The following is a 113,894-nucleotide window of genomic DNA, read 5'->3' as shown; positions in this document are numbered from 1 at the left end:
CGAGCAGGCTTCGGAAGGCGCTGGCCGTCTGGTTCAGCGCGCCGAGGGTGATCTCGCCGCTGTAGAACCGCGGGAATTGCACGATGTAGGGGATGAGCTCCTGGGCCTGGTCGATGGAGTTGTTCCAGCCCTGGAACTTGATCATCCGGTTGATGTAGCTCCGGTAGTTCGACAGGACCGGTGCGAACAGCTTCCGCAGGCCGGTCCGCTCGGCGATCTCCCCGCGGTAGAAGGCCACTGCCTCGGAGGCGTCGCGCAGCCGCACCAGCGCATAGCGGAAGGCCGCGTTGTACTTCTCGTTGTTGAAGGCCAGCCGGATGATCGGCCGGCCGAGCCAGAATGCCACCACTGTGGCGAACAGGACGTAGACGATGCCGATCCAGAAGATCGCCCGCGGCAGTTCGATCCCGACGAGGGGCAAGGTGACGCCACCGGACAGGTTCCACAGAATCGCCGTGAACGAAATCATCGAGGCCACCGAGTAGATGGAGCCGAACAGCAGGGTGTTCGTGGAGCCGGCGCTGGGACGGTTCGGCAGCGAGTCGATGCCCGCGGTGAAAGTGTCGATGTCGGCCTGGATGCGCTGGTCCGGATTGTCGATGGTGTCGTCGATGAAGCGCGTCCGGTAATAGGCTTTGCCGTCCAGCCAGTCACCGGTGAGCCGGCTGGTCAGCCAGGCCCGCCAGCGCAGCATGAAGCGTTGGGCCATATAGATGTCGAGCATGATCCGGGCGATGTGGATCGCGGCCAGTAGCGCGAAGACGCCGAGGGACAGCCAGAAACCGTCTTTACCGGACACCTTCACGGCCTCGTTGCCGCTGGAGATGCCACCGGCGATGACCTGGAAGCTGGTCATCATGTCGTTGCCCTGATAGCTGAAGAGCACCGCCAGCCGCACCCCGGTGATCACCGACAGCAGCAGCGCCCCCAGCCAAGCCCACACGATCACACTGTCGCGCCCGGTGAAATACTCGCGGGTGATCCGCCAGAACTGCCTGCCCCAGGTGGTGAACCTCGCGATCAGGACCAGGATCACCAAGGTGCAGGCCGCGGTGATCAGCCAGCCTTTGGCGATCCACACCAGCGACGTCACGAGCTCGACGCTCCAATCGAGCGTGGGACTGAACATCTCCATGCGGGCAAGGTACCCCGCAATGCTGCGACGGGCGGTGCGGAGTGCTCAGCGGGACCGGTCGCGTTCGCGGCCCACTGACCTCCGCGTACCGTGAACATGTGCCGAAGACGTCCAACGCCAAACCGGGCCGCGTGAGCAGCAAGTTCTGGAAGCTATTAGGGGCCAGTACCGAGCGGAATCAAGCCCGGTCGCTCTCAGAGGTGAAGGGTGCAGCCGAATTCGAGGACAAGGCTGCCGGACTCGACGACGAACAGCTCACCAAGGCCGCCAAGCTGCTTGAGCTGCAAGACCTGGCCGCGTCCGCGGACATGCCGCAGTTCCTGGCGCTGGCGCGCGAAGCCGCCGAACGGACCACCGGTCTGCGTCCTTTTGACGTGCAGCTGCTCGCGGCGCTGCGCATGCTCGCCGGCGACATCGTCGAGATGGCCACCGGTGAGGGCAAGACCCTGGCCGGAGCGATCGCGGCGGCCGGTTACGCCATCGGCGGCAGGCATGTCCACGTCATCACCATCAACGACTATCTGGCGCGACGCGATGCCGAGTGGATGACCCCGCTGCTGGAGGCGCTGGGGCTCACGGTCGGCTGGATCACCGCGGACTCCACGGCCGAGCAGCGCCGGGAGGCTTACGAGTGCAACGTCACCTACGCCTCGGTCAACGAGATCGGTTTCGACGTGCTGCGTGATCAGCTGGTCACCGACGTCGCCGACCTGGTCTCCCCGAACCCCGACGTGGCCCTGATCGACGAGGCCGACTCGGTGCTGGTCGACGAGGCGCTGGTGCCGCTGGTGCTGGCCGGCACCAGCCACCGGGAACAGCCGCGTGTCGAGGTGATCCGCATGGTCGGCGACCTCACTGCGGGGACGGATTTCGACACAGACGACGACAACCGCAACGTGCACCTCACCGAGGCCGGTGCCCGCAAGCTGGAGGCCCGGCTCGGCAACATCGACCTGTACTCCGAGGAGCACGTCGCCACGACGCTGACCGAGGTCAACGTCGCGCTGCACGCCCATGTGCTGCTGCAGCGCGATGTGCACTACATCGTCCGGGACGGTGCGGTCCACCTGATCAACGCGTCCCGCGGGCGCATCGCCTCACTGCAGCGGTGGCCGGACGGCCTGCAGGCCGCCGTCGAGGCCAAGGAAGGCATCGAGACCACGGAGACCGGCGAGGTGCTCGACACCATCACGGTCCAGGCGCTGGTCAACCGCTATCCGACGGTGTGCGGCATGACCGGTACCGCGCTGGCCGCCGGCGAGCAGCTGCGCCAGTTTTACAAGCTCGGGGTGTCGCCGATCCCGCCGAACAAGCCCAACGTCCGCGAGGACGAGACCGACCGGGTGTACCTGACCGAGGCGGCCAAGAATCACGCCATCGTCGAGCACATCGCCGAGGTGCACGAGACCGGTCAGCCGGTGCTGGTCGGCACCCACGACGTCGCCGAGTCCGAGGACCTGCACCGCAGGCTGGTCAAGGCGGGCGTCCCCGCCGTCGTGCTCAACGCCAAGAACGACGCCGAAGAGGCGGCCGTGATCGCCGAGGCGGGCAAGTTGGGCTCGGTGACGGTGTCCACCCAGATGGCAGGCCGCGGCACCGACATCCGGCTGGGCGGATCCGAGGCGGCCGATGACTCTGCCGAGAAGGAGAAGGTGGCCGACCTCGGCGGACTGCACGTCGTCGGCACCGGCCGCCACCACACCGAGCGGCTCGACAATCAGCTGCGCGGGCGCGCCGGGCGCCAGGGCGACCCCGGCTCGACGGTGTTCTTCTCCAGCTGGGAAGACGAGGTGGTGGCCTCTCACCTGGACGACACCAAGCTGCCCACCGAGACCGACGAGGACGGCCGGATCACCGCGCCCAAGGCGGCGGGTCTGCTCGACCACGCGCAGCGCGTGGCCGAGGGCAGGCTGCTCGACGTGCACGCCAACACCTGGCGCTACAACCAGTTGATCGCGCAGCAGCGCGCCATCATCGTGGACCGTCGCGAAACCCTGCTGCGTACCGACACCGCACGTCAGGAGCTGAAAGAACGCTCACCGGAGCGCTACGCCAAGCTGGCCGAGGACCTCGGCGAGGACGGTGAGGACAAGCTGGAGAAGATCTGCCGGCTGATCATGCTGTATCACCTGGACCGGGGCTGGTGTGACCACCTGGCCTTCCTCGCCGACATCCGGGAGAGCATCCACCTGCGGGCGCTGGGCCGCCAGAACCCGCTCGACGAGTTCCACCGGATGGCCGTCGACGCGTTCGCCTCGCTGGCCGCCGACGCCATCGAGGCTGCCCAGCAGACCTTCGACACGGCGGACTCGATCGAGGACGAGCCGGGCATCGACCTGTCCAAGCTCGCGCGGCCGACGTCGACGTGGACCTACATGGTCCACGACAATCCGCTCAACGACGACACGATGTCGGCGCTGAGCCTGCCGGGTGTATTCCGCTAGGTTTTAGGCATGGAACACGCGCCTGCTCCTGAGGGCAGGAGCGCGACGAGTCGGGCCGCCTCATCCGGGCCGGATCGGGTGCTGACCGTGCCCAATGCGCTCAGTGTGCTGCGGCTGCTGCTGGTGCCGGTGTTCCTGTGGCTGCTGTTCGGTGCGCACGCCAACGGGTGGGCCGTCGCGGTCCTCATGTTCAGTGGCTTCTCCGACTGGGCCGACGGCAAGATCGCGCGCCTGGTCGACAACCAGTCCTCGCGGCTCGGCGAACTGCTCGACCCCCTCGTCGACCGCATCTACATGGTCACCGTCCCGGTCGCGCTGGCGCTGTACGGCGTGGTGCCGTGGTGGCTGGTGCTGACCCTGCTGGGGCGTGATGTGCTGCTGGCGGCGACGCTGCCGCTGTTGCGCAGCCGGGGACTGACCGCCCTGCCGGTGACATATCTGGGCAAGGCCGCCACTTTCGCGCTGATGTCGGCATTCCCGTGGGTGCTGCTCGGCCAGTGGGACGCGACGTGGAGCCGGGTGGCACTGGCCTGCGGCTGGGCCTTCCTGCTGTGGGGCGTGGCGCTGTATCTGTGGTCGGCGGTGCTGTATCTGATACAGGTGACGATGGTGGTGCGACAACTCCCCGCCCGGTCATGAGCACCCTGGGCGGCTACGAGTCAGGGGCGGGGCTCAACGACCATGAGGCCCACGCCCCCAAGCGCATTCCGCTGCCCTCGCTCCTGAGGTCGTTGCTGACCGACCATCTCGATCCCGGTTATGCCGCGGCAGCCGCGGCTCGGGAAGCCGGTGACCGCCCGCGCAGGCGGTTCGGCGATTTCGCCTGGATGCTGGTGGGCGCGGGCGCGATCGCCACCGTGTTCGCCGTGGCGGCCGGTCAGGCCCAGACCGCGGCCCCGGCCGCCCGGGAAGCCCAGCACACGCTGGCAGGCCGGGTGCGGGCGGCTCAGATCGGTGCTGACAAGGCCAGTTCCGAGCGCAACGCACTCGTGGATCAGGTGGACGCCGAGCGCCGCAGCAGGCTCGGCATGGACGAGAACGGCCAGCGTCTGCTCGGCAGCCTGGACACGGCCAACATCGAAGCCGCGGCCATTCCGATGATCGGTCCCGGGCTGACCGTCACGGTCACCGACCCCGGCCTGTCCAAAGATCTGAGCGACGTGTCCAAACAGCGGGTTGCCGGTGGTCAGCAGATCATTCTCGACAGAGATCTGCAGCTGGTGGTGAACTCGCTGTGGGCCAGTGGGGCAGAGGCGGTTTCGGTGGGCGGCGTGCGGGTCGGTGCCGGTGTCACGATTCGCCAGGCGGGTGGAGGGATTCTGGTCGACAACCAGCCGATCACGAGTCCGTATGTCATTGTGGCCATCGGACCGCCGAAGGGGATGGCCGATACTTTCGATCGCACTCCGGGTCTGCAGCGGCTGCGGCTGCTGGAGACCTCCTACGGGGTCGGAGTGAACGTGAGTGCGGGCGACGGGCTGACCGTGCCCGCGGTGTCGGTACGAGATGTCAACTTCGCCAAACAGATTGGATAGGCCTGACGTGCACAGGATTGACCGTTAGATGATCGGGATCGTCGCACTGGTCGTCGGGATCGTGCTCGGGTTGGTATTCCACCCGAGCGTTCCCGAGTTCGTCGAGCCGTACCTTCCGATCGCCGTGGTGGCAGCACTCGATGCGGTCTTCGGCGGGTTGAGGGCCTATCTGGAGCGGATATTCGACGCCAAGGTGTTCGTGGTGTCGTTCGTGTTCAACGTGCTGGTCGCCGCGTTGATCGTCTACGTCGGCGATCAATTGGGCGTCGGTACCCAGTTGTCGACGGCGATCATCGTGGTCCTCGGCATCCGGATCTTCGGCAACGCCGCGGCGCTGCGGCGCAGGTTGTTCGGCGCCTGACATGAGCGAACCCGAATCTCCGCCCCCGGCCGAGCCGGACGAGCCTGCCGGCGCCCCCGAGCCGGAGCAGCCCGAAGCGCAGGCTGATGCCCAGCCCGCGGCTCAGGCCGAACAAGCTCAGGCCGAAAAAGCTCCGGCCGAACAAGCGCAGCCCGAAAAAGCTCCGGCCGAACAGGCGCCGCCGGAACACCAGCCGGACCATCATGCCGAGCACCACGGCCGCCATGAGATGCCCGCGGATGTCTCGCCACGCCGGTTCCGGAATCTTCGGATCGTGCGCCGCAGCCGTTCGCAGCTGATGTTCGGCGGCCTCGGGGTGCTGCTGTGCATTCTGCTGGGCATGGCGATCGTCACACAGGTTCGCCAGAACGAGTCCGGGGATTCGCTGGAGACCGCCCGGCCGGCGGATCTGCTGGTGCTGCTGGATTCTCTGCAGCAACGTGAGGGCTCGCTCAACACCGAGGTCGCCGACCTGCAGCGGACCCTGCAGCAGTTACAGGCCTCCGGCAGCAGCGATCAGGCCGCGATCGAGAACGCGCAGTCCCGGCTGGAGGCGCTGTCCATCCAGATCGGCACGGTGGCGGCGACGGGCCCCGGAGTGACGCTCACCATAGAGGACAACGCGCCCGGGGTGCCTGCCGAGACGATGCTCGATGTGATCAACGAGCTGCGTGCCGCCGGGGCCGAGGCCATCGAGATCCGCGGCGGCGATCAGCAATCCGCGGTGCGGGTGGGCCTGGACACCTGGATCATCGGTGCGCCTGGGGCGCTCACCGCCGACGACGTGACCCTGCGGCCGCCGTATTCTGTTCTGGCGATAGGGGATCCGCCGACGCTGGCGGCCGCGATGAACATTCCCGGCGGGGCAATGGACAGCGTCAAGCGCGTCGGCGGCACGATGGTGGTACAACAAGCCGAGCGTGTCGACGTCACCGCCTTGCGGCAACCGAAACCACGCCAATACGCTCAGCCCGTCAAGTGAGTACAGCAACCCATCGCCCGACAACCAAAGGAGCGCCGTGAGCGAGATCCCAGCCGACCTGTACTACACCTCGGAGCACGAGTGGGTACTGCGTACCGGTGACGACACGGTGCGCGTCGGCATCACCGATTACGCGCAGTCCGCCCTGGGCGATGTGGTGTTCGTGCAGCTGCCCGACGTCGGTGCCCAGCTGGCAGCCGGCGATGCGTTCGGCGAGGTCGAGTCGACCAAGTCGGTGTCGGACCTGTACGCCCCCGTCGCGGCGAAAGTCGTTGCGGTCAACGGTGATCTGGACGGTAGCCCGCAGCTGGTCAACTCCGACCCCTACGGCGAAGGCTGGCTGGTCGATCTGCGGCTCGAGGAGGGCACGCTCGAGGACGCCCTGGCCGGTTTGCTCGACGCGGACGGCTACCGCGCCGCCGTGACCGAGTGAGTAATTGTTAGGGTTTCCACGGCCGGTCGCCAAGACCGGTTGGGCCGTGCCCGGCGCGCAGATATCTTCCCCATCGGATCCGGCGGTGGTGGACCCAACGATGCCTGATGCGCGGTACGGTCGACATGAGACCGACGATGGGCTGGGGCCACGCCGGGCAACGCCACAGCAGCCAGTGAGGAGCAGCGGGTGACGGACAAGGACAGCAATTTGGGGGCCGACCAGTCGGAGGACGTGACGGTGGAAACCACATCGGTTTTCCGCGCGGACTTCTTGAACGAACTGGATGCGCCCGCCGCGGCCGGTACCGAAGGCGCCGTATCCGGTGTCGAGGGCCTGCCCGCGGGTTCGGCATTGCTCGTCGTCAAGCGCGGACCGAACGCCGGATCGCGTTTCCTGCTCGATCAGCCGACCACGTCGGCGGGGCGTCACCCGGACAGCGATATTTTTCTCGATGACGTGACGGTGAGCCGCCGACACGCCGAGTTCCGGTTGGAGAGCAGCGAGTTCCAGGTTGTCGACGTCGGCAGCCTCAACGGGACGTATGTCAACCGCGAGCCGGTCGATTCGGCCGTGCTCGCCAACGGCGACGAGGTGCAGATCGGGAAGTTCCGGCTGGTGTTCCTCACCGGTCCCCGGTCTGACGACGACAGCGGCTCCGCCAGCTAGCCGATGACTGCCCCCGACAGACCTGCACTGGCCGGGATGTCGATCGGCGCAGTGCTGGACCTGCTGCGGGGCGACTTTCCGGACATCAGCATCTCCAAGATCCGATTCCTCGAGGCAGAGGGACTGGTCACGCCGCAGCGCACCGCGTCGGGGTACCGGCGGTTCACCGCGTACGACTGTGCGCGGTTGAGGTTCATCCTGACCGCGCAGCGTGACCAGTACCTGCCGTTGAAGGTGATCAAGGCCCAGTTGGACGCCCAACCCGACGGTGAGTTGCCACAGGCGGGATCCGCCTACGGTGTGCCGCGTCTGGTGCCGGTATCCGAGGGTGGGGACGGCTCGGCGGACGGCGCCGCCGGTGTTTCGGCGGTGGCGCCGCCCCAGGTCCGGCTGTCCCGTGAAGATCTGTTGGCCCGGTCGGGCATCGACGACGAGATGCTGGGGGCGCTGGTGCGCAACGGCATCATCACCGCCGGGCCCGCTGGGCTTTTCGACGAACATTCGGTGGTGATCGCGCAGTGCGCGCGCGCCCTCGGTGACTACGGTGTCGAGCCCCGACACCTGCGGGCTTTCCGCTCCGCGGCGGACCGGCAATCTGACCTGATCGCCCAGATCGCGGGCCCGGTGGGCAAGGCGGGCAAGGCCGGAGCCCGCGACCGCGCCGACGATCTGGCGCGTGAGGTGGCCGCCCTGGCGATCACCCTGCACACGTCGCTCATCAAGTCCGCCGTACGCGACGTTCTGGATCGCTGAGGACTAGACTCGTTTTGACGGCCAGTTCGTCTACGTCGGGACCCCTGGCAATGTGGTGATGGCGGACGGTGCGACGGACGAAGATTCGACGAAACGGCACGGCGGTGCGGAGGGCAGGCACAGATGGCTGAGGTTCGCGTGGTCGGCATTCGGGTGGAACAGCCGCAGAACCAGCCCGTGTTGCTTTTGCGGGAATCCAATGGTGATCGCTACCTACCGATCTGGATCGGGCAGTCGGAGGCTGCCGCGATCGCGCTGGAACAGCAGGGCGTCGAGCCCGCCCGGCCGCTCACCCACGACCTGATCCGAGATGTCATTACCGCCCTTGGGCATTCGCTCAAAGAGGTGCGGATCGTCGACCTGCAGGAAGGCACCTTCTACGCCGACCTGATCTTCGACCGCGACATCAAGGTGTCGGCCAGGCCCTCGGACTCGGTGGCGATCGCCCTGCGTGTCGGCGTCCCGATCTACGTGGAGGAGGCGGTGCTGGCCGAGGCCGGCCTGCTGATCCCCGACGAGAACGACGAAGAGGCTGCCGGGACCGTCCGCGAGGACGAGGTCGAGAAGTTCAAGGAATTCCTGGACAGCGTTTCCCCGGACGACTTCAAGGCCACATGACCGTCGCCCGGGCCGCTGCGCCGTCGCAGATCACGGATACGTCTCAAGTAGGCATACCGGTGTCAACACGCGGCGCGGGAGCCAATCGGGCGGGAATTCGGGCGCCATACTTTCTCTGCAGCGGGCAATCAGGGCTCGGCGGGAAGCGTATGCTCGACACATTCGAGCTCGCAGCAAACCGCCGCGGCACAGGTGGCCGCGGTACATGACTTAGCAGTACGACGCGGGCGAGTTCGAACGGCGAGAGGATTCACAGTGGGTGACACGCCACGGCAGGAAGAGCTGGATCTGACCACCGGGAGCGGCGCGGAGCCGCCTGTCAGGCCGGCTGGCGAACCCGTGCAGGGTGGGCTGTTCCCCGACGATTCGGTTCCTGACGAACTCGTCGGTTACCGCGGCCCCAGCGCGTGCCAGATCGCCGGGATCACCTACCGGCAGCTCGATTACTGGGCGCGCACCTCCCTGGTGGTTCCCTCCATCCGGGGCGCGGCCGGTTCGGGCAGCCAGCGCCTCTACTCGTTCAAGGACGTTCTGGTCCTCAAGATCGTCAAGCGGTTGCTCGACACCGGCATCTCGTTGCACAACATCCGGGTCGCGGTCGACCACCTGCGCCAGCGCGGCGTGCAGGATCTGGCCAACATCACCCTGTTCTCCGACGGCACCACGGTCTACGAGTGCACGTCCGCCGAAGAGGTTGTCGACCTGCTGCAGGGCGGTCAGGGCGTGTTCGGCATCGCGGTATCCGGCGCCATGCGCGAGCTGACCGGCACCATCGCCGATTTCCCGGGTGAGCGTGCCGACGGCGGCGAGTCCATCGCATCACCCGAGGATGAGCTGGCGTCGCGGCGCAAAAGCCGCGACCGCAAGATCGGCTGACCCTCCCTCCCGACCAGACACCTAGGCGCCCCGCATCCGGTGATGCGGGGCACCTGCGCGTCGGCACGCGGGTATGCGGAGAAGCCGGTGGATGCCCGGTAGGATGAGGGACGCATCGCCCTCGCGCGGGAGAGCTTCGTGACAGCCAGCCACGGACGCCGAAGGAGCAATACCTCTCCGTCAACCTCTCAGGCACCCAGGACCGCGCCAGGCCCCGATGCCTCTGGAAAGTGGTGCCCCCTGGGCACCCGCCCATGGGGAAAAGTCCCGTACCGGGGCTGAATCTCTCAGGCACCCGGACCGGGTCGACGACAGAGGGAGAGGGACTGTAGGACGTCTGAGCACGTCTGCGCCTCAGGAGAGTGTCGTGTCCGACCAGCATCAATCGCGTTTCTCCGATCGTCACATCGGCCCGGACGCCTCCGCCGTCAGCACCATGCTCGACGTGATCGGCGTGGCCTCCCTCGACGAGCTCGCCGCCAAGGCGCTTCCGGCAGGCATCCTCGACGCGCTGTCCTCCGGTGGTGTCGCCCCGGGCCTGGAGGGTCTGCCCGCGCCGGCCACCGAGGAGGAGTCACTGGCCGAGCTGCGCGCGTTGGCCGACTCCAACACGACCGCGGTCTCGATGATCGGTCAGGGCTATTTCGACACCTTCACGCCCGCCGTGCTGCGGCGCAACATTCTTGAGAACCCCGCCTGGTACACCGCGTACACGCCGTACCAGCCCGAGATCAGCCAGGGCCGTCTCGAGGTCCTGCTGAACTTCCAGACCATGGTCTCGGATCTGACCGCACTCGAGGTGGCCAACGCCTCGATGCTCGACGAGGGCACCGCCGCGGCCGAGGCCATGACGCTGATGCACCGCGCGACCAAGTCCAAGGCGAATCGACTCCTGGTCGACAACGACGTGTACGCGCAGACCGCGGCCGTGCTGGCCACCCGGGCGGAGCCGCTCGGCATCGAGATCGTCACGGCCGATCTGCGCCAGGGACTTCCGGATGGCGAGTTCTTCGGTGTCATCGTGCAACTGCCCGGGGCGAGTGGGCGTGTCGTGGACTGGGCGAGCTTGGTCTCGGATTCCCACGAGCGCGGCGCCCTTGTCGCCGTCGGTGCCGACCTGCTGGCTCTGACCGTGATCACCCCGCCCGGCGAGATCGGCGCCGACGTGGCCTTCGGAACGACCCAACGGTTCGGCGTGCCAATGGGATTCGGTGGACCCCACGCCGGCTATCTCGCCGTGCACGCCAAGCACGCCCGGCAGTTGCCGGGCCGGCTGGTCGGCGTCTCCGTCGACGCGGACGGCGCGCCGGCCTACCGCCTGGCGCTGCAGACCCGCGAGCAGCACATCCGCCGGGACAAGGCGACCAGCAACATCTGTACCGCACAGGTGCTGCTGGCGGTGATGGCCGCGATGTACGCCAGCTATCACGGCGCTCAAGGACTGACCGCGATCGCCCGCCGCGTGCACGGCCACGCCTCGGCGATCGCCGGCGCGCTCGGCGATGCGCTGGTGCACGACAAGTACTTCGACACCGTGCTGGCCCGGGTTCCCGGACGCGCCGACGCGGTGGTCGAGGCCGCCAAGGCCAAGGGGATCAACCTGTGGCGCGTGGACGCCGATCACGTGTCGGTGTCCTGCGACGAGGCGACCACGGATGCGCATGTGGCCGCGGTCCTGGGGGCGTTCGATGTCTCCGCCGCCGAGCCGGTGTCGGCAGGCATCGTGACGCGGACCTCGGAGTTCCTCACGCACCCGGCGTTCAACAAGTACCGCACCGAGACCGAGATGATGCGTTACCTCCGGGCACTCGCGGACAAGGATATCGCCTTGGACCGCAGCATGATTCCGCTGGGCTCGTGCACGATGAAGCTCAACGCGGCCGCCGAGATGGAGCCGATCACCTGGCCCGAGTTCGGCCGTCAGCACCCGTTCGCGCCGGCATCGGACACCCCGGGATTGCGCAAACTGATCGCCGATCTGCAGGACTGGCTCACCGGGATCACCGGCTACGACCAGATCTCATTGCAGCCCAACGCCGGATCTCAGGGTGAGTACGCCGGACTACTGGCTATCAAGGCCTACCACGTCTCACGCGGAGACACCGATCGCGACCTGTGCCTGATCCCGTCGAGCGCGCACGGCACCAACGCGGCCTCGGCGGCGCTGGCCGGCATGCGCGTCGTGGTGGTGGCCTGCCGTGAGAACGGCGACGTCGACCTCGACGACCTGCGCGCGAAGATCGCCGAACACGCCGATCGTGTTGCGGCGCTGATGATCACCTACCCGTCCACGCACGGGGTGTACGAGCACGACGTCGCCGACATCTGCGCGGCGGTGCACGACGTGGGCGGACAGGTCTACGTGGACGGGGCCAACCTCAACGCGCTGGTCGGCCTGGCACGGCCGGGCCGCTTCGGCGGTGACGTCAGCCATCTGAACCTGCACAAGACGTTCTGCATCCCGCACGGCGGCGGCGGGCCCGGTGTCGGGCCGGTCGCGGTGCGTGAGCATCTGGCTCCGTTCCTGCCGGGCCATCCGCTGGCCGACGAACTGCCCGATGAGCACACCGTGTCGTCGGCACCGTACGGGTCGGCGTCGATCCTGCCGATCACCTGGGCCTACATCCGGATGATGGGCGCCGAAGGCCTTCGCGCGGCGACCCTGACCGCGATCGCGTCGGCCAACTACGTGGCCCGCAGGCTCGACGAGTACTACCCGGTCCTCTACACCGGCGAGAACGGCATGGTCGCCCACGAGTGCATCCTGGATCTGCGCGGGATCACCAAGGCCACCGGCGTGACCGTCGACGATGTGGCAAAGCGACTGGCGGACTACGGTTTCCACGCACCGACCATGAGCTTCCCGGTGGCAGGCACGTTGATGGTCGAGCCGACCGAGAGCGAGAGCCTGGCCGAGGTCGACGCGTTCTGCGACGCGATGATCGCCATCCGCGCCGAGATCGACCGGGTCGGCTCGGGGGAGTGGTCGGTGGACGACAACCCCTTGCGCGGCGCCCCGCACACCGCCGAGTGCCTGCTGGTGGCCGACTGGGACCACCCCTACACCCGCGAGCAGGCTGCCTACCCGCTGGGCAAGGGATTCCGTCCCAAGGTCTGGCCGCCGGTGCGGCGCATCGACGGCGCCTACGGTGACCGGAACCTGGTGTGTTCCTGCCCGCCGGTCGAGGCGTTCGCCTGACGGCCCCTGTCAGGGTGACGGGGTCATCGCCGAACGGATGAGCTCGAAGTCGTGTCGGTCGATGCTGAACAGGCCGAACCGGAACCGGTAGCCCCAGCGGCGCTTGTCCTCGATGAAATCGAGTTCGTCGATGAGCGGCCGGATGGGTGTCTCGACGCAGTCGGCGAATGCCACATGGCGTCGGTACGGATGGAAGTCGGGACTCAATTCGACTTGGTAGGGCTCGTCGTCGGTGACTGTTCCGAGTGCCGTGAACGTCTGCAGCACGGCGCCGTCGGGGTAGTCCGACTTGGGTGAGTAGAAGATGATCTCGTCACCGCGACTGAGCCGACGGACCCCGTCGGCCTTTCCGTGGTTGGCCTGCGTGAAGCCACCGGCGACGGCCCGCAGTACGTGCGTCCGGCTGATGGTGTTGATCCAGTACGCGGTCACAGCGCCACGTTAACCGTGACGTGTGACATCGCCTGCTCGCGGATCAGCCCAGTAGGGTGTTGACGGCGGTGGCCAACTCGGGCGAGGCCGAGCTGGAGATGTGTTGGTAGGTGCCGCTACTCGCCTGCGCGACAGCCTCCCAGGTGGCCCGGTCGGAGCTGCTGCCGAAATCGATCACGTTGACCGCGATCGGGCGGGCAGGGTCGAATGCGCCGCGGATGTACTCCTGCAGCCCGGCCCCGTCCAGGCTCTGATCGGTGTGTGGCCCGGTGGTGATCACCAGAATCGAGTTGGTCTGGCCCTCACGGTATTTCGACAGTGCCTCGGTGTAGAGCATCCGCAGCGTGGTGAACGACACCGCGCCGCCACCGGACGCGGACTGTTCGTCCAGCGTCGAGGTCAGCGCATCGGAGCGGCGTTGACCGCTCACCGGTTCGGCCAGCGGCCCGGTCGAGATCTCGGAGCGGCCCTCGGTGCCGTCGAAGGTCCACAACCCGACCGAGGCGGTGTCCGGCAGTGCCTTGAGCCGGCTGTCGAGCGCGGCCACGACGTTGGCCAACCGGGACTTGCCGCCCTCCTCGGTGGGCATCGACTGGTCGAGCATGATGGTGACCGCCGGATTCCCAGACGGCGCGGCCGTCGAGTTCGCCAGCGTCACCCGCATGGTGTTGTCACCGATCGACAGCGGCGCCGCGAGCTGGGAGAACCCGGTGACGTCGCTGGACGGCGGCGTCGTTCCCTCGGCGCGGAACCCGGCCTTGGCGAGCTCGGCCAGCTGCTCCGGCTTGCGCAGATAGCGGGCGAACTCGTTGGCCGCGGTGACCTGTTCCTTCTCCAGCCAGTCTCCGGCCAGCAGCACCGTCGGGTAGTCGGCGGTGGCGGTCGGTCCGGGCGGCAGCCAGCCGGCCAACGAGGACTTGGCGTTGTCGAGCGAGGTGCCCCGCTGGAAGATCTGCTGTTCGGTGGTGGCCACCGCGTGCACCGGCGCGGTCGCCGGATCGGAGGCATTGAGCAGCGCGTCCATGGCGGTTCCCAGCTCGGAGTCGTCGAGTTTGGGCTGCCCGCGGAGCAGGCTGTTGACACCGCTCATGCCCGAGGTCGCCGGTGCGCCCGCGGGGGCAGATGCCGCGGCGACGGCCTCGACGGCCAGGGCGGCGGCATCGCCGTTGCTGTGGGTCGGCAGTGCGAGTTTGAGTGTGCCCCAACCGGGTAGCTTGAGCGCGTTCATCGCTGCCGGGCTGCTCTGCAGTTGCGGCAGGGTGGCCCAGGTCTGTTGTGCCAGTGCGTCCTTGAGCTGCGGACGGACCGCGAGCAGAACCGGTGAGGTGACCAGGGAGCGGCTGTCGCTGACCGTCTTGGCGCCGGCGGTCGCCTCCAGCCGCGCCTCGGCGATGCTGCTCGCCGGAATCCACAGCGCCGGACGGTCGCCGAGCTCGCTCGGCCACGCGTTGGCGAAGCCACTGACCACCCGGTCGGAATCGGCGGACTGCACGCGCACCTTGACGCAGCGGTCACCCACGGGGCTGACCGACTCGTTGTAGGTGTTGGCCAGTCCCTCGATGCGGGACGAGATGGTGGGGTCGGCGATCACGGCGACCCCGAGTTCGCCGTCGACGCAGCGCGCGGCCGCGGCGTCGCTGCGGCCGGCGAGGACGTCACCGAAGAACTTCCACAGGATCATTGCGCCGACCACGGCCACCACGGTGCACAGCGCGACGATCACGCCGATGCTGACACCGCGACGCCCGGACTCGACAGCGCGGTGGCTGCCGGTCCATTCACCGTCCCAGTCGCCGCGCTGGCGACTCGTCGGGGTGGACGGGGGTGGCGGTTCGGAGACCGCGCCGAACTGCGCGGTCGGTTGATCATCGGCGTAGTCGTCGCCGTCGGAATACTCGTCGGAATAGTCCGCGGCATAGCCGTCGTCGGCAGGGGCGTACTTGCCGCGGTAGCCGTCGACGTATTCGTCTTCGTAGCCCTCGTCGTCCTCGGCGTAATCGGCTTCGTCGTACTCCGCTTCTTCGTAATCGGCGTATTCCGAATCGCGATAGTCGGATTCGTAGTCGTCGTCACCGTCGGCGTACTGGGGCGTGCGGTAATCGGGCTCGGCCCGGTACCCCCGGTCGTCCCGGTAGTCAGGCCCCTCGCGGTACCCGGGCGCATCCCGGTACCCGCGATCGGCCTGATGCCCGGGCGTGTCGAATTCGTCTCCGGCGCGCCGTGACTGGTCGCCGCGGGGACGCTCGTACTCGCCGGAGTGACCGGAGTCGCCGACGGGCCCGTGGTCGGGCTCGTCGGGGGCATCCTCAGGGTCGGGAATGCTGTGCCTGCCCATTCCTAACCCCTGTACGTCTCGCGCCGACTAGTCATCCGGACCCGCCGAAGTCTAATCACTTCCCGGCGGTGCTCGCTTTGAACTCGCGGCGGCGGCGGTGCAGGATCGGCTCGGTGTAGCCGTTGGGCTGCTGAGCTCCGGCCAGGATCAGCTCCTGTGCCGCGCCGAACGCGATGCTGGCATCGGGGTTGGGTGCCATCGCCAGATAGTCGGGATCGCCGGCGTTCTGCTCGTCGACGACCGCGGCCATCCGGCGCAGGCTGGCCTTGACGTCCTCCTCGGTGATGACGCCGTGACGCAGCCAGTTGGCCAGCAACTGGCTGGAGATCCGCAGTGTGGCGCGGTCTTCCATGAGCGCGATGTCGTGGATGTCGGGAACCTTGGAGCAGCCGACACCGGCGTCGATCCAGCGGACCACGTAGCCCAGGATCGACTGGCAGTTGTTGTCCACCTCTTCGTGGATCTCCTCGGGCGACCAGGTCAACGAGGAATCCGCCAGCGGGATCGTCAGCAGGTCTTCGAGCTTGGCACGCTTCTTGCCTGCCAGTTCCTTTTGCACGGCCTCGACGTCCACCTGGTGGTAGTGCATCGCGTGCAGGGTGGCGGCGGTCGGCGAGGGAACCCACGCGGTGGTGGCACCGGCCTTCGGCTGGCCGATCTTCTGCTCGACCATGTCGGCCATCAGATCGGTCATGGCCCACATGCCCTTGCCGATCTGGGCCTTGCCGGCCAGGCCGGTGGCCAGGCCCACGTCGACGTTGTTGTCCTCGTACGCCTTGATCCACGGCTGGGCCTTCATGGCGCCCTTGCGGATCATCGGGCCGGCCTCCATCGAGGTGTGGATCTCGTCGCCGGTGCGGTCCAGGAAGCCGGTGTTGATGAACACCACGCGGTCGGCGGCGGCCTTGATGCTCGCCTTCAGGTTGACCGTGGTGCGGCGTTCCTCGTCCATGATGCCGACCTTGAGGGTGCCGCCGGGCAGGCCCAACACGTCCTCGACACGGCCGAACAGCTCGCAGGCGAAGGCGACCTCGTCGGGGCCGTGCATCTTGGGCTTGACGATGTAGACCGATCCGGTGCGGCTGTTCTTCAGCGGGCCGTTCGCCTCGTCATCCTTGAGTCCGTGCATGGCGATCAGGCCGGTGAACAGCGCGTCCTGGATGCCTTCGGGGATCTCGTTGCCGTCCGCATCCACGATCGCGTCGTTGGTCATCAGGTGTCCGACGTTGCGCACGAACAGCAGGCTGCGTCCGGGCAGGGTCAGCTCACCCTCGCCGTCGGGGGTGGTGAAGGTGCGGTCGGGGTTGAGGACGCGGGTGAACGACTTGCCGCCCTTGCTGACCTCTTCGGCCAGGTCGCCGCGGTTCAGGCCCAGCCAGTTGCGGTAGCCGAGCACCTTGTCGTCGGCGTCGACGGCGGCCACGGAGTCCTCGAAGTCCATGATCGTGGTGATCGCGGATTCCAGCACGACGTCCTTGATGCCGGCGGGGTCGGTGGAGCCGATAGGGGAGTCGGGGTCGACCAGGATCTCGATGTGCAGGCCGTGGTTGGCCAGCAGCACCGACCACTGCGGCTGCCCCAGCTCACCGGTGTAGCCGACGAACTGCTCGGGGGTGGCCAGACCGGAGGACAGCCCGTCGCCGTACTCGACGAGCAGCTGGCCCTCATCGATCTTGAGACCGGTTGCCTCGGCCCAGGTACCCGCGGCCAGCGGCACTGCCTCGTCCAGGAAGTTGCGCGCGTAGGCGATCACCTTGTCGCCGCGGACCTTGTTGTATCCCGTGCCCTTCTCGGCGCCGTCCTCTTCACTGATGACGTCGGTGCCGTAGAGCGCGTCGTACAGCGAGCCCCAGCGGGCGTTGGCGGCGTTGAGCGCGAAGCGGGCGTTGAGGATCGGCACCACGAGCTGCGGACCGGCGGTCGAGGTGATCTCGTCGTCGACACCGGAGGTGGTGATGGTGAAGTCGGCGGGCTCGGGCAGCAGGTAGCCGATATCGGTGAGGAACTGCTTGTAGGCGTCGGGGTCGACCGGCTCCAGCACATGAGCGCGGTGCCACTTGTCGATCTGCGCCTGCAGATCGTCACGACGGGCCAGCAGGTCCTGGTTCTTCGGGGTGAGGTCAGCGACGACCTTGTCCACGCCGGACCAGAAGCTGTCCGGGTCGACGCCGGTGCCCGGCAGTGCCTCATTCGTGATGAAGTCGTGCAGCACCTGCGCGACACGCAGGTTTCCGACAGTCACGCGATTGGTCATGCGCGTTTCCTCCCTCGGCTCCAGGCACCGTGCGATGCCTGCCGTTTATCCAGCTTACCCATTGGTAACGTCGGCCTTTCAGCCGTCCAGCCTGGTGAGCAACAGCTCACACCTGTTTGCCAGAGTGATCCGCAACGGAGCCGCCCGTTCGGCGATGCGCTGCTGGGCCCTGACGTATTCGGCACGCCCGGCCGGTGTTTCGATGGCGATCGGCTCGAAACCATAGCGCTTCAAGTCGTATGGGCTGGCACACATGTCGAGTGCCCGCGCGTCGGCCGCCAGATCGAGTGCGTCCATCACCAATTCCGAAGGCACCAGAGGACCCAGTTTGTAGGCCCATTTGTAGGTGTCCATGGCCGCGTGGATGCAGCCGGGCTGCTCGGCTTCGATCTGGTGCTCCCGGCTCAGTTGCCGGTCGTTGCGGGGAACGGCGGCGTCGGTGAAGAACCGGAACGCATCGAAGTGACTGCACCGCAACGGCATCGACTCGACAACGGCATCGGTTCCGGCGGTGCCGAGACGCAGCGGAACCTGGTCGTGCCGTAGCTGGGGAGTCCGGTAGACCATGGCCCATTCATGTAGGCCGAAGCAGTTCATCCGGGGTGCCCGCGCGGCGGTCGCGCGCATCAGCCGCGCGACGAATCGGACCGTCTCGATGCGTGAGTTCAGGTAGTCGGCCCGCACCGTGACACCGTGCGGGTGCGGGCCGTACCCGGTGCGGCTCAGGTAGGAGCCGGCGTTCTCGCCCTCGAGTACCACCCCGAAACCCGGATGCCATCGCCGCAGCTGCCGGGGACGGAGGCTGTAATAGGTGAACAGGAAATCCCACACCGGATGCGGTTCACCGGCGTGTTGGCGGCGCAGGTGCGGTGTGAGGAATTCGTCGGCGCGTCGCCGGTGTGATTCTGCTCGTTCCGCCCAGTCCGGGGCCGCCAGAACTTCGTCGGCTTCGGCGATGCCCGGAAGGGTCAGTCCAGCCGCGTCGGATCCAGCGCGTCCTTCCATGTCTCCTCCACCGGGTGGCCTGCCGCCGCCGTGCGGCTCGAGCCTACCTGTGGAGTTGCGGGCTCAGTCGTGCGCGCCCGTGGTGACCACCAGCCGGCCCGTGGTCTGCCGGGCCTGCATCCGCTCCAGTTGGGCGGGCAGGTCCGACCACGCCACCTCGGCGCCGATGACGGTCCGGATGGCCCCCGTACGGAGCATTTCGAGCAGTTTGACGTGGGCGTCGAGGCCCTCGGAACGGGCCGGCCAGTTGAAGCCGAGGGTGCGGCGGACCGCCAGCGGGTCGGTCACGTAGACCAGGCAGACCCCGCACACGTCGAAGTTGCCGTAGGCGATGGGGCGCGGCGAGAGGTAGTCACCGTCCTCCAGTGCGATGTCCTCGGCGAATCCGGCCATCAGGTGCCGCCCGTGCAGGCCCATGCAGCGGAACGTGTCGGTGGTGACGCTGCCGCCGACCGCGTCGAATGCGACGTCGACCCCGCGGCCGTAGGTGAGGTCCATGACCTGCTCCACCCAGTCGCCGTTGCGGTAGTTGACGGCGTGATCGGCGCCCAGTTCGCGACAGAACTCGACCTTCTCGTCACTGCCCGCGGTGGCGATCACGCGGGCACCGAGCGCCTTGCCGAGCACCAGCGCGCCCGACCCGGTTCCGCCGGCCGCCGCGTGCACCAGCAACGTCTCGCCGGGCTTGAGCCGGCCCCGCTCGTGCAGTGCGAACCAGCCCAGATGGAACGGGTAGTGCAGGGCGGCGCCGTCGGCGTCACCGACCCAGGCCGGCAGCTCCAGTGCGGTCGCCGCGTCGACGATGGCGTAGGAGGCGTACCCGCCGAACGCCATCGAGGGGATACCCACGATGCGCCGGCCCACCAGATGCTCGGCGCCGAGCCCGGCGCTCTCGACGACGCCGACGGCCTCCATGCCGGGGATGAACGGCGGCTGCAGGGGCATGGTGGTGTACCGGCCCTGGATGACGTCGATGTCGTTGAAGTTCAGGCAGAACGCGCGCACCGCGACCCGCACCTCGCCGGGCCCGGGTGCGCGCACCTCGACCGTCTGGCGTTCCAGGACCTTCGCCGGATCCCCGAGGGCGGTGGCCACCCAGGCTTCGGCCGAAATCGGTTTGACTGCAACATCGTTCACTGACTCGCACCTCCATGGAGTATTTGTTATTACACGATGTAACAACAAATGTGGCACCATGGCAACAGTGCGTTCCAGTGGGCGGTCACTGCTGTGCCAGACTCGGCTGACCTGCCCGGCGATGTGAGGAGACAGCGTGGCGACGCGTTCGGCAGGCACTCGCCATCGGCGGCAGGGCTCCCGGCCCGACCCGTCGATCGACCAGGCCGTGCTGAGCGCGACCCGGCGGCTGCTGGTGCAGCGCGGGTATGCGGCGACGTCCATCGACCTGATCGCCGGCACGGCCGGGGTCAGCCGGCCGACCATCTACCGCAGGTGGAAGTCCAAGGCGCTGCTGGTCCATGAGGCGGTGTTCCCGGATCTGGACCCGGCCGCGCCGAGCGACGACATCGCCACCGAGATCACCCGGCTGTGTCGCGGAGCGTTTCTGATGTTCTGCGATCCCGCTGTGCGGGAATCGATTCCGGGCCTGTTGACCGAACTGCGGGCGGACTCCGACATCCGCAGGCTCATGACGGAGCGACTGGACGCCGCCGCGCGCACCCAGCTCGCATCGCTTTTGACCGACCCGGACTCAGCGAGGCGCGCCCGCAGGCAGATCAACGTCGACACCATCATGGATGCGATCGGCGGGGCGGCCATGTACGCCGTGTGCGTACGCGGGGTCGACGATCCCCAGGAGATCGAACGTGCCGCCGCCGATCTGGCCGAGCTGATCCTGCGCGGGATGCTCGAGCAACCCGGGGGATAGCCCTACCGCTCAGATGCGGTGCGTACCGTCGCGCACCGTGCCGACCAGGTCCTCGACCAGATCCTCCAGCGCGACCATCGCCGTAACGGCGTCGTCGGGTCCGGTCACGAGCGCGAGGTGGCTGTTGCTCCGCCGCATCCGCGACAAGGCGTCGGGCAGCGGTGTGGACGCCGGGATCCGCGGCAGCGGGCGCACCATCGACACGTCCAGCACCGCATCGGGGTCGTTGATGTGCGGCAGCACATCCTTGATGTGCAGGTACCCGATGAACTCGCCGAAGGAATCCGCCACCGGGAAGCGTGAATAGCCCGTGTCGGTGAGGGCCCGTTCCACATCGCCGACGGTCGGCCCCGACCCCGGCGCGGCGACCCGGATGGCGTGGATCTCGCTCAACGGCATCGCGACGTCGTCGACCGTGCGGCTGCGGGTCTCCAGGGCCCGGGTCAGCCGACCGTGTTCCTCGGTGTCGAGCAGGCCTTCGGAAACCGACTCGGCGATCATCTCCGACAACTCGACGGTCGACACCGCCGATTCCAGCTCGTCCTTCGGCTCGACCCGGAACGCCCGCAGGGTGACGTTGGCGCACCAGTTGTAGAACGCGATGAACGGGCGGGCCGCGCGGATGTAGACCAGATACGGCGGGACCAGCAGCATCGCGGCGGTCTCGGGGCCCGCGATGGCGATGTTCTTCGGCACCATCTCGCCGAGCAGTACGTGCAGGATCACCACGATGGCCAGCGCGACGACGAACGACACCGTGTGCAGCACGGTGTCCGACACCCCGACCAACGCGAACGGCTTCTCCAGCAGGTGCGCGACGGCCGGCTCGCCGACCCGGCCCAGCAGGATCGAGCAGATCGTGATGCCCAGCTGAGATCCGGCCAGCATGAGCGACAGGTGCTCGCCGGCCCGAATCACGGTGACAGCGCTGCGTTTACCCTGTTCGGCCAACGCCTGCAGGCGATCGCGGCGGGCCGAGATCAGCGCGAATTCCGCGGCCACGAAGAACGCGTTGGCGGCCAGCAGCAGCACGGTCAACAGCACACCGAGGATGTCACCCATGGCTGTTCCCCTTGTGGCCGAGGCTGGTCAGCTCGAGCAGGTCGATCCGGCGGCCGTCCATCCGCACCACCGTGGCCAGCCAGTGCGTCGGTTTGTCGGGGTCCCCGTCGGGATCGAAGGCGGCCAGCTCAACGGACTCGCCGGTCTCCGGTATATGGCCGAGTTCCTGCAGGACCAGGCCTCCTATGGTTTCGTATTCGCCTTCGGGAGCACGGAATCCGGTGCTCGTCGCCACCTCGTCGATGCGCAGCAGCCCCGACACCTGCCAACCGGCCCCGGCCGGCACCACGTCGGGGGTGGCGTCATCGTGTTCGTCGCGCACGTCGCCGACGATCTCCTCGATCAGGTCCTCGACCGTCACCATGCCCGCGGTGCCGCCGTACTCGTCCACGACGAGCGCGGTCTGCAATCCGTTGGCGCGGATCTGGGTCATGACGGCGTCGCCGTCGAGGGTGGAGGGCACGGTCGCCACCGGCAGGGCCAGGGCGGCCAGCCGGGTCTTGTCCCGGTCCTCGCGCGGAATCGTGAACACCTGCTTGATGTGGACCACGCCGATGGTCTCGTCGAGGTCGCCTTCGACGATCGGGAAGCGGGAGTAGCCGGTGCGGATCGCCGCCGACATCAGGTCAGCGACCGAATCGCCTGCGTCCAGGACCTCGATCTTGGAGCGCGGCGTCATCAGTTCCTCGGCGGAACGCTCGCCGAACTGCAGCGAGCGGTGCACCAGCAATGCGGTGGACGCGTCGAGCGACCCGCTGCGGGCCGAGTTGCGCACCAGTGACGCCAGTTCCTGCGCCGAGCGCGCCGACCGCAGTTCCTCGGCCGGCTCGATGCCCAGCCGGCGCAGGATCCAGTTGGCTGTGCCGTTGGTCAGCCGGATGACCGGGGTGAACAGCATCGAGAACAGCAGCTGGAACGGTGCCGACGCGCGGGCGGTCGGGACCGGGCGGGCCACCGCCAGGTTCTTCGGCACGAGCTCGCCGAACACCATCGACAGTGACGTCGCGATGAGGATGGCCAGGAACAGGGACAGGCCACCAGCGACGTTCGGGGGAATGCCGATGGCATCCAGTCCGGGCCGGATCAGTTCCCCGACGACGGGTTCGGCGAGATAACCGGTGGCCAGGGTGGTGATCGAGATGCCGACCTGGGCGCCGGAGAGCTGGAAGGACAGTGTGCGGTGCGCGCGGCGGACCAGCTGGTCGCGGCGGTCGCCGGTACGGGCGTTGGCCTCGACCGTGCTGCGCTCCAGTGCGGTGAGGGAGAACTCGGCGGCCACGAACACCGCGGTGCCGAAGGTGAGCAGGACGATCGCGAGGATCGAAAGCAACGAGAAGACCACGTCGGTTGAGCTGCCCATCAGATTCTCACCAGTGCTACGCCGGGCCCGGGGCCCGGCCGACTAGAAGAGGGGTCGTCAGCTTCGGCGCTCAGAAGTGACTGGTGTTCCACCCCGAAGGCCGGTTCAGAACCGGAGGCCTCGGTGGGTGCCAACGGCACGTGAACCCTTTCGTTCGATCTGACCGAGTGGACGAAATGGCGACATGCCACTGTCCGCTCGGTATACAGGAACCCCAATAGTATCGCGACCCGCCGGATTACCAGCCCGTCGGCAGCGGATGGCCTTCGGCGAAACCGGCGGCCGACTGGACTCCCAGCACCACCTTCTCGTGTAGTTCGGCGAGGTTGGTGGCGCCGACATAGGTGCAGGTGCTGCGCACCCCCGAGGTGATGTGGTCGAGGAGGTCCTCGACGCCGCCGCGGCCCGGGTCGAGGCTCATCCGCGAGGACGAGATGCCCTCCTCGAACAGGGCCTTCCGGGCCCGGTCGAATTGGCTGTCCCCGGCGGTACGGGCGGCCACCGCACGCTTGGAGGCCATGCCGTAGCTCTCCTTGTACGGCCGTTCCTCCCGGTCGTGCAGCAGGTCGCCGGGGGACTCGTAGGTCCCGGCGAACCAGGAGCCGATCATCACGTTGGCAGCGCCGGCGGCCAGCGCCAACGCTACGTCGCGCGGGTGCCGAACCCCACCGTCCGCCCACACGTGGGCGCCGAGTTCCTTTGCCGCAGCCGAACATTCGACGACAGCCGAGAACTGCGGCCGGCCGACACCGGTCATCATCCGGGTGGTGCACATCGCGCCGGGGCCCACGCCGACCTTCACGATCGACGCACCGGCCTCGATGAGGTCGCGGGTGCCCTCGGCGGAGACCACGTTGCCCGCCGCCAGCGGCAGGCCGAGATCCAGTGACGCCACCGACTTGATGGCATCGAGCATCTTGACCTGATGGCCGTGGGCGGTGTCGATGACGAGCAGGTCGACCCCGGCCTCGGCCAGGGCGCGGGCCTTCGCGCCGACGTCGCCGTTGATGCCGACCGCCGCGGCGATGCGCAGGCGTCCGGCCGCGTCGACGGCCGGGCTGTAAATGCCGGCCCGCACCGCGGCGGTGCGGGTCAGCACGCCGGCCAGGGAGCCGTCGGCCTCGGTGAGCACCGCGAGATCGATCGGCGCGTGTTCGAGGAGGTCGAACACCTTCCTCGGGTCGGTGCCCACCGGCGCGGTGACGAAATCCGTCACCGCGACGTCACGGATCCGGGCGAACCGGTCCACGCCCGCGCAGCCGGCCTCGGTGACCAGCCCGATCGGGCGTCCCTCGAACACCACCACCGCCGCGCCGTGCGCACGTTTGTGCAGCAACGCCGTGGCGTCGGATACCGAGTCGTCCGGGCTCAGGGTCACCGGTGTGTCCACCACCAGGTCGCGGCTCTTGACGAACTGCACGGTGTCGGCGACCACGGTGCTCGGCAGATCCTGCGGCAGCACCACGATGCCGCCGCGCCGGGCGATGGTCTCGGCCATGCGTCGGCCCGCCACCGCCGTCATGTTCGCCACCACCACCGGGATGGTGGTGCCGGACCCGTCGGATGTGGACAGGTCGACGTCGAACCGCGATGCCACATCCGACCGTCCGGGCACGACGAAGACGTCGTTGTAGGTCAGGTCGTACGGCGGGGTGTGTCCGTTCAGAAATCTCACTGCAACCTCACCCCACCGACCTTACTCAGGCAGGGACTTCGCTGCGGTCGCCGCTCCAGAGGGTGTGGAACTTCTGGCCGGGCTCCGCGTCGGTGCGTCCGTAGGTGTGTGCGCCGAAGAAGTCGCGAAGGCCCTGGGTCAGTGCCGCGGGCAGCCGCTCGGTGCGCAACGCGTCGTAATAGGACAATGCCGACGCGAAACCGGGGACCGGAATCCCCAGCTCGGTCGCCTTGATCACGACCCGGCGCCAACTGTCGATGCCCGCCTCGACTGCGTCGCGGAAGTACGGAGCGGCGATCAGGGTGGCCAGGTCGGCATCGTCGTCGTACGCCTCTTTGATCCGGTTGAGGAACTTCGCCCGGATAATGCAGCCGCCGCGCCAGATGGTGGCCATATCGCCCAGGGTGATGCCCCACCCGTACTCGGCCGACCCGGCCTGGATCTGGTTGAAGCCCTGGGCGTAGGCGATGATCTTCGAGGCGTACAGCGCCTTGCTGACATCGTCGATGAATTGTGCTGATTCAGAAGGCTTGTCGCCGAGCTCGCCGGATGCCAGTCCGGTCGTCGCCTTGCGCTGGGGCACGGAACCCGACAGCGCCCGGGCGAACACGGCCTCGGCGATGCCGGTGACGGGAACCCCGAGGTCCAGGGCGGACTTCACGGTCCAGCGCCCGGTGCCCTTCTGCTCGGCCTCGTCGACGATCACGTCCACCAGCGGCTTGCCGGTCTTGGCGTCCACCTGACGCAGCACCTCGGCGGTGATCTCCACCAGGTAGCTGTCGAGGTCGCCCTTGTTCCACTCGGTGAACACGTCGGCGATCTGTGCCGCCTCCAGGCCGAGCCCGTCGCGCAGCAACTGGTACGCCTCGCCGATCAGCTGCATGTCGGAATACTCGATGCCGTTGTGCACCATCTTCACGAAGTGCCCAGCACCGTCCGGGCCGATGTGGGTGCAGCACGGCACACCGTCCACGTGCGCGGAGATCTCCTCCAGCAGCGGGCCGAGGGACTTGTAGGACTCGGCGGGGCCGCCGGGCATGATCGACGGGCCGTTGAGCGCGCCTTCCTCGCCGCCGGAGATCCCGGCTCCGACGAAGTGCAGGCCGCGCTCGCGGATCGCCTTCTCCCGACGGATGGTGTCGGTGTAGAGGGCGTTGCCGCCGTCGATGATGATGTCGCCGGGCTCCATGGCGTCGGCCAGCTCGTTGATCACCGCATCGGTGGGGTCGCCGGCCTTCACCATGATGATCACCCGGCGTGGCTTCTCCAGGGCGTCAAGGAATTCCGCGATCGTCTCGCTGCGCACGAACTTGCCCTCGGAGCCGTGCTCGGCCAGCAGCGCATCGGTTTTGGCGATCGACCGGTTGTGCAGAGCGACGGTATAGCCGTGGTGGGCGAAGTTGCGGGCGAGATTGGAGCCCATCACGGCCAGGCCGGTGACTCCGATCTGCGCCGTGCCGGAAGTGCTGGTCTTGGTCATGCCGCAGCCTTTCGTTGTTTTGTTGTAGCAGAACGCCTGTCGTGCAGAGCTTTATCCGAGTCCGGCGAACAGGCGGTGAAGCTCGGTGAGCCAGGGGACGGCGACGGCGACGGTGGGGACCACCAGGACCGCGGCCGCGGTGAGATAGGCGGTGACCGCCATGGCCACACTGTTGGGCTTGCCGCCGAGGCGCCGTACCCGGATCACGGTGGTGGGCCCGCCTGCGGCCAGCGCACCCGAGGGGGTGCGGCCGCTAGCGCAGGCGACGAGCGCCCGGGCCAGGGGAGTGGGACCCGCGGTCCGTACCGCGGCGTCGTCGGCCAGCAGTTCGATCAGCAGCCGGACCGCATCGAGGGCGTTGGCGCTGCGGACGAACCTCGGGAAGGCGGCATGGACGGCGGTGAACATCTCCAGGACCAGATCATGGCGGGCGCGCAGGTGGGCCCGCTCATGGGTGAGGATCGCGGCGACCTCGTTGTCCGACAAGGTGGTCAGCGTTCCCTCGCTGACCACGACGCGGCTGCGGACGCCGGGCAGACAGTAGGCGAGAGGCTGCGCGACGTCGAGGATGCGCAGACCGTCACCGGCGAGCGGGCGGTGCGCCGTACAGAGGTGGGCCGGGACCGCGTCGCGCGACTTGCTGAGCAGGTCGACCATCATGCGGTGATGGGCGCGCCGGCGCCGGGTGGCCACCGCCACCTGGACCACGGCCACGCAGAGCCGGCCGCCGATGAAGAGGGTCAGGGTGAACACCACGACGTAGAGCAGCCACAACGGCCAACCGAGAGCGTTGATCTCACTGGTGATGGTCGCGGTCGGCCGGCCGTCCGGACCGGGAACGAACAGGCGGCTGGCGATCGCGATACCGGCCGAGAATGCCGAGAGCACGGCGGCCAGCGCGACGGACTGCCACAGCACGATCGCCGCTCGCGGGGCTCGCAACGGCCACGCCGCACGGGCCAGCACTGCCGGCACTGGTCCCACCAGGGCCAGCGCGACGAGAGTGAAGGCCAGCGCGGACACGCCGTAAGTCTCTCTCAGGCAGTGCCCGAATTACCAGCCGGTGGGGGCAGCTGGTGCTTGCTCTCCAGTTCGGCGAGCGCCCGGCGCAGTGCCCGGGCCTCGTCCACACCGACTCGCTCGACGAAATGGACCAGCGCGGCCTGGCGGCTGCCGGAGTCCGCGGCCTGGTCGAGGGCATCGACCATCAGGCCGGCGACCAGCTCGTCGCGGCCATTTGTGGGCGCATAGCGGTGCGCCCGGTCATCGCGATGCTGTACGACCAGGTTCTTCTTCGCCAGTCGTTGCAGCACGGTCATGATCGTGGTGTAGGCCAAGTCGCGGCGGGCGGCCAGCGCCTCATGGACTTGGCGCACAGTTTGGGGTTCGGGTGCAGACCACAAGTGGTCCATCACCTCGCGCTCAAGCTCCCCGAGACGCGTCATTTTGGCCATGTTCCGTTCACTCTCCTGAGCAGTAAAGCCAGCGTACTACGGGTTTACTACCGCGTGTCGTATGCGTTTGGCGACGGCGCTCCGACTGCCCTCCGTAGCGGTTTAGGGCAAGGTCAGCGCCATATATGGGGTCCGTTGTGAATCGAGTCACAGGGGGTAGCTCTCATCCTTCACGTGACTATAGTAAGGCTAACCTAAGTCAAACTGGAGCCTTCGGAGGTGACATGACGGTCTTGATCGAAGATCCGCTGATCGCGGGTATGGCTATCGAGCGGACGCTGCCGCTGCACGAGTCGAGTCGGCGTTTACGTGAGCTGTATCCGGAGTGTCCGCGGGTCTACGGCGTGGCCGTGGTGGGCGACCTGTCCCGTCGGCGGTGGTGGCCGCTGGCCGAGGCGTTGTCCGCGGATCGACTGCAGGGCATGTTCGACGCAGCGATGGCCGAGACGGGCAATCGGGCCGCGGTCGCCCAGCAGTTGGCCGCCACCTTCACCCACGTGGTGATCGGCCGGGTCGTACCGCTGCTGGTGCTGGAAGGGCGGGCCTGGGACACCGGCCTGGAGAACCTGTGGGTCCACGTCGACTCCGAGGGTGCGATCGACTGGGTCGGCGTGGTCGATCCGACGCTCCGCGGGCTGCCCGAGGATCCTTATTACTGTGGCCGGTCCGCCCGGTTCGCCAGTGCGTGCCATGACGGGATCGTCGCGCTGCCCAGTGAGGCTGCGCTGACCACCTGGGTGGCTCATCGCAGTCATCGCGCGCTTGAGCCGCTGTTCGCCCGGTTGGTCGAGATCAGCGACGGCGCCATGTCGGTGGCGGCCATGTGGCACATGGTCGGGGCGGCGGTGGTCGGCGCGGCCACCCAGGTCCCGCTGTTGGCCGGCTCCAGTGAGGTGGTCAGTATGCGGCGCGGCCAGGCGGTGCTGGATGCCTTGGTGGGCTTCGGTCTGCCGGTCCGCGGTTCGGGCCGCGCGGGGAAGGTCTTGCTAAATTAGGATAGCCTTGCCTAGTATGTAGATACGAGACTAACGGACCGTGCCGGAGTCCTGAGGGCTGCAGAGACCCCCGGTCCGCTCGAGGGCGGGTCCCGCGTTTTACACGCGGGACCCGCCCGCATCTTTATGGCGATACGGCGTGTAGACACGAGGGCTGTGACCACTGAAATCCCCGAAGGTCTGGGCAAAGGCTTCGACACCGAACTGGGCCTGACCTATCTCGAGCTCACCCCCGACGGCGGCCGCGCGCAGCTGACCATCCACGACAAACTGCTGCAGCCCTGGGGCATCGTGCACGGCGGCGTGTACTGCTCGATCGTCGAGAGCCTGGCCAGCGTGTCGGGCCACATCTGGCTGTCGGAGAACGGCGGCGGCACCGTGGTCGGGGTCAACAACAACACCGATTTCCTGCGCGCCATCGGATCCGGCACTGTCACAGCGGTTTCCACGCCGATCCACCGAGGGCGTCGGCAGCAGCTGTGGCTGATCACCATCACCGACGAGAACGACAAACTCGTGGCCCGCGGTCAGGTGCGACTGCAGAACATCGCCGAGTAGCGCCTCCGCCGCGACGGCGAGCGCTGCCGATCCCAGCGCGTCATGGCAGGATCGCGCACTATGCGTTTGACCCCGCATGAGCAGGATCGTCTGCTCATCTCCTATGCCGCAGACCTGGCGCGGCGCAGACAAGCCCGCGGCTTGCTGCTCAACCATCCCGAGGCCGTCGCGGTGATCACCGATCACCTGCTGGAAGGCGCCCGCGACGGTCGAACGGTTGCGGAGTTGATGGTGAGCGGACGCGATGTGCTGACCCGCGAGCAGGTCATGGAGGGAGTGCCCGAGATGCTGCACGACGTCCAGGTCGAGGCCACTTTCCCGGACGGGACCAAGCTGGTCACCGTCCACAACCCGATCTCGTGAGCCGCGCTGTGACCAGCGAGAAGCCGAAGGCGGATCGTGCATCGATCGTGCCGGGTGAGATCGTGTTCGGTGAGGGTGACATTCCGCTCAATTCCGGTGCGCCACGGCTGATTCTCGACGTCGTCAACACCGGCGACCGGCCGGTGCAGGTCGGCAGTCATGTACACCTGCCACAGGCCAACGCCGCGTTGGATTTCGACCGCGCGGCCGCCCGGGGACATCGCCTCGACATCCCGGCCGGTACCGCGGTTCGCTTCGAACCAGGTGTGGCCCAGCGCGTTTCACTGGTGCCGCTCGGCGGCGCCCGTGAGGTTCACGGGATAAGTCTCGACCCGCCCGGCCGATTGGGAACCGCATGACCGAGTTGACCCGGGCCCGCTACGCGGCGCTGTTCGGCCCCACCACCGGTGACCGGATCCGGCTGGCCGACACCGATCTGTTCATCGAGATAACCGAGGACCGCAGTGGCGGTCCCGGCCTGGCCGGCGACGAGGCGGTGTTCGGCGGCGGCAAGGTACTGCGCGAGTCGATGGGGCAGTCCAGGGCGACCCGCGCCGACGGTGCGCCCGATACCGTCATCACGGGCGCGGTGATCATCGATCACTGGGGAATCATCAAGGCCGACATCGGGATCCGCGACGGCCGCATCGCCGCCATCGGCAAGGCCGGCAACCCCGACATCATGACCGGTGTGCACCCGGACCTGGTCGTCGGTCCGTCCACCGAGATCATCGCGGGCAACGGTCGGATCCTGACCGCCGGCGCGATCGACTGCCACGTGCACCTGATCTGTCCGCAGATCATGGAAGAGGCCCTGGGCGGCGGCATCACCACGATCGTGGCCGGCGGTACCGGTCCGGCCGAGGGCAGCAAGGCCACCACGGTCACCCCGGGCGCCTGGCACCTGGCCAGGATGCTGGAGTCGCTCGACTCCTGGCCGCTCAATGTCGCGCTGCTGGGCAAGGGCAATACCGTCAGCGCCGAGGCGATGTGGGAGCAGTTGCGCGGTGGCGCAGCGGGATTCAAGCTGCACGAGGACTGGGGCACCACGCCCGCTGCCATCGATGCCTGTCTGACGGTCGCCGAAGCCGCCGGGGTACAGGCCAACATCCACACCGACACCCTCAACGAGGCCGGCTTCGTAGAGGACACCCTGGCCGCGATCAAGGGCCGCGGCATCCACGCGTATCACACCGAGGGCGCTGGCGGCGGGCACGCACCCGACATCATCACCGTCGCCTCGCACCCGAATGTGCTGCCCAGCTCCACCAATCCGACCCGGCCACACACCGTCAACACCCTCGACGAGCACCTCGACATGCTCATGGTGTGCCATCATCTGAATCCGAGCGTGCCCGAGGATCTGGCATTCGCCGAGAGCCGGATCCGGCCGTCGACGATCGCCGCCGAGGATCTGCTGCACGACATCGGGGCCATCTCGATGATCGGCAGCGACTCCCAGGCGATGGGCCGGATCGGTGAGGTGGTCCTGCGGACGTGGCAGACCGCGCACGTGATGAAGCGCAGGCGTGGCGCGTTGGAAGGGGACGGTCAGGCCGACAACAACCGCGTCCGCCGGTACATCGCGAAATACACCATCTGCCCGGCCATCGCGCACGGGCTCGACGACGAGATCGGGTCGGTCGAGGTCGGCAAGCTCGCCGACCTGGTGCTGTGGGAGCCCGCATTCTTCGGCGTCCGGCCGCACGCGGTGATCAAGGGCGGCATGATCACGTGGGCGGCCATGGGCGATGCCAATGCCTCGATCCCCACCCCGCAGCCGGTGCTGCCGCGGCCGATGTTCGGTGCGGCCCCAGCCTCCGCGGCCGCCACCTCTGTGCACTTCGTCGCACCGCAGGCCATCGAGGACGGTCTGGCGGACCGCCTCGACATTCGCAGAAAGTTGGCTGCGGTCAAGAATGTCCGGCAAGTCGGCAAGGCGCAGATGCCGCTCAACGATGCGTTGCCCCGCATCGAGGTCGAGCCCGATACCTTCACCGTGCGGATCGACGGGCAGGTGTGGCAGGAACAGCCCGCGGTCGAACTTCCCATGGCCCAACGATATTTCCTGTTCTAGATGAGCAGCCTGGCAACACTTCTGACCCTGGCCGATTCGCGGTTGCCGACCGGCGGGCACGTTCACTCCGGCGGCGTCGAGGAGGCGGTCACCAGCGGTCTGCTCACCGACGTCGCCACGTTGCGCGCCTATCTGGTCCGGCGCATCCGCACCAGCGGGTTGGTCGCCGCCTCGATAGCGGTGGCGGTCCACACCGGGACCTTGGCTCCCGAGACGGCCGACGCTGAAACCGACGCCCGCACACCGGCCCCGGCGGCGCGCGAGGCCTCGCGCGTCCAGGGGCGCGGACTGATCCGGCTGGCCCGGCGGGTCTGGCCGCAGCATTCGTGGGAAGCGCTCGGAGCCCGGCCGCATCTGCCGGTGGCGGCCGGCGCCGTCGGAGCGGCCGCAGAGCTGGAGCCGGGCCAGACCGCGCTGTCGGTGGTGTACACCACCATGACCGGTTCGGCCACCGCCGCGCAGCGGTTGCTCGCATTGGACCCGGCCGACGTCGCGGCGCTGACCTTCGAGCTGTCGGGCTTGTGTGACGCGGTGGCGGCCGAGGCTGCCACCGGGCCGGCGGACCTGTCCGACCCCTTGCTCGACGTCCTGGCGCAGCGGCACACCGAACGCGACCGGCCGTTGTTCGTCTCGTAAATCTGTAGTTCGATCTCGAAAGGTCCACCATGCCACCGCATTTCCTCGACGGCGAGCCCCACACCCATGTCGACCGGCCCAAACGGGTGCGCCAGGCGGGCGAGCCGCTGCGTATCGGTGTCGGCGGCCCCGTCGGATCCGGGAAGACCGCCCTGGTGGCCGCACTGTGCCGGCAACTGCGCGATGAGTTGTCACTGGCGGTGTTGACCAACGACATCTACACCACCGAGGATGCCGACTTCCTGCGCAGGCATGCGGTGCTGCCCGACGAGCGGATCGCCGCGGTCCAGACCGGTGGATGCCCGCACACCGCGATCCGAGACGACATCACCGCCAACCTCGATGCCATCGACGACCTGATCGAGGCGAACCCCGCACTGGACCTGATTCTCGTCGAATCCGGTGGCGACAACCTCACCGCGACGTTCTCGTCGGGCCTGGTGGACGTTCAGATCTTCGTCGTCGACGTGGCCGGGGGAGACAAGGTGCCCCGCAAGGGCGGGCCGGGCGTGACGTACTCGGATCTGCTGGTGGTCAACAAGACCGATCTGGCGCCGCTGGTGGGTGCCGATCTGGATGTGATGCGCCGCGATGCGGCCAAGGTCCGCGCAAACAGGCCGACGGCGCTGATCTCACTGACCGAGGATCCGTCCTCGGGTCCGGTGCTGGCGTGGGTGCGTGAGCAGTTGAAGGTCGCGCAGGCGCCGTCGGCGTGATGCACGCGAACGTCGTCGTCGTGGCCTCGCCGGGGCGGTTGCCCCGCATCGAGGCACGCGACGGGCTGGCGGGACGCTGCACCGGGCCAGACACGGTGCACCTGATCTCCACGGCGGCCACCCCGCTCGGCGGCGACACCCTCACAGTGCGGCTGGTGGTGGAAGCCGGTGCCCGGCTGCGGATCCGCACCGCCGCCGCGACGATGGTGCTGCCCGGCGCCCGTACGTTGCAGTCGGCGGCGCAGTGGGAGCTCGAGGTGGCCGGGCAGTTGGACCTCGATCCGCAGCCGACCGTGGTGGCCGGCGGCTCGGTGCACCACACCACGACGCGGCTGCGGCTCGCCGAGCCCGCGCAGGTGCGCATCCGGGAGAGGGTCCAGATCGGCAGATCCGATGAGCAAGACGGGTTCTGGTCGTCGTCATTGCACGCGGACGTCGACTCGGTGGAGGGCTCGTGGCCGTTGTTGCGTCATCGCATCGAACTCGGTCGTGGGGCCGTGGGCGACGACGTGCTGGCCGCGCCCCGGGCCTGTATCAGCGAACTGCGTTATCCCGCACCGTCATTCGAAGCGCACGGAACCGTGCTGGAGCTGGCCCGTGGCGGCAGCCTGGCCACCTGGCAGGGTGACCGGCTGCCGCCTCAGACAGCAGAAGGCGCAGAGGCCTAGGAAGCCGCTTTCTCGGTTTCCTGCACGGAAGCCGCGATCTCCTCGAGTTCTTCGATTCTGGTGCGCGCGTAGGCCTGCTGCTCGGTGATGGTGAGCTGCCCGCGCTTGGTGCTCAGGAACGTCACACCCCACGACAGCACGGTCACCAGCCGGCTCTTGAACCCGACGATGTACACCAGGTGCAGCACCAGCCAGCACACCCAGGCGAAGAACCCGGAGAACTCGACCGGGCCCACCTTGGCCACCGCGGAGAACCGCGACACCGTGGCCATCGAGCCCTTGTCGAAGTACTCGAACGGCGACCGGATCTTCGGGCTGGTACCGGCGACCTCGCGCTTGATCAGCTTGGCCGCGTAGCGGCCGCCTTGGATCGCGCCCTGGGCCACACCCGGAACCCCGTCCACCGCGGCCATGTCACCGACGACGAACACATTGGGATGGCCGGGGATGGTCAGGTCGGGCTCCACCTTGACGCGGCCGGCCCGGTCCAGCTCCACTCCGGACTGCTCGGCCAGGTCCTTGCCCAGCGGGCTGGCCGAGACGCCGGCCGACCACACCTTGCAGGCCGATTCGATGCGGCGCAGCGTGCCGTCGGAATCCTTGACCGTCAGGCCGTTGCGGTCGACGTCGGTCACCATCGCGCCGAGCTGAACCTCGACGCCCATCTTCTCCAGCCGCTCCTGCGCGCGCTTGCCGAGCTTCGGGCCCATCGGCGGCAGCACCGCCGGTGCGGCGTCGAGCAGGATCACCCGCGCCTCGGTGGGATCGATGTGGCGGAAGCTGCCGCGCAGCGTCTGATCGGCCAATTCGGCGATCTGTCCGGCCATTTCGACACCGGTCGGTCCGGCGCCAACCACGGTGAAGGTGAGCAGCTTGGCTCGGCGCACCGGGTCACTGGAGCGCTCGGCCTGCTCGAAGGCGCCGAGGATGCGGCCACGCAGTTCCAGCGCGTCGTCGATCGACTTCATGCCGGGCGCGAACTCGGCGAAATGATCGTTGCCGAAGTAGGACTGCCCGGCGCCCGCGGCGATGATGAGGCTGTCGTACGGCGTGGAGTAGGTGTGCCCGAGCAGCACCGAATCCACCGTCTGGTTCTCCAGATCGATGTGGGTGACGTCGCCCAACAGCACCTGAGCGTTCTTCTGCTTGCGCAGGATCACTCGGGTGGCCGGCGCGATCTCGCCTTCGGAGATGATGCCGGTTGCCACCTGGTACAGCAGCGGCTGGAACAGGTGGTGTGTGGTGCGGGCGATCAGCTTGACGTCGACGTCGGCACGTTTGAGGGTCTTGGCTGCCGTCAGGCCGCCGAAACCCGATCCGATGATGACTACCTTATGCCGATCCGATGCCGTAGCTCCGGGATGGCTCATTGCTGCTCCTCGCGGATGTGTTTGCCACTCGATACAACCGATAGGTTAGTCGGCGCCATTCCCACGGGTGCGGTGAGATGGGCAACCGAACCGAATGTTTACCCGGATATCAGTGGTTTCAAGACTTCAGCCACCGCGGTGATACCACCGGGGACGTAGCCGCCCATGGTCACCGGGCTGAGGATGACGCCGTTGACGCCGGTGTCGAAGAGTTTGGTCTTGAGCTGGTCGGCGATCTGCTCGGCGCTACCGAACACCGCGCGCTGCTGGAAGTCGGGCGGGATGGCGTCGGCGGTGAATCGCTCGCCGATCAGGGCGATCACCAGCATGCTGGTCTCCAACGTGGCCGGGTCACGGTCGATCTGGTCGCACTGCTGCCGGATGACGTCGAGCTTGCGGGGCAGTTCGTCGAAGTTGGCGATGATGTTGAGATGGTCGAAGTACCGTGCCGCGAGCGGAATGGTCTTCTTCTCGCCGCTGCCGCCGATCATCAGCGGAATGTGTTCGCGGAAGCGAGGATTGGCCATCGCCTCGACTGTCCGGTAGTACTTGCCCGAGAATGTCGGGCGCTCGCCCGAGAGCATCGGCAGGATGATCTGCAGCGCCTCGCCGAGTTTGTCGAACCGCTCGGTGAAGGTGCCGAACTCGTAGCCGAGCTGATCGTGTTCGAGTTCGAACCATCCGGTGCCGATGCCGAGGATGGCGCGACCCTGACTGATCACGTCGAGTGTGGTGATGGCCTTGGCCAGCAGGGTCGGGTTCCGGTACGTATTGCCGGTGACCAGGGTGCCGAGCTGGACGTTCTGGGTCGCGGTGGCCAGCCCGCCGAGCGCGGTGTAGGCCTCCAGCATCGGTTGATCGGGCGTGCCGAGACCGGGTAGCTGATAGAAGTGGTCCATCACGAAGACCGAGTCGAAGCCGGCCGCTTCGGCTTCCTGGGCCTGGGCGACGACGGTGGGGAACAGTTCCGCGACGCCGGTGCCGTAGGAGAAGTTCGGGATCTGGAGTCCGAGTCGGATTGTCACTCCTCCGACCCTAACCCGTTATCCCAGAGTGGCGAGGGCACCGCGACTGACGTGCAACGTCTGTCCGGTGATGTGGCGGGCGGCCGGTGTGGAGAGGAACACCGCCATCCGGGCGAACTCGTCGGCGACCGACGGCGGTGTGCTGCCGAGGCCGTCGTAGCCGGGGTCGGCAGACAGGCCGGGGGCGACGACGTTGACGGTGATCCCGCGGGTGCCGAAGTAGGTGGCCTGACCGGCGGTCCAGTCGCCGAGGGCTGCCTTGACGGCGGCTTCGGCGCTGCCCTCGCGCGGGCTCGCGGGCACGACGTTGATGATCGAACCGCCCGAGCGCAGGTGGTCACCGACGATCTGCACGGTCAGCACCGCTGAGACGACGGTGGCCTCCAGCGCGTTGCGCCACGCGGTGGCCAGATCGGTCAGCGTGAAGGTGCGGGGGTCCTTGGCCTCGAACAACGGAGCCGGGACGTTGACCAGCGTGTCGAGGTGGTGGGGGAACAGCGCGCGGGCGTTCTCCAGGCTGGACGGATCGGTGTTGTCGAACACGATCGACTCGACATCGAGCTGCTTGGCGGCCAGCTCCAGGTCTTCGCGGCGCGCACCTGCGATGACCACGTTGTGGCCCGCGTCGAGGAAACCGGCCGCGATCGTGCGGCCGAGTTCGGTGTCGCCTCCGGTGACCAGCACCTCCGCCATGATGTACCTCCATGTACCAGGGGATCGCCGCGCCGGGCGGGGGCGACCAACGGACAATGTTACTGGACAGTAGCTAGGACACGAAACTCGGCGCGCCAAATACCGGCTCGCATAAGGTTGCGGGGATGATTCGACCCAGCGCTCTCACCTGCGTCGACGTGGTCGGCGGGGTCAAATCGTGACGAATCCGCCACGGCTTCCGCGCTGGATCTACATCCCCGCGGCGGCGGGCGCGATATTCGTCGTGCTGCCCCTGGTGGCGATGGTGGCAAAGGTCGACTGGCCACAGTTCGGTTCGCTGATCTCGAGCGCGTCGTCTACCGCGGCGTTGAAGCTCAGTCTGGAGACCTCGCTGGCCAGCACCGTGTTGTGCGTGCTGTTCGGGGTCCCGCTCGCGCTGGTGCTGGCCCGCACCGACGGGCCCGTCACCCGGATCGTCCGGCCGTTGATCCTGCTGCCGCTGGTGCTGCCGCCGGTGGTCGGCGGCATCGCGTTGCTGTACGCATTCGGTCGGCTCGGGCTGGTCGGCAGATATCTGGAGGGTGCGGGCATACAGATCGCCTTCACCACGGTGGCGGTCGTGCTGGCGCAGACGTTCGTGTCGCTGCCCTTCCTGGTCATCTCACTGGAAGGGGCGGCCCGCACCGCCGGAGCTGACTACGAGGTCGTGGCGGCGACGCTGGGGGCATCGCCAGCCGCGGTGTGGTGGCGGGTGACCCTGCCGCTGTTGGGCCCGGGATTGATCTCGGGAGCGGTGCTGGCCTTCGCGCGATCCCTCGGCGAGTTCGGCGCCACCCTGACCTTCGCGGGTTCCCGCCAAGGTGTCACCAGGACTCTTCCGCTGGAGATCTACCTGCAGCGCGAGAGCGACGCCGACGCGGCTGTGGCGTTGTCGGTGCTGTTGGTCGTGGTGGCCGCGGTGGTGGTCATCGGGCTCGGCAGCCGCCGGCTGCGGGCAGGGGGATGGGCTTGACGTTGCAGGTGCGCGCTGTCGTCGAAAACCGGGGTCTTGACCTGGAATTCGGCGTGGCGGCAGGGGAGGTGCTGGCGGTACTGGGCCCCAACGGCGCCGGGAAGTCGACCACGCTGCACTCGATCGCCGGGCTGGTCGGCCTGGACGCCGGGCGCATTCAGGTCGGGGACCGGGTGCTGACCGACCCGGCCGCCGGCGTGCAGGTGCCGACGCACGCCCGCAGGGTCGGCCTGATGCTGCAGGACTCCCTGCTGTTTCCGCATCTGAGCGTGCTGGCCAACGTGGCGTTCGGTGCGCGCAGTGGCCGCGGACTGGGGCACCGCGCCGCGTATGAGAACGCCCACCGGTGGTTGGCCGAGGTCGACGCCGCGGAACTGGCCGACCGGCGTCCCCGCCGGCTGTCGGGAGGTCAGGCACAGCGGGTGGCGCTGGCCCGGGCATTGGCCGCCGAGCCCGAGGTGCTGTTGCTCGATGAACCGCTCGCGGGTCTGGACGTGGCCGTGGCGGCATCCATGCGCAAGGTGCTGCGGCGCGTGCTGGCCAGTGATGGCAGGTGCACGGTGCTGATCACCCACGACCTGCTCGACGTACTCACGCTGGCCGATCGGGTGATCGTGGTGGACGGTGGTCGGATCGTCGAAAGTGGTTCTGCTGCCGAGGTGTTGGCAACACCCAAGAGCCACTTCGCGGCCCGGTTCGCCGGGGTGAACCTGATCGGCGGCACGGCGGTCACCGACGGGGTGCTGGCCACCGCATGGGGGGCGAACTGGCACGGCACGCCGGCGGCCGAGGTGCAGCCCGGGGTGCCGGTGGTGGCGGTGTTCTCTCCGGCCTCGGTGTCGGTGTATCGCGACGAGCCGCATGGCAGTCCGCGCAACACGGTCGCGGTGACGGTGGCCGAGCTCGACAGCAGGGGGCCCGGCATCCGGGTGCGCGCCGATGAGCAACCCGATGGCGGGCCCGGTCTGGCCGCCGACATCACCGCGGAGTCGGCCGCCGAGCTGCGGCTGGCCCCGGGGGACACGGTGTATTTCTCGGTGAAGGCGCAGGAGGTTGCCGTTCACCCCGCGGGGCACCACCGGTGACTGGGGCACCCGGCGTAACGCGGGCGCGCTCGGGTCCGAATCACGTGTTGAGGGTCCCGGCGCCGCATGTGTCGGGGGGTGGGTTGCCAGGTCCGGCGTGGCGCCCGACACACACGCGTGTCAGCAACTATGGATGTCGTCGTTTAGCTGGATGTATCCCATCTGTCGCAATCGCACTTTTGTGCACTCTAAGAGCAACTCACACTTGCGTCACGGCCGTAACACGGTAGTTTCTTCCCCATGGACGAGTCGGATGCGATGTCACATCGGCGCAGAGGTCTGTCGAAGAAGCTGGCGCTGGTTGCCATGACCGGCGTGACGGCCGCGGCTGTCGCGCTGCCGGCGGTGGCGTATGCGGATCCCGAGCCGGCACCCCCGGCGCCGGCTCCCGCCCCAGCCGTGCCCGGTGCGCCTGCCCCGGCCGCACCTGCGCCTGCTCCTGCTCCCGGTGCCCCGGCCCCGGCTGCGCCTGTCGATCCCAACGCGCCCGCCCCTGCTCCCGCGCCGGCTCCGGTTCCCGCCGACCCGAACGCGCCTCCTGCTCCCGCTCCCGCGCCGGCGGACCCGAACGCTCCGGCCGCTGCTCCCGCCGCTCCCGCTCCGGAGCCCGGCCGGGTGGACAACGCCGCGGGCGGGTTCAGCTACCTGGTGCCCGGTGGTTGGAAGGTGTCCGACGCGACCCAGTTGTCTTACGGGCAGGCATTGTTGACCAAGATTCCGCCCGAGGGCACGCCCGAGCCGCCGAACGACACCAGCGTGCTGCTGGGGCGCCTGGACCTGAAGCTGTTCGCAGGGGCCGAGGCGGACAACGCCAAGGCGGCTGTCCGGCTCGCCTCGGACATGGGTGAGTTCTTCATGCCGTTCCCCGGGACCCGGGTGAACCAGGAGACCGTGCCGCTCGACGCCAACGGGCTCAGCGGCGTGGCTTCGTACTACGAGGTGAAGTTCACCGATACCAACAAGCCCAACGGCCAGATCTGGGCCGGTGTGGTCGGCGCGCCGCCTGCCCCGGGAACCCCGCGCGGGCAACGCGCACCGGAACGCTGGTTCGTGGTCTGGCTGGGTTCGGCCAGCCATCCCGTGGACAAGGCTGCCGCCGCGACGCTGGCCAACTCGATCCGGCCGTGGACGCCGCCGGCTCCGCCCGCGGGCGATCCCAATGCGGCACCGCCGCCGGCCGACCCGAACGCCCCGCCTGCCCGCCCGGGTGTCGGGGTGCCGGTGCCGGTCACCAATGCTCCGCCGGAGATGCAGCCGCCGGCCTGATAGCCGTTCGTTGCTGACGCCGGCCCTGCTCAGGGCCGGCGTTCAGCATTTCTGGGGTCGGGTCATTTTCGTCTGCCCACGTGGGTGTGAGCCGTCCGCGCCGTGGGAAACCCATGGGCGAACGCTGATCGTTCCCAAACAGCCAACCGAATCGTTACGTTCGGGAGGTACACCTGGGGTGAGGCTCAGCGAGCCCGCTGGGCATGGCCAGTGACAGGCAGGAGACCTGCAATGGACGTAATGGCGGCTACCGAAATCCTGGCGCGTTCCTCCACGCTGACGAGTGTCGGCTGGATCGGCTACATCATCATCGGTGCGATCGCCGGGTGGATCGCCGGCAAGATCGTCGATGGCGGCGGCCAGGGCATTCTGATGAACATCGTCGTCGGTGTGATCGGCGCGCTCGTCGGGGGGTTCCTGCTCAGCTTCTTCCTCAACACGGCCGGCGGCGGATGGTGGTTCACCCTCTTCACCGCGATCCTCGGATCGGTGATCCTGCTCTGGATCGTCGGACTGGTGCGCAACCGCAGCTGACCGGAGCGGGTGATGGCCTCCGGAACCGCCGGGAGCATGACGGCCTGGCAGGTCGTCACCCCGGGGCCGGTGAGTTCGCATCCGCTGCAACGGGTCAGCGTGCCCACCCCGCAGCCCGGGCCTGACGAACTGCTCGTCAAGGTCCTGGCGTGCGGGGTGTGCCGTACCGATCTGCATGTGGCAGAAGGCGACCTGGCCGTACACCGGCCACGGGTGATCCCCGGACACGAGGTCGTCGGCGAGGTGGTCGCGGTCGGCGCCGACGCCGGCGGGTTCGCGCCGGGCGACCGTGTCGGCGTGGCCTGGTTGCGGCACACCTGCGGGCGGTGCACCTATTGCCTGCGCGGGCTGGAGAACCTCTGTCCGTCCTCGCGCTACACGGGCTGGGATGCCGACGGCGGCTATGCCGAATTCACCACCGTCCCGGCGGCATTCGCGCTCCGATTGCCCGCCGGTTACTCCGACGTCGAGCTGGCTCCGCTGTTGTGCGCGGGGATCATCGGCTATCGGGCGTTGTTGCGCACCGACCTACCGCCGGGCGGGCGGCTGGGACTCTATGGCTTCGGCGGCAGCGCGCACCTGACGGCTCAGGTGGCATTGGCGCAGGGGGCCCGCGTGCACGTGATGACCCGGGGCGAGCGCGCCCGCGAACTCGCCTTGGCACTGGGTGCGTCGTCCGTACAGGGCAGCGCGGACATGCCGCCTGAGCCACTGGACGCTGCGATCCTGTTCGCGCCGGTGGGGGATCTGGTGTTGCCCGCGATGGAGGCACTGGACCGGGGCGGTGTGCTGGCGATCGCGGGAATCCATCTCAGCGACATCCCCACCTTGAACTACCAACGGCATCTGTTCCAGGAACGCGAGATGCGCTCGGTCACCGCCAACACCCGCGCCGACGCCCGTGATTTCCTGGCGTTCGCCGGCGAACACCGGTTGGCGGTCAGCACTCCGGTGTACGGCCTGGACCGCGCCGATCAGGCGCTGGCCGATCTGAGCGCCGGTCGCATTGCGGGTGCGGCGGTGCTTCAGCTGTAGCCGAAACCTGGTCAGAGAGCGGCGAGGGCAGCGCCCAATCTGCCGTCCAAGTCCCCGTGCCCGAAGGCGTACATCGGCCCGAGCCCGTCATTGAGAACCCGGTTCAGGCGGGCCACGCCGCGCGCGCTCACCGGCAGCGGTGAATGCAATCGCAGGGTGATCGCGTCGATCGTTGCTTCCGCTGCGGCAATGTTCTTCCGGTGCAATGGGATTCGCGAGGACCACAACACGGTGTCGGTCGCGGCCTCGCGCACGCAGCGGCGCAGCACGCGGGCGATGGCATCCCGTTCGGAAGTCGACGTCAGCCGGGCTGCGCGGGCGGCGATGGCACTGCCGGCGGGAGTCGGTGCGCCGACGGCCAGCATGGCGTCCAGGCGACCGGACCGGATCCGCGCGGTCAGGCGGGCCCGGATCGACGGTCGGCAGGGGACAGGTGCACGGCGGACTGTGGTCGCTGGTGTCGCAGAAATTCGGTTGTCGTTCATGGCGATACCTCGTAGTTTTCCGTATGCCCAGGCCGTAGATCGTGACTATCTATGAACGTACGCTGGTCATGAATGACTAGTCAACCCAATTTAGTGGTCACGGCGGTACGCTGGGGTGATGACGACGACGTGGGCCGGTGACTCCGAGACCAAACCCGCGCCCGAACCGCTGGCCCGGATTCAGGCTCTGGTCAACACGATCGAGTTGCCTGCCGGAACCGACCGTCTGGCAGACCCCGACGATGCGGCGCCCTGGCTGGCGGTCAACGGATTGCTCGCCGCCGGTGCGCGCCCGACGGCGGCCGAACTGGACCTGATTCGCCGGGTGCGTGAAGCGTTGCGCGCGCTGCTGATCCACAACACCGGCGGCCCACCGCCGCAGGCCGAACACCTTGCCGTACTGCAGGCGCTCACTGATGCGTGTACCGCGAGGGTTGAGCTGGCCGCCGACGGGCAGGTGCGGTTGGCGGCCGCAGGTGATGGCGTGGACGAGCGTCTGCTCGAGCTGCTGCTGGTGATGCGTGACGCGCAGCGGGACGGCACCTGGGCGCGGCTCAAGGCGTGCGCGAACGACGAGTGCACGTGGGCGTTCTACGACCGGTCCCGCAACCACGGCGGCACCTGGTGCGTGATGTCCGAGTGCGGGAACAAGTTGAAGAACCGGGAGTTCCGGGCGCGTCGCCGTGCCGGAGGCGCGAATTAGGCCCCGTGCCGGAGGCGCGAGTTAGGCCCCGTGCCGGAGGCGCGAGTCAGGTCGACAGGTGCCAGACCAGGGCGGCGGCCAGTGCGCCGACCCCGTTGAGTGACCAGTGCAGGGCGATCGGGGCGATCAGGCTGCCGCTGCGCTTGCGCAGCCAGGTGAACACGAAGCCGGCGACGCCGGTGGCCACGACGGCCAGCACCACACCGGCGACCATGCCGAAGATGCCGCCGCCGAACAGTCGGGTGAAGCCGACATTCTCACTCGTCAAACCCAGCGAACTGGCGATGTGCCACAGGCCGAACAGCAGTGAGCCCCCCGCTGCGACACCGCGAAAACCCCAGGCCCGGTTCAGGGCCCCGTGCAGCACGCCGCGGAACGCCAACTCCTCGGGGATCACCGTCTGGAGCGGGATGATGACCATCGACGCCAGCAGTGCGCCCGAGATGGTGGCGTAGTTGTCGTTCATGAACATCGGCCGGGTCCACGGCAGCATCATCCCGATCGCGATCACCGAGACGACCAGGGCCACCGCCGCCAGCGCGTAACCGACCCCGGAGCGCCAGTGTTCGCGGCCCAGTCCCAGTTCGGCCCAGCCCAGGCCGCGGGCCCGCACCAGGATCAGCAGGCCGACCGCCGCCGCCGGAACGGTGGCGATGCTGGCCCAGGGGGTGGTGAAGTGCGCGATCAGGTTGGTGACCGTCAGGATGACGATGACGATCCCGATGTCGGCGTAGATCCGGAAATGGTGCAATGCCGAGAGCTGGGCCACCAGCGGATGGGGATGCGCGGCGACGGCGCTCTGCTCAGACATGACTTGCCAATCGTACCGGCGCGGCGCAATTACCCAGGTCACACTGGGTGATCACACCGCATTCCAAGTCCAGTTGGAGATCGCCGGATCGTCCTCGCCGTGTTCCCGGGTGTAGTGGCGGGCGGCCAGCCGGGCGTCGACCATCTCCTGACGCAGCCCGGCGGCGCGGGTTCCCAGCCCCTCGACGCGGTCGATCACGTCCATGACCAGATGGAAACGGTCCAGGTCGTTGAGCATCACCATGTCGAAGGGTGTCGTCGTCGTACCCCGCTCCTTGAAGCCCCTGACGTGCAGCTGATCGTGGTTGCTGTGCCGGTAGGTCAGGCGGTGGATGAGCCACGGGTAGCCGTGGTACGCGAAGATGATCGGCTTGTCGGTGGTGAAGATCGAGTCGAATTCCCGATCGGACAGCCCGTGGGGATGTTCGGACTCCGGTTGCAGCCGCATGATGTCGACCACGTTGACCACCCGGACCAACAGGTCGGGAAGCTTGCGGCGCAGGATGTCGGCGGCGGCCAGGGTCTCCAGCGTCGGGATGTCGCCGGCGCACGCCAGCACCACGTCGGGTTCACCGGTCGTGGTGCTGGCCCATTCCCAGATCCCCAGCCCGCGGGTGCAGTGCGAGACCGCCTCGTCCATCGTCAGGTACGTCAGGGCCGGTTGCTTGCCCGCCACGATGACGTTCACGTACTGACGGCTGCGCAGGCAGTGGTCGGCGACCGACAGCAAGGTGTTGGCGTCCGGCGGCAGGTAGACGCGCACGACCTCGGAGCGCTTGTTGGCGACGTGGTCGATGAAGCCGGGATCCTGGTGCGACGCGCCGTTGTGGTCCTGACGCCACACATGTGAGGTCAGCAGATAGTTCAGCGATGCGATCGGGCGGCGCCAGGTCAGGTGAGAACTGCTGAACAACCACTTGGCGTGCTGGTTGAGCATCGAATCGACGATGTGCACGAAGGCCTCGTAGCAGTTGAACAACCCGTGCCTGCCGGTCAGGAGGTAGCCCTCCAACCAGCCCTGGCACAGATGTTCGGAGAGGACCTCCATCACCCGGCCGTCGGGCGCCAGGTTCTCGTCGACGGGCAGGATCTCGGCCTGCCACGCCTTGTCGGTCTCCTCGAACACCGCGGCCAGGCGGTTCGAGGCGGTCTCGTCCGGGCCCATCAGGCGGAAGCGGTCCGGATTGGCGGCGATCACGTCCCGCAGGAACGTACCGAGCACCCTGGTCGCCTCGGCGGTCTCGGTGGCCGGGCGCTCGACGCTGACCGCGTAGTCGGTGAAGTCCGGAAGGTCGAGGTCCCGCAGCAGCAGTCCGCCGTTGGCATGCGGGTTGGCGCTCATTCGCCGGGTGCCGGCGGGTGCCAACGCGCGCAGATCGGGCCGCAGCGCGCCCGCGGCGTCGAACAGCTCCTCGGGCCGGTAGCTGCGCAGCCACGTCTCCAGCTGCGCCATGTGCGACGGGTTGGTCCGGGTCTCGGACAGCGGCACCTGGTGAGAGCGCCACGTGCCCTCGACCAGTTTCCCGTCCACCTCGTGGGGTCCGGTCCAGCCCTTGGGCGTGCGCAGGATGATCATCGGCCACAGTGGGCGGCCAGGTTCACCGTCGAGGCGGGCCGCGCGCTGGATCGCCGCGATCTGGTCGAACGCCTCGTCCATGGCCGCGGCCAGTTGCTGGTGCACGTTGTCGGGGTCGTCACCGGCGACGGTGATGGGCCGATAGCCGTAGCCGTAGAACAGCGATTCGAGTTCCTCGGCCGGAATGCGGGAAAGCACTGTGGGATTGGCGATCTTGTAGCCGTTGAGGTGCAGGATCGGCAGCACCGCGCCGTCGACGACGGGGTTGAGGAACTTGTTCGAATGCCAGCTGGCGGCCAGCGGGCCGGTCTCGGCCTCACCGTCGCCGACGACGCAGGCCACCACGAGATCGGGATTGTCGAAGGCGGCGCCGTAGGCGTGCACCAGTGCGTACCCGAGTTCGCCGCCCTCGTGGATGGAGCCGGGTGTCTCGGCGGCCACGTGGCTGGGAATTCCGCCGGGAAACGAGAACTGGCGGAACAGTTTCCGCAGGCCGTCGGTGTCCTGCCCGATTCCGCTGTAGACCTCGCTGTAGGTGCCCTCCAGGTAGGCGTTGGCCACCAGGCCCGGACCGCCGTGGCCGGGCCCGGTCACGTAGATGATGTTCGCGTCGCGTTCGCGGATGATCCGGTTGAGGTGCGCGTACAGCAGGTTCAGCCCCGGGGTGGTACCCCAGTGGCCCAGCAGTCGCGGTTTGACGTGCTCCGCGGCCAGCGGCTCATGGAGCAACGGATTGTCCAATAGATAGATCTGCCCGACGGACAGATAGTTGGCCGCCCGCCAGTAGGCGTTGAGCTGCTCGAGTTCTGTGTCGGTCAATGCCGGTGAGAGTGTCGCGTCGCTCATGTCTTCCATGGTGACGGTTCTCGGTGAATAGTGCGTGCGATCCTGGCTTCCGGCGGTACCTTCGGACTCAAAATTCCCAGGTCCATGCGGCTTTGCCAAATCGTGCGCAATTTCATTCGGCTCCGATTCTCACCGGCGGCCGTCAGGTCCTCGTGTCACAGATGTTCCGAGGGCTTGTGCCTGCACGTCTTGCGGCCGCAATACACCTTGGCCATCGAACCTTGAAAGTCGGGACAATCGCATTCAGTGCAGGGAAAGGTGATGTCGTCGTCCTGACGGATGCCCGCTGCGGCAAGTTGGTTCAGTGCGGCATCGACCGCATTGCTTACTGTTTCTCTGGCGTCACTCAAGGCGCGGCGTTGTTCGTCCGTCAGATCCTGTTGGTGCGTCATGGCAAACCCCCCTATCGGCGGCCATACGTGGCCGGATGTCGTGAATCTATCGACGATGGGGCGGGACAACGTGAGTACTCGGTTACCCGATTCCCGCGGATCCGCGTCCGGAGGCGTCGGCTAGGTTCGTGGGCATGACCCTGCCCAGGACTCTCGACCCGCGAACCCCCGTACTGGTGGGCTACGGCCAGGTCAACCAGCGCGAGGAGAAGCCGGACGTCGAGCCGGTCGATCTCATGGTGGAGGCGGCCCGGGCCGCCGCCGACCCGCGGGTTCTGGAAGCGGTCGACTCGGTACGGATCGTCAACCTGCTGTCCTGGCACTACCGCGATCCGGGTTTGCTGTTGGCCCAGCGCATCCGGGCCGACAAGGCCACGACGCGCTACACCGGGGTGGGCGGCAACGTACCGCAGACACTGGTGAACGAAGCCTGCCTGGATCTACAGGGGGGCCGGGCCGAGGTGGTGCTGATCGCCGGCGCCGAGACGTGGCGTACCCGCAGCCGCCTGCGGGCCCGCGGGGCCAAACCGGACTGGACGCGCCAGGACGAATCCGTGCCGGAGGCCCCGGGTGCGCATGACGGCGTGCCGATGGCCGGTGAGGCCGAGATCCGGATCAAGCTGGACCGCCCGGCCTACGTGTACCCGATGTTCGAGCAGGCGCTGCGGATAGCGGCCGGTGAGACCAGCGACGAACACCGCAGGCGGATCGGTGAGTTGTGGTCACGGTTCAGTGCCGTGGCGGCGGGCAATCCGCACGCCTGGAGCCGGGAAGCAGTGCCCGCCGAGCAGATCTGGCAGCCGGGGCCGGACAACCGGATGATCAGCTGGCCCTACACCAAGTTGATGAACTCCAACAACATGGTGGACCAGGGTGCGGTGCTGATCCTGACCACCGTCGAGAAGGCGACGTATCTTCAGATCCCCACCGACCGTTGGGTTTTCCCGTATGCCGGGACGGACTCGCACGACACGTACGCGATCGGGGAGCGGGCCGATTTCTACCGGTCGCCGGCGATCCGGATCGCCGGGCGCCGGGTCCTTGAGCTGGCCGGCGTGGGCGCCGACGAGGTCGACTTCGTCGACGTGTACTCCTGCTTCCCGTCGGCGGTCCAGGTTGCCGCGGCCGAAATCGGTCTGCCCCTGGCTGATCCGTCGCGTCCGTTGACCGTCACCGGCGGGCTGACGTTCGCGGGCGGCCCGTGGAACAACTACGTGTCCCACTCGATCGCCACCATGGCCGAGCGGCTCGTGGCCGATCCCGGGACCAAGGGCCTGATCACCGCCAACGGCGGGTATCTCACCAAGCACAGTTTCGGCGTGTACGGCACCGAGCCGCCGCCACACGAATTCCGTTGGCAGGACGTGCAACCCGAAGTGGATGCCGAGCCGACGCGGCTGCTGCAGGTGGAATTCACGGGCACCGGCACCGTGGAGTCCTGGACCACACCGGTCGGTCGCGACGGCACCGCGGAACGGGCGTTCCTGGCGGTGCGCACCCCGGAGGACGGACGCACGTTGGCCCGCATCGTCGACGAGTCACAAGCCGCGGCGACCATGACCGAAGACATCGCCGGGGCGAAGGTGCAGGTTCACGCCGACGGCAGCGCGACCCTGCTCTGAGCCCCGGGCCGGGTCAACAGCTCAGCGCGCGGCCGGCTCTCGTTGCGCCAGCGCGAGGACCTCGTCGGTCGTCGGCGGGCTCGGCGGATGGTTGGACAGGCACCACGGCGTCTGGATCTTGTGGAAGGCATTGCCTTCCAACGCCACATAGAACTGGCCGGACCGCAGCTTGCTGATGTCGGGGACGTGGCCGCCCTTCACCCGGGCCATCTCCCGAGCCACGGCGATCTGCGCGGGGGAGTTCAGCAGACCGTAGAACTGCGTCGTGGCATTGCCCGGGATGTGGTTGTGCAGACCGCGTGGAGACTGCGTGGCAAACACCAGTCCCAGCCCGTACTTTCGCGCCTGCGAGGACAGCGCCAGGGTGCTGTGCGTCGAGGCGGTCGTGTGACTGGACGGCGCGAAGTTCTGCGCCTCGTCCATCACCAGCAGCCCACCCAGCGGCCGGTCGCCGGCCGGGTTGCGCTTGATCCAGGCGAACAGGGCCATCTGCAGCTGGTTGACGAACCCTTCGCGCTGTTGATCGCTGGTCAGGCCGACCATGCTGATCACCGATACCCGGGCCCGGTGGCCGGGTGACGGCGTCAACAGCACCCCGGGGTCCGCGGCAGTCCCGGAGCCACCGAACAGCGGATCGTTGACGGTCGCGGCCCGAAGGTTCTGGGCCAGTTCGGTGGCCAGTTTGTGCGCCCCGCTCAGTGCGCTGACCTCGGGGGGGAGATTGCCGAGCAGGTCGATGAAACCGCCCAGTGACACCGACGGGCTGGCACCGTAGAACCGCAGCGCCTCGCGCAGCACCGCGCGGGACCGCTCCGCCTTGGCGGTGTTGCCGGCGATCAGGGCGCGGGGTTCCAGTGCGGCGACGGCGGATTCGACGGCGTCGGAGAACTCGTCGGCGTCATCGATGACGCTCGCGAAGTCGGGGAGTGGCTGGAAGGACAGCGGGCGGCCGGTCGACCGGCCCGGCGTCCACACCACGACCTCGGCGTTGTCGAAGTACGCGTCGGCGCGTTCGTCGTCGGCCGGGTTCCATCCCGGCGGACTGTCGGGCCAGCGGGCGCCCAGCCGGGACAGGTCGTTGTTGGGGTCCAGCACGATCGACGACACGCCGCGCAGCGCGCACTCCTCGACCAGGCGCCGGATCAGCACGGTCTTGCCCGATCCGGAGCCGGCGAAGATCGCGGTGTGCTTACGCAGCGCGGCCAGATCGACCGCCACCGGGCGCCCGCCGGGGCTGTCCAGGCCCAGGGTGACGGCGGTGGGCGAATGTTCGATCACCGGCGCGGGCGGCGCTACCCGGATCGGTCCGGTCGCGAGCTCGGCCTCCACGTCGATCTGGGCCGGTGGCGGCGGATCGCCCGCGATGTCCCCGAGTGCGGATCGCAGCCAGCCGATCCCGTGGGCAGGGCGGCGCCGGCGCAACCACTCAGGCAGATCGGGGTGATTGTCGTCGATCAGATCGCGCAGCGCCGTCATGGTGCGCACGTCGTCCTCGTTCATCGGCAACACCCGGCCGCCGGCCGCCTCGAACTCGGCGATCACCACCGCGGTTTTCGCGCCCTTCGGCCACGCGGTGTTGCGCAGCAGGAACAGCCGGCGCCGGTCAGGGTTGAAACCTGTTGCTTCCCAGGCTTTCCGAATCCTGTTCTGCACCGCGACGGCATTGCCGGACGAGATGGCGCGGAATGCCCAGTGCCGCTCGTCGTCGGTGGCGGCGTCGAGGGTCTGGCGCAGCCGCCCGTGCAGCACCACCCGCTGGCCCGGCAGCGGATCGGGGCGAAACGCCTGCCCGGCCTCGCCGAGCTCGGTGATCCACGCGTCCAATGCCGCCGACAACAGGCCGGGCATCGTGGTGTCCTCGCCGTCGGGGTCGAGCGCGGCGACGGTCACCGCGCGGCGCCGGTAGTCGGCGAAGCGGCGGTCCAACTCGCCGGTGTCGCCGGCGGCGGTGCCGCCCCCAGCGGGTTCGTGTGGTTCGGCCACCTCACCGGTGAGTTGGGACAGCTCTTCGATCGTGTCGCGGTCCAGGCAGCGGCGGACATGGGTGTCGGCCCGCTTGAGCAGTTGACGCGGCGTGTACTGGGTGGCCTCGTCGAACGCCGAGGGCAGGATCGGCCAACTCGGGTACGGCGCGGTGAATCCGATCGACGCGTAGCTGGCGGTGAACCGCCGTTCCAAGATGGCGCGGCCGACCTCGGGCGTCGGCAGGCCCTGCAGCAGAGCGGTGGTCCGGAACCGATCCTGGACCGTGGCGGTGGCCCGGTCCTGGATCGCCTCCCAGGCCGCGGGAAGGCAGGCCACCACACCCACTGTGCGCCGCATGGTCTGGCGGATCGACATGAGCCCGTGCGCGATGTGCTCCAGGTCGCGGTTGTCCGGCGCAGCGCCGACGGCGTCCGTGCGATCGACGGACTGGGCCAGCAGCGTGTCGATCTGGTCGAGGGCCAGCACCGACGGCCCGGCCAGCGCGATCAGCCGGGAGATGTCGCGTACCGATTCCTGCGGGGTGAGCACCGGTGCGGGCAGCCCCCAGGCTTCCCGTTCGCCGTTGCCGGTCAGGAACGCCTCGCCGACGTCCTGCAGCTCGAGGTCCCCGGCACCCAGCAGCACCAGGGCGCGCAGGGTGTGGTGCGCGCGCTTGACGGTGTGGCGGTGGACCTTGTGCAGCGAGTTGACGAAATCGTTGAGGATCTCGGGCGTCAGGTCGTCGTCGCCGATCACGGCGCGACGATTGGCCCGGGAGATGTGGGCCACCGAGGACAGTTCCCACAGCAGATCTTTGAGTTGGGTCTCGCGCTCGCTGCCCGGCCGGCCCAGGCTTTCCAGGATGCCCGCGCGGGCGGACTGCCAGAAGCTGGCCGCGTCCAGAAGTTCGACGAGGAAGAAGAAACCGCCGCCGGTCTGCACCTGTTCACGCACCTGACCGAGCAGGTGGGTCTTGCCGGATCCGGCCGGGCCGCGGACCACCACACCCAGCGGGCTGGAGTCGGTTTCCCGTTCGGCATCGCCGAAGGCCGCCATCACATCGGCCATCGGCCGGTCGTGCAGCCCGCGCACGTGCAGCGCGCCCTGCGAGTGCCACAGGTCGTCGGCGGTGGGCGCCCAGGTCAGGCGGAGCGCGCTGAGCGCTTCGCGGTGCTGTAACTCCATCAGGACTCGATCGCGATCAGGTGTTTGTCCTGGTTGCCTATCTCCACCGCGGCTTCGCGGTCTGCGGGGGTGAGCACCTTCTGGTTCTCCTCGGGGATCAGGCTGACGCCGGGTTGCTGATAGAGGCTGATCAGGGCGGCGTCGACGGTGGGGCGGGGCAGCCCGGGTACGGCCTGACGCAGCCGCAGCAGGCTCACCCAGCCTCCGGGCCGGGCCGTCAGCCCGGCATAGGCGGTTCGCAGCTGGATTTCGGGACCGGCTTCGGGAGCCGGCGCGGACGGCTGGGCGGGCACCTCGGCGGGCAGGAACACGTCGGCGGGAACGAGGTCGGCGTGTTCGAAATAGCGGTGCAGCGCACCCAGCAGCGTGTAGAGGGCCTTGCCCTGCCCGGTGGACCGGGGCGGCGCGTCGGCCTCGAACAGGGATCGGCACAGCGCCCACCCTGTGTCGGTCAATTCGTGGACGAGGGGCCGGGTGCCGGTGGACTCGATCAGGCCCAACCGGTTGAGCCGGTCGCGCTTCGGCTTGTCGAGTTTGGGCCCGAGCCGCTCCAGCTCGGCGTTGGGCACCGGGCGTGACTCGGCCATCAGTACCAGCAGGACTGCCTGCTCGGTGCCGGACAGCTCGTCGGGTGCGACATTCACCGGATGCTCACCTTCCTGCTGTCGTGGGTGCGGCACGCGGGCGCCGATGCCGGCACGTGTCTCAAGCACGTTAGCGCGTACTCCCGACCGCGCGAGAATGTTGTTGCGCTGCACGGATTTAGCGCACCCGGCAGGCGCGGTGCCCCCAGCTACCCGGTCGACAGTGGCTGGGCCGGGTCGGCGATACGTTTCGGATCGACCGGCTCGGCCGACCGGATCAGCGCCTTGACGTCGTCAAGGACATCCCACACGTTGACGTTCATCCCCGCCAGAACACGGTTGGCTCCGTCGAGCCAGAAGGCGATGAATTCACGTCCAGCAACGTCACCGCGGAAAACCACTCGCTGATATTCGGGCGCATGGCCGACGTATTCCATGCCGAGGTCGTACTGATCGGTGAAGAAATAGGGCAGTTCGTCGTACTCGGCAGTTTTGCCCAGCATCCCCGCGGCCGCCACCGCGGGCTGCTTGAGGGCGTTGGCCCAGTGCTCGGTGCGGATGCGCACGCCGAAGAACGGATGTTGTGCGGCGGCGATGTCGCCGACGGCGAAGATGTCGGGATCGCTGCTGCGCAACGACGCGTCGACGAGCACTCCGCCGTCCGCGATGGCCAGGCCGGCCTGTTCGGCCAGTCCGATGTTCGGTGCCGCGCCGACGGCGATCAGCACCGCGTCGGCGGTGACGGTGGAGCCGTCCCCGAGTCGCAGACCGGTGGCGGTGCCGTTGTCGGTGGTGACCTCCTTCACCGACTGGTCCAGCCGCAGATCGACCCCGTGTTCGCGGTGCAGTTGCGCGAACACCTCACCCACCTCGGCGCCGAGGGCGGCCAGCAGCGGCAGGTGTGCGGACTCGACGACCGTGACGTTCACGTCGCGGCCGCGCGCGCCCGCGGCGACCTCCAGTCCGATCCATCCGGCGCCCACGACGGCCAGCGTCGAACCCGGGGTCAGCGCAGCGCTCAGGGCCGCCGCATCGTCGAACGTGCGGAGATAGTGGACTCCGGCGGCGTCCGATCCCGGGATCGGTGGTCGGCGTGACGAGGATCCGGTGGCCAGCAGCAGCTTGTCGTACCCGACGCTGGTGCCGTCGGGCAGCGCGAGCGTGTGCTCGGCGGCGTTGACGGCGGTGACCTCGGTCCCCAACCTCAGCTCGACGTTGTGGTCGCGGTACCAGGACGCCGGATCGACGGTGAAGTCGTCGAGCTTCTTCTTTCCGGCCAGGTACTCCTTGGACAGCGGTGGACGCTCGTAGGGGAGCTGGTCTTCGGCGGCGAACAGCACGACATGCCCGTCAAAGTCGTTGTCCCGCAGAGCTTCAGCAGCCTTGGCGCCCGCCAGGCCACCGCCGACGATCGCGAATGTGGACGACGTTGTCATGCCAACTCAGCCTACTCGCCCGACACCAACTGCTTCAGTGTTCGGGCGTTGCGTACCGCATGACCACCGAGATCGTTGTTGAAGTACACGACGACGCGGTGGTCGTCGCGGTCCCACTGCCGGATCTGCTGCGCCCACCTGCTCAGCTCGGCATCCGAATAGGAACCGGCGTACATGCCGTCGTCGCCCGGACCGTGCATCCGGACATAGACCAGGTCACCGGTGACCACCGGACGGCAGGTCAGCCCGGGGCCGCTCATCACGACATACGCCGCGCCGAAGCGCTGCAACAGCGCATCCACGGCAGGGTCGTGCCACGAGGGGTGGCGCAACTCCATCGCCACCCGGATCTGGCGGGGGAGTTGGGACAGGAAACCGGTGAGCAGTGCGTCGTCGCGCTCCAGTGCGGGGTGAAGTTGGACCAGGAGCGCCTCGCTGTGTGCGCCCAGCAATTGCCAACAGCGCTCGAACCGCGGCGTCCAACTCTCCGGTGACCGCAGCCGCCGGTAGTGGGTCAGGCCACGAGGCGCCTTGACCGACATGGTGAAACCGCTCGGCAACTGCTCGCGCCACCCGGTGAACGTGGTCTCAGCGGGCCAGCGGTAGAAGCTGCCGTTGAGTTCCACGGTGTCGAACTCGGTGGCGTAGTGGGCCAGCCGGGATCTCGCCGGTGTGCCCCGCGGATACAGCACGTCGGTCCAGTGGTCGTATGACCAACCCGAGGTGCCGATCCTGATCATGAGCCATCGCTAGGGGACGTCTGTGTAGTGCAGGGTGTAACCCTCGGCGGAGAAGGTGAAACCTCGGCCGGTCACCTCCCGGACGCAGGACACCCCGGACTGCTCCTGGACGTTGCAGCGGAATCCGGCCACTGCCAGCACCTTCCCGAACGGCAGCGCGACGGCGGCCGATTGCGCGAATTCGGGCTGTGCCAGGTTGGCGAACTGGGCGTCGTTTTCCCGGTCGAGCACAAGGGCATTCGGTGCTGCCGTCCCGCCGGTCGCGTCGGGCACCTCCTCGGGTGCTCCCGCCACCGCCATCGCCGATGTGCCTCCTGCCGGTTGGCAGCCGGCGCGATCGCGGGGCAGGATCGCGCACTGCCACCGACCGCTCGGGGTGCTGAAGTAATAGGCCTTGTGGCCGTTCACCTCGAGCTCGTAGTCGGCGGCGTTGACCAGATGCGCGGTGCCGAACGCCGGTGGCGCCGCGGTGGTGCTCGTGGGCGGTGGCGACGCGGCATCGTCGGTATTGACGACGGTTCCCGACGCGCATCCGGCGAGTGCGGACGCGGCGGCTCCAAAGATTGCACACCTGACGAGGCAAGCCTTCACGACGCAAGACCCTAGTCAATCGTCGCGGCCGCCCGGACGGTAGCGTCGAATTTCCGTGACACCTGATGCCCGCCCCGCGGCCTCCCTGCTCACCACGGCACTGCTCGCCGCCGGGGTGGTGGCCGGATTGTTGATCTCGACGGTTTCGCTCACCCTGGCGTTCACCCGTCCCGGTTTCGACGTGGCCCGGCATGCCAATTCCATGCTGGTTCTCGGGGATTGGGGCTGGGTGCAGACCGCGAACTTCATCGTGTGCGGGCTGTTGCTGATGGCGTTCGGCGTCGGGATCTGGCGTGTGGTCTCGGGTGCGCTGTTCGGCCGGGTCGCGGCGGTGTGCGTGACGCTCTACGGGCTGCTGGCCGGTGTGGTGGTGGGGCTCAATCCGACCGATCCCGGGTTCGGGTTCCCACCGGGGGCGCCGCAGGGCTATTCCGGGGTGGCGGAGCTGAGTACCTCGGCGAAGATCCACGGCGTGGCCGGCGGGCTCGGCTTCCTGGCCGCGACCTGCGGATGCTTCGCGCTGGCAAGGTATTTCGCCCGCACGGGGGACCGGGTCTGGATGGTGGTGTCGGCGGGGGTCGGCGTCGCGGTGTTGTCGGTGGGCGTCTACCTGGGCCTCAACGCCGGCGTACAGACGGAGACGTTCAACTACGTGCCGACATGGATCAGTGGTGCGGCGTTGTGGCTTTTCGTCGCGGCCGTGGCGGCGCGGCTGCTGCGCTCACAGCGCGACGCACACGTCGGCGCCCAGTAGCAGCACCGGCCACAGCAGCGTCACCTGGCCGAAGGCCACCAGATCGGCGCCGGCCGGGAACTTGGTCAGCAGGCTCGATTCGATGAGCTGCACCTGTTCGGGATGGAAGAACGTCCAGACCAGTCCGATCACGAGGTAGGGCAGGGCCAGCCACATCAGCGTCTCGAGCACCTGCTCGACGCTGGCTTTGTGGCCCAACATCCGGCGGATCCGGTGCATCAGATCAGGGCCTTGTCGGCCGACACGCGGCGGCGGACGTCGGCCAGCAGCAGGTAACTGCCGCCCTGGCGGACGAACACCGGCAGGAAGCGGTTGCCGAAAGCCACCGCCAGGAACAGCCATTCGAACAGCCGCTGCCGGCCGCGGCCCCAGCCGAAGCCGACGGCGTCGCGGAACACCGGGGCAAGGAAACCGGTGGTCAGGAATTTCAGCAGTGGCCGAAACGGGATCCGTAGCAGCGGATTGATCATCCGCAGGTCGACCAGGTCGTGCAGATACCGTCTGACGACGTCGTCGATCCGCACCCGGCTGCACGCGGTGTCCCAGTACGTGTCGAACTCGGCCCGCGTCGCAGGCCACTGCTCAGGGCTGACCTGCAACGTGGTGCCCAGCGTCGCGGCGGATCGATAGAACTGCTCGGCCTGGGCATCCGTCATCTCACCCCGCAGCAGCTGGTAGACATCTTCCAGCCCGACGAACAGGCAGGCGGCCACCCACAGCTGCAGGTCACGGTCAAAGGCGTTGTACTGCACGGGACTTGCGGGCCCGGATCGGACCTGCCGGTGAGCAGCGTCCACGGCATCGCGGAACGCCGCCCGATCCTCGGGGTTTCCGAGGATGGCCACGGCCAGATAGCTCAGTGTGGTGCGGGCCCGCTTCCACGGGTGTTTGAGCAGGTTGCCGGAATCGACGGTGCTCTCCACAACCCCGTAACCCACACCCGGCGAGGACAGCTGCATGATCACGTTGGCCGCGCCGGCGGCGAAGCCCCACAGGTCCATCGCATCGGCGATGGTCACATCTTCGTCGGACCAGCGAGCTGTCCGTCGGGTGATCGAGATGCGGTTGGCGGAAGTGGTGTCGCCGAGAGACATGCGCCGGCTCCTCTCAGCTCATGCACACGTTGGTGAACAGCAGGACCGGCCAGGAGACGATGGAGCCCAGAAAGGACACCACGGCGTCGGCCCCGTCCATTCCGGCCAGATGGCTGGTGTGGGTGAGCGACCAGATCAGGCCGATGAGCAGGTAGGGGACCGCGAGGATGATGGCGGTGCCGATCCACTCGGCGATGGTCATCTGGAAACCGAGGATCTTGCGTACTGCGGTCAGCATGTGAGCGGGCCCCCGTCGTTGTCAGGCACGCTCTATGTTAATGGTGATTCTCATCGGCCGCGGCGGAAATTACTTGGGCGGCAGCCCCTTGGCGAAATCGATGCCGCGGGCGACCCAGGACTGGAGCTGCCGCCGGGTCTTGATGCCGGGGCCCGCGATCCGCAGCCAGCCCCGCATCTCGCGCCCGCCCATCACCATCGGTTCGACGTGATCGCGCCGCAGCAGGTTCTCGCCGTCGTCTCGCGAGACCCGCACCATCAGGCCGCCTTCGCGGGTCGCTGCGACGGCCATGTTGCCGTTGACCAGGAAAGCCAGCCCGCCGAACATGCGTCTCTCGTCGAGGCCGCGCTCGGTTGCCGTCAACTCGCGGATGCGATCGGCCAGGTCCGGGTCGAAGGCCATGTCAGTCGAGGTCGATGCGGAGGGTGAGTAGATCGCTGCCCATGGCCCGGACCACCGCACTGTTGAGCGTGGGCAGCTCCTTGAGCCGCGCGACCGGGTCGTCGTCGGGCAGCAGGTGCGCGGTCCCGGTCCGCCAGCGGCCGTTGATCCGGAGCCGCACAGCAGGATTGGCCTTGATGTTGAGCACGTAGTGGGACCGGTCGCCGTGCTCGGAGACCATCCAGAATTGGTCGCCGATCACCCGGCCGCCCACGGCGGTGTGCCGTGGTTCGCCGGATTTCCGGCCGACCGTCTCCAGCATGGTGACGGGCAGTTGGCGGCCGACCGGATTGACGATGCGGCGTTGGGCGCCATGGACGATGCGTCGCTTCAGATCACGAAGATCCACCATGGCGCCACCCTACCGAGCGTCAGTCCGAATCCGTCGACTTGAGTTCGGCGCGGAATTCGGCTTCGCGGGCCAGATGTTGCGGGCGACGCCGCAGCACCAGCCAGGCGATACCGAGTACCAGGAACCACACCGGCGTCACGAGTTCGGCCTGCAGGGTGTCTTCCTTCAGGGCGAACGCCACGATCAGGAAGGCGAAGAAGGCCAGGACGACGTAACACATCACGATGCCGCCGGGCATCTTGAACTTCGACGCCTCGTGCAGTTCCGGCCGGCGTTTCCGGTACACGAGGTAGCTGACCAGGATGATCGTCCAGACGAAAATGAAACACAGCGACGAGATGGTCGTGACCAAGGTGAAGGCCGCGACGATCGAGTCGCCGGCGGCGACCATGACCACACCGGACAGCAGGAACACCCCGGACAGGAACAACGCGTTGGCCGGCACGCGCCGTGAGGTGAGCCGGCCGAACAGGCGCGGTGCATCACCTTCGGTGGCCAGGCCGTAGACCATCCGGGAGGTCGAGTAGATACCGGAGTTGGCCGACGACGTCGCCGAGGTCAGCACCACGAAGTTGACCACCGACGCGGCGATTCCGAGGCCGGCCAGGCTGAACATGGCCACGAACGGGCTGAGTTTGGGATCGATCTCGCGCCACGGCGTGACCGCGATGATGATGGTCAGGGCGGCGACGTAGAAGAGCATGACGCGCACGGGGATCGAGTTGATCGCCTTGGGCAGGTTGCGTTCCGGGTCCTTGGCCTCGGCGGCAGTGGTGCCCACCAGTTCGATGCCGACGAACGCGAAGGTCGCGATCTGGAAGCCGGCCACGAATCCCATTGGGCCGGTGGGGAAGAAGCCGCCGTCGTTCCACAGGTTGGCGAAGGAGGCCTGGGCACCGGTGGGCGCTTGGAAGCTGGTGAAGATCATGACGAGGCCGATGATGATCAGCGTCACGATCGCGACGATCTTGATCAGGGCGAACCAGAACTCGGTCTCGCCGAAGGCCCGCACGGTCGGCAGATTCAGTCCGATCAGCACCACGACCGTCGCGAGTGCCGGTATCCACAGCGGAAGGTCCGGCCACCAGAAGGCCACGTACCCGGCGATCACCACCACGTCGGCGACGCCCGTGACGATCCAGCAGAACCAGTAGGTCCAGCCGGTGAAGAACCCCGCCCACGGGCCGAGCAGGTCGGCGGCGAAATCGGCGAAGGACTTGTAATGCAGGTTGGACAGCAGCAGCTCGCCCATGGCCCGCATCACGAAGAACAGCATGAAGCCGATGATCATGTAGACGAACAGCACCGAAGGGCCGGCCAGCGAGATGGTCTTGCCGGACCCCATGAACAGGCCCGTGCCGATCGCACCGCCGATCGCGATCAGCTGGATGTGCCGGTTGGAGAGCTGGCGGGAAAGATGCTGTGGCTCGCCGGACGATGCGGGCGATTCCGCTGAATCAGCGGACAGATCACTGGATTGGGACATAGCAACCTAAGGATCTCAGGCCCCATGGGGAGCGCGGACTGCGGGCGCCTCCCCGCTCTGTCGTTTTGAACCTGAGAGTTTTCACGAACCGCCGCTGCCGGCGCTTCACCTGCCCCTTCGGTGAGCCGGTCCTGGACTGGCCGACTGCTTTCCAGAGGTGCCTAGTCGCGGCGATACGGGGGCCTGAGAGATTCCTGGGGAGGATTTGCTCCTGCGGCGCCCGCCGGCTGGATGGGGCGGGACTCTCCCGCCGCGACTCAACGGCGTCTTGAGTTGTGAGCCACCCCGAACCCGGAGTGTGCCGCGCGTCACGTTAGCAGCCGAGTGCGGATCGCGCACCCCCATGGGGACCGTGCGTCATCCGCGCGTCACCCACGCACGCCGAGCGACCGTGTCTGTACGGTGACCCGCCGTCACCTGCGTACACACCCGGTCGCTCGCGCAGTGGCTCTCCTTACGCGGCGGCCGTCGAGAGCTTGGCGGGGCCGGTTCCAGCGCCTGGGCGCCGGCAGCTTCTGCGCTGCTAACCCAATACCGGGAACCGGCGTTGTGAGGCGAGCCGGTCCAGCGCCGTCTGCATGACATCTCGGATGTGCGCGTCGACATCGCCGACGTCCGGATCGGCGCCGAATCGTGCGGCAATGTCGATCGGAGGGAGGACCTCGGTGACGATCTTGGTCGGCAGGGGCAGGTTGGGCGGGACGATGATGCTGAGGCCGAACGGGACCCCGATGCTGACCGGCAGGATGTCCAGGCGGAAGCGGGGCAGCCCGAGCCGCTTGGCCAGCCAATTACCCCGCGTGAGGAACAGCTGGCTTTCCTGGGCGCCGATCGAGACAGTCGGCACGATCGGGACCCCGGCGGCGAGCGCGGTGCAGACGTATCCGGTTCGCCCGTTGAAGTCGATGGTGTTCGCCTCGGCGGTCGGGCGGTAAGCGTCGTAGTCCCCGCCGGGAAACACCAGGACGACCGCTCCGGCATCCAGGGCAGCCGCGGCATTCTCGCGGCAGGCGTGGACCACCCCGAGTCGCCGGAACAAATCTCCTGTCGGCCCGAGCAGCACGCCGTAGTGGGCGAGCGTGTACAGCGGACGGTCGTATCCGAAATGGTGGTAGAACTCCGGTGCGAAGACCAGGACGTCGGGTGTCAGCATGCCGCCGGAATGATTCGCGACCACGAGCGCACCCCCGCGGCCCGGAATGTTCTCGAGGCCCCTGACCTCGGAGCGAAACCACCACTTCGCTATCGGGCCGGCCAACGACTTCACCTGCTGTGTGACGACCGGGTCCCATTGATCGAGTTCCGTTCCGTCCATCGTCACTTTCCACTCTGCCCGACAAGGGCTGCCCCGGATCGACTCCGCTGAAGCGCTGATGGGCAGATTTCCCCGAATACCCGATTTCTAAAAAGCGTCCGCCGTTGCGACCAGGGTCACAACGGCGGACGGCAGTTTTGGCGGCGAGCTCCGCGTCTCCTTACGCGGCGGCCGTTGAGACCTCGACGGCAGGTTCCAGCGCCTGGGCGATGATGTCGGCGACGTCGGTCATCGGCCGAACGTCGAGCACCGCCAGCACTTCAGAAGGCACGTCGTCCAGGTCGGGCTCGTTGCGCGCCGGGATGAACACCGTCTTCAGCCCCGCCCGCTGCGCAGCGAGCAGCTTCTGCTTGACGCCGCCGATGGGCAGCACCCGGCCGTTCAGCGTGACCTCACCGGTCATGCCGACATCGCCGCGCACCTGCCGCCCGGTGGCCATCGACACCAGTGCCGTCACCATCGTGACGCCGGCCGACGGCCCGTCCTTGGGCACCGCGCCCGCGGGGACGTGCACGTGGATCTGGCGGTCCAGCGCCTTCGGGTCGACGCCCAACTGCTCGGCGTGGGCCCGCACGTAGGACAGCGCGATCTGCGCCGACTCCTTCATGACGTCACCCAGCTGACCGGTCAGCTTCAGGCCCGGCTCACCCTCGTTCGAGTTCACCTCGATGAACAGCACGTCACCGCCCAGGCCGGTGACGGCCAGGCCGGTCGCCACACCGGGCACCGCAGTGCGCTCGTCGGACTCCGGCGTGAAGCGTGGACGACCCAGGTACTCGACCAGATCCGGCTCATCGATCACGATCGGGGCCTCGGTGGAGTCCAGTTTCGTGGTCACCTTGCGCAGCGCCTTGGCCAGCAACCGCTCGAACTGGCGAACACCTGGTTCACGGGTGTAGTCCGCGGCGATCTTGCGCAACGCCGCATCCGTCACCGTCACCTCGGCGTCGGTCAGGGCCGCGCGTTCGGCCTGCCGTGGCAGCAGGTAGTCCCGCGCGATCGCGACCTTGTCGTCCTCGGTGTAGCCGTCGATCTGCACCAGCTCCATCCGGTCCAGCAGCGCCGAGGGAATGTTCTCGATGACGTTGGCCGTCGCCAGGAACACCACGTCAGACAGGTCCAGATCAAGGTCCAGGTAGTGGTCGCGGAACGTGTGGTTCTGCGCCGGGTCCAGCACCTCCAGCAGCGCGGCCGACGGGTCGCCCCGGTAGTCCGAGCCCACCTTGTCGATCTCGTCCAGCAGCACAACGGGATTCATCGAACCCGCCTCGCCGATGGCCCGCACGATACGGCCGGGCAGCGCGCCCACGTAGGTGCGCCGGTGGCCACGGATCTCGGCCTCGTCGCGCACACCGCCCAGGGCGACGCGCACGAACTTGCGGCCAAGGGCCCGGGCCACGGACTCACCCAGCGAGGTCTTGCCGACCCCGGGCGGTCCGGCCAGCACCATCACGGCACCGGAACCGCGGCCGCCGACGACGGCCATGCCGCGCTGGGCGCGGCGGGCCCGCACGGCCAGGTATTCGACGATGCGGTCCTTGACGTCGTCCAGTCCGTGGTGGTCGGTGTCCAGGATCTCGCGGGCACCCTTGAGATCGGTCGAGTCCTCGGTCCGCTCGTTCCACGGCAGGTCCAGGACGGTGTCCAGCCAGGTGCGGATCCAGCCGCCCTCGGGGCTCTGCTCGCTGGAGCGTTCCAGCTTGCCGACCTCACGCAACGCGGCCTCACGGACCTTGTCCGGTAGATCGGCGGCCTCGACCCGGGCCCGGTAGTCGTCGGACCCCTCAGGCTCGCCTTCGCCCAGTTCCTTGCGGATGGCGTTCAACTGCTGGCGCAGCAGGAATTCCTTCTGCTGCTTGTCCATCCCCGCCCGGACATCCTCGGCGATCTTGTCGTTGACCTCGACCTCGGCCAGGTGCTCGCCGGTCCAGGCGATGAGGACACGCAGTCGTTCGGCCGCATCCTCGGTCTCCAGGAGCTGACGCTTCTGCACGTCGGTCAGGTATGAGGCGTAACCGGCCGTGTCTGCCAGCGCGGACGGGTCGGTGATCTTGTTGACCACGTCGACGATCTGCCAGGCCTCGCGCCGCTGCAGCATGGCAAGCAGCAGCTTCTTGTATTCGGCGGCCAGCGCCTTGGTCTCGTCGGTCACCGCTTCGGGCTCGCCGGCTTCCTCCACCTCGACCCACAGGGCCGCACCCGGTCCGGTGGTTCCGGAACCGATGTGGGCCCGGTGTTCACCGCGGACAACGGCGGCTTCGGCACCTCCGGGCATGCGCCCGACCTGCACGATCGACGCGATCACACCGTGGGTGGGGTAGCGGTCGTCCAGACGCGGGGCGATCAGCAGCTTGCCGGATTCGCTGGCCTGGGCGGCGTCGACCGCCGCGCGGGCAGCGTCGTCGAGCTCGACGGGGACCACCATTCCGGGTAGGACGATCGGTTCGCTCAGGAACAAGACCGGTACCGCATTCGATGCTGATGATTCAGCCATCACACCTCCAAAGTTCAGTCTGATGCGCTCAACCTTGGCGGGCTCCCGTTTGTTCCCGGAGGAGTTCCCCCTTGGCCCTGGCCCGCTTGGCCACCACCACGGTCGCCGCCATCAGCAGGGCCGTGAAACCCAGCGAAACGACCGTGTTCACACCGTTCGCGACGTCTATGGCCAGGGAGAAGATGATCGCAAGGCTGATCAACATCCCGATCAGCAGGCCGATGCCCCACATCGCTGAGAGCGAAACGTGGACCCGGCGCCGGAACGCCGCCTCGCCGGGTTCGACAGCCTCGTCGGAGGCGGGCCGGACCCGTTCGGCGACGATCTGGGTCAGCGGTGTGCCGATGAAACAACTGCCGAGGAAAACCACCGCGCCGACGCCGCCGACGAGGGTGTTACCCGCCATCAGCATCCGGGCGTCCGAGGTTGCCAGGCCCACCGCGAGGCTCAGACCGAAGCTGAGCATCAGATAGCCCGCGAACGGATCGAGCCGGCGCGCCCTGATCGCGTCATAGGAGACCTTGATCCCCGCGACCACGGTGCCCGTCAGCAGTGCGGCGTACTCGGAGACACCGGCGGCGCGCAGCCCGTAGTAGGCGATCAGTGGAGGAGCGACATCGAGGAGGATGCCCCGCATGACGGGGCGCAGTGAGTGATCTTGGCTCACCACCGTGAAGATATGGACAAACCCTGTGACTTCACTGTGCGCTGCGGGGGAGGCGGATCCGGCGGAATGTTTGCGGCGGCTGGTTCGTCGTAAGGAAACATGAGCAAAGCAGTCCAATTCGATGAATACGGCGGGATCGACGTCCTGCAGGTGCGTGACGTGCCGAGGCCCGTTCCGGCGGCAGGCGAGGTGCTCGTGCGGGTCCGTGCTGCTGGAATCAACCCGGGCGAGGCCATGATTCGCCGTGGCGCGCTGCACGACCGGTTCCCGGCCGCCTTTCCGTCAGGCGAAGGCAGCGACCTGGCGGGCGTGGTGGCCGAACTCGGGCCCGGTGTGAGCGGATTCGACGTCGGCGACGAGGTGCTCGGATTCACCGACGACCGCGCCAGCCACGCCGAGTATGTGACCGTGCCCGCTACCCAGCTGGCTCCCAAACCGCCGGGCCTGCCGTGGGAGGTCGCCGGATCGCTGTATGTCGTGGGTGCCACGGCATACGCGGCCGTGCGGGCCGTGCGGCTGCAACCCGGGGACACTGTCGCGATCGCGGGTGCCGCGGGTGGTGTCGGCACCATCGCGGTGCAGCTCGCCAAGCGCGCCGGCGCCACCGTGCTCGGCATCGCCGGGTCGGGAAACGATGAGTGGCTGACGGCGCACGGCGTCGTCCCGGTCAACTACGGCGACGATCTGGCGGCCCGGCTCCGCGCCGCGTCCCCGTCGGGTCGTGTCGATGCCTTCCTCGATTTCTTCGGCGGCGGATACGTGAAGCTGGCCGTCGAGGAATTGGGTGTCGCGCCCGAGCGCGTCGACACCATCATCGACTTCGGCGCCATCGCGGAGTTCGGTGTCCAGGGTGCCGGCAACGCCGAGGGTGCTGACATCGCGATCATCGCCGAGTTGGCGGGTCTCGCCGCCACCGGCGAACTCGACGTGCCGATCGCCGAGGTGTTCGCCCTCGACGACGTCCGCGCCGCGTACACCGAGCTGGAAAAGCGGCATACCAGAGGGAAATTGGTGCTACGGCCGTGACCGGTGACCCGATCGCCGACACGGTGGTCGCGGTCACCGGAGCCAGTAGCGGCATCGGTGAAGCGACGGCACGCCTGCTGGCAGCGCGGGGAGCGAGGTTGGTCCTGGGTGCCAGGCGGAAAGATCGTCTGGACCGGCTCGCCGCCGAACTCGTGGCCGCGGGATCGCACGCGGTCGCGCTTTCTGTCGACGTCACCCGCCGGCGTGATGTCGAGACGCTCGTCGAGACGGCGACGAACGAGTTCGGCGGGCTGGATGTGCTGGTGAACAATGCGGGCATCAGCAAGATCGGGCCGCTGTCCGATGGTGACGTCGACGGGTGGTCGGCGATGATCGACGTCAACCTGCGCGGCGTGTTGCACGGAATCGCAGCGGCCGCACCGGTGTTCCGGCGCCAGGGCCACGGGCATTTCGTCACCACGGTGTCCACCGCCGGATTGAAGATCGTGCCGGACATGGGCGTCTACGCGGCGACCAAGAATGCGGTACGGACCGTCATGGAGGCGCTGCGGCAGGAATCCACCGACGGTGTCATCCGGACCACCTCGATCTCGCCCGGGTTCGTCCGCACAGAGCTCGACGGTTCGATAGACGATCCCGTGCTGCGCGCCCGGATACGTTCCAATATGGACGAATTCGGCCTTCCACCCGAGGCGGTGGCGCGTGCGGTGGCCTTCGCGATCGAGCAGCCGCCCGATGTCGAGATCGGCGAGATCGTCCTGCGGCCCACCGTGCAGGGTTGATGCAGCCACCTCATTGTTCGTGACGCGTAGCATCCAACTATGAACCGGGGATTCGTCGTGACATTCGCGATCGGTGTGATCGTGGCGCTGTTCGGCCTGATCTGGGCGCTGCAAGGATTCGGTGTGCTGCAGGGCAGCCCGATGAGCAACACCACCACCTGGTCGGTCATCGGCCCGATCACCGCGCTGATCGGTGTCGTGATCTCCGCCGTCAGTTGGCGCAAGCTCTCCCGCAAGTAGATCTCGGCGTCATGCCACAGTGAAGTTCACCGAATGCCAACCCGTGGCGCCATCGGGCACGGTTGGGGCTTCGTCCGAGGTCTGGACCGCGCCGGTGTTGTCGGTGGCCCGCACCGTGATGGTGTGCTCGCCTGGGCTGTCCGCCTGCCATCCGAAACTCCACAATCGCCAGGTCTCGTCGGAATAGGCGTCCCCGAGTTGGGCGGGTTGCCATGGGCCGTCGTCGATTCGGACCTCGACGCCGCGTACGCCGCGGTTCTGCGCCCACGCGACTCCGCCGAAGGTCGTGGCCCCGGAAGCGATCTGCTGGCCGCGTTTCGGCACGTCGATGCGCGACTCGGTCTTGATCGGGCCGCGCGCTGCCCAGCCCTGCCTGGTCCAATACGCCTCTGCCCGGTCGAAGCGGGTCAGCTCCAGGTCGGTGACCCATTTGGTGGCCGACACATAGCCGTAGAGTCCGGCGACCACCAGCCTGGCCGGGTAGCCGTGTATGACGGGTAGCGGCTGCCCGTTGAGGCCGACGGCCAACATCGCATCCCGGCCGTCGCGCAGGGCCTCCACCGGCGTGCCGACCGTGAAACCGTCGACCGACGTCGACAGCAACATGTCCGCATCGGGGGAGACCCCGGCTGCCTGCAGCAGGTCGGTCAATCGATAACCGGTCCACATGCCCGTCGAGATATATTCGCCACCAACCGGATTGGACACGCAGGTCAGCGTCACCGCCTTCTCGATCGCCTCGAATCGGTCCAGGTCGGCGAAGCTGTAGGTGATCTCGCGATCCACCATGCCGTGAATGCGCAGCCGCCATTCGTCGCGGCTCAGCTGGGGAACGGAAAGCGCGGTGTCCACCCGGTAGAAGTCGGCACCATCGGTGATGAAACTCGGCAGGGCAACATCTTTCGGTTGCACGCCGGCCGGTATCGGCGGAGCGGGTATGCGCGGACGCGGGATCACCGAGACATCGCGTTCGGCCGCCACGGAATTGGTCAGGCGGCCGACGACGACACCGAGCAGCCCGCTCGCCGCCCGAAGGCCAGCAGACCGCCGGTGGCCAGCCACAGTCTTCGGGTGACGTCGGGTTCGTCACCGCCGTCGGCGTGACCGGTCTCGGGGGCCGTCCACAGCCGCGCAAGGAGACGCAGCACCGCCACGCCGCATGCGGTGCCCACCACCGTCGGCACGATGTCGGGCAGGGCCGCGCCCGGCCGCGAGAGCACGGCGGCACAGCCGAGAAGTCCTGCGATGACGAAGATCATGCTGCCGACCGGCCTGCGCCGGGTTTCGTAGGTCGCGGCGATGGCGGCGATGGCTGCGATCGCCACCAGGACGACGACGGCGAGGAAGAGCTTGTCCAGGCCGCCGAGGGTTTGGATCACCAACTCTTTGACGGGGCCCGGTGTGCGGTCGACGATCACCGCGCCGACCGCACCGAGCGGTTGGGCCAGAGTCGGGAACGGAATGCCGACAACCGCCGCGACACCGAGCGAGACCGCGGCGGCCGCAACTCCGCCGAGCATCCGGGCAGTCGGCGAGGGCCCGGACGAGGACCTCGACGAGGACTCAGTCATCGTCACCAACGTACTCCGGACACAGAGCAGGGAGCCTGCCGTAGGGGTGACGACAGGCTCCCTGGGTGGGTGGTCTTCTAGGTGGCCGACTGTGCGCCGAGCACCCGCTGGATGTCGGGCTTCATCTGCTGCAGCTGCTGTCCCCAGTAGCCCCAGCTGTGAGTGCCGTTGGCCGGGAAGTTGAACACCCCGTTGGTGCCGCCGGCGGCGATGTAGTTGTCCCGGAAGGTGTTGTTGGTACGCAGCGTCAGCCCTTCGAGGAACTGGGCTGCCATCAGATTGGCGCCATTGTCACCGGAGTCGAGGTCCGACGGGGTTCCGGTGCCGCAGTAGATCCAGATGCGGGTGTTGTTGGCGACCAGCTGGTTGATGTTGACCATCGGGTCATTGCGCTTCCAGGCCGCGTCGGTCGACGGCCCCCACATGCTCTCGGCGTTGTACCCGCCTGCGTCGTTCATCGACAGCCCGATCAGCATGGGCCACCAGCCCTCGGAGGGGTTGAGGAAGCCCGAAAGCGTTCCGGCGTAGATGAACTGCTGCGGGTGATAGATCGCGTAGGTCAGCGCCGCGCTGCCCGCCATCGAGATACCGACGACCGCGTTGCCGGTCTGGGAAACGCCACGGTTGGCGGCCAGCCAGGCCGGGAGCTCGTTCGTCAGGAACGTCTCCCACTTGTAGGTGTAGTCCTGGCCGTTGCCCTTCGAGGGCTGGTACCAGTCGGTGTAGAAGCTGGACTGTCCGCCGACCGGCATGATCGTCGACAGGCCGGACCCGTTGTACCACTCGAATGCGGCGGTGTTGATGTCCCAGCCGTTGTAATCGTCCTGGGCGCGCAAGCCGTCGAGCAGGTAGACCGCGTGCGGTCCGCCGCCCTGGAACTGAACGCGGATGTTGCGGTTCATCGACGGGGAGAACACGTCGAGGTACTCGACGGGCAGGCCCGGGCGGGAGAATGCGCCAGCGGTCGCCGAACCTCCTGCGAGACCGATCAGCGCGGGCAGGGTGGCGGCTGCCATTGCCCCCGCCGCCAGTCGGCGCGTCCACGCTCCGCGAATCTTGTTGAGGAACTTCATAACGGCAACCAACCGTCCTTTCTGCACGTATCCCAAGCAGTTTGCCGCTTGCTTCCGTAGTGAAACACGCGTCCCATCAGTCACACGCGTAACAACACCGCACATGCAGATCGCGGTTTACTAACGGTTGGAACTCGGCGCCGAGACCCTCGGCGACGACATTCAGCGAGCGGCCGCGCCGAGCGCCTGCCTGACGCTGGCCCGGCGCTCCTCGATCGCCCGGCCGATGTCCTGCAGCAGTACCGGCTTGCGCGCCACCAGATCCTCGATGCACTCGCGGTCGAACTGCGCCACGGTGACCTCTGTCAGCGCGTATGCCGTCGTGATGACCGGCTCGCGGGTCAGCGCGGTCTGCCCGAGGAAGTCACCCTGTTCCAGGGTGAGGACCGGGACGAACAGATCGTCTGCGTCGGCCACCGCCAGCTGCACCGTGCCGGCGACGACGAACGTCATCTTCTTGGGAACCTGACCGACGACCTGGATGATCTCGTCCGTGCCGAAGCGGGTGAGACGGACGTACGCTGCCAGATCCTGCTGATCCTCGGCGCTCAGGCGGAGTGTCGGTGCGATCAGACGGAGCGTCTGCTCGACGCGTTCGCTGGTCTCGAACTCGTCCTCGGCCTCGTCCAGGTGCAGACCGGCACGCCGCGAGGCGTACCACGTCCAGCGCAGGAACGTGGATCTCGCGCTGAAATCGTCGGCGGGCGAGTGCAGCGGGATCAGCGTCTTGTACTGCAACGAGCCGGCCGCAACGGTGGATACCGTTCCGTCGCTTCGTAGTTGAGGTAGGCGGCGGCCCACTTCGTTGAGCACGCGGCAGACCTCGTCGGGGGCATCGTCGACGGCGAACACGGTGATCACAGAAATCGTGTGCGCGCCTGACGGGCGGCTCAGGTTGGTGAACGACCCGCCGGCCAGCACGGAGTTCGGGATCACCTGCAGGCCGCTTCCGGTGTCGATATGGGTTGCCCGCCAGTTCACCTCCACCACGCGCCCGCGCGCCGAGGGCGCATCGACCCAGTCACCGATTTGGAACGGCTGCTCGAACAGCACCAGCAGCCCGGAGATGATCTGGCCGACCGAGTTCTGCAGGGCGAGGCCCAGCACGATCGACGACACTCCCAGGGCCGTGAAAAGCCCGCCGATGTTGGCGCCCCAGATGTAGGCGAAGATCAAACCGATGCCGATGGCGATCAGTGCGAACCGGGCGACGTCGAGGAAGATCGACGGAATACGCTTGCGCCAACTGCCTTCCGGAGCGCTCTGGAACAGTGTCGCGTTGAGTCCGGACAGCAACAGAACCAGGACGACGAAGCCGAACACCGTCGCCACAATCCGCACCGGCGTGGTTTCCCCGGAGATCTGCATCGCCTGGATCAGCAGGATGAGCAGCGCGCCCAGCGGCAGGATGTAGGTCCGGACCAGGTGCACCGGGCCGGCCAGGAAGCTACCCCGTCTCCGGAGCGCGTTGTGGAGCTCGGTCAGGAGCACCAGGCAGACGGGAAATCCGACCGCGACGCCGATCGCCCAGTAGAACCAGGGAGCGTCGAGCAGGCCGGTCATCGTCGGTCCTGCAGTTTCCAGATCGGCTCGTCGGCGCCGTCGACGAGCACAGTGCCCGCCGGTTCGAGGTCGCGGGTATCGCCCATCACCTCGAACACCCGCTCGGTGACGTAGACACCGGGTTGCGGTGAGCCCCGTTGAACCCGGTAGGCGAGGTTGACCGCCGAGCCCCACATGTCGTAAGCCAGGTTCGAGCGTCCGACCAAGCCGCTGCTCACCGCGCCGGTGTCGATGCCCGCGCGCAGGTTGAGCGCGGTCCCGGCTTCGGTGTTGAACCGTTCGATGATGCGCTGCATCTCGAGGGCGAAGTCGACGGTACGGCGGACATTGTCGAGCCGCGGGACGCTCAACCCGGAGCTGGCCCAGTAACCGTTGCGCAGGGTGCGGACCCGCTCCACTCCCAGATCGTCTGCGGCGGCATCGAATTGGTGGACCAAGCGGTTGACGATGGCCAGCGCTTCCTCGGAGGGCATGCCCGATGTCAGCTCATCGAGCCCGACGGTGTCGGCGAACAGGACCGTTACGTTGTGATGGTCTTGCGCGATCGTCTCCTCGCCGTCGCGGTAGCGCTGCACCACCGACTCCGGCATCAGCGTGCGCAGCAGGCGGTCGTTCTCCCGGCGCTGCTCGGCGAGCAGATCTTCCTTGATCGCCAGATTGCGGCTCATGTCGTTGAAAGCCGTTGTCAGATCACCGAACTCGTCCCTCGACTGCACCGGCAGTGAGATGTCGTAATCACCCGCACCGATCTGCTGGGCGCCTGCCTCGAGCCGGCGTAGGGGTCGGACGAACAGCCGGGCCAACATCATGGCGGCCAGACACACGATGAAGGTGATGATGACGGTCGACAACACCAGGGTGCGGGTGAACGCCGATACGGGAGCGAATGCCTCGGCCGTGTCTATCTTGGCGATGATCGACCAGTTCAGCCCTTGCAGATTGACCGGTGCGTAGGCCTGCAGCGTCTCGTTGCCCAGGTAGTCGTCCTCGATCACGGTGCCGGTCTGGCCGCGCAGGGCCAACCGGGTCGCTGTCGTCTCGACCGGCTGGACCAGCGTGGTTCCGTGTTGACGGAGTGATTTCGCCGCCACCGCCGGTGGGGTGCCTGCATCGATGACGTCGCGTTCGAACTTCTCCGGATTCTCCAGGAACAGCCGAGAATCGGACCGCATCAAACCGTCGGGACCCACCACGAACGTCTCGCCGGTCGCACCCATCCCGGCGGTTTCCCATTGTTTGTCGGCCGTCATGAGCCGGTTGATCTTGGAGATCGGGAACTGCAGGGCGAGGACGCCCTCGACCCGGCCGGGCGGGCCGACCGGCGCCATCATCCAGGCCGTGGGCTCATCGGCCGGTTGATAGTCACCGAAGTCGGTGATCCCGACATAGTCGACCGCGTTCGATGCCAGGGTCTTCTCGTACGCGTCCGACAGCAGGCTCTGGCGGTACGGCCCGGTGACGATGTTGGTGCCGAGGTCGACGCCCTTGTACGCGGTGTAGACGACGTTGCCTGCGGTGTCGAGCAGGAGCGCATCCTCGAACTGGAATCGTTCGACGATCTCCCGGAAGTAGTCGTTGAACCGGGCATTCGCGGCCGACCATGCGCTGCCGTCACGGGCGTCGTCGACCCTGATCGCCTTCTCCGGGTCGGCGACCGGCGCGGTGTAGTACGCCTGTAGGTACTTCTGTGCGTTGGTCGTGGGCAGCAGTCGGGACACGTCCACGGCGTCGCCGGTCTGCTTCTGTTCCTGCGGCTCGAACTCGGTGTTGTAGTAGTTGACGATCGACTGCCACTGCTGCGGGTTGATCGTCGAGTTGTCGAGCTGACCGAACGCGCCGGAGAACGCCTCGACGGCCTCGATGGTCGTCGTCCCTCGGGTGTAGACGATCAGGGAATCCTCGAGATCGGCGAACTTCGACTCCAACTGCCGGGTCTGTGATTCCCGAACTTCGGTCAGCCGGTCGAATACCGACTGACGAAGGGATGACCTGCCGGACTGGTATCCGATCGCACCGACGATGGCAGCCGACAGAATGCTGGTCATCAACAGCATCACCAGCAGCTTCGACTGAATGCTGATCCGCGACAGGACGCGCCGACGCGGACTTCTGGTACGAGCGACGTGCTCGACGTCGGCAGTTGTAGTCATTGAATCCCGAAGATTAGCTTGTCGCGATGTATTGCGTGAGGTTGCGCGACAAACTTGAGGTATGAGCGACCCGTTCGACTTACAGAGGTTCGTCGATGCCCAGGCCGGCGTCTACGCCGACGTTTGCGGCGAGTTGAGGGAGGGCCGCAAACGCAGTCACTGGATCTGGTTCATCTTCCCGCAGTTGCGCGGGCTCGGTCGTAGCCCGACCGCGGCCCACTACGGCATCGCCTCAGCCCAGGAGGCGCGGGCCTACCTGGCCCACCCGAAGCTGGGGCCGAGGCTGCGGGAATGCACCCGGCTGGTTGCGCAGATCGACGGGCGGACGGCCGAGCAGATCTTCGGCTGGCCGGACTGGCTGAAGGTGCGCTCCAGCATGACGCTGTTCGCCGAGGCCGCCCCGAACCCGGCAGAGCGAGCCGACTTCCAGGTCGTGCTGGACAAATTCTATGACGGACTCGAAGATCGGATGACCCTCGAAATACTCAGTGCGGCTGGATGATCAGCCATCCGTGCGCAGGAACGTCCGATTGGCCGATGTCCTCCTGCGGGGGTGCGCCCGAACCTGCGATCACCCGTCCCGACCCCACCGTGAGATCAAACAGCGACAGCCGCAGTGGCGCGTCGTCGATGTTGAGCGCCACGATCAGGGATTCGGGACCCGCGCTGGTCCGGTAGACATACCCGGTGTTGGTCAGCAGCAACGGCGCCGTCGTCGCGGTGTGCAGCCACGGATGCCTGCGGCGCAACCCGATCAGATATTGATGCAGCCTCATCGCATCGGAATCATCCGGGGGAGTGGAGAATTCCGGCCGTACGGCATCGTCGCCGCCGCGGCGTTCCTCCTTGACGCCCCGGTAGGCCGACTCGTCGCCCGAGTAGATGCTCGGTGTCCCACCGGTGGTCAGCAACAGTACCAGCGCGTGCTCGAGGTGCGCGGGATTCTGCAACTGGCTGGCGATCCGGGTCACGTCATGGTTGCCCACGAAGGTCAGTGGTACGAACGTGTCGAGAAAGTCGTTGTGCCGCTTCAGCGCCCAGTCCAGCTCGTGGAAGTTGCCGTCGTTGAGGCTGCTCCAGATGGCTTTCCACAGCTCGTACTGGGTCACCGAGTCGAAGGTGGCGGCGCGGACGGTCGCGGAGTAGTCGCCGTGGATGACCTCACCGACGAACCAGGCGTCGGGGAAATCACGACGCACCGACGGCAACACCTGGGCCCAGAACCGGTCGGGCACCGCGTACGCGGCATCGAGACGCCATCCGTCGGCGCCGCGGCTCAACCAGTGTCGTAGCACCGTGGCGGTGTAGTCGGCCACCGCGGGCTCGTCGTGGTTGAGCGCGATCAGCTCGCCGTGCCCTTCGAACGTGCCGAATCGAGATGCGTCGCCGCCACGGCGAAACCAGCTCGATGAGGGATGATCGGGTCCGCCGTCGAGCGCCTCCCGGTACCGGGTGAAGTCGGTGCCCACGTGGTTGAACACGCCGTCGAGCAGGACCCGGAGCCCGCGCCGCCGGGCCTCGGTCACCAGGTGATCGAAGTCGTCCTCGTCACCCAGACGCGGGTCGACACGGAAGTGGTCGGTCGTGTCGTAACCGTGGGTTCGTGAGGCGAAGATCGGGCCGAGCGCGACGCCTGACGCGCCCAGCTGCACGGCGTGATCGAACCAGTCCACGATGCGCCGCAACCGGTGTTCGTCGGCCGATGGTGGCCGGTCGGCGGGAAACGCACCGACGAAACCCAGTGGATAGACCTGCCACCAGATGGCGTGCGCGACCCAGGCGGGCTCAGGCACGGAACTTCGCCGAGTACAGATCCTTCATGGTCTCGGCCAGCTCCTGCGCCGGGCCGTCCACCTCGATGCCCGGGGCCACGGTGGTAATCGGCAGCGGTGCCACCGGACCGCCCGGCGCACCCCAGTCGGACAGCCAGCCGCTCAGCTGCGCCGAGGAGGTGGCGTAGACGATCCGGCCGAGGCCGACCCAGGCGTGCGCGGCAGAGCACATCGGGCAGTGTTCGCCCGAGGTGTACACGGTGGCGCGGGCCCGGTCCTCGGGGCTCAGGTGCTCGACAGCCCAGCGGGCGATGGCGAATTCGGGATGCTGGGTGGCGTCCCCGTCCTTGACCCTGTTGCGGTCGGCGAACACTGTCGTCCCGGTGTGGTCGACCAGTAGGGATCCGAAGGGTTCGTCACCGTCGTCGAGTGCTTCGCGGGCCAACTCGACACATTTGCGCAGCTGACCGAGGTCGTTCTCGCTGATGGCCACGGAGGCGAGTTTACGCCCGGGCCTGAGCAGGAACCCTCAGTCGCCGCCGCAACACGGGTCCGCCACCTCGAGGCGGCAGGCGCACGACGCATTGACCGCGACGTCCGCGCGGGCCCGCGCCAACTCGAGTTGCTGCCCGATGATGACCGCCTCGGCGTCGCGGCCCAGCCGGCGAAGGCATTCGTGGTAGCCGTGCAGGCTCCACACGTTGTTCGGATGGTGGCTGGACCGGCTCAGGGTGGGGTCGAGGCCGAGGTCGGCGGCGTAGACGCGGGCGGCCTCCTCGACATGTCCCTGTTCGAGCAGCAGCGCGCCGTAGGCATGCCGGGTCGGCTGCATCCATCCCCAGGGCTCGTCGTAGGGCAGGGCGTCGTCGAGTTCGATGGCCCGGCGCAGGTAGGCGAAGGCGGTGTCGTAATCGCCTTCCCGATAAGCGATTTCACCGTTGAGCATCTGCTCGGCGATGGCCAGGATGTCCAGACTGGTGTTGTTGAACAGGTAGCGGGTGTCGGGTATGCGCCGGTATGTGGCGAGGAACCGGTCGCGCTCGGAACGGGCCTGCTCCACCCGGCCGGTGGCCGCGTAGGCGACGCCGCGGCCGTAGTGGATGGTCGCGGTCGTGGTGCAGTAGAGCTCGGGATCGGCGGGCAGCGGTTCGGCGATCAGCTCGTCCCAGCGGCCGAACCGCACCAGCACGTGCACCCGCAGGGGAACGAAGGCCTCCAGCCAGTCGGCCATCGGCGGTGAGGCGACGGAGAGCACCTCTGGGGTCAGCTGCGCGGCCAGTTCCCCGGCGGCGTCCAGGGCGATCTGCGAACTGCCCTCGAACATGGCCGAATACACCACGAAATGAAGGTCGTGCGCCCGGTAGAGCGAATAGAAGTTCAGCGCGCCCTCGCGCGCCACGAATTCTCTGTCCGCTTGTACCGCAGCCAGATTGGCCGTCACCGAGTCGCGGTAGTTCCCGCACAGCACGTCGATGTGGCTGGCCATGTGTTGCAGATGCCCGGCGTCGGGCACCAGCCCGCGCAACAGATCTGCGGCGGGCAACGCCGCCTGCGGCGTCGTCGACATCTCCATCGCGTGGATGTACAGATGCAGGACCCCTGGGTGTTGCCGTCCGGCGGCGGTGGCCAGCGCCGCGTCGAGGATCCGTTTCGCCTCCACCACACGAGATCCCGGGGCGGGCTCACCGGTGCGGCCGTCCCACAACGCCCACGCGGTCACGTTGAGCAGGGCGTCGGCGGCCAGCGTCTGCACGTCGATGTCCTCGGGATGGGCGGCGGCCAGCGCCGTCATCGCATCGGCGTAATCGGCGTGCCCGGCCGTCAGGGCCTTGGCGTCCTCGGGATCAGCGGTCGGAAATCGCTTGTGCAGAGCGGTGATCAGGTCGTGTTCCAGTGCCGAGGCGCGGCCCGTGGCGGCGCGCTCGAGTTCGGTACGGGCCCGGGCCAGCGATGTGCTCAGGTCGACCGGGTCGAACGCGTCCCAGGCCTTGTTGTAGTTGGGGCCGACCGCGTAGGCGATACCCCAGCGGGCGAGTGCGAAATCCGGGTCGAGCCGCAGCGCCCGCTCGAAGCACCGGATCGCCTCCTCGTGGTTGAAGGCATACGACCAGACCATGCCGCGGTCGAACCACACCTGCGCCGGCGGCGAGGGGGTGTCCGTCGGCCGGTGATAGGTCCCGAGCCGGTAGTACGGTTCGGTCTGCGCGGGATCCGTCACGATGCTGACGTTAGTTCAGCAACCATGCCGCTGCGTACCGTTGGACGCACCACTGAGTCGAATGCCGGCTGGCTCGACACCGGCGCGCCGCACATGTTCTAGTTCACCAATGCCGGGTTACACCCATGTCGAGGGTCTCAGTTCCGCGGATGTCCAGCGTCTGCGGTCGGTGTGGGCGCCGCTGGCCGATTCGGTGCGGGCACTGATCGATGCCAGTATCCGTTCGCAGGTCGACGCCGACGAGGTCGCCGCCGTGCGGGCCCAGATCGACGACGCGACCGCGCGGTTGCGGGCCGAGCAGATCGACGGGCCGTTCGGTGTCCAGTTCACCTCGGACGGGGACCGGATGCCGTGGGGCAACCCGGCGATCGGGATCCGCAATCCGATCGCCCCGCCATTGGTGATGGTGAAGGACCCCGACGGTGGCATCCACACCGATTTCCATCTCGGCGCCCCCTACGAAGGGCCGCCGGGCCACGTGCACGGTGGCATGGTGGCCATGGTCCTCGACCACGTGCTGGGGGAGGTGGCTGCCAGCGACTCGGATCGCCCGCGGTTCACCGGCACCCTGACCATCCGCTATCTGCGGGCGACTCCGCTGGGCGAACTCCACGCCGAGGGACGGATCACCCGCACCGACGGGATCAAAGCCTTTGCCTCCGGCCATGTTTCAGATGCCGACGGGATCACTGCCGAGGCCGAGGGGGTCTTCATCCTGCCGAAATGGGCGCGCGGGTGAGCTAGCGCGAGTCTCCTGCCGGCTCGACGCGATCGATCGCGATGTCCTCCAGGCTGCGGGTGATCGTGGTCAGTTCGCCGATCAGGATGCGGGCCGCGCCGTTGTCGGCGGACAGTGTCGAGGCCACGTTGTGCACGCGCCGCAGCGCGGTCGACAGCTCGGCGGTGTCCAGGCTCCACGGCACCGCCGGGCTCGGTGGTGCGCCACGCAACGCCTCCACGTAATCGTCTACCGCAGCGACGAACTCGCTGTGCAGGGCTGATGACGGATGTGTCGGCAGGCTGTTCTCCAGCGTGGTGCAGGCACTGGTCACCGAATTCAGCGCGGTGCGGTATGACCGCAGCCACCGCCGCAGGATCGGCGGCTCGAGGCTGGTGGCGCCCCATGCGGCCTCGAATGCGGCCCGCGCCCGGAACGCCCGCTGCCAGGCCGCCGACAGGATCTCGGCCGGGTGGTCGACCTCATGGACGAACGCCTTGATCACCAGTGCCGCGTAGTCGATCTCGGTCATCAGCAGTTCTCCGGCCCGCTGGCGCAACCGGATCAACGCATGGTCGGGCAGCGCCACGTGGGCCATCACCGCCAGGGCGCCGCCGATCAAGACCGCGATCAGCCGGTCGGCGTTGCCCGACCAGGGTGCGGACGCGCTCACTCCGATGGCGAACATCACGATCGTGCCCACGGCCGCGCCGACCGCGAGATAGCCGAACTGCGCGACGCCGTAGGCCAGGCCGACGAACAGCAGCGCGCACACCGCGGAGCCGATCGGTCCGGGTTGCCAGACGAACGTGAGGATCGAGGCCACGATGATGCCGACACAGAGGCCGGCGATGCGTCCGGCGCACCGGGTGTAGGTGTGTGCCGTTTCCGGCCGCATCACCACCACGACGGTCAACGGCATCCAGTAGCCGTGCTCGAGTCCGCCGTAGCGGGCCGCCGCCACCGCGAGCGCCGTCGTCACAGACAGCCGGATGGCGTGGCGCAGGATGGGCGACGTCCAGGTCAGGTGTGAGCGGACCACGGCGGGTGCCGAGGCCAGCGAACCGATCAGGTCGGGCCGGTGCAGCTGGCCGAACCGCAGCACCGCGGCCTCGCGCAGCTGTTCACAGAAGCGTTGTGCCAACGCCGCTTCGGGTCCGGTCACGGCTGCCGCGGCAGTGCGGACGCGAACCAGGGCATGCTCGGCGTCCCGCCGTGCGGTGTGCCCGTGATCGGCGATCGCGTCGAGGAGTACCGCCGCGGCCGTCAGCAGTTGCGGCAGCCCGGTGTCCGCCGCGGACTCGTCGTCGGTGGTGTTGTCCCGGTCGGCGGTGGAGCGCAGCGAGGCCAAGGTGCCTGCGAGGCGTTCGGGCAGCCGGTATCCGCCGTGGTAGGCCCGCGGCCGCTGGCTGACCTGGCTGTCGGCGAACACCTCACGCAGCCAGGTGAGCGGCGCGTCGTCGACGGCGGCGGCGCTGTTCGCCGCGACGTTGCGGGAGTCGCCGGCCAGTGACCGGTAGGCGCGGGTGAGTCCGTCGCGCTGGGCCCGCCAGCGCCGCGGCGGCCAGACCGCGATGAGTACCGCCTGCACCACACCGGCGACCACCACCAGGGCGGGCGCGAGCAGGGACTGGCCCAGTGTCGGTGCGACCGGTGGTGCCAGCACCAGCAGGGCGCTCGCCGCCGAGGCCACCAGGCCGGCGTTGGCCCCGAGCGACCATTGCATACCCGCGGCGAAACACCACAGCGCCACCGCTGCGATGAACACCGGGCTGTGCCCGCCGGTGAGGGTGCCGAGCAGAACCGCGATGGCCAGCTCCACGGAACCGGTGACGACCAGGGGAACCCGGCCGCCGGGGCTGCGTTGCAGGGCGATCGCACCGGCGATCACGCCGCTGCTCAGCGTCCACATCGCCGTGGCGCCAGAACCCAGCGCCAGGGCGGCCGCAGTCACCGCCAGGACGCCGATCAGGCTTCGGGCCACCGCACCGGCGTCGGGGGTACTCAGCCGGAGTGCGTCGGCTGCCTGTCCACCCGTGTGCACCCCACCATTCTCACTCGTCGCGGGCCGCCGGTGGCACAACTGCCCACGCGTGGCGCGGATCGGTGCGCCGGTAGGTTCTCCGTCTGTGGAGAAAGTCATCGTTCTACTGCGTGCCGCACAATCGGATCAGCAGTGGTGTCAGGGGCTGCGCACCCGCGTGGCCGACGAACTGCTGGCACTCGGTTTGCCGGGCCTGACGATCAATGTCCGTGACGACGCGGTGCGGGATTCGTTGATGACGTTGACGACCTTGGATCCGCCGGTGGTCGCGGTGGTCAGCCTGTGGGTTCGGCAGTACTACGGCGAACAGACCGGCCGGGCATTGGAATTACTTGCCGCCGAATGTGATTCGCTCGCGGCGTATCTGGTGACCGAATCGGTCCCGATGCAGGCGCCGCCGACCGCGCCGGGGGAGCGGACCGACGGCCTGGCCAACATCGCGCTGCTGCGCCGGCCTTCGGACCTGGATCGGGCCACCTGGCTGCACCGCTGGCACATCGACCACACCTCGGTGGCCATCGAAACCCAGGACACTTTCGGCTACACGCAGAACACTGTGGTCCGGGCCCTTACGGAGGATGCCCCGGCGATCGACGGCATCGTGGAGGAACTGTTCCGCCAGGACGCGGTATCGGACCTGCACGCTTTCTTCGGCGCTGCCGACGACGACGATCTGGCCGATCGCATGCGCAAGATGGTGGCCAGCACGGATGCCTTCGGCGCCAGCAGCAACATCGACACCGTGCCGACCAGTCGATATGTCTACTCCAGCCCCTTCGCCGCCGGGTTCCCCGCACCCGGCCGGCAATAGTGGAACGTGTTCTAGTTAGGCTGCAGCGGTCACGGCGCGCACGCGAGGAGTGAGAAATGACCCTGCTGATCGAGGACAACAATCGGGTTCGCACCCTGACCCTCAACCGTCCGGACGCGCTCAACGCGTTCAACGAGGTGCTGTACGACGCGACGACCGTCGCCCTGCGCGCGGCCGCTGAGGATCCCGACGTCGCGGTGGTGCTGTTGACGGGTGCCGGCCGGGGATTCAGTGCGGGCAACGACCTCGTCGAGATGCAGGAGCGCATCACCAACCCGGAATCCACCCCGGGCGAGCACGGGTTCTACGGGATGCTCGAGGTGCTCGCGGATTTCCCGAAGCCGTTGATCTGTGCGGTCAACGGGGTCGGCGTGGGTATCGGCGCCACCATCCTCGGGTTCGCCGATCTCGCGTTCATGTCGTCTTCGGCCCGGCTGAAGTGTCCGTTCACCAGCCTGGGGGTGGCGCCCGAGGCGGCCTCCTCGTATCTGATGCCGCGACTGCTCGGCAGGCAGAACGCTGCCTGGCTGCTGATGTCCTCGGAGTGGGTGGGCGCGACCGAGGCCCGTGAGATGGGTCTGGTGTGGAAGGTGTGCGAGCCCGACGATCTGTTGCCCGAGGCCCGTCGGCACGCCGAAACCCTGGCAGCCAAGCCGATTTCGAGTCTGATGGCAGTCAAACAGGCCATGGTGGCGCCGATCCGCGACGCGATCTCGGCCGCCGTCGAGCGGGAGAAGGCGTTGTTCGTCGAACTGGTGGGTGCCGCGGCCAACGTCGACGCGCTGGCTCAGTTCGCCGATCGCAAGCGCTAGCGGGTGGCCCGCGACGGGCAGCCGTTGAACGGCGACGGGCTGCCTTCGGCCGCCTGATGGGCGGCGATGATGGCGCGGATGGTGCGTCGGCATCGTCCGCAATCGGCGCCGGCGCCGCAGGCCTCGGCCACCTCTTTGGAGGTGGTGGCCCCGGACTCCACGATCTCGTTGACGACCTGACTGGTCGCCCCGGTACAGAGGCAGACGAACATCAGTCGTCCTGCTCGTCGACGTTCATGATGTACGCCAACTTGCCGACGAACAGGCTCGGGTACGCACCGAATCCGGCGGTGGTCATCCACTCGGCGGCGGCGTCTGGGTGGTCGATCCACTGCCGCGCGGCGACCTCGTCGGAGACCTCCTGCAGGATCATCACTTCCTGGCCGTCGTCGAGCGCCTGGTAGACCCAGATCTTGCGGATTCCGCCCTGTTCGAAGCGGCCGAGACCGTCGTGCACCTTGCGCATCAGGGTGGAGACGTCGTCGACGGTGGCCACAGCTCCCACGATCACCCCGGCCACGTGCCCCTCGGGGGACGGTTCGGTCAGATCGATTTTCTCCACCACTTCGCCACCGAATATCGGCGGGATATCTTCGACGCCGGAAATATCGAACCACTCGAAAATCGCCGGTGAACGCAATACGTCGCGGATGGACCGGGCGTGCCGAATTCCGATCGTCACCAATACGCGGCCGGGTTCCCAAATCGATTTATAGAGCACCACATGATGGGCACCTATCGACAAAAGGCCGGAACGGTGTTTCTCCATCCATTTCCACATTTGTTCGACGTCGTCGACGCGGAAATCGCAAGAAAGAATGAGCGAGTGCAAATCGTACTCACTCATTTCGTTACCGGCCTTTCTTTCGTGGTGTGGCAAGAGATTAGCGCAGTCTAACCTTAGTTAGGACAGCCAGTCCACTCCTCGTGGCCACGCCTCGGTCCCGGTGGCCCGAAGGGTCCGACAATGTCGCACGAACACGCCGAATTAGGCGTTAATCATTGCGCCCCGCCATGCTTTCTGCACTAGATTGGAAGTGCACGACACGCGGCAACACTTGACCAGCCCTCAAGGTGCTTAGGAGTCACGATGCAAGGCGATCCAGATGTTCTGAAATTGCTCAACGAGCAATTGACGAGCGAACTCACCGCAATTAACCAATATTTCCTGCACTCGAAGATGCAGGACAATTGGGGATTCACTGAACTGGCGGAACACACTCGCTCCGAGTCTTTCGAAGAGATGCGGCACGCGGAGACCATCACCGACCGAATCCTGCTCTTGGACGGTCTGCCCAACTATCAGCGGTTGTTTTCGCTGCGGGTCGGACAGACGCTTCGCGAACAGTTCGAGGCCGATCTGGCGATCGAGTACGAGGTGGTCGCGCGGCTCAAGCCCGGGATAATCATGTGCCGCCAAAAAGAGGACGCGACGTCGGCACGCATCCTGGAGACGATCCTGGCCGACGAGGAAGGCCACATCGACTACCTGGAAACCCAACTCGAGCTCATGGAGAAGTTGGGCGACGCGCTCTACGCAGCGCAGTGCGTCTCCCGCCCGCCGCAGTAGCGCTGGGAGTTTCGGCTCAAGCCGCCCTGGGTAGCCCGGTGACCGCCGGTTGCCCGGGGCGGCTTTGTTCGCGCTGTAACTTTCATAGCTTATCTAACGATATCGTGGTTGAACTGGCAGGCAGGTGAAAGGAAGTCATGTCGAGCCCATCAACCACCGTCGAGCAGACCTCTGGCGCGGCACTGCTGAGCGTGCGCAGACGCAACCTGGTGTTCGTCGCTGTTCTGCTCGGCATGCTGCTGGCCTCGCTCAACCAGACCATCGTCGCCACGGCCCTGCCGACTGTGGTGGCGGATCTCGGTGGCGCAGGCCATCAGGCGTGGGTGGTGACCAGCTACCTGCTCGCGTCCACGGTGATCACCGCCGTCGTCGGGAAGGTCGGCGACATCTTCGGCCGCAAAACGGTGTACCAGGTGGCGGTGCTGTGTTTCCTCGTCGGATCGGTCCTCAGCGGACTGTCCGGGTCGATGGCAATGCTGGTGGCCGCCCGCGCGCTACAGGGGATCGGCGGCGGTGCGATCATGGTGACCTCCTCGGCGCTGATCGCCGAGGTCATCCCGCTGCGCGACCGAGGCCGGTATCAGGGTGCGCTCGGGGCCGTATTCGGTGTCACGACCGTGGCCGGCCCGCTGCTCGGCGGCTTCGTCACCGATCACCTCGGCTGGCGCTGGGCGTTCTGGCTCAGCATCCCGGTTGCCCTGGTGGTGCTCGTGGTCGCAGCGGCCACGATCCCGGCGCTGACATCTCGCCCCGCGCATCCGGTGATCGATTACGCCGGAATCGTCTGGGTCGGGATCGGGGCCTCCGGCCTGACTCTCGCCACCAGCCTCGGTGGCGAGTTGGCCTGGACGTCACCGACCATCATCGGTCTGGTGATCGGGTCGATCCTGGCCCTTGCGATGTTCGTGCGGGCGGAAACCAGGGCAGCAGAACCGATTCTGCCGATGCGCCTGTTCCGGAACCCGGTCTTCACGATGTGTTGCGTGCTGTCGCTGGTGGTCGGCTTCGCGATGCTCGGTGCGCTGACCTTCATGCCCACCTTCATGCAGTTCGTCGACGGCGTATCGCCGTCCGAATCGGGATTGCGGACGATGCCCATGGTGATCGGCCTGCTGATCACCTCAACTGTCAGCGGCAGCCTGGTGGGCCGTACGGGTCGCTACAAGATCTACCCGGTCGCCGGTACCGCGATCATGCTCGTCGGCTTCGTGCTGCTGTCGCGGATGAATGCCGCGACACCGATCCCGCTGCAGTCGCTGTACCTGTTGATCCTGGGCGCCGGCATCGGCATGTGCATGCAGGTGCTCGTCCTCATCGTGCAGAACACGTCCGACTTCGCCGATCTGGGCGTGGCGACGTCCGGGGTGACGTTCTTCCGGACCATCGGGAGTTCTTTCGGTGCAGCCATTTTCGGGTCGTTGTTCGCCGGATTCCTCTCGGACCGGCTGCCGGGCGCGCTGGCGGCCAGCGGTGCCCCATCCATCGCGGGTGCTTCGCCCAAGGCGTTGCACGAGCTGCCGCCCGAGGTCGCCGCCCCGATCGTGAACGCCTACGCCGATGCCCTGGACCTGGTGTTCCTCTGTGCCGCACCGGTGGCACTGGTCGGCTTGATCGTCGCGCTGTTCCTCAAGGAGGTGCCCTTGCTCGAAGCCGAGGCCACGCTGGCGGCTGATCTCGGGGAGGGCTTCGGTATGCCGAGCTCCGAATCGGCCGACCAGGTGCTGGAGAACGTGGTCAGCCGGATGATGCGCAGTTCACCGGAGATCCGGCTGCGAAACGTGGCAGGCGGGCCGGGGTGCGAGCTGGACGTGGCCGGACTGTGGGCACTGCTCAAGATCTACCGGCACAGCCAGATATTCGGCACGGCCCGGCTGACCGAGATCGCCGACCGCCTCGTCGTGCCCTTCGAAGTGCTCGAGCCGACATTCAACCGCCTGGTCCAGGACGGTTATGTGCTGCGCACGGGGGACAGCCTGTGGCTGACGCAGAGCGGGGTGCGGCAGGTCGACGGGGTGTCTGCCGCGCTGGTCGGCCGGATCGTCGACAAGCTGGGCGAATCCCCGTCCTTCGAGGGCCGCCCGGACCGCGCACAGGTGGAGGCCGCGCTCGAGCGCATCGCCCACCGGGTCGTGGTGCAACGGGACTGGGGTGAAGACCGAACCCCAGAGCTGACCGGCCCCGGAACGAAAAACTAGAACTTGTTCCAGAATGGCCGAGTCGCGCGTACGATTCGGCCATGAGCCGTATCGGAGAATTTCCCGACGACGACGTGGCCGGCTGGATCCTCAGGTCCCCCGAGATCGGCACCGCCATGGCCAACTACACCAATGCGGTGTACACCAAGGGGCGGCTGCCGCTGCGGGTGCGGGAACTGGCCCGCATGGTGATCGCGCTCGACAACGAATGCGTGGTGTGCCAGAACACCCGTGACTCCGACGGGGTCGCGGCGGGCGTGGACGAGGATCTCTACGATCACGCCGCCGAGTGGCAGACCTGGCCCGGCTACAGTGCGCAGGAGCGGGTCGCCGCCGAGTTCGCCCAGCGCTTCGCCAGTGATCACACCGGGCTGCGTGACGACGAGGACTTCTGGGATCGCGCCGCCGAGCAGTTCGACGCCGAACTGCTCACCGACCTGGCGCTGTCGTGTGCGATGTGGCTGGGTATGGGCCGGATGCTGCGGACCCTCGACATCGGGCAAACCTGCAAGATCACCCTTTAGGCAGCGCCGACCCGGCGCACAATGTGGTTGTGACAGCTGGATCAGCTGGACTGTCCCGGCCGGCGCAACCGCTGGCCGCGGCGGCCATCGCTCAGCTGGAAGCCGACGGCGTCGCGACGCTGATCGGCACGGTGGTCAGCCCGGCCGGGTTGACGCACGCGAAAACCGTTCCGCTGCGCCGGATGGGGATCTTCGCCGATCCCGGTCTGGGCGCCAGCCCGGTGTTCCACGCGTTCACCATCGACCAGACCGGTATCGCGATGAGCGAGGCCATCGGGGTGGTGGGGGATCAGCGGATCCGGATCGATCTCGGCGCGCTACGCATCCTCGGTGACGGATTGGCTTGGGCGCCTGCCGCTTTCTACAACCAGGATGGTTCACCCGATCCGTACTGCAGCCGAGGGGTGCTGCAGCGGGTCGAGGACCGCCTGGCGGCGGCCGATCTGACCGCGCTGGTCGGGCACGAGGTGGAATTCGTCCTCGTCGGGCCGGACGGCAGCCGGTTGCCGTCGCTGCTGTGGGCGCAGTACGGGTTGGCCGGGGTGCTCGAGTTCGAAGGATTCGTCCGCGATGTCACCGATGCGGCCAACCGGTCCGGGGTGGCCATCGAGCAGTTCCATCCCGAATACGGGTCCAATCAGTTCGAGATCTCCCTGGCCCCGTTGCCGCCGGTGGCGGCCGCGGATCAGCTCGTGCTCATGCGGATCATCGCCGCGCGGGTGGCCCGGCGCCACGGCCTGCGGGTGAGCCTCTCGCCGTTGCCGTTCGCCACCGGGGTGGGCACGGGCGCCCACCAACACTTTTCGTTGAGCCTGGATGGCGCACCGGTGTTCTCGGGCGGAAGCGGAGTGCGGGGGATGACGCCTCAGGGCGAAGCCGCCCTCGCGGGCCTTCTCGCCGGTCTGCCGGCCGCGCAGGGTGTCCTGTGCGGATCGGTGTTGTCGGGGCTGCGCATGCAGCCGGGCTACTGGTCGGGGGCCTACAACTGCTGGGGCACCGAGAATCGCGAAGCCGCGGTGCGATTTCTGATCGGCGGTCCGAGCAATCCGTACGGAGCCAATGTCGAGGTGAAGGTCGTCGACCCGTCGGCCAACCCATACCTGGCCACCGCGACGATTCTCGGTCTGGCCGAGCGCGGAATCGCCGACGGGCTGGCGCTGGGGCCCGAGGTCCGGGTCGACCCCGCCTCGCTGAGCGATGCCCAGCGCTCCGGTGACGGCATCGTGCTGCTGTCCAACCGCCAGGCCGACAACCTCGCCGCGCTGGACTCCTCGGCACTGATCCGGGGAATCCTCGGCGATCAGCCGGTCGACGCGGTGCTCGCCGTCCGGCACTACGAGCAGGAGAACTTCGGCGATCTGGACGCCGGGCAGCTCACGGAGCGGTTCCGGATGGCCTGGAGTATTTGAGTGTGCGTGCGCATCTGAGCGTTTGGGCATCGCCCGCGAAGGCAATACCGACGCGATGATCGGAAGACTTCGCTCCGTCGTGCTGGACTGCCGGGATCCCCGGGCCCTGGCCGAGTTCTACGCCGGGCTGCTGGGCGGAGACATCGCCGTCCAGGACGACACCTGGGTGGTGGTGACGGATCCGGCCGGCCGCCGGGTGGCGTGTCAGTACTCACCGGAACACGAGCCGCCGGATTTCCCGGATCCGCGGGGATCCCAGCAGCTCCATCTGGACATCGAGGTCGACGATCCGGACGTGGCCCAGCGTCAGGTTCTGACGCTGGGTGCCACCCGGATCACCGATGCCGTCGGCGAGGACAACTTCCGGGTGTTCCGGGATCCGGCCGGCCACCCGTTCTGCCTCGTGTGGGGTACCGACTGACGGACCCCCGGGGTCAGACCAGCCCGGTGGCGTCGAACACCCACGACATGTCGGCGGTGGCGAAGTTCTCCAGCCAATCCGGCGGTGCGTGGTTGGCCAGGGCGCCCATGTCCCAGTAGTCCTTCCACAGCGTCACCTTGCCGTTCTCGATCCGGTGCACGGTGACGAACTTCAGCACGGCGGATTCACCGCTGTCCCAATGCCATTCCTCGTGATGTTCGTACATGGCATCGGAGCCGTTCTCGACGAGCAGTCCCGGGAAGTTCTCGTACGACGCCAGGGGCGCGAGACCGATCTTGAGGCGTTTGACGATGTCCTCGGGCCCCTTGGCGGCCGCGACCGGACCCACCGGCATGTCCAGGTAGATGCAGTCGTCCGACAGATAGGTCTTGAGGAGCTCCCAGTCGCGTTCCGACAGGGCCTTCCACATACCGTGAACGGTTTCTTCGATCGACGCGTCTTCAACGGACACTGGACAATTCACCTTTCTCGACGGATGGTGCGGGTGTCTGGTGCGCGGCGCGCAGGAACTGGCCGGTGCGCCGGCGTCCCACCAGGTCGGTCAGCGCGCCGTCGGCGAACACGGTGCGCCCGCCGACCAGCACCGCGGTGACGGTGTCGTCGTTGCGGTTCACCATGCGCGACAGCCCGCCGTAGTGATCGACGGTCTCCTCGGCGTAGGCGTCGAGGGAGTCGTCGAGCCGCTCCGGGTCGATGACCACCACGTCGGCCCGGTCCCCGATGCGCAGGTGGCCGGCGTCGATCCGGTACCAGTCGGCGAGCTCACCGGTGAGCCGGTGGACCGCCTGCTCGATCGACATGAAGGGCGTGCCTGCACGTTCGGCGTCGCGGACGTGTCGCAGCAGCCGCAGTCCCATGTTGTAGAACGCCATGTTCCGCAGGTGTGCACCGGCGTCCGAGAACCCGAGCTGGATGCCTGGATCGCGGGCCAGCTTCTTGAGCACCTCGGGCCGGTGGTTGGAGATGGTGGTGCGCCACCGGAGCGCGGTGCCGTGCTCGAGCACCAGATCCAGGAAGGTGTCGACGGGGTGGAGCTCGCCCCGCTCCTGACCGACCTGGCCGAACGACTTGCCGACCACGGATTCATCAGGGCAGGCGACGATTTCGGCATCGAAGAAGTCCCGGTGCCACACCCGCACCCCGAACTTGCTGTCGTAGTCCTTGCGGAACGTGCGCCGGTATTCCTCGTCGCGCAGCAGTTCATTGCGCTCGACCTCGTCGCGCAGGTGCAGGGCTGCTGCGCCGGAGCCGAACTCCTCGAACACCACCAGGTCGATGCCGTCGGCGTACACCTCGAACGGCACCGGCAGGTGCTGCCACCGGAAGTTCCCGCCGAGCGCGTTGGCCAACCGGGCCAGCGGCCCCATCATCCAGATCGCGTACGGGTTGGCCTTGATGTCGGCGGCCGACAGCAGGCTGGTCTTCAACGGGTTGCGCAGCAGTCCGAGGGACTGGGCCACCTGTGAGGCCAGGTTGAGCGGATTCTGGATGTCGGGGCCGGACTGCAGCACCCGGCCGGCGCGGCGCAGCATCGACTTGAGCCGGCGCAGCTCGCGGGGTTTGGCATAGGTCGACGGCAGGGTGCGGGACCGGCAGGTGTCGCCGTCGATCTTGTCGAAAAGCAGCTGCTGTGACGACATCCCGACAAATCCGGCGTCCAGGGCCTCTTTGAGCATCTGCTCCATGCGGGCCTGCTCGGCGGCGGTCGGCCGCTCGTCCTTGCGGGTGGCGCGGTCCAGTCCCATCACCGCGGTCCGCATGTCGGAATGCCCGATGAAGGCGGCCAGGTTGGGGCCCAGCGGCAGCGACTCCAGCGCTGCCACGTACCCGTCGCAGTCGGTCCAGGTCTTGTTGTCGTCCACCGCGGCGATGACCTGATCCCGCGGGATCGCCTCGACGCGGCCGAACAGATCGCCGGCATCGACCCCGCCGACGTGCACGGTCGACAGTGAGCAGGAACCGAGCATCGCGGTGGTGACGCCGTGGCGCAACGACTCCGACAGCGACGGGCCGTTGAGCACCTCGACGTCGTAGTGCGTGTGGATGTCCAGCATTCCGGGCAGCACCCACTTGCCGGTCGCGTCGATGACCTGCGGGCAGTCGGTCTCGTCGAGAGGCTCTGGGGAGATGGCAACCACATGGCCGTCGCGAATTCCGATGGTGCGGACTGCTGACGGGGCGCCGGTGCCGTCGAACCACCGGCCGTTGCGAATGATTGTGTCGAAGCTCACCCAGCCATAGAACAGGGCCGGTAACGCCAGTGTCAATGAAAATAGTGAACAGATTTGAAAAAATGTCTACTGAATGGGGTGGAGACCGGTTCACCTGGGGTTATAGCGGGGCCCACGCGTCAGGAACCCGCCCGTCGAGGTCGCTGAACCCGTAGTGGCGGGCCAGGGCCGCCGAGCTGACGGACTGCTGGTTCCAGCGGGCCCGGTCCGGGTCGGCGGCCACCGCGGCGACGCCGCGCCCGACGAACCTGGGTGACTCGGATTCGGCGAAACCCGGCGGAGCGGCCGGGTAGCCGTCGGTGCGGGCCAGGTCGAGGGCGCACCGCCAGTTCGCCTCGCTGACGCCGTAGTTGTCGAGCATCATCTCCGAGCGCAACCAGCCCGGGGTGACCGCGACCGCGGTGGCGCCGAACGCGGCGAGCTCGTGCCCGTGGCTGAAGGCCAGCCGGTTCACCGCGGTCTTCACCAGGTCGTAGAACACCGACAGCCGGGGGTTCTCGGCATTGAACTCGGTTGTCCCATCTGTGATCTCGAACAGCAGGCCGCCGGGCCGGTCGGCGAGCAGCGGCAGGATGCAGTGCGAGGTGATCAGGTGGGTGTCGAGCCCCAACCGGAGCATCCGCAACCCGTCGTCGAGATCGTGCTGCCACATAGGCCGGCCCCAGGTGTCGGGCGGCCCCTTGAGTACCTCGGCGCCCCAGATGTCGTTGACCAGGATGTCGATGTGTCCGTAGTCGGCCTTGAGCCGCCCCGCCAGCATGCGTACCTGTGTCACGTCGAGGTGGTCGACCTGCACGGCGATGCCGGAACCGCCCAGTTCCGTGACCAATTCGGCTGTTTCCTCGATGGTCTCGGGCCGGTCGTAGTCGGAGTCACGGCTTCCGCATCGGCTGCTGCGCCCGGTGCACACCACGGTCGCGCCGGCCTCGCCCAACGCCGCGGCGATGCCCCGGCCCGCGCCGCGGGTGGCTCCGGCAACCACCGCGACATATCCCCGCAGTGCCTCCGGGTCCGGTGTCCAGCCCATCCGATGAGTATCCCGCCGCGCGCAGTTCTCATGCTGCGGTTCGGGATTTCGGCGCATACTGGCGGAGGTGACTCCACTGCAGCGCTATATCGCCGAGGAAATCGCGACCGATCACCTCGACGGGTTGTTGTCGCGCCGGGAGGCGCTTCGTCGACTGGGACTGTTGGGAATCGGCGCCGCCGCGGCGACCGCGCTGATCGCCGCCTGCGGGGAATCGAAGCAGTCCGACACCACCGCAACACCCACGGCAACGCCCAATGCGGCTCCTGGCACCGCGCCGGCTCAGCCGCCGGGACTACAGGGCGCGATACCCACCAGTCCGGTCAGTTGGGCGGGCCCCGGTGGCGAGTTGCGGGGTGCCTGGGCCGCCGCGCCGGAACCCAAGGGCGCCGTGCTGGTGATCCACGAGAACAAGGGGCTCACCGACCACATCCGTTCGGTGGCCGGGCGGTTCGCCGGCATCGGGTATTCGGCTCTGGCGATCGACCTGCTCTCGGCGCAGGGCGGCACCGCCGCATTCGCCGACCCGGCCAACGCCACCGCCGCGTTGAGCAAGATCGAACCGCAGGAGTTCATCGCCAATCTGCAATCCGGCATCGAGGAGGTGCAACGGCGCGTTCCGGGGCGCAAGGTCGCCGCGGTCGGTTTCTGTATGGGCGGTGGGCTGGTCTGGCGACTCCTGGCGGCGGGTACTCCCGCGCTGGCGGCCGCGGTGCCGTTCTACGGTCCGGCGCCTGATGATCCGGATTTCGGCGGCTCGCGCGATGTCGCGGTGCTCGCCTTCTACGGCGCCCTGGACCAGCGGGTCAACGCCACCGAACCGGTGGTGCGCGCCGCGCTGGAGAAGGCCCGGATGGTGCACGAGTTGATCACCGAACCCGAAGCCAACCATGCGTTCTTCAACGACACCGGCGATCGCTACGGCCCGGTGGCCGCAGCCGATGCGTGGCGCCGTATCCAGAGCTGGTTCGCCGCGCATCTCGCCTGACCTGCGTGCGGGCATGTTCAGCGGCTGTTCAGGTAGCGGTCGCGGCCCCGTTGTTGACCGCACACGCGGCCCGGTTCTGATCATGACATGCGGGTTGTCCAGGTCGCCAACTTCTACGGCCCGCGATCGGGAGGTCTCCGGACCGCGGTCGACCGCCTGGGCGCAGAGTATTGCGCCCTGGGCCACGAGGTGTATCTCATCGTCCCGGGTCCGCACCCGCAGCGCCATGTCCTCGCCAGCGGCGTCGTGCGGATCTCCTTGCCTGCCAAGCTCATCCCGTTCACCGGCGGCTACCGGGCGGTGCTGCCCGGTCCGGTGACGGCGTTGCTGCAGCAGCTCGGACCCGATGCCATCGAGGTGTCGGACCGGTTGACCCTGAGGTCGCTGGGCCCATGGGGCCGTAAACACGGTGTGGCCACGGTGATGATCTCCCACGAACGACTGGACCGGCTGGTGGGACAGGTGCTGCCGCGGTCGGCCGCGGTCATGGTCGCGGACTTCGCCAACCGGCGCACCGCAGCCAACTACGACGCCGTGGTGTGCACGACGGGCTTCGCGCGTGAGGAATTCGACCGGATCGGCGCCGACAACGTCGCGACGGTGCCGCTCGGGGTGGACCTCGAGCAGTTCCACCCGCGGCGCCGGTGTGCCGAGATGCGTAGCCGATGGGCCGCGCCTCAGCAGACCCTCCTGGTGCACTGCGGCAGGCTGTCGGTCGAGAAACATGCCCACCGCAGTATCGATACCGTTGCCGCCCTGCGTGATTCGGGTGTGGATGCGCGCTTGGTGGTGGTCGGGGAGGGGCCGTTGCGGGCGCGGCTGCAACGGCAGGCCAACGGGCTGCCGGTGGCCTTCACCGGGTACATCGGCTGCCGGGACACCGTGGCGACCATCCTGGCCTCGGCCGATGTGGCGCTGGCGCCGGGACCGCACGAGACCTTCGGCCTGGCCGCCCTGGAAGCGCTGGCATGCGGAACTCCGGCGGTCGTGTCGCGGACCTCGGCGCTGGCCGAGATCCTCACCTGCGACAGCGGGGCGACCGCCGACAACGACGCGCACGCCATCGCGCGGGCCGTCACCTCGGTGATCGGCAGGCCCGAACCGCTGCGCCGCAGCAGCGCCCGGCAGCGTGCCGAGCAGTTCACCTGGCCGCGATCCGCGGCCGGAATGCTCCATGCCTTGGGAGCCCGGTAGACAAACCGACTTTTGCGCACGATGACGCCAGACCTGGTGTGCCGGTGCACCCCGGCCCTATGTTCCCCGGGTCATATTTACGCGCACGCTGCCTGAAGGACGGTCGAGCATGTCCGAAACCACCACAGCCCCAGAATCGTTGGGCTACCAGCCGCCGCCCGCCGGCCGGCAGCTGCGCGGCAACCTCGGGGTGGCCTCGATCGTCTTCATGGTGGTGGCCGCGGCCGCACCGCTGGGGGTGATCGGTGGTGTGGTGCCGTTGGGTATCGCGTCGGGCAACGGCGCCGGATTCCCCGCCACGTTCATCGCCGCCACGGTGGTGCTGCTGCTGTTCGCGGTCGGCTTCACCGCGATGACCCCGTATGTCGACGAGGCGGGCGCCTTCTTCTCCTATGTCCGTCAGTCGCTCGGGTTGCCCACCGGCATCGGTATCGCCTTCGTGGCACTGGTGAGCTACGTGGCGCTGGAGGCCGGCGTGTACGGCCTGCTCGGCCCCGCCGGGGCCAGTGTCGTCGAGCTGGCCGGCGGGCCTGCTCTGCCCTGGTGGGTGTTCGCCGCGGTGGCCTTCGCCGTCACCACCTACCTCGGTTACCGCAACATCGAGCTGTCCAGCCGGGTGCTGGGCGTGCTGCTCACCGCCGAGATCGCGATCGTGCTGGTGCTCGACCTGGTGATCGTGGCCAACGGCGGCGACCACGGATTGTCCTCGGGCATCGTCAATCCGAGTGCGATCTTCTCCGGGTCACTGGGCATCGGGCTGCTCTTCGCGATCATCAGCTACGTCGGATTCGAGGCCACCGCGATCTTCCGCGACGAGGCCCGCACTCCCGAGCGGACGATTCCGCGGGCGACCTACCTGGCGCTGATCCTGATCGGGGTGTTCTACGCGGTCACCAGCTGGGCGTTGATCTCGGGGTGGGGCGACGAGCAGGCCATCGCCCGCGCCACCGACTCGGGCTCCACCTTCCTCGGCGACACCGCGCACCGGTACATCGGTGCGGCCGGCGCCGACATCATCACGGTGCTGTACTTCACCAGCCTGTTCGCCTGCATCCTGGCCTTCCACAACGTCGCGTCGCGGTACGTGTTCGCGCTCTCGCAGCGCGACGTGCTCCCCGCGCGGCTGAGTCAACCGCACGACCGGCACGGCTCACCACATCAGGCCTCGCTGTGGATCTCCGGTGTCGTGGCGGTCAGCGTCCTGCTGGCGGTGGTGTTCGGGCTGGACCCGGCCGCCCAGTTCTACACCTGGTTCGCCGGGGCGACGACGGTCGGTGTGGTGCTCCTGATGATCGCCACCAGTGTCGCGGTCCTGGTCTACTTCGCCCGCGACCGGCACGGCCATTCACTGTGGCGGGTGCGCATCGCCCCGGGGCTCGGTCTGGCGGGTCTGCTGGGTGCGCTGGTGCTGATCCTGACCAACCTCAACGATCTGGTCGGCGGTTCCAGCGTGCTGGCCTGGGTGATCGTCGGTGTGCTCGTCGCCGCCTTCGCGGCAGGTGTGGTGGTGGGCCGTCGGGTCGGGAGCACCTCGTGACGGTCAACGGTGCGGTGAGCGTGACGGCGCGGACCGCCGAGGACGATGCGGTACACGGCATCAAGGACGGCTCGATCACCGAGATCGAGGTCGGCTGGAGTGATCCGCTCGGCCACGCGCAGGGCAAGCGCATCCCGGCCGCCGGTTTCCTGGACCGGGCCCGCGGCAGCGGATTCGCCTTCTGCGAAGCATCTTTGGGGTGGAACACCGATGCCACGGTGATCGACGGGTTGCGGCTGACCAATTGGGATGGTGGCTACCCGGACGTCCACGCGGTGCCGGACCTGTCGACGTTCCGGCCGCTGCCGTGGCGCCCTGGTACCGGGCATGTCCTCTCCGACATCGTCACCCATGACCGCAGCCCGTCACAGCTGGATCCCCGCGCGGTACTGCGGCGGGTGCTCGCGCAGCTGGCCGAGCTCGGCTACACCGCCAAGGTCGGCGTCGAGTTGGAGTTCTATCTGCTCGACCCGGACGGGTCGGCATTCCAGCCCGACATCCATGCCTACTCACTGGAGAACGCGAACGCCCTCGATCCGCTGCTCACCGATCTGCAGCAGACGCTTGCCGCCTTCACCCGGCTGGAGGGGATCGAAACCGAGTACGGCCCGGGACAGGTCGAGGCGAACCTGATCTACGCCGACGCGCTGGAAGCCGCCGACGATGCCGCCCGGCTCAAGTACGCGGCCAAAGAGGTGGCCCGCAGACACGGCAAGATCGCCAGCTTCATGCCCAAACCGTTCACCGAACACTCGGGAAGCTCGGCGCACCTTCACATCTCGCTGTGGCGGGACGGCGACCCGGCCTTCGCGGCGCAGGGCGGCGAGGAGAATCAGCTGGCGCTGTGGTCGATCGCCGGGCTGCTCGAGCATCTGCCGTCGATCACCCTGTTCGGTGCGCACTCGGTCAACGCATACCGGCGGTTCGTGCCGGATTCGTTCGCGCCGGCCACGGTGACCTGGAGCCGGGACAACCGGAGCGCGGCGGTGCGATCCCTGGTGGATGCCGACCCCTCGGCCACCCGCATCGAATTACGCAGTGGTGCTTCGGATTCCAACCCGTACTGGTTGGTGGCCTCGGCGCTGGCCGCCGTCGTCGCAGGCATCCGGGCCCAGCGCACGCCACCGGTCGCCGAAGGCGGCAACCTCTACGCCAAGGGGACGGCGCTGCCGGAGTCTCTCGGCGTGGCGATCGCGCTGGCCATCCAGGACGACACCGTGACCGAAATCCTGGGGCACGACTCGGTGCACGATTTCGCCGCGATCGCACACAGCGAATGGCTCGAATACACCCGCCATGTCAGCGACTGGGAACGTCGACGTTATCTGGCCACCTCATGACCGCGACAGTGGGCGGACGCGAGACCAGACACGAACAGCCGCTTGGCGGTTCGGTGGCCGACCGGCTGGGCCGGCTTCCGGATATCGTCGACGAACTTCGGCGCGGCGATGTGGCGGCCGAGCGGGACCGGGTGCTGCAGTACGACGCTGTGCACCGCCTTCGGGCCGCCGGGCTGCTCGCATTGCGGGTGCCCGCCCGCTACGGCGGACCCGGCGGCAGCGTCCGTGACGTGACCGGCGCCGTGATCGAGATCGCACGCGCCAGTTCCAATGTCGCCCAGGCGCTGCGGGCTCACTTCGGATACGCCGAGCGCTTGTTGAGCAACCGTGCCACCGAGGATGAGCGCGTGCGCTGGTTCGCCCGGATCAACGACGGGCTGGTGTTCGGCAACGCGATCACCGACGGGGCCGGCCGGTCACCGTCGAGTGCGGACACCACGGTGCTGGCGGACGACGACGGTGTACTTCGTCTGAACGGCTACAAGTTCTATTCGACCGGATCGTTGTTCGCCGACGTCATCGCGGTGTCGGCGGTGGATGCCGAGGGGCGTGACCTGCAGGCGATCGTTCCGACGGATCGCGCCGGGGTCGAACTCTTCGACGACTGGGACGGGTTCGGCCAACGGCTGACGGCCAGCGGCGGTACCCGGTTCACCGGCGTGGTGGTGCACCTTGACGAGGTCACCACGGTGTCCGACGGGGATCACCTGGGCCACAGCACCACATTCCTGCAGCTGTACCTGGCGGCGGTGGCCGCGGGCATCGCATACGGCGTCCTCGACGACGCCGTGCGGTATGTGCGGACCAAGGCCCGGCCCGCGGCGCACTCCCTGTCCGACAGTGCCTCAAGTGACCCATTCGTCCTGCAGGCGGTGGGCGATATCGCGGCCGACGCGGAGGCGACCGGCACGCTGGTGCTCACTGCGGCGGCGGCGATCGACGCGGTGGTGGACAGCGGACGCCAGCATGACGGGCAGGCGCTCGCCGACGCCGCGATCACGGTTGCCCGCGCACAGTTGGTGGCCGAGCGGCTGACGCTCTCGGCGGCCCAGCGGTTGTTCGACACCGGCGGTGCGTCCGCCACGTCCCGGGCGCTCAACCTGGATCGGCACTGGCGCAATGCCCGCACGGTGGCGAGCCACAACCCGCTGGCCTACAAGGCATATGCGGCGGGCAATTTCGCGGTCAACGGGGTCTGGCCGCCGGCCAACGGATACTTCTGAGATTGCTTCGGCGACACCGGATCGGCAGATTCGGGCACATCGTGCCCTGACGGGGCCGATAATTGCCTGAGTCAGGACGAATCTCAGGGGGGTCCGGATGTTTCGACTTGCAGTGTTGGCCGTGTCGGTGTTCTTGCTTGCCGGCACGACTGTTGCGTGCGGGCAAGCCAATTCGCCTGCCGGCCACGGCGGGCATTCGGAGACGGTCACCGCCAGCCCGGGTACGTCGGTCCCGACGGGCCCCGTCATCGTGATCGAGGGCATGGGATTCAGCGCTCTCGGGCCCGTCGCGCCGGGGACCGAGATCACGATCATCAACAACGACGAGGTCGAGCATTCGGTGACGTCGCGGACCAAGGGCCTGTTCGACGTCCACGTCGAGGGCAAGGGGCGCGCGACGCTGACGGCTCCCCAGGACGCGGGGGAGTACGCCTTCTACTGTCTCTATCACCCGGCGATGCTGGGCACACTGACGGTCAGGTAGACCCTCAGCGGGGGGACCAGGCCACCGGCATGCGCTTGATGCCGTGGATGAACTGCGACTGCAGTCGGTCGGGTTCCTCGGTCACGACGATGTCGGGCAACTGGCGGTGCAACTCCTCGAACGCCAAAGTGATCTCCCGGCGCGCCAGGTTTGCTCCAAGGCAGAAATGTGCACCGCCGCCGCCGAATCCGAGATGGGGATTGGGATGGCGGGTGATGTCGAACATCCACGGATCGGCAAACTTCGACTCGTCCCGATTCGCCGATCCGTACCACAGCGTGACTTTGGCGCCGGCCGGCAGCGGCGTCCCGCCGAGCACCGTGTCTTGGGTGACCGTGCGGCGCATGTAGCTCACCGGCGAGGCCCAGCGCACGATCTCCTCGACGGCGGTCGGGGCCAGTTCCTCGTACCGCGACCACCATTTCTCGCGCTGTTCGGGGAACCGGGTGAGCGCGAGCACGCCGTGGCTGATGGCGTTGCGCGTGGTCTCGTTGCCCGCGACCACCAGCAGGATGAAGAACGAGGCCACCTCCGCGGAGGTCAGCCGTTCGCCGTCGACCTCCGCCTGGACCAGGCTCGTCGTGAGGTCCTCGGTGGGCACCGCGCGGCGCTCGTCGGCCAGCGCGGTCGCATACGCGCCGATGTCCATCGCCACCTGGAGGAACTCGTCGAAGTCGGTGGTCAGATCAGGGTCGCCGAACCCCAGGATCACGTTGGTCCAGTGGAAGATCCGTTGATGGTCCGGTTCGGGGATCCCCATCATGTCGCAGATGATCTGCAGCGGTAGCGGGCCGGCGAGTTCGGTGACGAGTTCGGCGTTGCCGTCGGGATTTCTGGCCACCATGTCGGCGACCAGTCGCCGGGCCCGGTCACGGACGGAATCCTCGATCAGGGCCACCACCCGCGGGGTGAACGCGCTGCGCACGATGTTGCGCAGGCGGGTGTGGCGGGGATCGTCCATCACGATCATCGAGCCGAAATACTCGGCCAATTCGGAAGTTTGGTCGCCGATGGTGATCCCCGACGCGGAGCTGAAGATCTCCGGGTGGCGGCTGGCCTGGAAGACGTCGTCGTACCTGGTCACCGCCCAGTGCCCGGGGCTTTCGGGGAACCCCTCGAGGACGCACGCCGGGTGATACGAGATCGGGTCGTCCCGGCGCAGCGCCGCGAACGCTCCGTCGCGAATGTCGTCGTCCTCGCGCCAGAACTGCCACGATCCGAGTTCGATCTCCGAGCGCGGCACGTCGGGAGGAGGCGCCCCATTGACCCGCGGTGCGATACCCACACCGCCAGGTTAGAGCCGGAGCCGACCGGAGAACGCGTAACGCTCGGATCCGTCGGCGCGATACCCCTCCGGGGTGCACGTTCTCGCCGCTCGGTCCAGCGGTGAGTTTGCAAGGCGTTGCGGCGCCGGGCCATTGGGGGATGGCCGGCGCCGGGGTCACGACTGTAGGAGGTCCAGGTATGAAACTGACCAAGTTCGTGGCGGCTGCGTTGACGGTCGGCGCGTTCGGAATAGGCGCTGCGGGGCTGGGGGCTCCTGCGGCGTCGGCATCGCCCGCTGTGCCGGTCCCGCTCAAGCCGGGGCACGGTAACGACGACTGCTTCCCGTTCTGCAACGGCGGGCCGCCCGGCCATGACCGTGATTTCGACGATCGTGGGCGCGATTTCGGCAATCGCGGCCCGGATTTCGACCACCGCGATCACTGGGATGACAAGGGCCCCTGGTGGGCGGACAACCGGCACGACTGGTGGGATGACCGCAGGGGCCCGCCGCCGTGGGGTTGGGGCCCGCCGCCACCGATGCACTGGAACGGCGGACCGCTTCCGCCGCGGGTCAACTACTGGGGTTATGACTTGAACCCGGTGTGGGACAACGGATTCCGGCAGTGGGGCGTCTGGCTGTTCGGCGTCTGGGTCCCGATCATCGGGGTCGGCGTCGGCTGATGCCCCGCCGGTAGGTACCAGCGGCCGCGTCGTATGCCGGTTCAGCCGCTCTCACGGGTGGGGACGCCGTCGCCGTCCTGATCGGAGTCATCCTGATCGTGACGGACGACGCGGACCCGCCCGTGCGGCAGGCATGCGGCGTAGCCGTGGTACTTCCCGTACAGCTCCCACGAGGTCTGGCGGTCGTCGGGCCGCACATCGATCCGGTGGCCGTCGGAAAAACCAAGGTGAAGGCTGCCGTCGTTCTCCCAGTCGGCATGTGTGCAGCGTTGGCCGGCGAAATCGAACAGCGGGCGGACCTCGTTGCGCAGGGCGCGCGGGTCGAGCGACACCACTTCGGAATCGTCGGTACCGGTCGCCGGAAGCGTCAGTTCCAGCGGAACCGAGATGACCAGTTCGTTGTAGTCGTCGAGGTTGAGCACCAGGCCATCACGAAACGTGATCCGCTGGACCAAGCACCCTTGAATCCATTGTTCGCTCATTGTCTTACTCTGAACCGCCGAACGACCGGGCACAAGAGGCGCATCTCCGGTGTTGGGTCGAATATGAATGGCATGGGACATCCCCAGATGAAGGTTCGCTTCGGCGTGGGACTCGGCGCTGAAACCACCCCGGACGAGCTGGCCGGCGTCATCGATCACCTGGAGAGTTCCGGTGTCGATTCGGTGTGGTTCTCCGAACTGGTCTATACCCCGGCGGTGGATCCGTTCGTCGGCATGGCCTACGCGCTGGCCCGCACCCGGCGGTTGAAGGTCGGGACCTCGGTGGCGATCCTGCCGGGCCGCCATCCCGTTCTGGTGGCCAAACAATTGGCGTCGCTGGCAGCGCTGGCGCCTAAACGGGTGCTGCCCGCGTTCGGGCTGCATTCGGCGCTGCCGCCCGAGCGCGACATCTTCGTGGTTCCCGACGGCCGGCGGGCCGCGGTCTTCGACGAATCCCTTGACCTGCTGCGGGCCGCCCTGCGCGGCGGCGATGTGTCATTCGAGGGCGAGTACTTCACAGTCCGCTCCGCACAGGTACAACCGGTACCGGCGACCCCCATCGACATCTGGCTGGGTGGGTCGGCGCCGGCGGCCCTCACCCGGATCGGCAAATTCGGCGACGGGTGGCTGGGCAGCTTTCTCACCCCCGACGAGGCGGCCGCGGCCCGCCGCCGCATCGAGGCCGAGGCGGTTGCGGCGGGCCGCACCATCGAACCCGACCACTTCGGCATCAGCCTTGCCGTGGGGGACGGCGCACTGCCGGCGGATCTGCTCGCGGCGGTCCGTCGCCGCAGACCCGATGTCGACCCCGAGGACCTGATCGCGGCCGACTGGCCCGATCTGCACCGCCAACTCGATCGCTACCAGGCCGCCGGCCTGACCAAGTTCGTGATCAGGGCGGCGGGTCCCGCCGACCGCGCCGCCTTCGTGGATCGGTTCACCGCCGAGCTGTTGCCGCGGCAGAACTGACGGCTGCACGAATCTCCCGGTCGGTTGAACTTCCGCGTGTCGAGCGCCGTGTTAGGGGGTATGCGCAGGCCACGCGTGTGCTGCGACTTGACCGAAGGAGACTTGTCATGAGGATGCGAGGCCTGTTTTGTGCGGTCGCGATGGTGTTCGCACTGGTCGCGGCGCCGACTGCGGCCGCTGACGATCGAATGCAGTTCACCGGGACCACCTTGTCGGGCGCCCCGTTCAACGGGTCGAGCCTGGCCGGGCGGCCCGCGGTGCTGTGGTTCTGGACCCCGTGGTGCCCGTTCTGCAACGCCGAGGCACCGTCGGTGAGTCAGGTCGCCGCGGCCAATCCGCAGGTCAGCTTCGTCGGCGTGGCGGCCCATTCCGACGTGGGGGCCATGCAGGGGTTCGTCGACAAGTACCACCTCAATTTCCCCAACCTCAACGACGCTGACGGGTCGATCTGGGCGCGGTACAACGTGCCGTGGCAACCCGCCTACGTCTTCTACCGCGCCGACGGGTCATCGACGTTCGTCAACAACCCGACCTCGGCCATGCCGCAGCAAGAGCTGGCCGATCGGGTCGCGGCCCTGAAGAGCTAGTCATCCGGCGTGCCAGACAACCTGGTGGGGTTGGCGTTCGGCGCCGGCCTCGTCGCGGCGCTCAACCCCTGCGGGTTCGCCCTGCTGCCCGGGTACCTCGCGCTGGTGGTGCGGGGCACCTCGCCGCGCGGACCGCTGCCCGCCCTGGGGCGGGCGCTGGCCGCCACGGTGGTGATGACCGCCGGATTCGTGGCCGTGTTCGGCACCTTCGGGCTGCTCACGGTGGCGGCAGCGAACACCGTCCAGCGCTACCTGCCGTACGTCACGCTGCTCATCGGTGTCGTCCTGGTCGTCCTCGGCTGCTGGTTGCTGGCCGGCCGCAGGCTGGGGCTGTTGCTGCCGGACGCGGTAGCGGGCCGGGCCGGTTGGGCTCCGACCGCAGGGCTCGGTTCGATGGCCGGCTACGGGGTCGGCTACGCGCTCGCGTCGCTGTCGTGCACCGTGGGGCCGTTCCTGGCGGTCACCGGGGCGACCCTGGAATCGAACACGGCGGTGCACCGGGTGGCGGTGTTCGCCGCGTACGCCGCGGGTTTCACCCTCGTCGTCGGGGTGCTGGCCGTCGCTACCGCGCTGACCAGCACGGTGGTGATCGACCGGCTGCGGCAGGTGGTTCCCTATATCAGCCGGATCAGCGGAGCGCTGCTGATCGCCGTCGGCGCCTATGTCGCGTACTACGGCTGGTATGAGATCCAATTGTTCAGTGCCACAGGAAATCCCGACGATCCGGTGATCGCCGCCGCCGGACGCGTCCAGGGCACGATCGCCGGTTGGGTGCACCGGCACGGGGCCTGGCCGTGGGTGCTCGCCCTGCTGGTATTGGTGGCCCTGGGCTTATGGCGGGTCAGATTCGCCGCGAGAACTCGCCGCGCACATCCGGCCACGGTGGACGACGCACCATAGCGGCCGTGGCCAATGTCGCTGCCACCAACCCGATCAGTTCGCCCATCAAGGCGATACGCGTGGAGTCCATGGCGGGAACCCAGGTGGGTTTGCCGTCCTTGACGACGAAGATCCCCAGTGGCCTGGAATGGGATCGCCCGTCGGGGCGGTGCCGGACCTTGCTGACCGGTATCACCGTCGCTCCGTCGGGCGTCACGTACGGGTCACCGAAAACCCGTGAGGTGGTCGCGGTATCGGCGGCGATGCTGTCGAGTGCATCGGGCAAGCGCATGCCGGGCATCCTTCCTGTCAGCGGTCGAAGTCGGACTCGTCGTCCAGTGGCACCACGATGGCCTGATCGATCAGGTCCGCCTCGGTGGCGTCGGTGTCCGTCGAGATCCGCACCCGCCGCAGATCCGACATCGCGTCGTCCTCGTCGTCGACACCGACCGGTATCAGTTGTTCGACGACGTCGGCCTCCGGCGCGTCGTCGTCGAAAGCGTCGTCATCGAATCCGTCACCGTTGGCGTGTGTCATGATTGCCCCCTCACCGACCGGCATCGCCGTGCATACCGATTGTGCTACCCGGGAACTGGTGTTTCAACGTGGATTTTGCGCCACTCATCGGGCGGGCGGGCCCGCCGGGGTCTGGGTGGCGTCGCGACGCCGGGCGGCCATCCCCGACAGGGCCTCGAACACCACCCGGTGGGCGGCGTTCACCGTGAGTTCGGCGTGGTCGTAGGCCGGCGCCACCTCGACCACGTCGACGCCGGCGACGTCGTGGGTGCGGCACAACTCGCGGACCATCCGCAGCAGGTCCGCGCTGGTGATCCCGCCGGGCTCGGGAGTGCCCGTGCCGGGCGCATGCGCGGGGTCGAGGACATCGATATCGACTGAGACATAGAGTTTTTCGGCCTTGTCCAAGGCTTCGGCGACCGCGTCGGCCATCACCTCCTTGAAGCCGCGCTCCCAGATCTCCTGCATGGTGTGCCAGGTCATGCCCTGCTCCAGCATCCATTCGAAGGTGTCCTGCGGCGGCCAGTAACCACGCAGCCCGACCTGGACGAAATGGGTGCCGGGCACCGCACCGGATTCGATGAGCCGACGCATCGGGGTGCCGTGACTGGCCAGGTTGCCCTCGATGTTGTCGGCGGTGTCGGCGTGCGCATCGAAATGCACGATGCCGACGTTGCCGTAGCCGTGCACATCGGCCACCGCCGTCGCCGACGGCCAGGTGATCGAATGGTCGCCACCGAGCACCACGGGAACGATGCCGCGCGAGGCAACGGCGTGGACCCGCTCGCGGATGTTGGCGTGCGATACCTCGGTCTGCCCGTGCGGGCAGTAAGCGTCACCGAAATCGACCACTTCGAGCCAGTCGAAGATCTCGAGACCGAGGTCGAGGTGGTAGGTGCCGGGTTCGTAGGCCGTGGCCCGGATCGCCCGGGGACCGAACCGGGCGCCTGGACGGTTGGTCGTCGAGATGTCGAACGGCGCACCGACGATCGCCACGTCGGGCTGCCAGGCGTCGAGCTGGGCGGTCTCGGTCAGGAACGGCCGGTGCCCGAAAGAGACCATGCCCGAGTGCGGCAGGTCCAGTTGCTCGGCCATGCCGGGCGGCAACTCACGCTGGGGTCGGTGATCGTGCTGATCGCCCATGAGCAGACATTACCGCCGCAGGCGAGGCGGCACGGTCGGCTCGGAAGATTCATTGGCCGGCAACGGAACTCAGCGCGGTGCGAACGCCTTCGGGAACGGGCCGCTTGGACCAGTCATCGGTCGAGACGACGACGTAGACATTGCTCCCGCACACGCGGGCCCGCTCGTCACCGGAGGCGTCGGTGCCCAGCACCGTGAAACCCAGGGTGAAGCTCGTGGTGCCGATGCGCTCGCACCGCACGGCGACGCGCACCGGCTCCCGCCACCGGACCGGCGCCCGGAAATCGATCTCGGTGTGCACCACCTGCATGTCGATGCCATCGGCGATCAGGTCGGCATAGCTCACCCGCAGGTGGTCGAACAGCCCGGTACACGCCTCGTCGAACCAGGTGAGGTAGTGGCCGTTGAACACCACGCCCTGCTGATCGATCTCGGCGTAACGCGGAACGATGCCGAAGCTGTACTGGGTCACGTGAGCACTCCAAGGCCGGGGGTCTGCCGCTCCACGGTAACGGGCCCGCCGCGGCCCGGGCTTTCGCCGGTCCGGTCCGCAGGAGAGACTTGTGCCGTGAAGCTGGTGACCCTCGACGACATCGACGCCGCGGCCCGGCGGATCGACCCCGACATCGTGCGAACCCCGCTCCTGGCGGCCGGATGGGGAGACCCGGGTCGGCCGTTGTGGCTCAAGCCCGAGAATCTGCAGCCGATCGGTGCCTTCAAGATCCGTGGTGCGTTCAACGCGCTGGGCCGGCTCGATCCCGGCGTACGGGCCAGGGGAGTGGTGGCCTACTCCAGCGGCAATCATGCGCAGGCGGTGGCGTATGCGGCCGCGGCCTATGGCGTCGCCGCCCACATCGTGATGCCCGAGGAGACGCCGGCCGTGAAGGTGCGGGCCACCAGGGATCACGGGGCGCAGGTGGTGCTGTGCGCTGCCGGGCAACGGGAAACGGTTGCCGCCGAACTGGTCGAGCGCACCGGCGGTGTGCTGATACCTCCCTTCGATCACCCCGACGTGATCGCCGGCCAGGGCACCGTCTGATTGGAGATCGCGCAGGACCTGCCCGAAGTCGCATCCGTCTTCATCCCGATCAGCGGCGGCGGACTGGCCTCGGGGGTGGGTACCGCGATCCGCGCGATGTGCCCGCAGGCCAAGATCTTCGGCGTCGAGCCGGAACTCGCCGCGGATACCGCCGAGAGCCTGGCCGCCGGCCACCGGGTGGACTGGCCGGTGGCGCAGCGCAACCGGACCATCGCCGACGGACTGCGTTCGACACCGTCGGCGTTGACGTTCGCCCATCTGCAACGTGTGCTCGACGATGTCATCACGGTGTCCGAGGATGAGATCCGTTCAGAGGTGCGAGAACTCGCGCACCGGGCACACCTGGTCGCCGAACCCAGCGGTGCGGTGGCACTGGCGGGCTACCGCAAGGTGACGGTGCCGGCCGGGCCGGCGGTGGTGATCGTCTCCGGCGGCAACATCGAGCCACCGCTGCTGGCCGAGATCCTGTCCGGAGTCAGTGCACCCCTTCCATGAGCCTGCTGATCCGCGGTGACATCAGCAGAACCACCACACCGACGAGGATGGCCACCGCGCCGAGTGTGCCGAAGTAGGCGAACTCGTGGGCGGGATCGTAGCGCTGCGCGAGCACGCCCGACATGGCCGTACCCAGTCCGACGGAGAAGAAGAACAGCGCCATCATCTGGGCCCGGAATGCCTCTGGCGCAAGCTTTGTCGTCACCGACAGGCCGATCGGCGACAGCAGGAGCTCGGACACCGCGAACACCACCATGATGCCGGCCACCAACAGTGCCGGTACCACCTTGCCGGTGGTCGGTGCCATCGGCAGGAACAGCAGGAACGCCGCACCCATGCCGATCACGCCGTAGGCGAACTTGCGCGGAGTGGTCGGTGCCCGGTTGCCCAGCCGGGTCCACATGAGCGCGAACAACGGCGAGAGCAGGATGATCCAGACCGGTTCGATCGACCCGATCCAGCTCGACGGTGCGGTCCAGCCGAAGACCGACCAGTTGACGCGTTCGTCGGAATAGACCGCCAGCACCGTGAACGTCTGCTGGAACAGTGACCAGAACACCGCGTTGGCGATGAACAGCGGGATGAATGCGCGGACCCGGATGCGTTCGGTGTCGGACACTTTGGAGCTGGTCAGCATCACCGCGAAATACACCACCGAGGCCACCACGATCACGCCGGTGGTGAACTGCGACAGGTTGGCCAGCTCGACGAGGTGCGTCATGAACAGCACCGCCACGGCCCCGGCGAGTGCCCCGACGATGGCGATGGCCTTCCAGATTGCCCGGGGCGGCAACGGGTTTGCCACGATGCGTCCGTGGGTCCCGAGATTGCGCCGGTACAACACATACTGCGTGAGCCCCAACGCCATCCCGAAGGCCGCCGCGCCGAACCCGTAATGGAAGCCGACGCGCGTCTGCAGCAGTCCCGTCGCCAGCGGTCCGACGAAGGCGCCCAGATTGACCCCGAGGTAGAACAAGGTGAAGCCGCCGTCGGCACGAGGGTCGTTCTTGTCGTAGAGCGTGCCCAGCAGCGAGGACGCGTTGGCCTTCAGTGCGCCGGATCCCAGGGCGACCAGGACCAGACCGACGCCGACGCCGGGCAAGCCCGGAACGACGGCGAGTGCGATGTGGCCGGCCATCACGACCACCCCGCCGTAGAACACCGTGCGCTCCATGCCCAGCAGCCGATCGGCGACCCACGCGCCCAGGACGGTGGACAGGTACACCAGGCCTCCGTAGGCGCCGACGATGCCGGTGGCGGTGCTCTTCGGTAGCCCCAGGCCGCCATCGACGGCGGTGTAGTACAGGTAGTAGCCCAGGATGGTGAGCATCCCGTAGAACGAGAAGCGCTCCCACAATTCCACCCCGAACAGATTGGCCAGCCCGATGGGATGGCCGAAGAACGTGCGATGGCGTGGTGAGTCCTGCACCTGCTGCATGGGCCACTACCTTGCCACGGGAACGGCCCGGTCGGCCGGAATTGACGGCCGGGACGGCAAACTAGAACTCCGTTGTGTACAGGCGCTTCTGTGGCACAGCACATTTCGCTGCATGTCGAACGTGGGCGACGAAGGTACAGGGGATGGCTATGATGCTGCCACCCGGTAATGTCACCGTGAAACGTTTGGACGACGGCCACACTTTTCGGGGGTGCATGTGGAGGCGGTGCTCGGTGTTTCGTTGACACCGTCCACCGTCGGTCTGGTCCTGGTCGAGGGCAGCGAGGCTGACGGGGCGACCGTCGACCATGACGCCTTTGACATTCGTGGCTATACACCGTCACGAACCGGCGAGATCTGTGCCGATGTGGTGTCCGCCGTTCGTCGCGCCGAAAAGGTTGCCGCAGAACACGATCGGCAGCTGACAACGATCGGTGTCACGTGGAGTTCGGGCGCTGCAGCAGAGGCCGCGGTGCTGCTGAAGAAGCTGGCCGAGGCCGGGTACGCCTCAGTGGTTCCGGTTCGGCTGCCGCAGGCCACGGATGCGCTGGCGCGTCGCATCGCAGGCATCGTCGGATTCGGCACGACCGCCGTCTGCGTCCTGGAACCCGATGTGGTGCAAGCGATGACGGTCAGCGACGGTACTCCCGTACAGACGACGGTCAGCCGGGGTATCGAGACCGTGGCGGGCCTGACCACCTGGCTGTCCGACATGTTCGAAGCGGCCGATCCACGTCCCGACGCGCTCGTGGTCGTGGGATCCGCCGTCGACCTGGACTCGGTGCTGCCGAAGTTGGAGCAGGCCCTTCAGGTGCCGGTGTTCACACCGGCCGAACCTGGATTGCCGCTGGCCAGGGGTGCCGGGCTGGCCGCGGTGCGACGGGGCCGCCGGGCCTCCGACGAGAGTGTGGCCCCGACCGGTTGGCGCTGGCCCACCACGCAATTGACGCCGCTGGCGATATTGCTCGGTGGAGTCCTGGTCTTCGGGGTCTCGCTGGCGCTGGCCATCGGTCAGCAGCTGTTGCCCGGTTCGGAGCCGACTCCACACCGGAGTACCCGTCCGGTGGTGAGCACATCGGGCGACTCGGCCGCTGTACAGCAGCCGCCCGCGGCTCCCGCACCGCCCGCCCCGCCACCTGAGCCCCCGCCTGTCCTCGAGTCGGTGGTGCAGGACGTGGGGCCGGAATACCCCGCCGACCAAAGCATCACGGCCCCAACCGAGCCCGGCGTCATACCGGGCGAGCAGCTCGCGCCTCCCGGGTCCGAGCTGGGGCCGGTGCCACCGGAGCAGTCACCACAGGTGTCCGAGCACCCCGGCGCGCCTCCGCCCGAGGCGGGCCAGGGGCCCTTGCCCGCGGGCGAGGCGCCGCCGGCCGAGACGGTGGTGTCCCCGGCACCGTCCCCGGCTTCGGAAACACCTGTGCCGCCACCGCCGCCGGCCGCCGAGGTGGCGCCGCCTCCGCCGCCTCCACCGAGTCCGGCGCCCGAGGCGGCACCGGTACAGCAGACGGCCGCACAGGCTCCGGCGGCCGAAACGGCACCACCCGTGCCGGAAGCAGCGCCTCCCGCACCTGAGGCCGTCCCGGCCGCGCCCGAATCGCAGGCACCGGTACCCGTCGCGCCTTGATCCCTGTGACGTTGCTGAGACCGGTGTAAGACCGCCGATCCTGCGGTGAAACGTTCTGACAAGTCGCATCGATGTGTTCACCATGGGCAACCCATCGCGCTACCGCCAACACCGATCTGCCACCGTCACGCTGCGCCTCAGGGGTGCAGTTCCGGCGAGCACCTACACTGGTGGAATGCTGAGCGCCCCCTCGTCGTCATTCGGAACCGTTCGAGCGTCGGTACTGAAAGTGTTTGCGGCGATTGGAGTCGCCACCTTGGCCGCGACGAGCACGGTCAACGTCGCATCCGCCGCGGTGCGCACGCCCGAGCCGGGCGCGACCATCGAGCCGGCCGCGGGTTCCGTGGTCGGTGTCGCCATGCCGTTGACGGTGACCTTCGACAAGCCGGTGGCCGATCGCGACGCGGCGCAGAGCAGCCTGCAGATCAGCTCACCGCATACGCCCACCGGCACATTCAGCTGGCTCAGCGATGACGTGATGCAGTGGAAGCCCGACCAGTTCTGGCCGGCCCACTCGACCATCTCCGTATCCGCAGGCGGCGCCAAGACCAGCTTCGAAACCGGATCACAGGTGCTGGGCGTTGCCGATATCGACGCCCACACCTTCACCGTGAGCATCGACGGCGCGGTGGCCCGCACGATGCCGGCCTCGATGGGCAAGCCCAAGCACCCGACCCCGGTCGGTACGTTCACCGCACTGGCCAAAGAGCCTGTCGTGGTGATGGATTCGCGCACCATCGGTATTCCGCTGAGTGACCCGGAGGGCTACAAGCTCACCGTTTACGATGCGGTCCGCGTGACCTGGGGCGGCGTCTACGTGCACGGGGCACCCTGGTCGGTGGGATCCCAGGGCTATGCCAACGTCAGCCACGGCTGCATCAACCTGAGCCCCGACAACGCCGATTGGTACTTCAACACGGTGCACGTGGGCGACCCTATTGTTGTGCAGTCGTAGCCGCGTGCAGGTTCTTCGACGTCGGTGAGGTGGATACCGTCGCCGGGTCGGGATACGTTCCCAACACCCGGTCGGCGGTTCCGGCGGTGGTGACCGTGAACCAGTAGTGCTCGTTCTTGTAGTGGTGCTGCCGATGGTTGCGCCAAACTGCACGGTAGGCACGGGTTTTCGGCTTGTAGTCGCTGTGGATCAGGTAGTGGCACCACTCGTAGGCCAGCCCGATCACGGTCAGCAGGGACAGGAACGTCAGCCCCAGGCCGAGGCGAGGGAATGCCAGCAGGGCAACGGCCACGGCGACGGGCAGGATCCACAACAGGGCCCGCCACGGTATGAAGATCAGCGGGATGTCGCGCGGGTCGACGTGGTGTAGCCGGTGGTCGCGCGCCAGCAGCGAATCCAGGGTGATCGGGCCGATCCGCCGTGGCCGCCAGTGCAGCACGAAGACGTGGACGATCCATTCGAAGAACGGGAACGTCACGAGCATCACCACGGGCACGAGCACGTCGGTGAGTTGCCAGTCCCCGACGACGCACCGCGCTGCGACGCTGACGACCAGCGCCGTGCCGATCATCCAGGGGGAGGGGTGCCTGACGAATTCCCGGACCGCGTCACCCAAGCTGAAAGCGTTGCGCGTCATCGGGTTTCCTCCAAGGCCTCGAGCGCGCCCATGAGGGCGTTGGTGGCCGGCTCCAACAGGTCCTGAGCCGCACGGCGGGCGGCGGCCGGGTCACGCGCTTCGATGGCCTCGACGATCCGCCGGTACGCGTCGGGACGCCCGACCTCGGCGGCCATCATGGTGGCCAGCGCCGGGAGTGCGGGCTCGTAGGTCTGCCGAAGGGTGTTGTACATCAACCGGAATGCGATCGAGTCCGCGCCGTCGACGATCAGGTCCCAGAAGGCGAGCGCCTGGCGCTGTTGCTCCACCGGATCCGGTTCGGCCGCCAGGGCATCGACGGTGCGGCCGAGTTCGGCGACGAGGTCGGCCGTGGCCCGCCGGGCGGCCAGTTCGGCAACCTTCGGCCCATTGTGCAGGCGGGTTTCCAGGATGCTGCGGACCACGCTGACGTCGAGTTCGCCCGCCCGCAGGAGCAGTCTGGGCAACAGGTCGAGGCCGGCATGCTTGCGGAAGTCTCGCACGGTGGTGGAGTCGCCCTGTCGGACCTCGACCAGCCCGGCCTCGGTGAGCCGCTTGATCGCCTCCCGCACGGCCGGTCGGGACACCCCGAGCACCTCGGCCAGCCGCCGTTCACTGGGCAGCGGTTCGCCGGGCTGCATCTGGCCGCTGAGCACCTCGGCGACGATCTGCTCGAAGACGTCCTCGGGTACGGATCTGCGGTTGACCGGTTGTAACGCCATAGGGCCATGCTGCCCCTCAGACGGTAAGAGGTCAAGTGGTCATACCAGTTGATTATCGCGGGATGCCGGTGTACTCCGGGTTCGGCGGAACCGACAGCGCGATGCCGATTCGGTTGGTCGCGCCGATGAAAGCCGCGATCGAGATGCCCTCGAGGATCTGATGATCGTCGAGTCCGAGGGCGCGCAACGCGTCGAAGTCGGCGTCGTCGATCTCCTGCGGATGATTGTTGACGAGCACGGCGAGGTCGCCCAGGGCGCGCTCCCGCTCGGTGAGCTCGGCCACCTGCCGATGGTCGATGGCGACCCGCTGCCCGAACGACCAGTCGCCTGCGACTTTCCCCAGCTTGTTGGCATGGTTCGTGTGGCAGTACGCGCAGCGGTTCTCCCCGGATACCACCGTGGCGATCACCTCGCGCTCGCGCGCGCTCAATCCGCCCCGCCCGTCGGCACCCAGCAACGGCAGGAGGTAGCCGTTGAGCCGTTCGAGGTCACCCTCGTTGAGGGCCAGCGCACGAAACCAGTTGGAGGTCAGCCCTTCCTCGCGCTGCTGCCGGCTGAAGAAGCCGCGCACACCCGCGGTGCTCAGCTCATCCAGTTCGGGTACCCGCAACCGTGAGATGCGCGATGGGGACAGGGACTGGGGAGCGTCAGCGGTGGCGGTCATACCCGGAGCCTGATGCAGGCGGCCTTGCCGGACAAGGATTTCGACACCGCCGAGGCGAACCCTTGCGCGGCCGCGTTCAGCGGAGTGCGGCGGCCGTCTCGGCATCCGCGGGCAGGAATGCCTCGATGCTGAGTTCCGCGGCGGTCAGGTCCAGTGCGGTGCCGAATGTCGTGACGGTGCTCAGGAAGGTCAGCACGGTGCCGTCGGGCGCGGTCAGTTCCAGGGGGACGACGACTCCGCCGAGATCGCGGACGGGTTCCATTCCTCCCGGGTAGGACTCGATCTCGGAGAGAAGGTCGGCGAGTTCGGCCGATCCGCTCACGGTGACCTCGCGGCGCAGCCGGCTGATCAGGTGGTGGCGCCATTCCGCCAGGTTCCGGATGCGCGGGGCCATGCCCTCGGGATGCAAGGTGATTCGCAACGCATTGGGCCGGTCCATCAGATGCGGAGCGACACCTTCCAGCATCACCGCGGTGCCTGCGTTGGCCTGCAACAGGTTCCAGGTGCGGTCGACGACGACACAGGGAAATGGGTTGTAGGCGTCCAACACTCGGGTCACCCCGTCGCGCACCGCGGTCATCTCGGGATCCTCCAGCGTCCGTTCGGCGTACACCGGTGCCAGCCCGGCGGCGAGCAGCAGTTGGTTCTGGTCTCGCAGCGGGACCTCGAGGGCCTCGGCCAGCCGGAGCACCATCGCCCGGCTCGGCACGGATCGGCCGGTCTCGATGAAGCTGAGGTGACGCGCCGACACGTCGGCCTCGATGGCCAGGTCCAGTTGGCTGATCCGGCGGCGTAGTCGCCAGTCGCGCATCAGTGAGCCGATCGGTGTGTGGGTTGCCGCACTCGTCACCACCCGAGTCTCACTCACGCGGCGCGAGATAACCACTACCTGACAGGTAATTGCAATGATTACCCGATCCGAGTCACCGTGGAGTTCGTCCCACCAAGGAGGCAAGGATGCGCAATTCACCGCAGTGGCCCAAGTCGATCCCACGGTGGCTGCACTTCGTGATGGCGGCCGACCGGGCCGGGTCGGCCGCCTACATCGGCACAGGATTCTTCTTCGCACCGGTGCTCGCCCTGGCGTCGCCGTGGCCGATACTGACAACGGTGCTCTGGGTCGCGATCGCGCTGGCCGGCCTGTGGCTCGGGCTACTCGGCATCGCAATGGCAACCGGTCTGGCGATCGTGCTGCGGTCGAACACCGAGATCCCGGAGGACTACTGGCGGTCGATCATCGACTATCCGATCCCTACTGCGGCACAGGAGGTTTCGCGCCGGCGTCGCCCCGGTAGTCGACCTGCCAATGTTTGATGCCGTTCAGCCAGCCGGATCGGAGCCGTTCCGGCGCCGCCAGTGGCGTCAGATCGGGCATCCCGTCGGCGATCGCGTTGAAGATCAGGTCGATCGTCATCCTGGCGAGGTTGGCACCGATGCAGTAGTGCGCGCCTGTTCCGCCGAATCCCACGTGCGGGTTGGGGTCCCGCAAGATATTGAAAGAGTACGGGTCGTCGAACACTTCCTCGTCGAAGTTCGCCGAGCGGTAGAACATCACCACCCGTTGCCCCTTCTTGATCGGCACACCGGCCAGTTCGGTGTCTTCCAGCGCGGTCCGCTGGAATGACGTCACCGGGGTGGCCCACCGAACGATCTCGTCGGCGGCGGTGCCCGGGCGCTCCCGCTTGAACAACTCCCACTGGTCTGGGTGATCGGCGAACGCCATCATTCCCTGGGTGATCGAGTTCCGGGTCGTCTCGTTGCCGGCCACCGCGAGCAGGATCACGAAGAAGCCGAACTCGTCGTCGGAGAGTTTGTGTCCCTCCACGTCGGCCTGCAGCAGCTTGGAGACCAGATCGTCGCCGGGGTTCTTGCTCCGCTCGGCCGCCATCTGCATGCCGTACATGATCAGCTCGACCGAGGCGCTGATCGCATCGTTGGTGGCGAACTCCGGGTCCTGATCGCCGACCATCTGGTTGGACCAGTCGAACAGCTTCTTGCGGTCCTCCTGCGGTACGCCCATCAACCCCGCGATGGCCTGGAGCGGAAGCTCGCAGGACACCTGCTCGACGAAGTCTCCTGAGCCTTCGGCGGCCGCCGTCTCCACGATCATGCGGGCCCGCTCGGCGAGGTCCGCACGCAGGAGCTCGACCGCGCGCGGAGTGAAGGCCCGCGAGATGATCTTGCGCAGGTGTGTGTGGTGGGGGGCGTCCATGTTGAGCAACACGAACTTGCCCTGGTCGATCTGTTGCTGGACGGTGCCTTCTCGATATCGCGGCAGGGCGGTCTTCGCCTGGCTGGAGAAGACGTCACTGCGCAGCGATACCTCTTTGACGTCTTTGTGCTTGGTGACGACCCAGAACCCGCCGTCATCGAAGCCACCCCGGCCCGCTGGTTGTTCGTTCCACCAGATCGGCGCGAGTTTGCGCATCTCGGCGAGTTCCTCGACGGGCAGCCGTTCCGCATAGATGTCGGGGTCGGTGAAGTCGAAGTCGGCGGGCAGGTTCAAAGTCGGCATGGCGGTGGGCGCTCCTCAGACGACGTTGTGTAGTGGCGTAAGCCATTGCTACACCACAGGTGGGGCCCTATGGAGCGGGTTTCGGAAACTCCCACATTGTTCGTATTGGAACGTGTTCCGATTCTTGCGTTGTAACGGTTGAACGAGCGCAACGATGCAGTCAGCGTTACCATCTGTCCCTGGAGCAACAGCAGGAGGCCATCGAGAATGCGAGTCGACATCCGTAGGTTCGGGATCGTCGTGACGGGGTGCGTGTCGGGTCCCGTCGTGGCGTTGGCCATGGCCGCCGCGGCGGCCGCGGAGCCGCCCAATCCGGTGGTGCCGCCCGCCCCCGCACCGGCGCCGGCACCCGGTCCCGCACCGGCTGCTCAGGCCGCGGCCGGAGATCCGGGGGCATTGCCTGCCACGGACGCCGCGGGGATCCCTCACCTGGCCAGTCCCGATGCCCTGCCGCCCGGAGCGACGATGGATCCCACCGGGCAGGGCACGGAAACCCCCAACTTGAGCTATCTCAAGGATCTGTGGCACGCCGTGCAGAGCCAGGAGATCAGCGGCAAGGAAGCATTGGTACTCGGGCTCGCGCAGCGCGGCATGAACACGCCCGTGCCGGGCCAGGTGCCCGGTCCGAACGTTCCGACCGCGCCACAGGCGCCGGGG

General features: G+C 67.7%; 111 protein-coding genes, 2 pseudogenes and 2 riboswitches (1 of these 115 running past the window's edge). Of the genes and pseudogenes, 55 read left to right on the top strand and 58 right to left on the bottom strand.

The features are described 5' to 3' along the window. Positions 1–1,135 carry the 5' portion of an ABC transporter ATP-binding protein/permease gene (locus TX88_RS19370; RefSeq protein ID WP_044518831.1) on the bottom strand. It extends 797 nt beyond the left edge of the window, so only the first 1,135 of its 1,932 coding nucleotides appear in the window; its start codon is at positions 1,133–1,135; its stop codon lies beyond the left edge, outside the window. A gap of 98 nt (positions 1,136–1,233) precedes the next feature. Between TX88_RS19370 and secA2 the strand changes: the two genes are divergently transcribed. The 11 genes from secA2 (at position 1,234) to gcvP (ending at position 13,005) form a co-directional block, all read left to right on the top strand. Continuing rightward, positions 1,234–3,579, top strand: a complete 2,346-nt coding sequence (gene secA2, locus TX88_RS19365; protein WP_044518830.1) for an accessory Sec system translocase SecA2 — start codon at positions 1,234–1,236, stop codon at positions 3,577–3,579. 9 nt (positions 3,580–3,588) lie between these two features. Continuing rightward, positions 3,589–4,218, top strand: a complete 630-nt coding sequence (locus TX88_RS19360) for a CDP-alcohol phosphatidyltransferase family protein (RefSeq protein ID WP_044518829.1) — start codon at positions 3,589–3,591, stop codon at positions 4,216–4,218. Beyond that, positions 4,215–5,114, top strand: coding sequence for a DUF881 domain-containing protein (locus TX88_RS19355; RefSeq protein WP_044518828.1), 900 nt, complete (start codon positions 4,215–4,217; stop codon positions 5,112–5,114). Before TX88_RS19360 ends, TX88_RS19355 begins: the two co-directional genes overlap by 4 nt. Before the next feature lie 28 nt (positions 5,115–5,142). Beyond that, on the top strand, positions 5,143–5,475 hold the full coding sequence (locus tag TX88_RS19350; protein WP_003882035.1) for a small basic family protein: 333 nt from the start codon (positions 5,143–5,145) through the stop codon (positions 5,473–5,475). 229 nt (positions 5,476–5,704) lie between these two features. Then, positions 5,705–6,457 carry a DUF881 domain-containing protein gene (locus TX88_RS19340; RefSeq protein ID WP_044519589.1) on the top strand — a complete coding sequence of 251 codons (753 nt, stop codon included), beginning with the start codon at positions 5,705–5,707 and terminating at the stop codon, positions 6,455–6,457. Positions 6,458–6,494: 37 nt separating this feature from the next. After that, positions 6,495–6,890, top strand: a complete 396-nt coding sequence (gene gcvH / locus TX88_RS19335) for a glycine cleavage system protein GcvH (RefSeq protein WP_036449745.1) — start codon at positions 6,495–6,497, stop codon at positions 6,888–6,890. Between the two features lie 189 nt (positions 6,891–7,079). Further along, on the top strand, positions 7,080–7,559 hold the full coding sequence (garA, locus tag TX88_RS19330) for a glycogen accumulation regulator GarA (RefSeq protein WP_044518825.1): 480 nt from the start codon (positions 7,080–7,082) through the stop codon (positions 7,557–7,559). 3 nt (positions 7,560–7,562) lie between these two features. Beyond that, on the top strand, positions 7,563–8,312 hold the full coding sequence (gene ftsR, locus TX88_RS19325) for a transcriptional regulator FtsR (protein WP_044518824.1): 750 nt from the start codon (positions 7,563–7,565) through the stop codon (positions 8,310–8,312). Between the two features lie 123 nt (positions 8,313–8,435). Then, positions 8,436–8,930 (top strand): bifunctional nuclease family protein, encoded by a 495-nt coding sequence (locus TX88_RS19320; RefSeq protein WP_044518823.1) that lies wholly within the window; start codon positions 8,436–8,438, stop codon positions 8,928–8,930. Between the two features lie 255 nt (positions 8,931–9,185). Next, on the top strand, positions 9,186–9,806 hold the full coding sequence (locus TX88_RS19315) for a MerR family transcriptional regulator (protein ID WP_036387126.1): 621 nt from the start codon (positions 9,186–9,188) through the stop codon (positions 9,804–9,806). A gap of 116 nt (positions 9,807–9,922) precedes the next feature. After that, a riboswitch (glycine riboswitch) is annotated at positions 9,923–10,021 on the top strand. 152 nt (positions 10,022–10,173) lie between these two features. Continuing rightward, positions 10,174–13,005: an aminomethyl-transferring glycine dehydrogenase gene (gene gcvP, locus TX88_RS19310; RefSeq protein ID WP_044518820.1), complete on the top strand. Its 2,832-nt coding sequence runs from the start codon at positions 10,174–10,176 to the stop codon at positions 13,003–13,005. A 9-nt stretch (positions 13,006–13,014) separates the two neighbouring features. On the opposite strand, the gene TX88_RS19305 is transcribed toward gcvP, so the two are convergent. The 5 genes from TX88_RS19305 to TX88_RS19285 all read right to left on the bottom strand — a co-directional run bounded on the left by TX88_RS19305 (position 13,015) and on the right by TX88_RS19285 (position 20,168). Then, a complete protein-coding gene (locus TX88_RS19305) occupies positions 13,015–13,437 on the bottom strand; it encodes an EVE domain-containing protein (RefSeq protein ID WP_044518819.1) in 423 nt (140 codons plus the stop codon). A gap of 43 nt (positions 13,438–13,480) precedes the next feature. Next, positions 13,481–15,772, bottom strand: coding sequence for a substrate-binding domain-containing protein (locus tag TX88_RS19300; protein ID WP_044518818.1), 2,292 nt, complete (start codon positions 15,770–15,772; stop codon positions 13,481–13,483). A 55-nt stretch (positions 15,773–15,827) separates the two neighbouring features. Beyond that, on the bottom strand, positions 15,828–18,026 hold the full coding sequence (locus TX88_RS19295) for a malate synthase G (protein ID WP_044518816.1): 2,199 nt from the start codon (positions 18,024–18,026) through the stop codon (positions 15,828–15,830). A 78-nt stretch (positions 18,027–18,104) separates the two neighbouring features. Further along, a complete protein-coding gene (locus TX88_RS19290; protein ID WP_110917976.1) occupies positions 18,105–19,031 on the bottom strand; it encodes a 3-methyladenine DNA glycosylase in 927 nt (308 codons plus the stop codon). A gap of 63 nt (positions 19,032–19,094) precedes the next feature. Then, positions 19,095–20,168, bottom strand: coding sequence for a zinc-binding dehydrogenase (locus tag TX88_RS19285; RefSeq protein ID WP_049925079.1), 1,074 nt, complete (start codon positions 20,166–20,168; stop codon positions 19,095–19,097). A 136-nt stretch (positions 20,169–20,304) separates the two neighbouring features. On the opposite strand from TX88_RS19285, the gene TX88_RS19280 reads away from it, so the two are divergent. Then, positions 20,305–20,919 carry a TetR/AcrR family transcriptional regulator gene (locus tag TX88_RS19280; protein ID WP_044518815.1) on the top strand — a complete coding sequence of 205 codons (615 nt, stop codon included), beginning with the start codon at positions 20,305–20,307 and terminating at the stop codon, positions 20,917–20,919. A 9-nt stretch (positions 20,920–20,928) separates the two neighbouring features. Here the strand turns inward: TX88_RS19280 and TX88_RS19275 are convergent, their stop codons facing one another. From TX88_RS19275 to TX88_RS19250, 6 genes are all read right to left on the bottom strand, one after another. Beyond that, positions 20,929–21,981, bottom strand: a complete 1,053-nt coding sequence (locus tag TX88_RS19275; protein ID WP_044518814.1) for a hemolysin family protein — start codon at positions 21,979–21,981, stop codon at positions 20,929–20,931. Further along, positions 21,974–23,341 (bottom strand): hemolysin family protein, encoded by a 1,368-nt coding sequence (locus TX88_RS19270; RefSeq protein WP_044518813.1) that lies wholly within the window; start codon positions 23,339–23,341, stop codon positions 21,974–21,976. Before TX88_RS19270 ends, TX88_RS19275 begins: the two co-directional genes overlap by 8 nt. A 238-nt stretch (positions 23,342–23,579) precedes the next feature. After that, positions 23,580–25,016 carry a GuaB1 family IMP dehydrogenase-related protein gene (locus TX88_RS19265; protein WP_044518811.1) on the bottom strand — a complete coding sequence of 479 codons (1,437 nt, stop codon included), beginning with the start codon at positions 25,014–25,016 and terminating at the stop codon, positions 23,580–23,582. Between the two features lie 25 nt (positions 25,017–25,041). Then, positions 25,042–26,496 (bottom strand): NADP-dependent phosphogluconate dehydrogenase, encoded by a 1,455-nt coding sequence (gndA, locus tag TX88_RS19260; protein WP_044518809.1) that lies wholly within the window; start codon positions 26,494–26,496, stop codon positions 25,042–25,044. A 51-nt stretch (positions 26,497–26,547) separates the two neighbouring features. After that, positions 26,548–27,519 (bottom strand): M56 family metallopeptidase, encoded by a 972-nt coding sequence (locus TX88_RS19255; protein WP_044518808.1) that lies wholly within the window; start codon positions 27,517–27,519, stop codon positions 26,548–26,550. 14 nt (positions 27,520–27,533) lie between these two features. Beyond that, entirely contained in the window at positions 27,534–27,950 is a 417-nt protein-coding gene (locus TX88_RS19250; RefSeq protein WP_044518806.1) for a BlaI/MecI/CopY family transcriptional regulator, read from the bottom strand. 224 nt (positions 27,951–28,174) lie between these two features. Between TX88_RS19250 and TX88_RS19245 the strand changes: the two genes are divergently transcribed. The 8 genes from TX88_RS19245 (at position 28,175) to TX88_RS19210 (ending at position 33,963) form a co-directional block, all read left to right on the top strand. After that, entirely contained in the window at positions 28,175–28,945 is a 771-nt protein-coding gene (locus TX88_RS19245) for a hypothetical protein (protein WP_044518805.1), read from the top strand. 156 nt (positions 28,946–29,101) lie between these two features. Beyond that, entirely contained in the window at positions 29,102–29,503 is a 402-nt protein-coding gene (locus TX88_RS19240) for a PaaI family thioesterase (RefSeq protein ID WP_084621938.1), read from the top strand. A gap of 60 nt (positions 29,504–29,563) precedes the next feature. Next, positions 29,564–29,866 carry an urease subunit gamma gene (locus tag TX88_RS19235; protein WP_044518803.1) on the top strand — a complete coding sequence of 101 codons (303 nt, stop codon included), beginning with the start codon at positions 29,564–29,566 and terminating at the stop codon, positions 29,864–29,866. Between the two features lie 44 nt (positions 29,867–29,910). Further along, positions 29,911–30,225 (top strand): urease subunit beta, encoded by a 315-nt coding sequence (locus TX88_RS19230; protein ID WP_044519586.1) that lies wholly within the window; start codon positions 29,911–29,913, stop codon positions 30,223–30,225. Next, a complete protein-coding gene (locus tag TX88_RS19225) occupies positions 30,222–31,943 on the top strand; it encodes an urease subunit alpha (RefSeq protein ID WP_044518802.1) in 1,722 nt (573 codons plus the stop codon). The genes TX88_RS19230 and TX88_RS19225 overlap by 4 nt, the downstream gene beginning before the upstream one ends. Continuing rightward, positions 31,944–32,579 (top strand): urease accessory protein UreF, encoded by a 636-nt coding sequence (locus TX88_RS19220; protein ID WP_044518800.1) that lies wholly within the window; start codon positions 31,944–31,946, stop codon positions 32,577–32,579. It abuts the gene before it with no gap. A 29-nt stretch (positions 32,580–32,608) separates the two neighbouring features. Next, positions 32,609–33,295: an urease accessory protein UreG gene (gene ureG / locus TX88_RS19215; protein WP_044518799.1), complete on the top strand. Its 687-nt coding sequence runs from the start codon at positions 32,609–32,611 to the stop codon at positions 33,293–33,295. Further along, the gene (locus TX88_RS19210; protein WP_044518798.1) at positions 33,295–33,963 is read left to right on the top strand and encodes an urease accessory protein UreD; all 669 of its coding nucleotides are present in this window, start codon (positions 33,295–33,297) and stop codon (positions 33,961–33,963) included. The genes ureG and TX88_RS19210 overlap by 1 nt, the downstream gene beginning before the upstream one ends. Here TX88_RS19210 and TX88_RS19205 read toward each other — a convergent pair. The 3 genes from TX88_RS19205 to TX88_RS19195 all read right to left on the bottom strand — a co-directional run bounded on the left by TX88_RS19205 (position 33,960) and on the right by TX88_RS19195 (position 37,051). Further along, entirely contained in the window at positions 33,960–35,333 is a 1,374-nt protein-coding gene (locus TX88_RS19205) for a type II NADH:quinone oxidoreductase Ndh (RefSeq protein WP_044518797.1), read from the bottom strand. The two genes, TX88_RS19210 and TX88_RS19205, sit on opposite strands and share 4 nt — an antisense overlap. Positions 35,334–35,431: 98 nt before the next feature. Further along, a complete protein-coding gene (locus TX88_RS19200) occupies positions 35,432–36,358 on the bottom strand; it encodes an LLM class F420-dependent oxidoreductase (protein ID WP_044518796.1) in 927 nt (308 codons plus the stop codon). An 18-nt stretch (positions 36,359–36,376) separates the two neighbouring features. Continuing rightward, positions 36,377–37,051, bottom strand: a complete 675-nt coding sequence (locus TX88_RS19195) for an SDR family oxidoreductase (RefSeq protein WP_044518795.1) — start codon at positions 37,049–37,051, stop codon at positions 36,377–36,379. A gap of 178 nt (positions 37,052–37,229) precedes the next feature. Here TX88_RS19195 and TX88_RS19190 point away from each other — a divergent pair, with 178 nt between their 5' ends. The 5 genes from TX88_RS19190 (at position 37,230) to TX88_RS19170 (ending at position 41,944) form a co-directional block, all read left to right on the top strand. Next, positions 37,230–38,024 carry an ABC transporter permease gene (locus TX88_RS19190; RefSeq protein WP_044518794.1) on the top strand — a complete coding sequence of 265 codons (795 nt, stop codon included), beginning with the start codon at positions 37,230–37,232 and terminating at the stop codon, positions 38,022–38,024. Beyond that, complete coding sequence (locus tag TX88_RS19185) at positions 38,015–39,109, top strand: sulfate/molybdate ABC transporter ATP-binding protein (RefSeq protein ID WP_044518793.1); 1,095 nt, start codon at positions 38,015–38,017, stop codon at positions 39,107–39,109. Before TX88_RS19190 ends, TX88_RS19185 begins: the two co-directional genes overlap by 10 nt. Before the next feature lie 240 nt (positions 39,110–39,349). Further along, entirely contained in the window at positions 39,350–40,375 is a 1,026-nt protein-coding gene (locus tag TX88_RS19180) for an APA family fibronectin-binding glycoprotein (RefSeq protein ID WP_044518792.1), read from the top strand. Between the two features lie 231 nt (positions 40,376–40,606). Further along, the gene (locus TX88_RS19175; RefSeq protein ID WP_044518790.1) at positions 40,607–40,909 is read left to right on the top strand and encodes a GlsB/YeaQ/YmgE family stress response membrane protein; all 303 of its coding nucleotides are present in this window, start codon (positions 40,607–40,609) and stop codon (positions 40,907–40,909) included. A gap of 36 nt (positions 40,910–40,945) precedes the next feature. Continuing rightward, positions 40,946–41,944, top strand: a complete 999-nt coding sequence (locus TX88_RS19170) for a zinc-binding alcohol dehydrogenase family protein (RefSeq protein WP_044519585.1) — start codon at positions 40,946–40,948, stop codon at positions 41,942–41,944. A gap of 11 nt (positions 41,945–41,955) precedes the next feature. Here TX88_RS19170 and TX88_RS19165 read toward each other — a convergent pair whose 3' ends face one another. Beyond that, positions 41,956–42,429: a hypothetical protein gene (locus TX88_RS19165; RefSeq protein WP_044518788.1), complete on the bottom strand. Its 474-nt coding sequence runs from the start codon at positions 42,427–42,429 to the stop codon at positions 41,956–41,958. A 118-nt stretch (positions 42,430–42,547) separates the two neighbouring features. On the opposite strand from TX88_RS19165, the gene TX88_RS19160 reads away from it, so the two are divergent. Next, positions 42,548–43,132: a CGNR zinc finger domain-containing protein gene (locus TX88_RS19160; protein ID WP_044518787.1), complete on the top strand. Its 585-nt coding sequence runs from the start codon at positions 42,548–42,550 to the stop codon at positions 43,130–43,132. 46 nt (positions 43,133–43,178) lie between these two features. Here TX88_RS19160 and TX88_RS19155 read toward each other — a convergent pair whose 3' ends face one another. From TX88_RS19155 to TX88_RS34310, 3 genes are all read right to left on the bottom strand, one after another. Beyond that, entirely contained in the window at positions 43,179–43,943 is a 765-nt protein-coding gene (locus TX88_RS19155) for a CPBP family intramembrane glutamic endopeptidase (RefSeq protein ID WP_044518786.1), read from the bottom strand. 51 nt (positions 43,944–43,994) lie between these two features. Continuing rightward, on the bottom strand, positions 43,995–46,364 hold the full coding sequence (locus tag TX88_RS19150) for a phosphoketolase family protein (RefSeq protein ID WP_044519584.1): 2,370 nt from the start codon (positions 46,362–46,364) through the stop codon (positions 43,995–43,997). Positions 46,365–46,519: 155 nt separating this feature from the next. Beyond that, positions 46,520–46,756, bottom strand: coding sequence for a DUF6422 family protein (locus tag TX88_RS34310; RefSeq protein WP_162563164.1), 237 nt, complete (start codon positions 46,754–46,756; stop codon positions 46,520–46,522). A 134-nt stretch (positions 46,757–46,890) separates the two neighbouring features. Between TX88_RS34310 and TX88_RS19145 the strand changes: the two genes are divergently transcribed. Next, on the top strand, positions 46,891–48,378 hold the full coding sequence (locus tag TX88_RS19145) for an acetyl-CoA acetyltransferase (protein WP_044518785.1): 1,488 nt from the start codon (positions 46,891–46,893) through the stop codon (positions 48,376–48,378). 21 nt (positions 48,379–48,399) lie between these two features. Here TX88_RS19145 and TX88_RS19140 read toward each other — a convergent pair whose 3' ends face one another. The 5 genes from TX88_RS19140 to TX88_RS19120 all read right to left on the bottom strand — a co-directional run bounded on the left by TX88_RS19140 (position 48,400) and on the right by TX88_RS19120 (position 54,879). Beyond that, on the bottom strand, positions 48,400–51,528 hold the full coding sequence (locus TX88_RS19140; protein WP_044518783.1) for a helicase HerA domain-containing protein: 3,129 nt from the start codon (positions 51,526–51,528) through the stop codon (positions 48,400–48,402). Beyond that, complete coding sequence (locus TX88_RS19135; protein WP_044519583.1) at positions 51,528–52,172, bottom strand: hypothetical protein; 645 nt, start codon at positions 52,170–52,172, stop codon at positions 51,528–51,530. Before TX88_RS19135 ends, TX88_RS19140 begins: the two co-directional genes overlap by 1 nt. 149 nt (positions 52,173–52,321) lie before the next feature. Next, on the bottom strand, positions 52,322–53,548 hold the full coding sequence (locus tag TX88_RS19130) for an NAD(P)/FAD-dependent oxidoreductase (RefSeq protein ID WP_044518782.1): 1,227 nt from the start codon (positions 53,546–53,548) through the stop codon (positions 52,322–52,324). 11 nt (positions 53,549–53,559) lie between these two features. Next, complete coding sequence (locus TX88_RS19125; RefSeq protein ID WP_044518781.1) at positions 53,560–54,288, bottom strand: DUF72 domain-containing protein; 729 nt, start codon at positions 54,286–54,288, stop codon at positions 53,560–53,562. Positions 54,289–54,297: 9 nt separating this feature from the next. Further along, entirely contained in the window at positions 54,298–54,879 is a 582-nt protein-coding gene (locus tag TX88_RS19120) for a hypothetical protein (protein ID WP_044518779.1), read from the bottom strand. 55 nt (positions 54,880–54,934) lie between these two features. Here TX88_RS19120 and TX88_RS19115 point away from each other — a divergent pair, with 55 nt between their 5' ends. Further along, positions 54,935–55,633, top strand: a complete 699-nt coding sequence (locus tag TX88_RS19115; protein ID WP_049925075.1) for a DUF998 domain-containing protein — start codon at positions 54,935–54,937, stop codon at positions 55,631–55,633. On the opposite strand, the gene TX88_RS19110 is transcribed toward TX88_RS19115, so the two are convergent. The 9 genes from TX88_RS19110 to TX88_RS19070 all read right to left on the bottom strand — a co-directional run bounded on the left by TX88_RS19110 (position 55,601) and on the right by TX88_RS19070 (position 63,720). Then, positions 55,601–55,834, bottom strand: a complete 234-nt coding sequence (locus tag TX88_RS19110) for a hypothetical protein (protein ID WP_409365868.1) — start codon at positions 55,832–55,834, stop codon at positions 55,601–55,603. The genes TX88_RS19115 and TX88_RS19110 overlap by 33 nt on opposite strands. Before the next feature lie 17 nt (positions 55,835–55,851). After that, complete coding sequence (locus TX88_RS19105; protein WP_044518776.1) at positions 55,852–56,727, bottom strand: oxygenase MpaB family protein; 876 nt, start codon at positions 56,725–56,727, stop codon at positions 55,852–55,854. A gap of 13 nt (positions 56,728–56,740) precedes the next feature. Further along, positions 56,741–56,965, bottom strand: a complete 225-nt coding sequence (locus TX88_RS19100) for a hypothetical protein (RefSeq protein WP_044518775.1) — start codon at positions 56,963–56,965, stop codon at positions 56,741–56,743. A gap of 69 nt (positions 56,966–57,034) precedes the next feature. Continuing rightward, positions 57,035–57,367, bottom strand: a complete 333-nt coding sequence (locus TX88_RS19095) for a TfoX/Sxy family protein (RefSeq protein WP_044518773.1) — start codon at positions 57,365–57,367, stop codon at positions 57,035–57,037. A 1-nt stretch (position 57,368) separates the two neighbouring features. Continuing rightward, positions 57,369–57,758 carry a nitroreductase/quinone reductase family protein gene (locus TX88_RS19090; protein WP_044518772.1) on the bottom strand — a complete coding sequence of 130 codons (390 nt, stop codon included), beginning with the start codon at positions 57,756–57,758 and terminating at the stop codon, positions 57,369–57,371. A 19-nt stretch (positions 57,759–57,777) separates the two neighbouring features. Then, positions 57,778–59,244, bottom strand: a complete 1,467-nt coding sequence (gene cycA / locus TX88_RS19085) for a D-serine/D-alanine/glycine transporter (RefSeq protein WP_044518770.1) — start codon at positions 59,242–59,244, stop codon at positions 57,778–57,780. 161 nt (positions 59,245–59,405) lie between these two features. Beyond that, positions 59,406–59,504: riboswitch (glycine riboswitch) on the bottom strand. A 263-nt stretch (positions 59,505–59,767) separates the two neighbouring features. Continuing rightward, positions 59,768–60,559, bottom strand: coding sequence for a lysophospholipid acyltransferase family protein (locus TX88_RS19080; protein ID WP_044519581.1), 792 nt, complete (start codon positions 60,557–60,559; stop codon positions 59,768–59,770). A gap of 160 nt (positions 60,560–60,719) precedes the next feature. Continuing rightward, positions 60,720–63,053, bottom strand: a complete 2,334-nt coding sequence (gene lon, locus TX88_RS19075) for an endopeptidase La (RefSeq protein ID WP_044518769.1) — start codon at positions 63,051–63,053, stop codon at positions 60,720–60,722. A gap of 28 nt (positions 63,054–63,081) precedes the next feature. Then, complete coding sequence (locus TX88_RS19070) at positions 63,082–63,720, bottom strand: VC0807 family protein (protein ID WP_244438458.1); 639 nt, start codon at positions 63,718–63,720, stop codon at positions 63,082–63,084. Positions 63,721–63,819: 99 nt separating this feature from the next. Here TX88_RS19070 and TX88_RS19065 point away from each other — a divergent pair, with 99 nt between their 5' ends. The 3 genes from TX88_RS19065 to TX88_RS19055 are packed head-to-tail and all read left to right on the top strand — an operon-like array spanning position 63,820 to position 65,729. After that, on the top strand, positions 63,820–64,746 hold the full coding sequence (locus TX88_RS19065; protein ID WP_044518768.1) for an NADP-dependent oxidoreductase: 927 nt from the start codon (positions 63,820–63,822) through the stop codon (positions 64,744–64,746). Beyond that, on the top strand, positions 64,743–65,489 hold the full coding sequence (locus tag TX88_RS19060; protein ID WP_110917974.1) for an SDR family oxidoreductase: 747 nt from the start codon (positions 64,743–64,745) through the stop codon (positions 65,487–65,489). The genes TX88_RS19065 and TX88_RS19060 overlap by 4 nt, the downstream gene beginning before the upstream one ends. Positions 65,490–65,528: 39 nt before the next feature. Next, positions 65,529–65,729, top strand: coding sequence for a hypothetical protein (locus tag TX88_RS19055; RefSeq protein WP_044518767.1), 201 nt, complete (start codon positions 65,529–65,531; stop codon positions 65,727–65,729). A 9-nt stretch (positions 65,730–65,738) separates the two neighbouring features. Here the strand turns inward: TX88_RS19055 and TX88_RS19050 are convergent. The 4 genes and pseudogenes from TX88_RS19050 to TX88_RS19035 form a co-directional block, all read right to left on the bottom strand. Beyond that, a pseudogene (locus TX88_RS19050) lies at positions 65,739–67,300 on the bottom strand (molybdopterin-dependent oxidoreductase). 77 nt (positions 67,301–67,377) lie between these two features. Then, the gene (locus tag TX88_RS19045; protein ID WP_044518766.1) at positions 67,378–68,373 is read right to left on the bottom strand and encodes an esterase family protein; all 996 of its coding nucleotides are present in this window, start codon (positions 68,371–68,373) and stop codon (positions 67,378–67,380) included. A 162-nt stretch (positions 68,374–68,535) separates the two neighbouring features. Then, positions 68,536–69,936, bottom strand: a complete 1,401-nt coding sequence (locus TX88_RS19040; RefSeq protein ID WP_044518764.1) for a mechanosensitive ion channel family protein — start codon at positions 69,934–69,936, stop codon at positions 68,536–68,538. After that, positions 69,933–72,086 carry an adenylate/guanylate cyclase domain-containing protein gene (locus tag TX88_RS19035; RefSeq protein ID WP_044518763.1) on the bottom strand — a complete coding sequence of 718 codons (2,154 nt, stop codon included), beginning with the start codon at positions 72,084–72,086 and terminating at the stop codon, positions 69,933–69,935. The genes TX88_RS19040 and TX88_RS19035 overlap by 4 nt, the downstream gene beginning before the upstream one ends. 61 nt (positions 72,087–72,147) lie before the next feature. On the opposite strand from TX88_RS19035, the gene TX88_RS19030 reads away from it, so the two are divergent. Then, positions 72,148–72,588, top strand: a complete 441-nt coding sequence (locus tag TX88_RS19030; RefSeq protein ID WP_044518762.1) for a DUF1810 domain-containing protein — start codon at positions 72,148–72,150, stop codon at positions 72,586–72,588. Here the strand turns inward: TX88_RS19030 and TX88_RS19025 are convergent. The 3 genes from TX88_RS19025 to TX88_RS19015 are packed head-to-tail and all read right to left on the bottom strand — an operon-like array spanning position 72,572 to position 76,076. Then, positions 72,572–73,879: an alpha-amylase family protein gene (locus tag TX88_RS19025; RefSeq protein WP_044518761.1), complete on the bottom strand. Its 1,308-nt coding sequence runs from the start codon at positions 73,877–73,879 to the stop codon at positions 72,572–72,574. The genes TX88_RS19030 and TX88_RS19025 overlap by 17 nt on opposite strands. Beyond that, positions 73,872–74,351 carry a nucleoside deaminase gene (locus TX88_RS19020; RefSeq protein WP_044518760.1) on the bottom strand — a complete coding sequence of 160 codons (480 nt, stop codon included), beginning with the start codon at positions 74,349–74,351 and terminating at the stop codon, positions 73,872–73,874. Before TX88_RS19020 ends, TX88_RS19025 begins: the two co-directional genes overlap by 8 nt. Positions 74,352–74,387: 36 nt before the next feature. After that, entirely contained in the window at positions 74,388–76,076 is a 1,689-nt protein-coding gene (locus tag TX88_RS19015) for a tetratricopeptide repeat protein (RefSeq protein ID WP_280113230.1), read from the bottom strand. A 109-nt stretch (positions 76,077–76,185) separates the two neighbouring features. On the opposite strand from TX88_RS19015, the gene TX88_RS19010 reads away from it, so the two are divergent. Further along, a complete protein-coding gene (locus TX88_RS19010) occupies positions 76,186–76,815 on the top strand; it encodes a PaaI family thioesterase (protein ID WP_044518756.1) in 630 nt (209 codons plus the stop codon). 1 nt (position 76,816) lies between these two features. Here the strand turns inward: TX88_RS19010 and TX88_RS19005 are convergent, their stop codons facing one another. Then, the gene (locus TX88_RS19005; protein ID WP_044518754.1) at positions 76,817–78,838 is read right to left on the bottom strand and encodes an FUSC family protein; all 2,022 of its coding nucleotides are present in this window, start codon (positions 78,836–78,838) and stop codon (positions 76,817–76,819) included. A gap of 85 nt (positions 78,839–78,923) precedes the next feature. On the opposite strand from TX88_RS19005, the gene TX88_RS19000 reads away from it, so the two are divergent. Both TX88_RS19000 and TX88_RS18995 read left to right on the top strand, forming a co-directional pair. Next, positions 78,924–79,649, top strand: coding sequence for an EthD domain-containing protein (locus TX88_RS19000; RefSeq protein WP_044518753.1), 726 nt, complete (start codon positions 78,924–78,926; stop codon positions 79,647–79,649). Between the two features lie 56 nt (positions 79,650–79,705). Then, positions 79,706–80,461, top strand: a complete 756-nt coding sequence (locus TX88_RS18995; RefSeq protein ID WP_044518752.1) for an enoyl-CoA hydratase/isomerase family protein — start codon at positions 79,706–79,708, stop codon at positions 80,459–80,461. On the opposite strand, the gene TX88_RS18990 is transcribed toward TX88_RS18995, so the two are convergent. Together TX88_RS18990 and TX88_RS18985 are read right to left on the bottom strand one after the other, a co-directional pair. Further along, a complete protein-coding gene (locus TX88_RS18990; protein ID WP_044518750.1) occupies positions 80,458–80,673 on the bottom strand; it encodes a (2Fe-2S)-binding protein in 216 nt (71 codons plus the stop codon). The two genes, TX88_RS18995 and TX88_RS18990, sit on opposite strands and share 4 nt — an antisense overlap. Next, positions 80,673–81,308, bottom strand: a complete 636-nt coding sequence (locus tag TX88_RS18985) for a hypothetical protein (RefSeq protein ID WP_044518749.1) — start codon at positions 81,306–81,308, stop codon at positions 80,673–80,675. The genes TX88_RS18990 and TX88_RS18985 overlap by 1 nt, the downstream gene beginning before the upstream one ends. Before the next feature lie 243 nt (positions 81,309–81,551). Between TX88_RS18985 and bfr the strand changes: the two genes are divergently transcribed. From bfr to TX88_RS18960, 5 genes are all read left to right on the top strand, one after another. Next, positions 81,552–82,031: a bacterioferritin gene (gene bfr / locus TX88_RS18980; protein ID WP_044518748.1), complete on the top strand. Its 480-nt coding sequence runs from the start codon at positions 81,552–81,554 to the stop codon at positions 82,029–82,031. A 137-nt stretch (positions 82,032–82,168) separates the two neighbouring features. Further along, entirely contained in the window at positions 82,169–84,226 is a 2,058-nt protein-coding gene (locus TX88_RS18975; RefSeq protein WP_044518746.1) for an MDR family MFS transporter, read from the top strand. Between the two features lie 41 nt (positions 84,227–84,267). Next, positions 84,268–84,750: a carboxymuconolactone decarboxylase family protein gene (locus TX88_RS18970; protein WP_044518745.1), complete on the top strand. Its 483-nt coding sequence runs from the start codon at positions 84,268–84,270 to the stop codon at positions 84,748–84,750. 29 nt (positions 84,751–84,779) lie between these two features. Further along, the gene (locus tag TX88_RS18965; protein WP_044518744.1) at positions 84,780–86,159 is read left to right on the top strand and encodes a type I glutamate--ammonia ligase; all 1,380 of its coding nucleotides are present in this window, start codon (positions 84,780–84,782) and stop codon (positions 86,157–86,159) included. 55 nt (positions 86,160–86,214) lie between these two features. Further along, complete coding sequence (locus TX88_RS18960) at positions 86,215–86,580, top strand: VOC family protein (protein ID WP_044519575.1); 366 nt, start codon at positions 86,215–86,217, stop codon at positions 86,578–86,580. Between the two features lie 13 nt (positions 86,581–86,593). On the opposite strand, the gene TX88_RS18955 is transcribed toward TX88_RS18960, so the two are convergent. The 3 genes from TX88_RS18955 to TX88_RS18945 form a co-directional block, all read right to left on the bottom strand. Then, positions 86,594–87,010 (bottom strand): nuclear transport factor 2 family protein, encoded by a 417-nt coding sequence (locus tag TX88_RS18955; protein ID WP_044519574.1) that lies wholly within the window; start codon positions 87,008–87,010, stop codon positions 86,594–86,596. 31 nt (positions 87,011–87,041) lie between these two features. Then, on the bottom strand, positions 87,042–88,832 hold the full coding sequence (locus TX88_RS18950; protein WP_044518742.1) for an N-acyl-D-amino-acid deacylase family protein: 1,791 nt from the start codon (positions 88,830–88,832) through the stop codon (positions 87,042–87,044). A gap of 100 nt (positions 88,833–88,932) precedes the next feature. Continuing rightward, positions 88,933–89,859: an SDR family oxidoreductase gene (locus TX88_RS18945; protein ID WP_044518741.1), complete on the bottom strand. Its 927-nt coding sequence runs from the start codon at positions 89,857–89,859 to the stop codon at positions 88,933–88,935. 67 nt (positions 89,860–89,926) lie between these two features. Between TX88_RS18945 and TX88_RS18940 the strand changes: the two genes are divergently transcribed. The 6 genes from TX88_RS18940 (at position 89,927) to TX88_RS18915 (ending at position 96,625) form a co-directional block, all read left to right on the top strand. After that, positions 89,927–90,847, top strand: a complete 921-nt coding sequence (locus TX88_RS18940) for a dienelactone hydrolase family protein (RefSeq protein WP_044518740.1) — start codon at positions 89,927–89,929, stop codon at positions 90,845–90,847. An 87-nt stretch (positions 90,848–90,934) separates the two neighbouring features. Then, positions 90,935–92,041, top strand: coding sequence for a glycosyltransferase (locus TX88_RS18935; protein ID WP_044518739.1), 1,107 nt, complete (start codon positions 90,935–90,937; stop codon positions 92,039–92,041). A gap of 109 nt (positions 92,042–92,150) precedes the next feature. After that, entirely contained in the window at positions 92,151–93,578 is a 1,428-nt protein-coding gene (locus tag TX88_RS18930; RefSeq protein ID WP_044518738.1) for an APC family permease, read from the top strand. 14 nt (positions 93,579–93,592) lie between these two features. Beyond that, positions 93,593–94,918, top strand: coding sequence for a glutamine synthetase family protein (locus TX88_RS18925; RefSeq protein ID WP_044519573.1), 1,326 nt, complete (start codon positions 93,593–93,595; stop codon positions 94,916–94,918). Further along, the gene (locus tag TX88_RS18920; protein ID WP_044518736.1) at positions 94,915–96,141 is read left to right on the top strand and encodes an acyl-CoA dehydrogenase family protein; all 1,227 of its coding nucleotides are present in this window, start codon (positions 94,915–94,917) and stop codon (positions 96,139–96,141) included. The genes TX88_RS18925 and TX88_RS18920 overlap by 4 nt, the downstream gene beginning before the upstream one ends. A 97-nt stretch (positions 96,142–96,238) precedes the next feature. Further along, positions 96,239–96,625 (top strand): cupredoxin domain-containing protein, encoded by a 387-nt coding sequence (locus TX88_RS18915; RefSeq protein WP_044518735.1) that lies wholly within the window; start codon positions 96,239–96,241, stop codon positions 96,623–96,625. A 4-nt stretch (positions 96,626–96,629) separates the two neighbouring features. Here the strand turns inward: TX88_RS18915 and TX88_RS18910 are convergent, their stop codons facing one another. Further along, the gene (locus tag TX88_RS18910) at positions 96,630–97,910 is read right to left on the bottom strand and encodes a cytochrome P450 (RefSeq protein WP_044518734.1); all 1,281 of its coding nucleotides are present in this window, start codon (positions 97,908–97,910) and stop codon (positions 96,630–96,632) included. Positions 97,911–98,089: 179 nt separating this feature from the next. Here TX88_RS18910 and TX88_RS18905 point away from each other — a divergent pair, with 179 nt between their 5' ends. After that, positions 98,090–98,572 (top strand): hypothetical protein, encoded by a 483-nt coding sequence (locus tag TX88_RS18905; RefSeq protein ID WP_044518732.1) that lies wholly within the window; start codon positions 98,090–98,092, stop codon positions 98,570–98,572. Between the two features lie 41 nt (positions 98,573–98,613). Here the strand turns inward: TX88_RS18905 and TX88_RS18900 are convergent, their stop codons facing one another. Then, complete coding sequence (locus TX88_RS18900; RefSeq protein WP_044518731.1) at positions 98,614–99,054, bottom strand: DUF6188 family protein; 441 nt, start codon at positions 99,052–99,054, stop codon at positions 98,614–98,616. A gap of 87 nt (positions 99,055–99,141) precedes the next feature. On the opposite strand from TX88_RS18900, the gene TX88_RS18895 reads away from it, so the two are divergent. The 3 genes from TX88_RS18895 (at position 99,142) to TX88_RS18885 (ending at position 101,510) form a co-directional block, all read left to right on the top strand. Next, complete coding sequence (locus TX88_RS18895) at positions 99,142–100,023, top strand: TIGR03854 family LLM class F420-dependent oxidoreductase (RefSeq protein WP_044518729.1); 882 nt, start codon at positions 99,142–99,144, stop codon at positions 100,021–100,023. A gap of 107 nt (positions 100,024–100,130) precedes the next feature. Next, positions 100,131–100,610, top strand: coding sequence for a protein disulfide oxidoreductase (locus TX88_RS18890; RefSeq protein WP_110917973.1), 480 nt, complete (start codon positions 100,131–100,133; stop codon positions 100,608–100,610). Positions 100,611–100,619: 9 nt separating this feature from the next. Further along, complete coding sequence (locus TX88_RS18885; protein ID WP_044518727.1) at positions 100,620–101,510, top strand: cytochrome c biogenesis CcdA family protein; 891 nt, start codon at positions 100,620–100,622, stop codon at positions 101,508–101,510. Here the strand turns inward: TX88_RS18885 and TX88_RS18880 are convergent. The 4 genes from TX88_RS18880 to TX88_RS18865 all read right to left on the bottom strand — a co-directional run bounded on the left by TX88_RS18880 (position 101,452) and on the right by TX88_RS18865 (position 103,620). Next, positions 101,452–101,781, bottom strand: coding sequence for a hypothetical protein (locus TX88_RS18880; RefSeq protein WP_044518725.1), 330 nt, complete (start codon positions 101,779–101,781; stop codon positions 101,452–101,454). The two genes, TX88_RS18885 and TX88_RS18880, sit on opposite strands and share 59 nt — an antisense overlap. A 17-nt stretch (positions 101,782–101,798) precedes the next feature. After that, positions 101,799–102,026, bottom strand: a complete 228-nt coding sequence (locus TX88_RS18875; RefSeq protein WP_044519572.1) for an Rv3202a family protein — start codon at positions 102,024–102,026, stop codon at positions 101,799–101,801. A gap of 84 nt (positions 102,027–102,110) precedes the next feature. Continuing rightward, a complete protein-coding gene (gene speB, locus TX88_RS18870; protein WP_044518724.1) occupies positions 102,111–103,148 on the bottom strand; it encodes an agmatinase in 1,038 nt (345 codons plus the stop codon). A gap of 49 nt (positions 103,149–103,197) precedes the next feature. After that, positions 103,198–103,620 carry an acyl-CoA thioesterase gene (locus TX88_RS18865; protein ID WP_044518723.1) on the bottom strand — a complete coding sequence of 141 codons (423 nt, stop codon included), beginning with the start codon at positions 103,618–103,620 and terminating at the stop codon, positions 103,198–103,200. Positions 103,621–103,716: 96 nt separating this feature from the next. On the opposite strand from TX88_RS18865, the pseudogene TX88_RS18860 reads away from it, so the two are divergent. Next, positions 103,717–104,682: pseudogene (locus tag TX88_RS18860) on the top strand (threonine ammonia-lyase). On the opposite strand, the gene TX88_RS18855 reads toward TX88_RS18860, so the two are convergent. Continuing rightward, positions 104,663–106,120, bottom strand: coding sequence for a peptide MFS transporter (locus TX88_RS18855; RefSeq protein ID WP_044518722.1), 1,458 nt, complete (start codon positions 106,118–106,120; stop codon positions 104,663–104,665). The pseudogene TX88_RS18860 and the gene TX88_RS18855 sit on opposite strands and share 20 nt — an antisense overlap. Before the next feature lie 211 nt (positions 106,121–106,331). Here TX88_RS18855 and TX88_RS18850 point away from each other — a divergent pair, with 211 nt between their 5' ends. Then, a complete protein-coding gene (locus TX88_RS18850; RefSeq protein WP_162563163.1) occupies positions 106,332–107,747 on the top strand; it encodes a DUF7159 family protein in 1,416 nt (471 codons plus the stop codon). A 175-nt stretch (positions 107,748–107,922) separates the two neighbouring features. Further along, positions 107,923–108,702, top strand: a complete 780-nt coding sequence (locus TX88_RS18845) for a L,D-transpeptidase (RefSeq protein ID WP_044519571.1) — start codon at positions 107,923–107,925, stop codon at positions 108,700–108,702. Here TX88_RS18845 and TX88_RS18840 read toward each other — a convergent pair. The 4 genes from TX88_RS18840 to TX88_RS18825 all read right to left on the bottom strand — a co-directional run bounded on the left by TX88_RS18840 (position 108,683) and on the right by TX88_RS18825 (position 111,533). Continuing rightward, entirely contained in the window at positions 108,683–109,339 is a 657-nt protein-coding gene (locus tag TX88_RS18840; RefSeq protein WP_044518719.1) for a sterol desaturase family protein, read from the bottom strand. The genes TX88_RS18845 and TX88_RS18840 overlap by 20 nt on opposite strands. Then, on the bottom strand, positions 109,336–110,058 hold the full coding sequence (locus tag TX88_RS18835) for a FadR/GntR family transcriptional regulator (protein WP_044518718.1): 723 nt from the start codon (positions 110,056–110,058) through the stop codon (positions 109,336–109,338). The genes TX88_RS18840 and TX88_RS18835 overlap by 4 nt, the downstream gene beginning before the upstream one ends. 52 nt (positions 110,059–110,110) lie before the next feature. Further along, the gene (locus tag TX88_RS18830; RefSeq protein WP_044518717.1) at positions 110,111–110,722 is read right to left on the bottom strand and encodes a peroxidase-related enzyme; all 612 of its coding nucleotides are present in this window, start codon (positions 110,720–110,722) and stop codon (positions 110,111–110,113) included. A gap of 76 nt (positions 110,723–110,798) precedes the next feature. After that, the gene (locus TX88_RS18825) at positions 110,799–111,533 is read right to left on the bottom strand and encodes a helix-turn-helix domain-containing protein (protein WP_110918095.1); all 735 of its coding nucleotides are present in this window, start codon (positions 111,531–111,533) and stop codon (positions 110,799–110,801) included. A 146-nt stretch (positions 111,534–111,679) separates the two neighbouring features. Here TX88_RS18825 and TX88_RS18820 point away from each other — a divergent pair, with 146 nt between their 5' ends. Then, positions 111,680–112,036 carry a hypothetical protein gene (locus TX88_RS18820; RefSeq protein ID WP_044518716.1) on the top strand — a complete coding sequence of 119 codons (357 nt, stop codon included), beginning with the start codon at positions 111,680–111,682 and terminating at the stop codon, positions 112,034–112,036. Here TX88_RS18820 and TX88_RS18815 read toward each other — a convergent pair. Further along, positions 111,975–113,237 (bottom strand): cytochrome P450, encoded by a 1,263-nt coding sequence (locus TX88_RS18815; protein WP_044518714.1) that lies wholly within the window; start codon positions 113,235–113,237, stop codon positions 111,975–111,977. The two genes, TX88_RS18820 and TX88_RS18815, sit on opposite strands and share 62 nt — an antisense overlap. A gap of 207 nt (positions 113,238–113,444) precedes the next feature. On the opposite strand from TX88_RS18815, the gene TX88_RS18810 reads away from it, so the two are divergent. Then, positions 113,445–113,894, top strand: a 450-nt coding sequence (locus TX88_RS18810; protein ID WP_044518712.1) for a hypothetical protein, incomplete at its 3' end; no start/stop codon positions are given.

Origin of the sequence: Mycolicibacterium septicum DSM 44393, assembly GCF_000455325.1 — a bacterium.
In the GTDB taxonomy this organism is placed as follows: Bacteria; Actinomycetota; Actinomycetes; order Mycobacteriales; family Mycobacteriaceae; genus Mycobacterium; species Mycobacterium septicum.
The sequence above is the reverse complement of the archived record's forward strand: the minus strand, read 5'-3'. Positions and strand labels throughout refer to the sequence as shown.

Excerpts from the sequence above, each read along its gene's own strand:
- TX88_RS19175 (WP_044518790.1), top strand. The coding sequence starts at position 40,607 with ATGGACGTAATGGCGGCTACCGAAATCCTGGCGCGTTCCTCCACGCTG.
- TX88_RS19205 (WP_044518797.1), bottom strand. The coding sequence starts at position 35,333 with ATGAGCCATCCCGGAGCTACGGCATCGGATCGGCATAAGGTAGTCATC.
- TX88_RS19355 (WP_044518828.1), top strand. The coding sequence starts at position 4,215 with ATGAGCACCCTGGGCGGCTACGAGTCAGGGGCGGGGCTCAACGACCAT.
- cycA (WP_044518770.1), bottom strand. The coding sequence starts at position 59,244 with ATGTCCCAATCCAGTGATCTGTCCGCTGATTCAGCGGAATCGCCCGCA.
- TX88_RS19155 (WP_044518786.1), bottom strand. The coding sequence starts at position 43,943 with ATGTCTGAGCAGAGCGCCGTCGCCGCGCATCCCCATCCGCTGGTGGCC.
- TX88_RS19130 (WP_044518782.1), bottom strand. The coding sequence starts at position 53,548 with ATGACAACGTCGTCCACATTCGCGATCGTCGGCGGTGGCCTGGCGGGC.
- ftsR (WP_044518824.1), top strand. The coding sequence starts at position 7,563 with ATGACTGCCCCCGACAGACCTGCACTGGCCGGGATGTCGATCGGCGCA.
- TX88_RS18955 (WP_044519574.1), bottom strand. The coding sequence starts at position 87,010 with ATGTGGAAGGCCCTGTCGGAACGCGACTGGGAGCTCCTCAAGACCTAT.
- TX88_RS19320 (WP_044518823.1), top strand. The coding sequence starts at position 8,436 with ATGGCTGAGGTTCGCGTGGTCGGCATTCGGGTGGAACAGCCGCAGAAC.
- TX88_RS19250 (WP_044518806.1), bottom strand. The coding sequence starts at position 27,950 with ATGGCCAAAATGACGCGTCTCGGGGAGCTTGAGCGCGAGGTGATGGAC.
- TX88_RS18820 (WP_044518716.1), top strand. The coding sequence starts at position 111,680 with ATGCGCAATTCACCGCAGTGGCCCAAGTCGATCCCACGGTGGCTGCAC.
- TX88_RS19080 (WP_044519581.1), bottom strand. The coding sequence starts at position 60,559 with ATGGACGGAACGGAACTCGATCAATGGGACCCGGTCGTCACACAGCAG.
- TX88_RS19300 (WP_044518818.1), bottom strand. The coding sequence starts at position 15,772 with ATGGGCAGGCACAGCATTCCCGACCCTGAGGATGCCCCCGACGAGCCC.
- speB (WP_044518724.1), bottom strand. The coding sequence starts at position 103,148 with ATGGGCGATCAGCACGATCACCGACCCCAGCGTGAGTTGCCGCCCGGC.
- TX88_RS18855 (WP_044518722.1), bottom strand. The coding sequence starts at position 106,120 with ATGCAGCAGGTGCAGGACTCACCACGCCATCGCACGTTCTTCGGCCAT.
- TX88_RS18995 (WP_044518752.1), top strand. The coding sequence starts at position 79,706 with ATGACCCTGCTGATCGAGGACAACAATCGGGTTCGCACCCTGACCCTC.
- TX88_RS19040 (WP_044518764.1), bottom strand. The coding sequence starts at position 69,936 with ATGACCGGCCTGCTCGACGCTCCCTGGTTCTACTGGGCGATCGGCGTC.
- TX88_RS19360 (WP_044518829.1), top strand. The coding sequence starts at position 3,589 with ATGGAACACGCGCCTGCTCCTGAGGGCAGGAGCGCGACGAGTCGGGCC.
- TX88_RS18960 (WP_044519575.1), top strand. The coding sequence starts at position 86,215 with ATGATCGGAAGACTTCGCTCCGTCGTGCTGGACTGCCGGGATCCCCGG.
- TX88_RS18985 (WP_044518749.1), bottom strand. The coding sequence starts at position 81,308 with ATGAGTGAGTACGATTTGCACTCGCTCATTCTTTCTTGCGATTTCCGC.
- TX88_RS19110 (WP_409365868.1), bottom strand. The coding sequence starts at position 55,834 with ATGTTGGGCCACAAAGCCAGCGTCGAGCAGGTGCTCGAGACGCTGATG.
- TX88_RS19125 (WP_044518781.1), bottom strand. The coding sequence starts at position 54,288 with ATGATCAGGATCGGCACCTCGGGTTGGTCATACGACCACTGGACCGAC.
- TX88_RS18945 (WP_044518741.1), bottom strand. The coding sequence starts at position 89,859 with ATGGGCTGGACACCGGACCCGGAGGCACTGCGGGGATATGTCGCGGTG.
- TX88_RS18900 (WP_044518731.1), bottom strand. The coding sequence starts at position 99,054 with ATGAGCGAACAATGGATTCAAGGGTGCTTGGTCCAGCGGATCACGTTT.
- TX88_RS19170 (WP_044519585.1), top strand. The coding sequence starts at position 40,946 with ATGACGGCCTGGCAGGTCGTCACCCCGGGGCCGGTGAGTTCGCATCCG.
- TX88_RS19350 (WP_003882035.1), top strand. The coding sequence starts at position 5,143 with ATGATCGGGATCGTCGCACTGGTCGTCGGGATCGTGCTCGGGTTGGTA.
- TX88_RS18915 (WP_044518735.1), top strand. The coding sequence starts at position 96,239 with ATGTTTCGACTTGCAGTGTTGGCCGTGTCGGTGTTCTTGCTTGCCGGC.
- gndA (WP_044518809.1), bottom strand. The coding sequence starts at position 26,496 with ATGACCAAGACCAGCACTTCCGGCACGGCGCAGATCGGAGTCACCGGC.
- TX88_RS19195 (WP_044518795.1), bottom strand. The coding sequence starts at position 37,051 with ATGGCGGAGGTGCTGGTCACCGGAGGCGACACCGAACTCGGCCGCACG.
- TX88_RS19065 (WP_044518768.1), top strand. The coding sequence starts at position 63,820 with ATGAGCAAAGCAGTCCAATTCGATGAATACGGCGGGATCGACGTCCTG.
- TX88_RS18875 (WP_044519572.1), bottom strand. The coding sequence starts at position 102,026 with ATGACACACGCCAACGGTGACGGATTCGATGACGACGCTTTCGACGAC.
- TX88_RS19185 (WP_044518793.1), top strand. The coding sequence starts at position 38,015 with ATGGGCTTGACGTTGCAGGTGCGCGCTGTCGTCGAAAACCGGGGTCTT.
- TX88_RS18935 (WP_044518739.1), top strand. The coding sequence starts at position 90,935 with ATGCGGGTTGTCCAGGTCGCCAACTTCTACGGCCCGCGATCGGGAGGT.
- TX88_RS19150 (WP_044519584.1), bottom strand. The coding sequence starts at position 46,364 with ATGAGCGACGCGACACTCTCACCGGCATTGACCGACACAGAACTCGAG.
- TX88_RS19180 (WP_044518792.1), top strand. The coding sequence starts at position 39,350 with ATGGACGAGTCGGATGCGATGTCACATCGGCGCAGAGGTCTGTCGAAG.
- TX88_RS34310 (WP_162563164.1), bottom strand. The coding sequence starts at position 46,756 with ATGACGCACCAACAGGATCTGACGGACGAACAACGCCGCGCCTTGAGT.
- TX88_RS18880 (WP_044518725.1), bottom strand. The coding sequence starts at position 101,781 with ATGCGCTTGCCCGATGCACTCGACAGCATCGCCGCCGATACCGCGACC.
- TX88_RS18975 (WP_044518746.1), top strand. The coding sequence starts at position 82,169 with ATGTCGAGCCCATCAACCACCGTCGAGCAGACCTCTGGCGCGGCACTG.
- TX88_RS19030 (WP_044518762.1), top strand. The coding sequence starts at position 72,148 with ATGAGCGACCCGTTCGACTTACAGAGGTTCGTCGATGCCCAGGCCGGC.
- TX88_RS18835 (WP_044518718.1), bottom strand. The coding sequence starts at position 110,058 with ATGGCGTTACAACCGGTCAACCGCAGATCCGTACCCGAGGACGTCTTC.
- TX88_RS18830 (WP_044518717.1), bottom strand. The coding sequence starts at position 110,722 with ATGACCGCCACCGCTGACGCTCCCCAGTCCCTGTCCCCATCGCGCATC.
- TX88_RS19045 (WP_044518766.1), bottom strand. The coding sequence starts at position 68,373 with ATGAAGTTCCTCAACAAGATTCGCGGAGCGTGGACGCGCCGACTGGCG.
- TX88_RS19145 (WP_044518785.1), top strand. The coding sequence starts at position 46,891 with ATGACCCTGCCCAGGACTCTCGACCCGCGAACCCCCGTACTGGTGGGC.
- TX88_RS19245 (WP_044518805.1), top strand. The coding sequence starts at position 28,175 with ATGACGGTCTTGATCGAAGATCCGCTGATCGCGGGTATGGCTATCGAG.
- TX88_RS19340 (WP_044519589.1), top strand. The coding sequence starts at position 5,705 with ATGCCCGCGGATGTCTCGCCACGCCGGTTCCGGAATCTTCGGATCGTG.
- TX88_RS19290 (WP_110917976.1), bottom strand. The coding sequence starts at position 19,031 with ATGGAAGGACGCGCTGGATCCGACGCGGCTGGACTGACCCTTCCGGGC.
- ureG (WP_044518799.1), top strand. The coding sequence starts at position 32,609 with ATGCCACCGCATTTCCTCGACGGCGAGCCCCACACCCATGTCGACCGG.
- TX88_RS19090 (WP_044518772.1), bottom strand. The coding sequence starts at position 57,758 with ATGGTGGATCTTCGTGATCTGAAGCGACGCATCGTCCATGGCGCCCAA.
- bfr (WP_044518748.1), top strand. The coding sequence starts at position 81,552 with ATGCAAGGCGATCCAGATGTTCTGAAATTGCTCAACGAGCAATTGACG.
- TX88_RS19140 (WP_044518783.1), bottom strand. The coding sequence starts at position 51,528 with ATGGAGTTACAGCACCGCGAAGCGCTCAGCGCGCTCCGCCTGACCTGG.
- TX88_RS18970 (WP_044518745.1), top strand. The coding sequence starts at position 84,268 with ATGAGCCGTATCGGAGAATTTCCCGACGACGACGTGGCCGGCTGGATC.
- TX88_RS19295 (WP_044518816.1), bottom strand. The coding sequence starts at position 18,026 with ATGACCAATCGCGTGACTGTCGGAAACCTGCGTGTCGCGCAGGTGCTG.
- TX88_RS18890 (WP_110917973.1), top strand. The coding sequence starts at position 100,131 with ATGAGGATGCGAGGCCTGTTTTGTGCGGTCGCGATGGTGTTCGCACTG.
- TX88_RS18990 (WP_044518750.1), bottom strand. The coding sequence starts at position 80,673 with ATGTTCGTCTGCCTCTGTACCGGGGCGACCAGTCAGGTCGTCAACGAG.
- TX88_RS18895 (WP_044518729.1), top strand. The coding sequence starts at position 99,142 with ATGAAGGTTCGCTTCGGCGTGGGACTCGGCGCTGAAACCACCCCGGAC.
- TX88_RS18845 (WP_044519571.1), top strand. The coding sequence starts at position 107,923 with ATGCTGAGCGCCCCCTCGTCGTCATTCGGAACCGTTCGAGCGTCGGTA.
- TX88_RS18905 (WP_044518732.1), top strand. The coding sequence starts at position 98,090 with ATGAAACTGACCAAGTTCGTGGCGGCTGCGTTGACGGTCGGCGCGTTC.
- TX88_RS19210 (WP_044518798.1), top strand. The coding sequence starts at position 33,295 with ATGCACGCGAACGTCGTCGTCGTGGCCTCGCCGGGGCGGTTGCCCCGC.
- TX88_RS19010 (WP_044518756.1), top strand. The coding sequence starts at position 76,186 with ATGCCGGGTTACACCCATGTCGAGGGTCTCAGTTCCGCGGATGTCCAG.
- TX88_RS19220 (WP_044518800.1), top strand. The coding sequence starts at position 31,944 with ATGAGCAGCCTGGCAACACTTCTGACCCTGGCCGATTCGCGGTTGCCG.
- TX88_RS19270 (WP_044518813.1), bottom strand. The coding sequence starts at position 23,341 with ATGGGCAGCTCAACCGACGTGGTCTTCTCGTTGCTTTCGATCCTCGCG.
- TX88_RS18815 (WP_044518714.1), bottom strand. The coding sequence starts at position 113,237 with ATGCCGACTTTGAACCTGCCCGCCGACTTCGACTTCACCGACCCCGAC.
- TX88_RS18825 (WP_110918095.1), bottom strand. The coding sequence starts at position 111,533 with ATGCGCGACTGGCGACTACGCCGCCGGATCAGCCAACTGGACCTGGCC.
- TX88_RS19275 (WP_044518814.1), bottom strand. The coding sequence starts at position 21,981 with ATGGGTGACATCCTCGGTGTGCTGTTGACCGTGCTGCTGCTGGCCGCC.
- TX88_RS19225 (WP_044518802.1), top strand. The coding sequence starts at position 30,222 with ATGACCGAGTTGACCCGGGCCCGCTACGCGGCGCTGTTCGGCCCCACC.
- lon (WP_044518769.1), bottom strand. The coding sequence starts at position 63,053 with ATGGCTGAATCATCAGCATCGAATGCGGTACCGGTCTTGTTCCTGAGC.
- TX88_RS19055 (WP_044518767.1), top strand. The coding sequence starts at position 65,529 with ATGAACCGGGGATTCGTCGTGACATTCGCGATCGGTGTGATCGTGGCG.
- TX88_RS19095 (WP_044518773.1), bottom strand. The coding sequence starts at position 57,367 with ATGGCCTTCGACCCGGACCTGGCCGATCGCATCCGCGAGTTGACGGCA.
- TX88_RS19035 (WP_044518763.1), bottom strand. The coding sequence starts at position 72,086 with ATGACTACAACTGCCGACGTCGAGCACGTCGCTCGTACCAGAAGTCCG.
- TX88_RS19100 (WP_044518775.1), bottom strand. The coding sequence starts at position 56,965 with ATGCTGACCGCAGTACGCAAGATCCTCGGTTTCCAGATGACCATCGCC.
- TX88_RS18930 (WP_044518738.1), top strand. The coding sequence starts at position 92,151 with ATGTCCGAAACCACCACAGCCCCAGAATCGTTGGGCTACCAGCCGCCG.
- TX88_RS19160 (WP_044518787.1), top strand. The coding sequence starts at position 42,548 with ATGACGACGACGTGGGCCGGTGACTCCGAGACCAAACCCGCGCCCGAA.
- TX88_RS19165 (WP_044518788.1), bottom strand. The coding sequence starts at position 42,429 with ATGAACGACAACCGAATTTCTGCGACACCAGCGACCACAGTCCGCCGT.
- TX88_RS19235 (WP_044518803.1), top strand. The coding sequence starts at position 29,564 with ATGCGTTTGACCCCGCATGAGCAGGATCGTCTGCTCATCTCCTATGCC.
- TX88_RS18920 (WP_044518736.1), top strand. The coding sequence starts at position 94,915 with ATGACCGCGACAGTGGGCGGACGCGAGACCAGACACGAACAGCCGCTT.
- TX88_RS18840 (WP_044518719.1), bottom strand. The coding sequence starts at position 109,339 with ATGACGCGCAACGCTTTCAGCTTGGGTGACGCGGTCCGGGAATTCGTC.
- TX88_RS19105 (WP_044518776.1), bottom strand. The coding sequence starts at position 56,727 with ATGTCTCTCGGCGACACCACTTCCGCCAACCGCATCTCGATCACCCGA.